Raw genomic sequence first — 115,343 nt, 5'->3', positions numbered from 1 at the left:
GAGGATGTCCTTAGAGCTATAGCTTCTGGGACATCCTCCGTTCAATTAACAGGTCTAATCTATCGTTATAGTACCCAAATCTGCGCCTCGTTGATCAGGAACTGCAAAGGATACGGACGTGCCTGCACCCGGCTGGCTCTGAATGATCAACCCCTTGCCATAAAGTCGCTTCAGCCGGCGGTTCGTATTCTGTAGACCGATCCCACCTTTTCCTTGCTGGGAGGGTTCGAGTAATAATGCAACCTGATCAGGCTCCATGCCTTTTCCATCATCCCTGACCTCAATCCGTATTTCCCCGGCATGACGGGTAATCGAAATCTTCAGCACACCACCACGAGCCTGGCTGAGCAGCCCGTGTCTAACCGCATTCTCCACCAGGGGTTGAATCGTAAGCGGAGGCAGCTGTGGCCCGTTCACCTTGTCACTATCTATATCCTTCTCCATCTGCCATTCCACGGACAATCTGTCTTCGAACCGCTCCTGCTCAATGTAGAGGTACGCCCGCACCAGCTCCAACTCATGGGAGAGCGGCACAAGCTCTTCAGCATTCAGTAAATCAAAGTTAATCCTCAGGTACGACGTGAAGGCTTCCCCGAGCCGGGTCATTTTATCAGAATCGATGTCACTAAGAGCCAGAATAGAGTTCAGGGCATTGAACAGGAAGTGCGGCCTTATCTGTGCCTGGAGGTAGGCCGCTTCCATACGCAGCCGTTCATCAAGGGACTGCTTCAGCATCGTCAGCGAGCGTACGCGGTATTGCAGCTCCAATGCATCCACCGGCTTAATCACATAATCACTGGCTCCGGCCAGGAATCCGGTGTAGATGTCCTCCGGCTGAGCGCGGGCTGTCAGCAGCAGCACGGGAAGCTCCGATACGCTGTAACGCTCACGGATGATCCGTGTCAGTTCATAACCCGACATATGGGGCATCATAACATCGGCGATCACCAGATCCCAGCGTCCCCTGTCCAGCAGTTCCAGTGCTTCCTTACCGGACAATGCCGGCACCAGATAATAGTGGGCATCGGAGAGCATGCCGCCAAGCACCCGCAGATTGACAGGATCATCATCTACGACCAGGATGTTCAGGCTGCCACTGGCAGAGAACGAGCTTGTATCCTGTAATACCGGTACAGTCGGCAGTGCGGGCATACTTCGGGTATACCGCAGGGTAGATGGCTCCGGTTTTTCCGCAGCGGGCAGGGTAACCTTACCATCGGTATACGGCGTACCGAATGGCTCCAAATCACCTGCAGCAGCCACTTCACTGCTGAGATCCCCACCTAAACCTGCATACAACGGGAGCGTGAACGAGAACACGGAGCCCTGTCCAGATGTAGAATCCAGGACAAGTACACCTCCATGTAGTTCTATCAACTGCTTGCAGATACCAAGCCCAAGCCCGAAGCCTCCACCATCGTTGATGCCAAGCGCGCCCTGCTCATATGGCTTGAAGACTCTTGCAGCCGTTTCCTCGTCCATGCCTGCACCGGTATCGGCCACACGAATGATCGCCTTGTCATTCACAATTTCCGCGCTGACGGTTATCGTTCCGGTATCCGTGTATTTGATCGCATTTTGCAGGAGGTTGACTAAGATTTGCATCAGCCTCTTCTCATCACCATACACCGGCGGGAAATCATCAGGGATCTTCATCTCCATGCGCAGCAGTTTACCATCCGTCAAGTAACCCAGCATAGCTATTACACTCGGCACGATAGCCTGAAGCTGAAGACGTTCCAGCCTCAGCACGATTTTCTTATCCTGAAGCCGAGAGATATCCAGAAGATCGCCAAGAAGGCTGGACATTCTCCTACTGATCGTGATCAGCAGTTCCATATCTTTGACGCTTTTGGGGTTCATCCCCTGCTGTTCGTTGGTAATCACCGTTTGGGCGATGTTCATAATGCCATGCAGTGGCGTTCTTAGCTCATGCGAAGTATTGGCCAGAAAATCATCCTTCACCTTATCCGCCTGACGAAGCCGTCCCGTCAATTCTGCATTTTCCTCCGTGTTGCGGAAATACCGCTTGAACCAGTACGCACAGAAGCTGATGATGGCAGCAATCATGTCCACCGGGTAAAAAATACTGTCCACAGTTCCCACGTTTTGCAACGCGCCCCAGTACACACTGGAAGAAACGCCTGCTGCTGCCAGCAGCAGAAAAAGCGCATCACGCTGGGATTGGATGACCATCTTGGCAATCAGATAGACCACCCCGACCATCGGAAGTAGATAGATTAAGTCAAATACCTTGAGATAATAGGAATACAAGACCCCTTTCACGGGTGATACCAGTATAAATAGAACAAAAAGGACAAACAGAGTCACGTAAGTACGAAACAAGCGGGCTCTGCGGTTTTCTGCATCCTTGTGGAAGGTGCGGGCCAGCAGGAGCATAAAAAAGGAGATGGAAGCATAGGACAACATCCGGATCTTTAGCGACCAGGTGTAGTTAATTGGCAGCCATAGCTGGAGCAGATTATCATGATCCGACACGATCGAGAGCGCTGTTAATAGAAGCAGCAGACCGAAGAAGATAAAGCTTTTCTCCTTCGGATTAAAGAAGAATAGAATAACCGCATACAAGCTATGAAGCAGCAGCACAATAAAAACGACCAGCTGAAATCCGATCGAATAGAGACGCTCACTATCAATGGCAGCCTGTGAGCCGAATTTTATAGCTTTGAGAATCCCGCCCCAGAACGGATTGTCATCGTTAGCAGTCTGGATCAGCACATCAAGCTCCTGTTGTCCATTTGCTGTGTAGGATACCGTATAGGAGGTTACACGGGACTGGGATTCGTCCTTTCGTTCCGAAAGCGCGCCAAATGCGGACTGCTGCTCACCGTTGATGAAGACTGCTGAGCTGCTTTCGATTTTACGGAACCACATGGAGTAAGGCTGATTCAGCGGCTGATCAATTAAAATTCGCAGTCGGTATGTACCTGTTCCATAGGAGTTGGCCCTACTGTCACTGAACCCGCTCCTCCAATCCCCTGGGACCTTGACATATCTTGCTGGCTCCGGCAGTTTTCCGTTTCCGTCGGACAGCAGCTTGTCAGGATAGAACTCCCATTCCCCATTTAGGGTAATGGACTTGGAATCCTCGAAATTCCAGCCTCTCATATCCAGTACACCGTTCACTGCATGCGGAGCATCCGGGGGTGCCTGCACAGAATACCAAACCAGCCGAAGTCCAAACAGCAGACCAGCGGTAAGAAGTAGAATGAAGCCATGCTTTTTCAACGTATTGAGATTAGCTTTGGATATCATAGAGTTGATTAGTAGACAGAAGTACTGTCTTTCCTTTTCTTTAGTCTCATTCGTATAGGAATCATGTCACGACCAGCAGCAGGTGATAAAGGTGACTTTAGTCCCTGTGCTGAACAGTATTATACTGAATCTATGAGATAAAGCATAGAAAAAACAATATCCCAGCAATTCCAGTGAATCCATAGTAAGTTGCCATCCTCAGCCATTATAGCAATACGAATAACATAAAAACCTCCTTTTATTTCAACTTATTTCTAAACTTTTCTAAACTTTACTAAAAACAACCGGAAATCCTCCTGTTATTATTCGTTTATTGCCCTAATATCGCTGAAAATAAAAAAAATTAACTGGAGGGATCCCAGTTAATTTTTTTAAAACAGCCTATACGTAATGGAATAACAGGACATTTTCCTTCTATAGATATGACGAACTTAAATATTCTCACTTAAGGCTCGGTCGTCAATACGATGAGCGTTAGAACTTCCGGTCTCTGTCGTGTCCAGATCTCTTCGATTAAAAAACTTCTTAGCGGTTGAAGTCTTGGCACAGCTTATGCATCCGAGGCGAGCTTTTCTGCGGAAAGCTTCCAGGCGGGTGCTTCCGCTTCTACAGTTCCAACCGTTCCCCTTTGCTCCTTCTCGCCTTTTCTCCCCCACAACTAATATGGCATCCTACGGGTTCACATGGGTTAGTTTGCCGGGATCAAGCATCAGATACAGTCCTTGAATCCGGTCACCTGACCGGTTCAACTCCAGGCAGAGCACACCAACAATCACTCCATGCTGGCGATAAATGATGTGGGATTCTCCATTGACGCTTGCAAACGAAGCTTCCAACTCCCGCAACTGGTTAAGCACCCGGCGTGAGGACAACAAGGCCGCGACCCCTTTGCGCCCGATCATTGGCCGGAGGACGGTATGCACCTGGCCACCGCCGTCGGAGATTAGCACTGGATGATCCTCCAGCAGTTCCAGCATTCCGTTGATATCATAAGACTCGAAGGCAGCGGTGAATTTTTTCAATAGCGCCTCTCTAGATTGCATGATTACCGGCTCCATACGCTCACCTGCAGGGACTGGCTGAAGATTCCGTTTGGCTCGACTGAAAATTTTGCGGCAATTAGCTTCCGACTTGACCACCATCTCCGAAATGTCATCATATTCGTACTGAAACACTTCACGCAGGACAAATACTGCACGCTCAGTCGGCGTCAATCGCTCTAGCAGAACCAGAAAAGCATAGGACAAGGTATCCTTTCGTTCAGCCGTCGCTTCCGGCCCGTCATAATTCTCCGTCATCGGCTCAGGCAGCCACTCTCCCTCGTAGGCCTCACGCTTATTGCGCGGAGAATTCAGAAAATTCAGGCAGCGGTTAGTAACCCCTTTGGCTACATATGCCTTCATATTCCGAATCTCACCCCGGTCCTTGCGCTGCAGCTCAGCAAAACAATCCTGCACGACATCTTCGGCATCGGCGACCACACCCAGCATCCGATAGGCGATGGAAAAAGCGTACCCTTTATACGTTAGATACAACTCTTCCATACTACGCTCATTTTCAGCCGGCAGGCCTACGTCCTGCACCTTGTCCAAGCTCTTCACAATATGTCCTCCTTCAATACTTCCCGCCCTGAGATTAATTAAAGCAGCCTGGATACATGCCTGTCGAGATCGCAATCCGGTTCCAACAGTTGATCGTATTAATGGCCATAATCAGGTCTATATATTCCGCTTCACTGAAGTGCCCTCTTACTTTATCATACAGCGCTTCCGGTACACCGCCCTCGGAAATGGTTGTCACCGCTTCGGAGAGTTCCAATACAACTCGCTCCTGCTCTGTAAAAAGATGCGGAACTTCATGCCACACACTCAGCAGCAGAATACGGTCACCGTGATCGCCAAGCTTCAGCAGGTCCTTCGCATGCATATCCAGACAAAAGGCGCAGCCGTTGATTTGCGACACCCGTAATTTAATCAGTTCATACAGAACCTTATCTTTAATCGCGTTCCCTGCATAGGTCTCCAAGCCCATCATTGTTGTCACAGCCTTAGGGTTAGCCTTACTGTAATTGAATCTCAAACTCATCTCATTCATCCTCCTTAAAGTGTCTTACATTACTGTAGACAAATGAGCCATTCTTTTTGTGACAACTTGCTTATAGAAAATCCACATCGTTGACAGGGCCAAATCATGCATGGTCATGTCCAAATATAACATGTTCTCCTTTTTTTGATTCCTGCTATAATAATGATTATTATTATCAATTAGATGGAGAGAAGGGGTTTTTCATAATGCATCGTCATCGTAATTTTCTGCTTTTAGCTGCTTTAATGTTGGTTTTATCGGTTCTATCCGCTTGCGGGAATTCGAACTCGGCTGCTCCAGCCAATGAACCCGCGGCAACCACTGCACCAAGTGAGACCTCTGCTGAAACTACGGATTCAGCTGCTACAATAAACTACACCGACAGCTTGGGTCGTGAGGTTGTCATTCCTGCACATCCACAAAGAATCATCACAACTCAATATCTGCCAGAAATGATAGCCGCAAACCTCAAACCTATTGGCGCAGTCACCCATTTGCTGACCAACTATGTATCCATTAAAGATCAGATCGGCGGTATTGAAGATGTTGGCCCTGCCAATGCAATCAATATGGAGAAAGTTCTGTCCCTTCAGCCAGATCTGATCATTGCCACAGAGATGGATAAAGATAAAATTGACGACCTAAACAAAATTGCTCCAACAGTGGCGGTGCAGTGGGAAGGCAATGACGCTTTCAAGCACTTCACTGACGTTGCGGCTGTTATCGGCAAGAGTGCGGAAGCTGATCAATGGATTGCAGATTTTAATAAAGAGAGTGAGCAAGCGCGGCAAGAGCTAGCCGCTTCTGTACAAGAAGGAGAAACCTTCGGCGCTGTTGTTATTGGCGGTTATGAAAAAGGACAGCTTAGAGTGTACGGACCGGGGAACGTCGGTTATACTTTATACGATACCCTTCACTTTAAAATGACAGACTTCGTTAAGCACGAATGGGAGACCAAAGACCATGAACTGGGGCTCAAGATTTCCCTGGAAAAACTCCCTGAATATGCTTCTGCCGACCGGCTGTTTGTTGTTAAATTTGACAATGATCCCGATTTCCTTCATGAAGTGGAAAATAGCAGACTCTGGAATAACCTCCCGGCGGTCAAGAATAACAAGGTCTACGTAGTGGATGAATCTTTATGGTTCTCTTATGACGTCATGTCCCTTAAGGGACAATTGGAAAATGCGGTTGAGTTGTTAAAAAAATAAATGGTTGCATGTTCATACCATATGGGGTTCTTCAGCATCAGCTGAAGAGCTCTTTTCTTTCATACAAGGAGGTGAATGCAATGTCGGTTCAACCAAGTAGACGCTCGGCGCGTCTCTCTATTATGTATACCTGGTCGCAGATTTATTTATATACGCTAGAAGAAGCTGCTGAGGAACTGACGGTCTGCAGCCTTGCCAACAAAATGCTTATCGTCCCCGTTGAAGGGTCTGCTGAGGTGTCCAGTGACGACAAACGCCACGTTCTTAGCGGCAACCAATGCGGCATTCTAAACCCGAAGGAAAATGTTTCTATTCAAAATGCCGGCACAGGCCCGCTGCGCATGTATCTTGTCGAATTTGATGAATTTCGCTTATCAGGTTCTTCTGAGGATCTTTCCGCTAAGCCGGTTCCGATTTCTGCAGGTGTGAGCGAATTGGCCTCGTTCAGCCATTTTTCCAGACTACTACACAATCTATACGAACGGCGGGATCTGTCCGGGCCGCTTGAAGAGTACGAAAGTCACTTTATTTTCCAAGAGATCATTTTGATGATCTTGAAGAACTCCGAATGTAATAAGGAACAGGATGCCACAAGTGCGGTTCAGAAAACCATCGCCTTCATGGAGAATGCTTACGCCTTTGATCTCACGCATGGACAGCTTGCTGATATGGCCGGGGTCTCGACCAGGCATTATTCGCGGATTTTCAAAGGACTAACCGGCAAAAGTCCCATCGACTACCTCATCGAACTCCGGATGAACAAGGCAAAAAAACTGCTTCAAAGCCGGGAGGCATCGGTCAGCGAGGTGGCTGGGAGTGTGGGATTTCATGATCCCTTTCACTTCAGCCGCAGCTTCAAGCAGCACACGGGTGTCTCTCCTCGTCTGTACATTAATTTGCGCAAGCATAGTAGCCGGATCGCTTCTCTGCAATATCTGGGGGAACTACTCGCCTTGGGCATCAAACCTATCGGCGCACCTACCCAGCTTTTGAAGGGCCGTTATCTGCAGGACCATGTGGAGGGCATAACCGAAATCGGCAGATCCGTAGTGACCCCTTACCTGGACAGGCTCGCCACATTGAAACCGGATGTGATTCTTACCTTTGACGGTCATCATTACGATACTTATGCCAAAATCGCTCCAACGCTGGATATGTCCTGGTCCCAGCCGGTTTTTGACCGGTTCCGTTTTATTGCCGATTTGATCGGCAGACAACAAGAGGCTGAGCAATGGCTCAGCCAATATGAAGAGCAGACCTTTGAGGCCAGGAATGCCTTGAAATGGCATTTGCAAGCCGGGCATACCCTCTCTTTTATCTGGACAAGAGGACTCCCGGAGACCGTACAAGTCTATTACGACATGAAGGTTCTTTATCAGGACCTTGGGTTTCAGGCCCCGCCTCCGGTAGCAGCCGTTCAGAAGATCAAGGACCATCCCTTCAAATCCAATATTCCGATCCAGGAACTGCCTCATTATGTGGGCGATCATCTATTTGTTGTAGTCTCACCAGACCCTGTCTCACAACAGCACTTCCGTGAGCTCCGGCAAAGTGAGGTATGGAATAGCCTGCCTGCCGTTCAGAGCCGCCGGGTATACCTCGGCTCGGAGGACTGGCTGCGCGAAGATCCGGTATCCATGTCCGGACAAGTCCGAGAAGCCGTTCCTCTGCTTGTCGAATTGAATTGAGACCTCACCCTTTTTCTGCCTGCATCTTTAAGCGCCTAGCACCAATTAACCGCCAGCCGGTGAGCACTGCCGCGACGAAGCAGATGGATGCAGAGGTCATAAAGACTACATGCATGCCTTCCAGGAAAATATCCGGACGGCCTGGGATCAAGCCGGTCACACGATACCCTGCCTCATTGCTCATGACATGGAACAGGATCGTTGTCGCCAGCGTAATGCCAACGACCATGCCGACATTGCGGACCAGTGAGTTGACACTGCCTGCAGAACCAAGCTGGGTGCGCGGCACTTTGGACATGATCAATGAATTATTCGGCGACTGGAACAGGCCGCTGCCGATACCAAGCATGGCAATCCACAGGCCGACAAGCAGCACAGAACTACCGGCATGGAGCTTCGCTAGGCCGATCTGGGCTACCACCATGACGATAAGACCGGCAAAGGTCAGCAGCTCTGAGCCAATCTTATCCGACATTGCGCCGCTGATCGGCGCCACAATGACCATGGAGATCGGTAATAGCATCAGCAGGAAGCCTGCATCAAACGGCGACAGGTTCAGCATGTTCTGCGCATAGAATGGAGCGATGATGTTGAAGCAAAAATTCGCTGCGAAGACTAGGAAGCCACATAGAATGCTGACCGAAAACAGCGGATTTTTGAACAGGGACAGATTCAGCAGCGGTTGTGTCTTGCGGATTTCGACCCAAAGAAACGCTGCAAAGGCGCATACCGCGACAACCAGTGATACAACAATTCGCGTATCGCCATAGCCGATCTGCTGACCAAGCAGCAATCCGGCGAACAGCAGGACAATAAAGAAAGAGAACAACGTACTGCCGGGAATGTCGATTCGGTCCTTAACCCGGACCAAATCTTTCGGCAACACCTTCCAACCCAGAATAATAGCAATCAGACCAATCGGGACATTTACCCAGAAGATGTACTCCCAGCCCAGCGAGGAAACGATAATTCCACCTAAACTTGGCCCAGCGATGCTGCCGAGCGAGACGAACGTCCCTATGAAGCCGAGCGCCTTACCGCGCTCACTGGCCGGGAAGATGTCGGTCACGATTCCCTGACTGTTGGCCATCGTCATCGAAGCGCCAATGGCCTGAATAACGCGTGACGCTATAAGCACAGGTAGTGTATTACTGAGTCCACACAGCAGAGAACCAATAATGAACACCACTGTTCCGATCTTGAAAATTCTGATCTTCCCCGCAATATCTCCGAGCTTTCCGAAGAACAGAATCGCGGCACAAATCGCCATCAGGTAACCTGTCGTCACCCACTCAATCTGCGCAATTGGCAGGCCTAGGCTCTTAGACAATACCGGAAGCGCTATATTGACAATGCTCCCGTCCAGCGTAGCCATGAACGTAAAGAGATTCAACACAATCAGAATCATCCAGCGCCTTTTCTGAATATCGCTGTTCTCCTGGTAGGTTACAGGAATTGAGCTCATAATCACACCTCGTTAAACTTAGAATGGTGGACCAAAAAGAGGATTGTCGAATCCAAAGAATTTTAGTTGCGCACGCAACCAGTTTGATGTTTCCCAGTGTACAGCATATTAGTTGCGTGCGCAACAATATTGTTGTACACTTTTATTCATATTGAGCGCTGACCTTACATTCAAGCACTCTAACCAAAGAGGTGTGCGAGTTGAACAAGGAACCTATCGGGAAGCTGATCTCCCTGATTCATCGACAGAACCAAAAAACATTGTCCAGACAGCTGGTTACCTATGGAATTGGCAGCGGCGGACAGCACAGCTTTCTTAAGCTGATCATGGGGCGCCCGGGCATCACCCAGGAGCAGTTAACGAATGAATTAAAGTTCGATAAGGCAACCACTACAAGGGCCGTGAAGCTATTGGAGCAATCCGGCTACATCGAGCGGAAAGTCGATCCTGATGACCGCCGCTCCTACCTACTCTATCCAACATCCAAAGCCATGGACTTTGCGCCGATACTTCAGGGGATTCTGAATGGACTTAACCGCAAGCTCTCCCGTCATCTGACAGATGAAGAGGAAACACAGCTCATTTCCCTGCTAAAGCGAATTAGCCAGGAAGATGAATAACCTTTCCCCATATTTTCACTCCATTTCACTAAAAATAACCGCAAGCTTTTCCGTGATGGCGGATGGCTTGCGGTTATTATTTATTGAGACAACTTACTTTTGTCCTCCCACTTTACGTATAAATGTCTCTGCGAATAGGGCTGCATCCTTCGGCCATCTGGTGGTCAGTAGTTGATCATCCCCCACGATGAATGACGTGTTAAATGAAGGTCCCTTCACATAGCCTCCGGCTTCTCCAAATGCCGGGTCACCTCATCTTGGACATATTCTGGATATGTACGGTAGTTTCCCTTCAAGGGTCACTAAAAGCGGCCGTCATTTATCTACGCGATCATTTTATCACAAATTTTAAAAAAACATTTTGCCCAATGACCCTGGAGCCGTTAAAATGAAACTTGCATGAAAATACAGACCATTTCAGAAAGGATGCACATACACTATAGATTAGGAGCGAAGATACCACATGAATTCATCATCAAGCAAAGCGTCACCCTCGCCGAAAAAGGAACGTTTTCCTTTATCGCTGCTGTGTCTAACCCTTGGCGCCTTCGCGATTGGAATGACGGAGTTTATTATTATGGGTCTGCTGCCCAATGTGGCTCATGACCTTGGCGTAACGATTCCACAAGCGGGGCAGCTCATTACCAGCTACGCCCTCGGGGTTGCTATTGGCGCTCCGATCTTGACCGTATTCACCCATAAGCTGCCTCAGAAAAAACTGCTCGTCATCCTGATGCTCATCTTCATCGCGGGCAATGCCGTATCCGTCATCGCCCCAACCTACTCCCTGCTGATCGGAGCGCGCGTGATCACCGCTTTCGCGCATGGTACTTTTCTGGGTGTAGGTACAATTATCGCGGCCAGACTAGTAAGGCCGGAGAAACGGGCCGGCGCCGTCTCAATCGTATTGGCAGGCTTAACGGTTGCCAATATCATCGGTGTGCCGTTCGGAACCTTTATCGGCCAACAGTTGGGCTGGAGAGCCTCGTTCGGCGCCATTACCCTGCTGGGTATTGTATCCCTGTTCGGCATTATCCGCTTCATTCCTGTAATCACTCAGGATAAAATCAACAGCCTAGGCGAACAGTTCCGCGGACTGATAAATCCACAAGTCCTGCTAATCCTATTGACCGGAGCGCTTGGCTGTGGAAGTCTCTTCTCCCTGTTCACCTATATTACGCCGATGCTGGAGAATATCACTGGCTTCGCCGAACACAGTGTCACCTGGATTCTGGTACTGTTCGGACTTGGCGTGACCATCGGCAACATTGTCGGCGGCAAACTCGCGGACTGGAAGCTAATGCCTTCCCTGATTGTTAATTTCGCGGTTCTGGCCGTGGTGATTTCCATCCTTAATCTCACGCTCGACAGCCCGGTGCTGTCAGTCATCAATATCTTCTTCTGGGGCATTGCCGCGTTCGGTATTATGCCTGGCATTCAGCTACGCATCATGAATCTGGCGCATAAGGCTCCCTTACTGGCTACAACATCCAGCCACTCTGCGCTTAATCTGGGCAATGCTGGTGGAGCCTACTTCGGCGGGCTTGCGATTACTCACTATGGGCTGGAGTCCATTCCTTGGCTGTCCGCATCCCTTGCGATTCTGGGCTTCCTCGGTGCATGGCTCAGCTACGCCATTTCGCGGCGCAACGCTGGCGGGATGGGTCAAATCAATACCACGCCATAAGCAGACAAGAATTTACTCCTAGGGACAGCATCTTGCTGCCCCTGACAGACCAAAAGAGGCCTCGGCCTCTTTTGTCTTAAACCTATATTTATTGAATTCTAATTATTCAAGTCTTTGTCAATTAAATAAGATGCATAAACTGATATAGAACCTGCCACAATAACAAGACCTATGACCACTAAGGTTATATGTTCAGTCACAACTACAGATAATCCTAGAATCAAAAAACCTACAACAATAAAAAGATTTGATGCAAATTGATTTGCTTTCTTCCATACTCGCTCATCTTTCATCGTCCATTTTGTTCTTAGGCCATACATAGAATTTATTTTAACGTCTTTTACTGAATTAAAAAGATAGATAATTACAAATCCGAGAAATATTCCAACGAAAAAATTGAAATTAACCTTAAAACCTAAACCAAATGCAAGAATAAATAAATGAATAAAAAACAAAAAACAAAGTACTCCGTTTTGGACTTTATTTATAATATTTTCTTTATATGTCTTATTTTTTGATTTATTCATCTTGTTAACACACATACTTAAAAGATAAGAGAAGATCATAACAATCGGCATTATAAAGATTGCAAAGGATCTTTTAATAAATCCATCAGGTTCTCCCCTTATCCAATGAATAGCAATATCGTGAGGAAGATTTGTATACGCAATTAAACCTATAAGGACACTACTTAAAATAATGCCTATTTGAAAAAAAAACCTTTTCATCATTTTTTTATTTTCCTTTCATTGATATTCTAAAATTCATGTTAAACAGGAAAACTTTAAATCTGGACTCTAACTTAGCGTTACAAAGTATTATTAAAAATACACCATCAATATGATTGGATTGGTGTATTTTCAATAATTCATTATGGTCTTTGAATTTGACAGCTTTCATCACAAACAATTTTCCGGTTCCTTGCAATATAATTGTAAAGAGAGTCGCCTATTTTCACTAACTTCACAAAAATTAAAATAGGATAAATTATAATTAAAGGAGTCCTCCAAGCAATTTGCAAAAGAGTATCATATCCAGAATAAAATTTATTGTTGGAATTAAAAGAGTACATTTCTTTCTCCAACAACTTTAATGGAACAGAATAATTATTTTTTTCATCTCTGAAACTAACTAGTTCAATTAATGAAAAAACGTCTAATTTATTGATAATTTTGCTTGTTCTTGTGCACAAAGGACACCATGAATCATAAAGCACTGTCAAATTTTTTTTCTTCATTCCGTCACTTCCTTAGAATATCTAAACCAACTTCCCCCTATTGGATACTATAAATTAGTTACAATACTCTTTACAAATACTTCCTTAGATAATGTCTGGACACCTTTTTTAGACACAGCTAACGTTTGAGTTTGAACCGCTGCAGTTGTAAGATACACCCCGGCTTCTAAAACATATGCAGCTCCTGCTGCAACTTGAACAACAACGCCAGCATAAAAAACAAATACAGCACCGGCAACGACGAGCCATACAACACATAAACCGGTAGCCTCATCTGGTGCCATCTCACTAGTGACCACATACTCTTCCATTTTAGTTAGTTCCGAAGTTATAAGTGTTGCACCCTTCTCTAAAGAATCACTAATTACTTTCGGATTATTTGAATAGACTGCCTCTCTAAGTTCATTAAAATACTGATCATCCGCATTGTTTACTTTTTCAGTAATGTCGTTAGCGAATTTAATATTTTCTTCAGTATTGATTTCCTTTTTAGAGGGAAGTTCGGGAATATATTCAACAACCTCCCCTTGTCCTAAAAATAATCCTCGGAACAATTCTTCCCCTGAGAAATTGGTGAAATTTTTGTTTGCTTGAGCCTCCGTTGTAGAAGTATTCATGAATACCAAACCAAAAACTAAAACCACTGTCAATAAAGTCGCTAGTGTTTTCTTCAAAATGTACGCTCCTTTTTTTCTTTTTTATAGGGAAAGTTGGTTTAAACCGGAGTTTACTGATACTTCTACATCCGTTTATTGGGAACTGTGTAATAATCTTTTTTTGTCGTTTCTTATTGAGTTATTGAAAAATTGATATTCATTTTCAGTTGCACGGAAAGATAAAATTAGTCCTGCTATCATGATTGACGAAAAACTGTATAAACCAAGTAATAGTGCTATACCTACGTGTAAAATAGCCCCTATGTAGAAATATATCTTATAGTGCTTTATAGGTGCTAAAAGTGCAGCTCCCAGAACAATTTCAACAATAGTAGTCATCCAAGTAACAAAAAACACGAGGGGTGAAGTAAGAATAGGATTTAATAATCTTAATAATGTATCATTCAATCCTAACATCGCATTATTAAAGTAATAGTACACTGCTGTTCCATCTATCCATTCCGGATTCACTAAGCGGGCGATCGCGGCATTAAAGTAAATTATTGCCATTTGAACTTTTATACCGTACAAGAATATATTGGATACAATTTTAGAATGTTCCTCTAAAGTAGAATTAGTATATTGTTTTTGTTGCCAATGCCACTTTCGATTATCAAAAAAAGTTACTGGAAGTAACAGAAAGGTAATTGTTGCCGCGACTTGTTCACCGCCATCTAGTGTAGTCCCGGTATTCTGTAAAGAAGTAGCGATCCACCAATGAATAATCCCTGTAAATCTGGGTCTCCAACCACTTGCAATTAGACCAAGAAGGGCAATCACGACCCACTTTATTATTGGAAGATATTCTTTTGGTAAAACACAAAAAATACTAATTGAATACACCGAACAGTTAGGATACTCACTAATCCCAGCCAGTGGACGAAAGAAAGTATAAATATCTGTCACAAGTAACGTTATTAAAGTAGATAATGCAATTATCGTTCTCGCTAACCCATACACATTTGTCCAAGGTTTACTATTAAATGTGTGAATATAAATTAGATTACTTAGTTTATTGAGCATTTTGCTTCAACCTCCACAAATGATGACGGTTGATCTGATGAAGAGACTATATTCGCCCATGCCCATGGTACTGGTTCTCTTCTTACTATAATGTAACGACCACATAATGTTGGATTAGGGGATGGGTTATTAACTTTTACTACATCTTCAGTTTTTTTGATGCATTTATTTAAATTTTCTTCACACGTACTCCATTTTTTTTTCACTTGATAAGCTAATACCCCAGCCTCTATACCTTGCGCTCTTCCATTTCTATTAATTCCAAAGAGATTTCTCGCTGAATTATTCGGCCAGTTAACTGCTGATTGATAATTAGTATCAAGGATTAAAAACTCTTCGTCCCTTGGTGACTTGCTAAAAAAAGACCAACCTTGAGGGAATATTTTCAGAAATACATTTTTGGAACTCTTGATGTTCATCACATTCTCAGGAATCGCATTCAGTAATGAAAAAAAGAAAAGACACACTAATAACATTGAAGTTAAAAAAAAGGTAAGCATGCGCAGATTAGATTTTGACATTTAATATTAAACACCGCCTAGAAGAATTATAGTTTTGTTAGTAAAACATAGTTTGCGATTAAAAAATCAATACCTTTTGATTTAGAACTATAGCTAATTATCCAAACCCAATAGTTCATTATTATGTATATATATTAAAATTTTAACAATTTAATTATATGTTATATATACCAACATTATAACATATAATCCATTTATTTATATTTAAAGGGATTTATTTATATATTAATTTTATTAACTTTAGTTAATGAATTATTCAATCAAGAAAGTGTTTAGTACAATCCTCCTGTCAGCTTTCTAGCATACAGCAGGATAGTAGGTTGGATTCTAAATCTAGCTGTTAAAAAAGCGTCATGCCAGATTCCCTAGTTACAAGGGGTAAAGGCATGACGCTTTTTCTAATTAAAATTTATGTCTTACGCTTTTGGTAGATCGAACAGCAGCGGCACAACCTCGCCTTTGCCCACATCGATCAAACCAAGGTCGGTGATCTTGAGTGCCGGACTGACGGGCAGGGAATGCGTACTGATGGACATAATCGGATTGTAGTGATTATAGCCCAGCGATTCCATAGCTGACCGCAGCTCCTTCACCTTCTGGGCAGTGATCGCCAGCGATTCCTCGGTGAGAATACCACCGACCGGCAAAGCTAGATGGGCGAGAACCTGTCCGTCACAGACCACACAGAAGCCGCCTTGACCAGCGATGACTTCGTTCGCCGCTAGCGCCATATCCTCGGGGTTATGGCCGACGACCAGCAGATTGTGGTTATCGTGCGAATACGTGGTCGCGATCGCGCCACGCTTGATCGTATCGCCACCAATCAGGCCGTAGGCCCGGTTGCCGTTCTTACCGTATCGCTCAAAAGTAGCGATGAGGCCATAACCGCTCTCCTGCCATTGCAGCAGACCGTTACGAACCTCTGCCTCGCTATGCTTCTCCTCTGTGAAGGTGGATACGTTGTTGACCATCATTACGCGGCAGCCATAACGTCCATCCGTCTTCTCCGAGACAACCGTAAAGTCGGCTGCGGTTACGGGGCTAAGCTTCACACTCTGGTAAAAATGCGCCGGGAACCGGGGCTGTGACTCTGGCTGGGACTGCGGCTGATGACGGTCATAAGCCTGCTTGCCGCCCTTATATACAGCGTCCAGTTCAAACGAATGCAGATCGGACAAGAGCAGATAATCAGCGATCTTGTTCGGTGCAATCACACCACGGTCCTGCATTCTCATTCGCCGGGCCGGGGTAAAGGTTGCTGCATAGACAGCATCCTCAGGCGTCATGCCCATCTTGATCGCTTTGCGTACCAGATGGTCCAGATGTCCGGTAGCTACGAGCGAATCGGTCATCACATCATCAGTGACGAAGCAGAAATGCTCACCTACTGGATGCTCAATCAGGTAATCCACAACATCAGGGGTCATGGACTTCTCCTGAATCTCAATGAACATCCCGGCAGCAATGCGGGCGGTCAGCCCTTCAATGCTCTGGTGAGTATGATCCGAGTCAATGCCCGCGTAGATCAGTTGATGCAGATCGAGATCCAGCAGCTTCGGGGTATGCCCCTCAATCACCAGCTCCGGATAGCGGCTGCGGATATGCTGGAGTATACGGTTGCTTTTGCCATCCGGGTCACGAATGACATCGACATAATTCATAACTTCCCCAAGACAGATCATCTGCTCGGTCGCCATCAGTTGATCAATATCCTCAATCTCTATGGAGCCACCGGTAGTTTCCAATAGTGTCGCTGGTACAGAGCTTGGAATCGCGTAGAACATGTCCACCGTGCAGTCCCTACTTGCCCGAATCATCTCATGTACGCCCTCGACACCGAACACATTAGCCATCTCATGCGGTTCAGGAACGATCGTTGTCACCCCATGACGCAGAATGCCATAAGAGAACGTCTCCGGGGTAATCATGGTGCTCTCAATATGCAGATGGATATCAATCAGCCCGGGAACCATATATCTTCCTTGACCCTCAATGACCTCATTTGCAGTGAATGTATCCGCGCCCAGACCACCGATGTACAAAAACCGCCCATCCTTCACGGCCACATTGGCCAGCTCAAATCTTTTATAGTAACTGTTGTACACATTCACATTCAGAATTAGTTGATCCGTAACCATCGTATATGCTCCTTACTGCGGCTTACTGCACCAGCACTAGCTTGTCTTTTGGAAAATAAATCGTAACCTGCTCCCCTTGTGCAAAGGGTACATCCATCTCCTGATTGACCGTAAATATGCCTAGCTCCGTCTCTACTTCATACTGGTAACTGCGTCCCAGATAAGTGCTTACCTGCACTCTTCCTGAAAGGGTATTGCCTGAAAGTGGAGCCTCATGTGCGCTAGACCACAGTTGAAGGTCATCCGGCCTGATCGCCCCCAGCAATCCATTGTTGCCTGCCCCATTCGGGCGCTTGGCTGCCAGGAACTTCAAAGATCCCCGGCTCAGCTCGATATCCTCACCTGCATCGCTGCGGCTCTCGAAGGCAATAAAATTGCCAAAGCCGATAAACCGGGCCACATATTCACTAGCCGGATACTTGAAAATAGTGGTAGGGTGAGCCAACTGCTCAATCTTCCCGCTGTTCATCACAGCTACCTGATCGGAGATCGAGAAGCATTCCTCCTGATCATGGGAGACGTAAACGGTCGTAATGCCAAGCTCCTGCTGAATCCGGCGGATCTCGACGCGCATGTTCACCCGCAGATTCGCATCGAGGTTACTCAGTGGCTCATCAAAGAGCAGCAGATCCGGCTCGATCACAAGCGCGCGTGCTATCGCAACACGTTGCCGCTGTCCACCGGAGAGCGCCTTCGGCAGTCTTTTCTCAAAGCCGCCCAGACTGACAATCTCCAGCATACGGTTCACCCGCTGCTTCACTTCTGCTTCCTTCATCTTGCGCAAACGCAGGCCGAAGGCCACGTTGTCATACACTGACATATGCGGGAACAAGGCATAGCTTTGGAATACAAAGCCAAAGTTACGCTTGTTCACCGGTACATTGGTGTAATCCTTGCCTCCGAACATGAACTTGCCCTGCTCAGCATTCAGGAAGCCGGCGATTAAGCGCAGGGTAGTTGTCTTGCCACAGCCACTGGGGCCGAGCAGGGACAAGAGCTTCCCTTTTTCAAGCTGCAAATTGAAATCTTCCAATATAAAACGGTTGTCGTAAGCAACCGATACTTGTTCTAGACTTATTAGTGCCATTACCGTATGCCTCCGTTATCGTTTGGTAAAATAGGCGAATCCCATCAGCCGCTCGATGATGAACATCAGCGCAGCCGTCAGCACCATCAGGATGACCGAAATCGCTGCAATTGTAGGATCAAAATAATTCTGTACATAGGTCAGCATTTGAATCGGCAAGGTGCTTACCCCTGGACCGGTCATAAACACGGAGATATCCACGTTATTGAAGGATTCCAGGAAGGCGATCAGCACCGCAGCCAGAATGCCGGAGCGGATGTTCGGTAGCACGACTTTGAAAAAGGTCTCCAGACGACCTGCGCCCAGGCTCTGTGCAGCTTCCTCTACGGCAAAATCGAAATTGGCCAAGCTTGAGGCAATCACTCGGATAATGAACGGCAGCATAATCACCGTGTGGCCAATCAGCAGACCGGCATAAATCGGCAGTCCGTATACCACAATCAAATAGCGCAGCAGCGTGAACCCGAGCACAATGCCGGGAATGAGCACTGGTGACAGGAATAGCGCGTTCAGCGTATCCCGGCCCCGGAACTCGAACCGGCTCAGTGCATAAGCCGCCGGCACCCCCAGCAGCAGTGCCAGCAGATTGCCCAGCATCGACACTATAATGGAGGTCTTGAATGTTTCCATGAACATACTTACTTCAAAGATATTCCGGTACCATCGCAGCGAAAAGCCCTCCGGGGGGAATTTCAGGACAGTGCCCGGCTCAAATGAAGTAATAGAAATAATCACGAGCGGGCCTAGCAGAAACACAAACACCAGCAACGTGTACAGCGATAGCGCGCGGTTTCCTTCCTTCATCTTCTCACCCCTTCGGATTTAGTCGGTTCGCCCAGGCATTCATCAGACCAACCACCACAAATGTAATCACAATCATAATCACGGCAATAACAGACGCCGCCTGCCAATCATTCAAGGTCATGGCATTTTGGTACAGGAACGTTGCAACGACGCGTTCTTTACCACCGAGTAGCGCAGGTGTCGTATAGGCTGTCAAGCTGCCTACGAACACGAGAATACTGCCGATAATCAGTCCCGGTATAGTGAGCGGGAAAATAATTTTGCGGAAAGCTGTGAATGAAGAAGCTCCCAGACTGCGAGCAGCCCGTACCAGCTCATAATCCAGATTCTCCATGACGCCAAGCAAGGTGATAATGATCAGCGGCAGGAAGAGATGCACGAGACCGACCATCATAGCCACCGGTGTATAGAGAATTTCGAGCGGCTTTTGAATCAAACCGATGTTCATCAGGAACGTATTGAGCAGCCCCTTCTTCCCGAGAATGATCATCCAGCTGAAAGAACGGACAACCGGGCTGGTCAGCAGCGGGAAAATGGACAGTGCGAGCAGAATGCTTTTCTTGCGCATGCCGGCACGGGAAATATAATAGGCAGCAGGGTAGCCTAACACCACGCATACCAAGGTTGTCACTACACTCACCCGCAGGGTGGTGAGCAGGATTTTATTGAAATACCCGTCACGGAAAAAGGTCATATACCCTTCCAGAGTCAGACTGCCATCTGGCATAAAGGTCGAAACGATTGTTAGAATGATAGGGATCAGCATGAATGCTGCCAGGAACAGAAATCCCGGCAACAGCAGCAGATATAAATATTTTTTATTCATTGAGTGAACTCCCGCCCCGTCTTCAGCTCTTGGTTCAGACTCCCGATGAATAGCTTAAGAAAAGCGGGGTCATCCACCTCCAGGCAGACACTGACATTATGCGGCTGGTTCAGCCGGTTCTGGAAATCACAGACCGTCTGCCCGTCGCACAGCTCGCTCCGGGTCTCTACATCCACGTAATAATCCAGTTTTGTCACCAAGTCCGGATTAATCGCCACACCTACTGCCAATGGATCATGCAGGGCACAGGCTGCAACGCCGTTGCGCTCGTAATACCGCTGGCGGTAATCAGCCGTACTCTGCTCCACATACGCTGCGATCTCGGGATTCGTCAGCTTGGCAATATCCTCTTGCGACAGCAGCGCCTTGCGGGTGACATCCAGACCCACCAGAGTGAGGTGCGGGAAGCCCGCACCCATCACCAGCTTGGCGGCTTCGGGATCAACATAAATGTTGTACTCTGCCGTAGGGGTGATATTCCCTGAACCGCGCACCACGCCGCCCATGATGATGACCTCGGCGGTATGCTGCACCAGCTCCGGACATTTCTGCAGCACTTCAGCCAGATTGGTCAGAGGAGCGGTCATAATTAACGTGATCTCTCCCGGCTGACTCGTCACCTGACGGATGATGAAGTCTGCTGCGGATTCTTCCTCCGCACGCTTATTGACTACCATCTCCGCCAATGCGCCACCGATGCCGTCGCGTCCATGCACCCGATGCTCGAAATGTACCTCGCGGGTCAGCGGCTTGTCCGCCCCCCGGTGCACCGGAATCTCGTCCTGTACACCTAGAAACTGTAGGATTTTGCAAGTGTTCTCCGTCGCCTGATCCAGCGATACGTTACCATTGACCGTAGTGATGCCAAGGATGTCGAGCGCTCCGCTCTTCACCGCCAGCATAATGGCCAAGGCATCATCCACGCCCGTATCCACATCGAGAATTACTTTTTTACGAATAGTCATCCTTAACCACCGATCTCTTTATTCCAGCGATCCGTCCAAGCTTTGATGTTATCGTTGACGAATTTCATATCCAGCTTACGCAGCTTGCCCACAACATCTGCGCCGTAAGTTACGCCCTTGGCTTCCTCTTCGTTCAGAACAACTTCAGTGTTTACCGGGGAATCAACCTTGGCTTTAGCGGATTTCTCTTGAACTTCCTTGCTCAGCTGCCAGTTGATGAACTCTTCGGCCAATTCCTTGTTATCCGTACCTTTGACTACGTTGATGGTGTTCATAACAGCAAATGCACCTTCAGACGGAGCCACGAACTTCGCATCCGGTACTGCGGCTTGTAGATCCTTGAAGTACATCTCCATGATCGGCCCTCCGGCAATTTCCTCCTGGCTGAACATGTTCACGTATTCGGAAGTCTGGCTGTAGTATTTAATCACGCTCGGGTTAATTTCTTTCAGCTTCGCAAAGGCCTGATCTTCATTGAAGTCAGTGTTGCCAGCAACTACAGACGCTGCATCTACCATCATCGGTCCTGCAGTGGCCGTAATCGCCGGAAGCGTCAGATTGCGATCAAACGCAGTCCAAAGATCTTTCCACGATGTGATCTCACCCTTGACCAAAGCCGGATTGTAGGCGATGCCGAGACGTCCAATCGTATAAGCGGGACCATACCCCTCACCTAGCGGAGCTTTGGCAATATCATAGACATGCTCGAGATTTGGCACCTTTGCGGTGTCGATGGTATCAATCAGTCCTTCATTAATCCCTTGCTGAGCATAGTAATCGGATAGGTAAATGACATCCACGTTCGAGCTACCCTGACGGATCTTGTTCAGGCGCTCAGCGTTGTTGCCAATTTCCACGACAATCTTGACGTTGTGTTCTTTCTCGAAAGGTGCATACACTGCTTCCTTGAAGAAGTCTTCCGAGAAGCCCCAGGTGGAGATTACCAGTTCCTTGGGTGCTCCTGATTTCCCATTGTTCCCAGCGGTTCCGCTGTTAGTTCCGTTAGCAGTAGTAGCAGAATTACTTCCCGATGATCCGCAAGCGGTCAGTGCCGCAGTAAGTGTAAGCGCAAGTGCTGTTCCCCAAATCTTTTTCATAATCCAATTGACCTCCCAGATGTGTGTGTATAAAGCTAATATGGCTTAAATCTCATAATTCTCGTTGACAATCGGTCATTTCAGCCCGCATTTTGGGCAACTCGCGATGTTGACAGCACCTCCTAACCTTAATTAAATTCTATGGTTCCCATTTTTTCCCATAAAAAAAGAAAAGTATTCTTGTAGGAACAAGAACACTTTTCTCCGTATAAACAAAGGAAAGAGCTACCCGTTATAGAAAGACGGTCTTCGCTTAAGATAGATCAAAAGCAAAAATCCGTATAGGTATTTTTTAATCTTCAGCCAAAATCATGTTCGTAAAAGCCCATTGGGTTCGCGCATCATAATCTCTCAGCAGAACCTCAATCTTTAGCTCCATCTCTTCCTCTAACCTTTCCTGGAACTTCTTCTTGAACAGGAGCGACATCCGAAAGTCCACTTCCTGTTTAAGCTCCGGCGCCTCGCCTTCCAGTGCGGAAGAACGGGGAGAACGGCGGTGTTTGGCGTGAAAGGTAATGACCCGCTGATCGACAGTTACGCGGAGCAGGGTCGTCCCGAAGCCAAACAGTTCCTTGGAAAGCTCATTGTAGATCTGGCACATCTTCTTCTTGTTATCATTACTGTCCAGTTCTGCCATGAAACCACCTTCAACAACAGAATATCGTACAATCACATCAATATTTAATGCCATTATACATAATTATTGCGTTTCAGGCAAGAAAAAAGGCAAACATAACATGCAAGTCACTCCAAACACGAACGATAGATCCTTTTAATAATGAAATTTGAGCCTTTCTGCCCCCCTGTCAGACCTATCATCCCCTGCAGACGGTTTGACGTTGATAATAATTATCAATTAAAATACTTCATATATAAAAGTACGTTCGACTAGGAAGGTGCCCTGACATGTTTACCAAACAAGATTATACAGCCGGGGAACATGACGAGGTATTAAGCCGTACATGGTTCAAGCTGGTCAACATAGAGTTGGTCGGCTATAGCAGAGACTATTGGTCGTATCGGAGAGAGCTGGCCGATCGGCATCTGCTGATTGTAGCTGGCAGTGAATGGAACAGGGTCGTGGTAGACGGACAGGCCCTCGCTACGTATTCAGGCATGGTAGTGGCTTGCCGGCCCGGGCAAAGTGTGGAGATTGGCGTCACCTCGGAAGAGGGTCACCCGTTATACTTATTGTATTTTGAAAAGGGAAGTGTTGGCCCAACAGTGATAGATCACCCTACAGCTGAAAACCAACAAAGCAGAGACTTGGAAGAGGAATCCCGGATACCGGCAGCTCCAGCCATATGTGGCCAAATACACCGCAGTTGGCTAAGTGAAGGTCTGGCGGATAAGATGCGCGCCCAGGCTACATTTCATGAATTGCTGGCACTGATCATAGAGTACCAAGGACAAGAAACCGTGAAGCTGCTAGCCAAAGTCAAAGCAGAGATCGACCGCAATTATTCCGAGGAAATCACGATTGAGCGCCTGGCTGTAGCTTCCGGGATCAGCCGCTACCACTTAATGCGAATTTTCAGGGACCGTTATGGAAAAAGTATTGGCGAATATGTCACAGGAATCCGTTTGCATCATGCCAAACAGCTTATGCAAAAACGTGAACATTCCATCCATGAGATTGCCGGAATGGTTGGCTTTCAGAGCGAATCTTATTTCCGTACCGTCTTCAAGAAGCAAGTGGGCATGGCTCCAGCCGCCTATCTTCGCAACCGTTCTTTCAAAGTGGCAGCTTACAGCTGGCCAATCTTGGGTCATCTGCTTCCGTTACAGACTATTCCCTTTGCCGCTCCCATGGACCATTATTGGACAGATGACTATCGGCGGCGGTACGGCAGCGATGTAGTCATCCAGCTTGGGCATGAATATGAATTCAATCGTAACGTGCTTAGACAGGCTCAGCCCGATCTTATTATCGGCCTGGACAGCACCATTTCACCAGAGGAAGAACAGCGATTGCAGGAGATCGCGCCTGTTCTGCTGCTTCCTTGGATGAGCGCTGATTGGCGGAGTCACCTGCTGCTGGTGGCTGAAGCTCTGGGCCGAACCCATGAAGGGGAGCAATGGCTTGAACAATATGACCGTCAAGCACGTTCTGTTCGCGAGCAGGTGCAACCCATCATTAAAGATGATACAGTGCTGGTACTGAAGATTTCTACAGACGGGCTATTTGTGTGGGGACGCAAAGCCATGACCGTGTTGTATGATGATCTGAAGATTACTCCTGCTCCCCTCGTTAATGAAATTGAATGGTTCGAACCAATCGAAGCCTGGCAGTTAGCTACCTATAATGCTGACAGATTGGTGGTAAGCGTGGACAATGATACTGCTTCCCGTCTGCTGTGGGACAAGCTCCAACAGTCGAAGCACTGGACCACACTGGCTGCCGTTAAGCATCATGCAGTACACAGCTTACCGGGACATTCCTCCTGGGTATTCCCCTGGATTGAGTATACGGCCTGGAATCATAAACTTCTTTTGGATAACGCACCCATTTGTTTTTGTGCGCCCATTCCTCAGAATACAGCACGATAGTGAATATACAGGGGCGGCGGATTGCGATATACTCCTCATTAATGATAATGATTATCAAATGAGAATGTGGAGGAATACAAATGCAACACAACTTATTTGCAAGACCTACATCCGGCAAAGCTAACCCTAAACGCCGGAAACCCCCGGTGTCCCTATTATGGGTCGCCTTGGTATTAGTATTCACACTGACCCTGACCGCCTGTGGGGCCAATAGCAATAGCAGCGCTGAGAGTAAGGGAACTAACGAACCTACAGCTACGGCTCAAGCTACTGCGGAACCAGATAGCACTAATGAACAAACGGCCGGATCGAATGCAGGCAAAGATCAAACGAAGACCATCAAGCATGATTTTGGTGAATCCGTCATCCCTGCACATCCTAAACGGATCGTCTCCATAGGAATGGAAGACATGCTGCTGTCCCTTGACGTCCCAATGGTTCAAGCCTTTAGTACAGATGGTTATTATCTGGACAAGCAGCTCAAGGACAAAGGAATCGCCATCAACAGCTCCTTCGATATTAATCTGGAAGCCATTACAGCTGCCGATCCTGACCTGATCATTATGAATAAATACATGACCGACGAGCAGGGCTACGAGAAATTGAGCAAAATCGCTCCGACGATTGCCTATATCCGTGATGACTGGCAGACTGCCATTCTTGAAATTGGCAAGGCAGTTGATAAGGAAGATAAAGCCAATAGCGTACTGAAAGCCTACCAGGACAAAGTTCAACAGGCCCAGGCTACCATCAAGCAAGCTGTCGGCGAGGACAAAACTGTAGCCTTTATCCGTCCGACCACCAAAGATGTTGAATTGGATTTCCCGGAATACGTATGGACCTCGGTGCTGTATAACGAGCTTGGACTGAAGCCAGATCCAGAAGTGTTGAAAATCGCCTCCACCACTACGGACACATGGGGCGGCACCATGTTGTCACTTGAGATGCTCCCTAAACTGTCAGCCGACTACCTCTTTATGGATTACGGTGCTTCTATGTCCAGTGAAGAAGAATTTCAACAATCGGTCCGCCAATCTGCAGAAGTGGAGAAGCTCAGCATCTGGAAGAGCATTCCCGCTGTCCAAAAAGGCAATGTCCACCAGGTGTCCGCACGCCACTGGGCGCTTAACGGCCCTATTGCAGACAGCCTGAAAGTCGACGATGTTGTTAATGCCCTTACTGGAAGCAAATAAGGCAACACTTTCGTAGTGTCATTTTGGAACGAGAAACAATATAAGCTGAACAAAAGAATGTAGCGAAAAGCGAGAAGAAGCAAGGGGAAAGTTTAGACTGTGTGAGCGAGACGCTCAGATGCAAGCACTCCGTAGGGAAGCTTGTATGGGAATTCTAAGCTTTCTCCAGATTATAAACGCATTAAGCGGAATTAAAATTCTAACAGAAGAATGGGAGACTGCGTGCCGAAGGGATTACGATTTCAGGCATTATTCTGGTGAAGCCGGGGCTTTAGGACAGAACTTTAAGATACAACTTTAGGGCGCTAATCCCCGATCCCCCTCCCTGTTTTCTTAACCGCGAAAAATGGTCTACCTCCTAACTAAGTACATTTTTTGTACCTTATTTTTCTTGAATGTAGGTAAAAATAGATAATAAGGGCATTATTGTATCTTATACTCCAAAAAAGTATGCTGAACGGGGTATTCTGGAATATTAAGGTACAATATTGCACTTAATCCCCACTAACTTATATCTACAGAGTATTTAAGATACAAAAATGCCGTTAATTACATCCTGGGAATAACTTCTAGGCCTTGTTTGTTATTTTAATATGTTCTATATGAGAATAAGCTCCTGCCGGAATCTTTGGCAGGAGCTTATTCTCATTTGAGTGCGTTTATTCCAAACATGACATAGTGCTGTCCAGTTGCCTGTGCTATTCTACCTCAAAAGGAGGCGCTACTCAGATGAAATACGAATGGAAGAAACAGGACAAATCCCTCTACCTGCCACAAGCGAAACCAGAGCTGGTCACGGTTCCCGGCTTTAATTATTTCATGCTGGAAGGACTCGGCAATCCCAACAGCGACTTATTCTCCGAGACGGTAGGCGTACTATATTCGCTCGCCTATGCCGCCAAAATGCTCCCCAAAAAAGGAAAACTGCCCGCCGAGGGCTATTACGATTACTCCGTCTTTCCGCTCGAAGGCGTCTGGGATCTCACCGAAGAAGGAAAACAGAAAGATGTTCTGGATAAAGACGAGTTGCTATATACGCTGATGATCAGGCAGCCAGAGTTCGTCACAGCGGACCTCGCAGCGGAAATTCTGGAGACGGTGAAGCTCACTAAGCCGCATGTGCTGATGGAGAAAGCCCTCTTCGGCAAGGTCGAAGAGGGCCTTAGTGTACAAATGCTCCATTACGGATCGTATGACGATGAGCCCGAAAGCTTTGCAGTTATGGAGGACTACTGTATACAGAATGGACTGAAACGAGCCTCCAAGACCCACAGGGAAATATACCTGACGGACGCCCGAAGAACCCGCCCCGACAAGCTGAAGACGGTCCTCCGATTCAAAGTTAAACGGACAGAATAGGCCCGAACCGATTAGGGCAGATCGGAAAGCAAAACGATCAACCATGAGGAGGCGCCATACCAGATAAGACGAACCAGATAAACCATACCAGGTACGCCATTCCTAGAAATGACATACCGGATATATCAAACTGGATATATCAAACTGGATAAGCCGAACAGGGACGCCAAGCCGGATAGGCCGAGCAAGGCCCCCCCTTCGCCCTCCGTAAACATAACTACCTAGTGCCCGGACGCCGCCGAATCTCCTGCTGCTGATGCATCCATCTTCTGCCGGCCCATGAAGAAGGAAGCCAGCAGCGCTAAGGCGGCCGGAACGAGCGCCCAAGCAAAGGTATGCGTGATAGAAGAGGATAATCCTTCTGTAATCTTGGACAAGATCTCAGGCGGAATCATCGCTCTAGCTTCCGGTGACAGCAATGAATGCGGGTCTTTGAAATCCAATGCTCCGCCTGGAGCCCCCGCACCCCCGCCTCCAGCGAACATGCTGGACAAGCTGCCGGTGAAGTAATGGCTTTGGATAATGCCAAAGCTGGTAATTCCGACTGTCATCCCCAGCGAACGCAGGAAATTTAGCGTTGCGCTGGCTGAGCCGCGCTGCTGAGCGGTCAGCCCATGAATAGCAGCTGTGCTTAGCACCGAGAACGAAGCGCCGATACCAAGTCCGATCAGGATCATATAGACGGTCACAAGCAGACGCGAAGCATCCGGCGCAAGTGTCGCCACAAGCCCTGTTCCCACCACCAGCAGCGCAAGGGTAGGGATCAGCAAGCTACGGTAGCTTACTTTTGACATCAGAAAACCGCCCGTTGTTGCTGTAATTACAGAACCTACCATCATAGGTAGCAGTACCATCCCCGAGTTCGTCGCCGAACCGCCCATAACCCCCTGAATAAAGATCGGGATATATACAGAAGCCACAATAAATGCCGCTCCGCTAAACAATGCGCACAGGATGCTGAAGGCGTATAACCGCTTTTTGAACAGTGCGAACGAAATAATCGGCTCCGCCGCCTTCGTCTCCACATATAGGAATACTGCCGCCAACACAGCAAACGCTACGAATAACCCCAGAATCACCGCCGAATCCCAAGGATACTGCTTTCCACCAAGCTCCAGTGCGAACATTAAGGAGATGACCGCCCCAAGCAATGTGCCTGCACCCAGCCAGTCAATCGGCTGCTTGGAATGCTCATGCGATTCTCGGTAAAAGAACACCACCATCACAAAAGCAATCAATCCCAGCGGCAGGTTAATGTAAAACACCCATTGCCAGGCGATATGGTCTGTAATGTACGCCCCCAGCAGTGGGCCAAAAACACTCGACAAGCCGAATACCGCGCCGAATGCCCCGCCCAGCTTGCCGCGCGACTCCAGCGGAACGGCATCGAACATAATCGCAAAAGCAATCGGAACGAGTGCACCGCCGCCAATACCCTGAACCGCCCGATAGGCCGCAAGTTCAGTAATCGTGCTAGCTGTCCCGCACAGCGCCGAACCAACCATAAACACGATAATTCCGAAGATAAAAAACTTCTTCCGTCCATACATATCCGACAGCTTGCCAAAGATCGGCATACCTGCCATTTCTGCAACGAGATAAGCGGAGGTTACCCAGACAAATTTGTCCATGCCCCCTAGTTCTCCTACAATATTACCCATAGCCGTTGCAACAATCGTACTGTCCATAGAAGCCATCAATATTCCCAGCAGCAATCCTGCAATGACTATGCCCAGATTGGGCGACTTGGCTGCACTCATCTTTTCCACTCCTTAATTTCTGTATATCTCAATAACTGTACAGCTTAACAACCTGTCAGATCTTCACCTGTTGCTTCACCATCGCATTCTTGTGAATCTCCAGCGTTCCCCGGTATTCCACCCTTTCAATTACACAATCCGTGCCGATGATCACTGATCCACCACGAACAGTATCGGCTACTGTACATTGCAGCTCTATAGTATCTCCTTCAATCTGGCTAGCTCTGAAAATAACATCCTGATTCCCTTTTATTAAATTAAGCAGTTTACCCGTCTTGTTTTGCTTAATGACAATGGTACCGCCGCCAACCTCACGGGCCTTGCTAGACCCATACAAGTTGATCTGCAGCCGCTCTGCGCTGAGCAGACCTTCCACCACGGCCGCGCCGGAAATCTCCAGCTGCTCTGCTTCACAATCACCATCTACCACAAGACTTCCACTAAAATCTATCTGTTCCATTCGAGCTGAGGCTGCTTTAACCTCGCCTGTTCCACGCAAGGATTGCCCTGTAAGCACTCCAGCTACAGCAAGTTCACCTGTCACTTTCAGCTTTTCCAAGCGCAGGTCACCATCCACCCTTACATTACCGGTCAGACTCAATCTCCGACAGTCTACAGTATCATTGAATTGGCACTCACCTGTCACTTTAACATTCAAGAAGGAACCTCCCCCTGAAGTGCTAGTACCCACCATACTGAGGTTGCTAAGCATAGTATTGTCAGACACCGATCTTCTCCTCCCTTCCTACTCTGGCTCCCGGATGTACGGTTAGCTGTGAGCGATATTCCACGGCCCCGATCGTGCAGCCCTCTCCTATGATGACAATATTACCTCTGATAACATCGGCATTGGTGTATTCCACATCGATGAAGTCACCCTCAATACTCCCAGCGTTCAGCTCCGGCTTGAGTTTAGGGAACATTCCTCCTAGTAGCCTGTTCCACGTCCCTTGATTGTTCTGACGAATCACGAGACTCTCGACACCAATCTCATTGGCCTTGCCCGGTCCATGCAGGACAAAATCCACATGCCCCGCGCTTAGCAGGCCATTCACTGTAAAAGCCCCTTCTCCGGTTAATTCCTCTAGCTCGCAATCTCCCTTCGTGCTGATCACACCATTGAGCACACAGGATTCGCCCCGCAAGGCCCCTCCAATTCGGACCATCCCTTCCGCCTTGAGCGTTCTAATTTTCAGACTTCCCTTAACATTCATATTACCGTTGCATTCCAGTTCTTCTGCCCGAAGATCATCCTTCAGATGAACATGACCATTCCCTTTAAAAATCCGCGCCTCCACCGAACCGTTAACGGTAGCTACGCCATCTAGCCTAACCGTATCATACGTGCCTCCAGAGGCCCCGCCTACGCCAGCAATGACCAAATCACCATGTTGCTTCACCATGTTCATTCCCTCCATTAAGTAAGCTTTCCTCTTAACTGCTCCATAAGATTCGCTACGGTGATTCGGTTAACTAACCGCACCCCTTCGTCAAAGAACAGTTCAGCAGGTGCAACTGTAAGCAGGAAAGATGTCACGCCCATTTTGCGGACAAAAAACAGCTCCCATGCCTTCCCTTCCAATCTCGCCGAATTCTCATGCAAGGTACGGAAGAGCAAATCTGCTTCTTCAAGATTCATCTCTCCTCTGCTCAGCAGACTGTCAATGGCGAACAGATACATCACTTCATCAATCGTGTATTTCTCCTCAGCCTCCGGATGCTTGCCGAAGCGATCTAGCACCAATAACGAAACAATGTTACGTTCCAACAATTCTTCACCTGATATTGATGCCTTGCTGATCGGCGGGACTGAAGATAATTTGTCCGCCAGCTCATCCAGCGAAAGATCGTCCTTCATACTTACAATGTTATCAATACGGGCCAGAATCATCTTTCTAGGAAAAAAGGTTTCTTGCCCTGTAAAGGTTGATTTGCGGATAAACCATTCTTCAGGAATCAGCTGCTTCCGCTTCCAGCGGTAGAGCTGTCCGTATGATATGCCGGTTAAATCCAGCAAATCCTTCTTGGATATCTGATCTTCTTCCATCTTGATCACTCCTCGCGATCATCGTAACATAACACTGTTACGTTGTAAATCTAAACCTAAATGTATTTACACTTCTCCTCCCGTTTTTCCATCCTGATTCTATACCAGAACACTGCGGAGAAACCTCCGCCCTGAGGATGATTTTATGGCTCCTCAAGGCGTACATCTCCCTATGGTGTCTGGGTTGGGAGATGGGTAGAGATGGGTAGAGTTTGTTATATTGGTTTTTTCCATATATTCCTTTTTTCAGACCTGCCATAATGAAAGAAGAAATGAAGGGGGGAACACAATGTCAATTACACTGCGGCCTTTACAATTGCCGGAAGATTATACCGGTCTGGCCAAATTGCTTAATACGGAGTGGGCGGAGCCAACCACTGCCGAGCAGCTTGCGGAGGATGATGCTAAACTCTACGAGGTTGGTGATACCTATAAAGATGAACAGGGGCTACTTGCAGGCTATGACCGAACCCGCTATGTTGCAGTGAATGAAACGAACGAAATTCTCGGGTACGTCAATTGCTGGCGTGCGCCCTGGACGGAGCCAGGCCAACTGGTGAACCTGATGGTCGTGGCCGAGCAGCACCGCCAGCAGGGAATCGGACAAAAGCTGTTGGATCATGCCCTCAAGTGGGGCCGTCAGCTTGGAGCCTCCACCCTTGTTGCTCAGGTCTGGGACGATAAGCCGGATTCTCTTAGCTTTGCTGCACACCGGGGCTTTGAGCAGGAACGTCATATTTTTCAATCCGTGCTGGACATAGCGAAGGTGGACTGGGAGAATTTTGACGAGGAACGCGTCATTTTGTCGCTGGAGCAATCCGGTCTGCGTTTCACGACACTCGCGGAGGAATCTGGCGAAGTCTCTGAGCAGAAACTTTATGAGTTGTATAAGGAAACTGCGTTTGATATTCCAGGATATACCGGTGATTTTCCCGTGATTGAAGAATGGCGTAAATGGCACTTGATGCTAGATGGTTATGCGCCAGATCAGGTGATTATTGCTGCGGATGGCGACAAGTATGTCGGGGTATCGAATGTGCTGCACAATCAGCAAACCAACGGCATGTATCATGAATATACCGGGGTAAGCCGTGCCTATCGCGGCCGTAAAGTCGGGCTAGGACTTAAACTCAAGGCCGTCCAGCTGGCCAGACAAGTCCGTGCAGATTACATCCGAACAGACAACGATTCCACTAACGCTCCGATCCTGAAGATCAACCGGCGCCTTGGCTATGCACCACTGCGGGGATCATACCGGATGTTTGGACGACCCTTTTAGAGGTAGGCCCGATTGGCCACAGGCTCCTAAATAGGAGGAAAGAGAATGGTTCAATTACTCCTTGTACCAGAAGACAAACAAAAGGTATTGTACAACCTCTATCAGTTATATCTTCATGACTTCAGTCCATTTACTGGGGAAGAGATAAATGAGAGTGGTTTATATGACATCTCCCTGGAGCATTATTGGCGGGATTCCCGTTGGAATCCGTTCTTCATTACCTCCGGTGAACACATTGCCGGATTTCTTGTTGTGTTATTCGAGAATCAGGATACAGATCCTGATCCTACCCACGTTATTTATGATTTTATGATTCTCCGGAAATTCAGGAGACAAGGGTTGGGAAGAGCAGCAGCCAAACTGGCCTTTGACTCGTTCAAGGCTAACTGGAAAGTTGCCCAGATGTCATCTAATGAAGCTGCGGTTTTATTTTGGCGTGAGATCATTGGAGAATATACGCATCAGAGATATACAGAGTCGTTCAGGAGTGATCAGAACAAGTATATTCAAGCCTTTAACACCAAGGATAATACGTTGTAGAAGAATATTTTGAAGAGTCACGCAGTCACACTATGGAAAACACGAATATGATGCTTTGCTTTAAAATCATCGTTAAATCTTCCTATTCTGATTAGCGCAAAAAGAGCAGGTATTTCCCCGAAGAGATTTGCCTGCTCCTGTGATTTAAACCTATTCCAACGCCACATACGCGGCCTGCCTTATTCCTCAGTCTTGGCCTCGGCAGCAGCGTCTGCGGCCGTTTCACCAGCTTCTTCGGCTAACGCCTCTGTAGCTACCGGCGGTGCGATCCGGATAATTAGCGTATCTTCCGGTGTCAGTACCTCCCAGCCCTCATGCTTCGGCAGGTCGGAGACGAGCAGCTGATCACCGATCTCCAGGCCGCTGATGTCCACATCGAACGTTGCCGTCAACTTATCCGGCAGTGTGCGAATATCCAGTTCATACAGCTCTACCTGCTGCACGCCCCCGCTCTTCACACCAGCCGAGTCTCCTGTAAAATGAAAGGCGACCTTCGTATCCAGTTCTGCCTTCATATCAATTTGTTGAAAATCCACATGCAGCAGACTACGCGACAGCGGCTGACGCTGTGCTTCTTGAATCACAGCATTTTTGGCACCTGCGCCCGGTAGTTCAAGCTTCAGGATCGCCCGTGGATTCTTGCTTAGAATTTCGTTAATCGTTTTTGCATCCGCAGAAAAGGAGTGCGTATCTGAACCTGCACCGTAGACAACGACCGGTACAAAACCTTTACGCCGCTGGGAAGCAGCCTTGCCGGATCTTTCGGTCAAACGTACTGTTGTATTCATTACAATTCCTCCTAAGTAGGGATTTAAAAAACAAGACCGATTAGATATGTATGTCTAATCAGTCTCTTATTAACCATATTTAGCTGCATTGGAATCAGTATAGCACTGCAGATGGGACAAGTCAAAAAAGTCATAAATGATAAAAATATCCATAAATAAGTTTATTCTACTTCTCTCCTTCCGCAGATAAAACCCCGAATAAACGGATTAATCATTAAGCAATTACCCTATCCGCCGATAAAAGACAAGCGTTGCTTTATCATTTAGCACCTTGTGCTCCCCCGTCTTTGCGAAGCCCATTTTCTCATACAGCCAACAGTTGCGTTCTTCCTCTGCAATCGTCGCTAGCTCCCAAGTGGCCGCTTGCGGGAACATTTCGATGATCAGATTAAGCGCTCTTTGAGCTATTCCCTTTCCCTGGTATTCAGGAAGGACAAACAGCGGCCCTACCCACATCCGGGTCTCATCCTCTTTCCAAGTCGCGCGTATGCCTCCGACAAGCACATCGTCCAGTACAATTTTATAAAACCCGCCCTGAGGATTCGTAATTCTGTCCATCACCTTTTCAATGCCTTCATTAGCAGGACTAGTATCCATATCCTCATATTTTTCCAACGAAGGCAGAAAAGCTTGGACTTGAATGTTGTGAAGAGCCTCCGCGTCTGACTCCACAGCCTTTGCAAGTGTCACCCTCATGTCTCTCCATCCCCCGTTCGTAGGTAATAACACCCATTGTATCATTTTTTTAGCAGGGATGAAGCAACTAACTGCTTTTTTGTATCTTATATTGGAACTGTTTCTAAGCTAGAGGAGTATAACGACATTTTTGTATCTTAATTTCTACAACAATACTTTAAATGGGTCAATTTTGGTATTTTAAGGTACAAAAATGTACTTAATCACCGTTTACCTACGAATTTGTAAAAAATAAGGTACAATATTGTTGTTATATTTTTTGACATTGTTCTGTTATCCGGCTGGTGCGACTTCTAGCGTATCGTGGCTGTTGGCACAGTAGAAGTTACAACAGCTATTATTACTGTGACACTTGTTAACCCGACCGTGGTAGCTAAAGCTATCGCAGCAACAGTTTTGGCTCAGCCCGTGCAACAAAACAACTGTTAGCTCAGCTGCAACAGCTTAACCCGACTGGCACACCTAAACCAGATGACACGCTACAAAATGTCCGCCCCCGGCATCCCGGAAGACAGGAACCTGTAAGCGGCAGACCTCTTCCGCGAAGGGGCAACGCGTATGGAATTTACAGCCGGATGGCGGGTTCGCCGGGCTTGGAATATCGCCCTTCAATACAATTCTCTCCCGCTTCAGCTTCGGAATCGGGATCGGCACCGCTGACAGCAACGCTTTGGTATAGGGATGCAGCGGATGACGGAACAGTTCGTCCCGGGATGCCGTCTCGACCATGGAGCCAAGATACATGACTCCGATGGTAGAGCATAGATGCTCCACGACGCTGAGGTCATGGGAGATGAACAAATACGTCAATCCCCGGCTCTGCTGCAGCTTGCTGAACAGGTTGATGATCTGGGCCTGAATGGATACATCCAGCGCAGAGACCGGCTCGTCGGCGATGATCAGCTCGGGATTCAGAATCAGCGCCCGCGCAATGCCGATCCGCTGCCGTTGACCACCCGAGAATTCATGGGGGAAACGGTCGATATGGTATGACGATAATCCGCAGGATTCCAGCGTTTCCAGCACCAGATCGCGTACGTCGCTGCGGGGACATAACCCGTGATCCAGCAGCGCTTCGCCGATGGCATCCCCTACCCGCACCCGCGGATTCAGCGAGCTGTACGGGTCCTGGAAGATCAGCTGCATCTTGGGCCGCAGCCCTCGTAGCTCTTCAGGCGGCAGGGTGTGGATATCCACACCCTTGAACTTGACCTCGCCGGCCGTCTTCTCGGTCAAGCGGAGAATGGTGCGTCCGACTGTACTTTTGCCGCTGCCGGATTCTCCGACCAGCCCGAAGGTCTCCCCCGGCTGCAGCCGGATGCTGATGTCATCCACTGCCTTCACCTGACCCACTGTGCGGTTAAGCAGTCCTTTCGTAATCGGAAAATACTTCTTCAAATGATTCACTTCCAGCAACGCCTCAGGCATGGACTAACGCCTCCTCATAGAGCCAGCAAGACACCTTTTGCCCATTGCCAACGTCTTGTAGTACAGGCTGCTTGCTGCGGCACACCGGCATGCAGTGTTCACAGCGGTCATGAAAGTAACAGGACGGTGCAAGCTCCAGGGGATTCGGCACCTGTCCCGGAATCGAGTACAGCTCCTCCTGCCGCTGGTTGATCACCGGCTTGGATTTGAGCAATCCCCGAGTGTACGGATGCTTAGGATTGTTGAACAGTTCGACGACCTCACCCTCCTCCACGATCTTCCCGGAGTACATCACGATGACATAGTCGGCCATCTCCGCTACCACGCCAAGATCATGCGTGATCAGCAGAATGGACATACCCGAGTCGGCCTTGAACTGCCGCAGCATGTCCAGAATCTGCGCTTGTATCGTCACATCCAGCGCTGTGGTCGGTTCATCGGCGATGAGCAGCTTCGGACCGCAGGAAATCGCAATGGCGATCATAATCCGCTGCAGCATCCCGCCGCTCAGTTCATGCGGATAGCTGTCTGCAATTTGCTCGGGTCGGGAAATACCAACCTGTGTAATCAGTTCGATAGCTCTGGCCCGTGCCTCTTTCTTGTTCAGCTTCAGATGAACCCGCAGCGGTTCCATGATTTGTTCCCCGATCTTGATCACCGGATTCAGTGAAGACATTGGCTCCTGGAAAATCATTGCTAGCTCATGACCACGCATGCTACGCAGTGTGTGCTTATCCAGTTGCAGCAGGTCTTCTCCCTGAAACTCAATGCTGCCGCTGGTGACTCTGCCGCCCGGCGATTCGACAAGCCCCATGATGGACATGGCAGTCACGCTTTTCCCGCAGCCGGACTCACCGACAATGCAGACCGTCTCTCCTTCCCGTACCCGAAAACTGACGCCATCGACGGCCTTGACCTCCCCATCTTCCGTAAAGAAGTGCGTACTGAGACCGTCTATGCGCATTAGATCATTCATGATGCTGGTCACCTACCTCTTCTGTTTCGGGTCCAGAACATCTCTGAGACCATCCCCGAATATGTTAATAGCAATTACTGTAGCGAAAATCGAAAGTCCCGGCGGAATCCACAACCATGGCCGCTGCTGAAAATCAATCATATTGTTCGCGGCATCAATCATGTTCCCCCAAGTCGGCGTAGGCGGCATAACGCCCAGACCGAAGAAGCTGAGCACGGATTCACTGAGTATCGCCCCGCCAATGTTGAGCGTAGCCATAACAATCAGCAGCGGAATGATATTGGGCAGCAGATGATTGAACAGCTTACGCCGGTCACGGAGGCCCAGCACTACGGCTGCCTGCATGAATTCGCGCTCACGCAGGCTGAGCATCTGGCCTCTGACCATCCGGGCCATCCCCGGCCAGTTCACAATGCTGAGCATCAGCATGACGATGTACATACGATAATCCGTCGGAATTTTCCACTCCGACAACAACGCACCGAAGATGAACAGTAACGGCAGGCCGGGAACAGTAAGTAATAGATCAGCGACCCGCATAATAATCTGGTCAGCGACGCCACGGTAATACCCGGCCACCGCCCCTAGAAGGGCGCCAATAAAGACGGACAAGACCATAGAAGCCAGCCCGACTGTAAGTGATATGCGTCCGGCCTGCATGACACGGGTCAGGATATCTCTGCCCAAGGCATCCGTCCCGAGCCAATGCTTCAGCCCAGGTGCCTTGTTCATCATCGCCATATTGATCTTGTTGTCCGTATAGGGAGAGAATAGCGGTCCCACAAAACACAGCGCGAACATAAACAGGACAACCACAAATCCGGACATCGCCAGCTTGTTATGGAGAAGCCTCCGCACAGACTGCCTGAATAATGAGGACCTCCCGCTTGCTGCCCCTGCCCGGCGTACCGGAGCTAAACTGCTGTTAACAGCCAATGTAGTCCCTCCTCACTGCAACCGGACCCGCGGATCGGCAATGCGATAGAGCAAGTCCGATAGCAGCGTTCCGATTACGGTCAATATTGCAATAAACATCGTAAAGCCCATCAGCAGAGGATAATCCCTCAGCCCGAAGGACTGCATGTATAGCTGGCCAATGCCTGGCCAATTGAAAATCTTCTCGATAATCAACGATCCGCCGAACAGCGCCGGAAGCTCGAATCCAACCAGCGTAATCGCTGGAAGCAGGGCATTGCGAAGCGCATGCGTGAACAGCACCTTGCGTTCCCTCAGACCTTTGGCCCGGGCTGTGCGGATATAATCCTGTCTCAGCACATCAATCATATTGCTGCGGAAATAGCGGGTTAGTGAGCCGAGTCCCAGCAGCGTCATGACGATCACCGGCAGTGCCATATGCCTCACGACTTCTTTGATGTATTCCCACCCGGTGGCATTACTGCCTGTCGTTATGATTCCGCCCGGCGGCAGCCATTTTAGGTCCACGGCCAGAATCTTGATAAGGAAGAGACCAATAAAGAAGGACGGAAGCGACATCGCCGCAAAGATCGCCACCATCACCAAAGTATCGAACCAGGAATACTGCTTATAGGCCGAGACTACGCCGATAATGACCGCAATCACCCAGGTTAGAAACGTGGATACAGCAGCCAGGAGAAATGAATTCCAGATATAATCATTGAACAGTTGTAGAACTGGCTTCTGCTGAGCCAGCGAGTAACCAAAGTCACCATGCAGCGCGTTCTTCATCCAAAGCCCATAACGTTCTAGCATAGGCTTATTGAGACCGTAGATCTCCCGCAGCTCGGCTTTACGTTCCGCTGTCAATTTGATGTTGCCGGTGATGAAATCCCCAGGTGTCGACGCGTACAGACAGAAGATCAGCAGCGACGCCCCGAACAGGATAATGACCATGTACAGCAATCGTTTAGTTAAATAAGTGCTCATGACAGGCTCCTTATCAAACATCCCCTGCCCGGAGTGGTGCAAGCAGGGGACGTTTGCTGTTTTATTTCAGCGTCCATTCCGGCAGGCTACCAGCAAGTCCGATGTACGGGCTGACGGTGAGATTGCCGATGCGGCCGTTATAGGCATACACTGTCTTCTTGTAGTTGGTAAAAATAATCGGCAGTTCGTCGTTGAAAAGCTGATACAGCTCTTTGTACACCGCTTTGCGCTGTTCAATATCTGTGGTCGCCAGCGCCTTGTTGTACAGCTCTAGGAATTTTGGATTATCGTAATCCTTGATTTCACCGTTAAAGAATTGCATAAAGCCCTCGGATGGATCGGTCAGCATGCTGGTAGAGAAGGAAACGAGATCATAATCCCCGCCTTCCACCTTGGAGACAAGCGAGTTAAAGTCAGCGAAGACTTCCGGCTGGAAATCAATGCCGATCGCTGCAAAGTTCTCCTTGGCTACAGCGATAAAAATATCCGTGTTCTTGCTCTTCGAGCCCAAGTAATGAATCGACAGCGACTTGCCGTCCTTTTCACGGATTCCATTAGCTCCTGCCTTCCAGCCTGCTTCATCCAGGAGCTGTTTAGCTTTTTCCGGATCATATTTGTATGGATTAATGCCTTCTTCCGTATAGGCCCACGAGATCGGCGAAGCTGGAATATTGGCGACTGACCCTGCACCTTGGGCAGCATCTACATAGATACTTTGCCGGTCCAGACCGTAGACAATGGCCTGACGCACCAGCTTATCTTTTACCTGCTCATGCTTCAGATTGACTTGCATATAACCATAGGTGCTTGGCGTATAAGGAATGATGTTCACAAAACCCAGACCCTTCAGCTTGTCGATATTCTCTTCTGTTGCACTGAACGAAGCATAGTCCACTTCTCCAGTCTCCAGGAACTGCCATACATCACCTTCAGTTGTTTTGTAGATGAAATGTTCCGTCTGTGGCTTGCCTTTAAAATAATTCTCGTTGGCGACGAAACGGACTTCCTGCCCCGGAATAAACTTCTCCAGCTTGTATGGACCATCGCCAAGCGGATGCTCATGCAGCTTCTTGATATATTCGAGATGGCCGAATTTGTAGTCCTTACCATAGTAAGCTTTCGACAGTACGTTCGAGCCCAGGGTCACCAGCGCTGTCGCGTTAGGTACTTCAAGTGTGGCTGAAATCGTCTGTGGATCAATGACCTTGATGCCCTCGATGCTTTGAGCAGTGCCATCTTTGTATGCCTTGCCACCCTTCACATTCAGCGTCGGTAGCTGGGAGCCGCCATCATAAGTCTTGTCATATTGAATCGTCCAGGTAAACGCCACATCATCTGCAGTCAACGGGGAGCCGTCGCTGAACTTTAGATCTTTGCGAAGGTGAAAAGTGTATGTAAGTCCATCCTCCGATATATCCCAGCTCTCCGCCAGCTCTGGTATAGGCACACCTTTATCATCCACCGTTACGAGTGAGGCATAGAGCAAGGAGGAGACGTTACCGTCATATCCGCTTTGTTGAAAATAAGGGGTGAACGCCCCGCTAGGATCGGTCAAGCCTACAATAATCGTATCATTGCGCTTCTGCGCGGTAGCCGGAAGCTTAGACAAATCGGTGGCTGTGAACGGTTCGCTCAGCGCCCCTGTCGGTACGGCCTCTCCCCCCGGAGCATTCGCGGTGGCTGTCTGATTTGCAGCTGTATTCGTTGTTCCCGTATTCCCTTTAGCTGCATTGTTTCCGGCCGTGTTGGCATTGTTGCCTCCGCAAGCGGACAGTAGCAGTGAACCGGTAAGCAGTAATGTAGTGATCAGCATTAATCGTTGTTTCATGGACTCATCTCCCTGTTTTTCTGTGGTTTTCAGTAATAACAATTATTCCTACCCACTAAGTATGTTTAAAAACCGATAGTTCACATTATAGAAAGAAATTATTGTTCTGTAAATAGAGAACTTAATTTTTTTTCTGTTTATAAAGAATTTAAATATTTCAATATCTTCCTGATAAAACAAAAAGAGCGCCCAGGGCGCCCTATTGTTCATGGAAATATGAAGTTATTTTAAATACTCCAGCAATTGCTCATTCATCTTGTGCAGCCCGTCCAAACGCAAGCTATAAGTCGTTACATTCTCTCCGTCAATATAAGCGTACAGCAGACCCGCGCATCGCAAGTTAAAAATATGGTCATGCACAATTCCCTTGGAGATGCCGGCATCTTTGACGATTTCGGTAAAGGTTTTACGCTCTCCACTAAGGGATTGCAGTATCCGTAGACGACTCTTCTCCCCCAAACTGCGGATCGTCCGGTACATGAACGGAGACAGCGCGTCCTCCTCGGCCAGTGAAATCCGTGCGGAATAATGACAGATCGTTATTTTACCATAGTGGTAGATGATGTTGGCTGGTTGAAAATGAAACTGCGGAATTAGTACCAGCCTCTGAAGCCCGTCTATGGGGTTAAAATAAAAGCCGTTCGTAGTCTGATTAATAAAATCTCCAGGGGCCGACGCCTTCAGTTCTTCCTTTTTTTGATCCGCATGATCTTGCAGCCGCCGGATAACCTCTGGCTTCTGTTGGCTGAAATACTGTGCGTTCCACTCTCTTAGTAAAAAAAGCATTTTCCCGCGAAACGCCTCCATCTGTGCAGGAAAGACCGTGACATATTCCGAAAGGGTCTCGTAAATTTCCCCGACCGTCAACCCTTCGATCCAGTCCAGAACACTTTCCACACTCTGCTTACATGGACACTGGTAAATGAGCAGGTTCAGCGTCTTCCAATCATTATTCAGCTCCGTCTCGTCCAGAAGGTTCAGCAGTTCCTTACTCAGGACATTTCGCGTTTCCACCGCCCAAACCTGGCCCAGATCAATCTTCTTATAGGACTTCCTGCATATAAACGTATGTACGCTGTTCAGTAATTCATAGACAGGTTCAAATTGAACCTCAACCTCGTATTTCACGGGTATTCCTCCTTGTGCAGCTTCTGTTCAGTGCCAGATTAGTGCTTTTATCTTATTGTATATCCCGGCGAACGCGCAAGCATTCGGTTTGTGTGCGCTTCTCTCGCTTTTTGAAAACAGAAGTAGTAAAATATAGGCATTAACTTAACGGGGGCTGATTTATAAGATGAAAATTCAACATGGAGAAGGTCGTTTTTTTGTTGCCGGTGACGACAAAGACCTTGCCGAGATTACATATGCAGCTGATGAAACTACTGGAGATCTGGTCATTGACCATACGTTTGTCTCCGAGGAGCTGCGCGGCCAAGGTGCTGGTGAAGATCTCGTGAAGGCTGTCGTGGACAAAGCGCGTGCGGAGCATTTGAAAATAGTACCGGAATGCTCCTACGCTGCGCATCAATTCAAGAAGCATCCTGAGTATCAGGATGTACTGAGCGGAGACGGAAGCCGGTCTTCCTGAAGGCCGGTCCCCGTTTCCCCAGAACTACTATAATCGGGCGGGATACCGTCACATTTGGAGGGAACGGGTTTGACTACAAAGAACACATTGAAAGATATAGAAGAATTGCAACAAAAATGCGAGCAGTATGATGGCATCTCGCTCAAGCTGAACTGGGAATCATTGCGCTTAGGCTCTGCTCCCGGTGGAGCGGAATGGCTTGTAAGCTACGAGGACGGATTGCTCGTTGGATTTATTGGGCTTTATGCTTTTGGCAGCGAGGTGGAAATCTGCGGAATGGTTCGTCCGGGCTATCGGCGACGGGGGATTTTCACAAAGCTATGGAATCAGGCACTGGATATCATCAAATCCAAGGAGATCCAGAAGATTCTACTGAATGCGCCTGGGGCCTCTACCTCGGGAGCAGGATTTCTTGGTACACTGCCGCTGGCTTTTAATCATGCCGAATATCAGATGAAATGGGACGGCGCAGCCGCCAAGCGCTATGGCAGTGGAGACAGTTCAGCGAGAACCTCTGTGAATCTGCGTCCGGCACGCGCCGATGAGACTCCCCTGCTCAACCAACTGGATGCCGATGGTTTCGGCCTGACGCTGGAGGAAGCCGCCGAATTGAACAAGCATGATGCGGCCGAGGAGCATATCATGATTGAACTTGACGGACAGCCTGTAGGCAAGATGCGTCTGAATACAGAAAATAATGAGACCTGGATTTATGGCTTTACTGTGGATAAGACCATGCGGGGTCTTGGAATCGGACGCAGTACCTTGCTGCAGACGATTGAGCGCGAGCAACGTAATTACAATGGCGTCAATCTGGAAGTTGCGCTGGATAATCCCAACGCGCTAAAACTGTATGAAAGCTGCGGTTTTGTAATTTTGAACAAGCAGGACTATTACCGGTTTATTGGATAAATCTAAGCCTGTGCTAATCGCGCCTGTTAAAGAATAAAATGCAAGCAAAACCCCCTTTCTATCCTGGTCCTTAGGACCGGTAGAAAGAGGGTTCTTTGTTATTTTGATGAGAAACATAGACCTATACTCCATTACATTAATCCGTAACGTCCGCAGGTATCCTCATTCTTGTCACTTCTGCGGTTACTGGAGCAAACGACTCGGTCTGCCTGTTCTGCCTGTTCCAGAAACACCGACAATAAACGTACATAATCCAGGGATTCCGCATATGAAACTGCCCCGCCATCGAAGGAATGCTTGCGTCCGTCCAGTAGCGAATAGATTTCCACCGTTTCCGGCGGCTGTCCGTAAGCTTGGTTGCAAAACACGTTGGCCATATGTAGAAATCCGGTGATCACGTCCTCGTTCCCGTTGACCATGAATTTCTGTATGCTGAGGCTACGTCCCGGTGTCCCGGAATTCCAGCCCAGCTGAAAGATCATCGACAAGTCTACTTCCAATTCAGGGACAGGAACGAACCACTGCTCATAGAGCATCACGGGGATTTCTTGCAGATGATTGACAGAGACAATCCGCATCAGTTCATCCGCGACGGTAGTCTTGACATCCCAATAATGCAGCAGTGATGGAAACGCCTCACCCTTGGGCGGCCACCGGCGTTCCAGTAGAAACTGTACAGGGGTCTCCCTGCGTACCTCGGGCTGAAGACTGTAGAAATCGTTCAGTGTATGCCCTACCGCATACTGAACCTGCTGTCGCCAGCGGGGAAGTCCTGTCGCCAGCGCGCCTTTGCCTTGTTTTACCGATCCGCCTTGCATAATATGCTCCATCCGGTAGTCATGCAGACGGCTGTACTGTGCAATTGGTTCGCTTCCTGCGCTTGCTGCCATACTGCCTGCCAGCCGGCCCATCCCTATGAAACCGCCGCGCAGGCTTCGATGAATTGACGTCCGAACTGCCGGCAAGCATCTTTTTCAGTAGCGCTCGGCCCGTATTCGATCTTCAGACTCTCCTGCACGATCTTTGCGCCCAATTCCGTCAGCTTCTGCTCAATGATATCTACAGCGCCGCAATAAATCTCATACCCGGTATCGCCACTTCCAAAGGCCGCAGCCTTGAAGCCAGACAAATTCAGCTCATCCATCTCCTCGTAGAAATCAAGAAATTCATCCGGCAGCTCACCGTCGCCCCATGTGTAGGCACCCAGTAATACACCCTCATATTCTTTTATCTCATCAGCATTACAGTCGGTGACCGATTTCAATACAGCCGCTCCGCCTGCCTGGTTTATTCCTTCTACGATCAGTTCAGCAATCTCTTCCGTATTTCCAGTAAGACTGGCATACGCTACTAAAACTTTAACCATGAACCTGTTCCTCCCCAATCCAACTTTATCGCTATAAACAAACGGTTAACATTTTCATAACCATTCTATTTGATAATGATTATCAGTGTCAACTATAAATAATACTTCCCCCTTCACAACTAGTTGTCTGAATCCAAAAAAAGCCGGCCATTCCACCCCAGATGACTCTGGTCAGAGTAGCCGACAATTTTATTTTTCCTGAAAATAACCCGGTTTCCAAGACTCCGTGGAGATGTTATTCCGACCTAAAAAGAAAGTTAGTATGCACCCTCTAGCAAGGTGATGCTATTGCCATCCGGATCGCGGAAATTCATTTCCTTGCCACCGTATTCCATGACAACTGGAGGCTTACAGTCCAGTCCTCTGGACTTTAGCTCGGCATAAGTTTCGTCAAGATTGCTACAGGAAAATACGAGATTGACCTGTCCTGTAGTTAGCTTGTCCCATTTGTTCTCGTCCCAGACGATAATGCCTGGCTGTCTGCTGTCAAAAGCGATTTTGGCGCCATCGAAATTGCCATAGCCCTCGAAGGGTACCGGAATTCCCAGTACATCACGGTAAAATGCCGTCAACGCGGCGGTGTCTTTCGTGTAGATATTGATACTTTCGAATGCTGAAATCATAAGAGATTCCCCTTTCAAATGTGTAGATGACATTTTCACTTCTTTCGAACTCTCATCACTAATGTAACCGATTCTTCCAGTGAAGTATTGCAAAAAAACGACATCACCGCCCGGCGGCAGCCAGTGCCTCAAGGGGCGTTCTTCCGGCATATTTTTTAAAACTGTTATTGAAATGAGATTGATCGCTGAAGCGGTAGGCATACACAAGATCCTGCATATTGAGCTTTTCACGAGTCCGATGATACAGTTCCTGCCATGTATTCTGAAAGCGGACCAGATCCGCGGTTTTCTTGGGAGAAATCCCTATATATTCACGGAACAATCTCTCCAATTGGCGCTGGCTGAGTCCTGAACGCCTCTGCAGCTCCTCGGCAGTAACGACACCTCTTGATTGAAGGATGGTGTACACGGCATTCATCACGTTGTCATTCGTTCTACAGCGATTCTCCAACCTACGCAGCAAATAAGCCTCGGCAGCTGCAATCCTGCTTGGCATTGTGCTTGTATGCGTCAACAGCTCCCCCAGCTCGCGTCTAAAGGTGCCAAAATAAGCCTCGACATCAACATGGGCATTTAGAACATCCCGTAGATGATCGTCCGCGAAATAATGCACACCCCAAAAGTAAAACCGGATCGCAAACCTGGAACCACCCGCTGTCACCCGCTCTGACGGTACTGTGAAGGGCGCATCATTAATCCCATGAAAAAGCATGCTGCTTCGGCCCGTATCTTCATCCAAATCCCAAATGATGTCCATACACGTATCCGGGATGATGATTTCGGGATCAGCAGGCAGTGCAGGTGTCCAGGACACCGACGTATCCCCTGTTCCCCAGAAGCAGCGGATGTAGGGTGCCAGCAGTTTGACGGGCGGAATTTCATTGGTCATCGCCGGCGTTGCCGTGATCGGGTGATAGAGCTGTGCAAGCTTGTACATAGGCGTTCCTTTCCGGTCCGATGGCCGAGTAATAGTCTGTGCAGGGGATGATGCAGGATAATCTAATCTGATCATACACAACCCTCTAGTCCAGCGCCAGCGTACAACTGTAAATACATGTGGAACTCCGGGCCAATTTGTTTGTAGCTATGCGGCGAAATGTTGTACAATAAAGGCTAAATGAATTTTTGAAGGATGGATAAAGAAATGTATATAGCAAGTGATTGGAAAGACTATGAAGTCATTGATACGGGTGGCGGAGAAAAGCTGGAACGCTGGGGCGATATCATACTGCGCCGCCCAGACCCTCAGATCATTTGGCCGCTTAACAATGAGACGTATCAGTGGCGCGATTTGCACGGACATTACCACCGCAGCTCCGCAGGCGGCGGACAATGGGAAATGAAGAAGACCATCCCCGACAACTGGCGGATTAGCTACGGGGATCTGAAGTTCAACCTGCGTCCTACCAACTTCAAACATACGGGATTATTCCCTGAGCAAGCTGCCAACTGGAATTGGATGATGGACAAGATTTCATCGGCGAACCGTCCGATCCAGGTGCTGAACCTGTTCGCATACACCGGTGGAGCTACTGTAGCTTCTGCCAGCGCAGGCGCTTCCGTCGTGCATGTGGATGCAGCCAAAGGTATGGTGCAGTGGGCTAAAGAAAATGTACAGCTATCGGGCCTTAGCGAGCGTCCGGTTCGCTTCATTACGGATGATGTGTTCAAATTCGTACAGCGTGAACAACGCCGTGGCAGCAAATACGATGCCATCATCATGGACCCGCCATCCTATGGAAGAGGACCTGGCGGTGAAATGTGGAAGCTGGAATCAAGCCTGTACCCGTTCCTGGAAAGCTGCATGCAGATTCTGAGTGACAATCCGCTGTTTATGCTCATTAATTCCTACACTACAGGTATCTCGCCGACCGTGCTGAGCAACATGCTCTCCATGACAATGGGACAACGCTATGGCGGGAAAATCACTTCCGGTGAAATCGGCTTGCCGATTACCTCTTCCGGCTTGAACCTGCCTTGCGGCATCTTGGGCCGCTGGGAGTCCTAACCCGTGGCCCCGCATACACAAGGCGGACAGGATGACGCTAACAGCGTCTCCTCTGCTTTTGAAATCCTGTATGAAGATAACCATCTGCTGGGCATCGTCAAGCCGGTGAACGTCCCCGTACAGGAAGACGCCACGGGGGATAACGATGTGCTTACCCTGCTCAAAGAAGATGTCAAGAAACGGTTCAACAAGCCGGGTAACGTCTATATGGGGCTAGTTCACCGTCTGGACCGCCCTGTTGGCGGCGCGATGATCTTCGCCAAGACCTCTAAGGCCGCGTCCAGATTGTCGGACAGCGTTCGTACCCACAGCTTCCGTAAGGTATACCTTACGGTGGTGCATGGGAAGCCTCCGGCTCTCAGCGGACGGCTTGTGGACACGCTGCTCAAGGATTCTTCCACCAACACCGTAGCCGTGGTACGTAAAGGTACACCGGGGGGCAAAGAAGCCATCCTCGACTATACTGTGCTCGGCACCGCGGAGGGCTATAGCCTGCTGAAGATCGACCTGCTCACTGGACGCTCGCATCAGATCCGCGTTCAGCTCAGCTCAATCGGCTGCCCGCTGTATGGCGACCAGAAATACGGCGCCGCTGTGAACAAGCCAGGGCAGCAGATTGCGCTCTGGTCGTCAGTGGTTGCCTTCCCTCATCCGGTGACGAAAGATGAAATCGAACTAATCTCCTTGCCGCCACAGAACTTCCCTTGGAACCTGTGGACAAAGGAATTGCAAAAACAGGCCGTCCGTTAAGGAGGGCCTGTTTTTTTTGTGTAGACTAATGCTCAGCGACGATAAATGTTTAGTACTCTGCTAATTCTGTGCCGCTGGTAATACGGGTAAAGCTGGTGCCGATGCTACTGCTGATTTTATTCGTACCACTCTAATCCTCGCACTTCTGCTTTTGTACGTACCACTGCTACTTCTAAAAACCCAGCTTTCGAGCTTACAGTGAAGTTATATTGATCCAACAGTGAGGATAGAGTAAGGTTAAGGTGATCTGATAATCATCTTATTGAACGCTTACATTAATTGCACAGCCTGTAAAGGCTGCAACTCTCACAAAACTTAGTACCATAAGCCAAAGGAGAAACATTAACAGGATAATCTCCTGTTAATTCATTTAAATCGATGCCTACAGCAAAAATAACAGGATTTTCTCCTGTTATTAGCCTCACTTGACACAATAAGTCTCTCTATCAGCCATATTAACGGGAGTTTTTCCTGTTATTTTCTAAAATAACTATATTATCGCTTCATTAACAGGAGTTATTCCCGTTAATGATCTTTGATTTACTTCATTGGTTTTGTTTTACTTCATTAGTTTTATTTTACTTAATTGGTTTTGTTTTACTTCATTGGTCTTGTTTTACTTCATGGATCTCCATCGACAAACAACCGCCAGCAGAAAAATCTGATAATCATTGCAATTCATCATTCCAAGTAAACTAAGTTCTTGCGAACTGTTGAAGTGCTCGTTAGTTTGATATACTTCGAAAGTTGCAAGGATCTCTCAGCCATGAGTTCCTTAAGTTCATGAGACTCTCAGTTGCCATCCTCAGTTCATGAAACCCTCAGTTCATGCCATCCTCACTTCATGAAACTCTCAATGCATGTAACCCTCAGTTCGTGCAACCTTCAGCTCATGCATCCCTCAGTTCATGCAACCTTCAACTCATGCATCCCTCAGCTACAGTGCTTTAATATTTCGGAGATGCTTCTTTGATCATTGTCGAATAACATGTTCACTTTGAGCGATACAATGAGCTCGCCAACCTATAAATTTGTGATATTACGGAGTGGAGCCCTCCGGCGTTGGGGCGGGGGTTGGAGCGACAACCATTTTGCCCATCAGATACAGGAGCAGCTGCTGGTTATGGGACGAGATCGGGTCCAGGGCCTCAGCAAAAAAATCGCTGCGGACCTTCAGCCCCCGTGCGGACTCGCGCTTACCTGTCTCTGTAATGCTGACCCAGACAATGCGGCGATCCCCTCCATCACGTTCTCTTGCGATAAGGTCATGCTTCTCCATCCGGTCCAGCAGCATGGTCACCGCCGCCGGGCTGGTTGCCAGATGCGGAGCCAGATCAGAAGGCTTGATCGCATCACGTTCCTGAAGCAGTTCCAGTACAGTTAGTTGGGCATCGGTAAGCGTCGGGGCGAGCTTGCTGTCCATATGAAGCTTATAGTCTTTCAAAATTTTATGCCATATCTTACTGAATTCAGTGGCGTGCACACGTATTCCTTCCTTTCCTTGCGTTACTGTCGTTCTGGTATTTCCCTACCGGTTTATATTACATTTTCGAGAAAGAGATTCCATTTCCTGCTAACTCGGAAAATAAATAATCCCATTAGCCGCAACTTCCACCCTCTTTCTAAGAAAAATGGTGCCCAACCGCTTTCTCGAGGAAAGCAGGCGGACACCAAAACAAAGCATATTTAAGTCAGAGCATCTTCAAAGCAACATCTTCAAAGCAACATCTTCAAATCAACGCCTTCAAATCTGTACACCTTCAAATCAGCGTATCTTCCTTTATGTTTACCTCGGGAGAGACTCTTTTCCACACCTGCAATCCCTAAGGTAAGTAGATCTATTATTGAATGGCCGGGAACAAGGTGATGATCTCATCCTTTTTCTCTACAGACACAATCTGCTTGCCGGTCGATTTCCGTTCACCCAGTGGTGCTGATTCCGAGGAGAAGACATGTGACAATCCGTCACGCGTAATAGCAAGCAGTCCCACTGGCTCCTTGCAGTAAAAAGCACCTACCAAGCGGCTGCCATTCGGACGTACTCGCTTGCCTTCCTTGAATTCAAACGTCGGCATGCCTTTGCCGCCACGGCTTTGCGACGGATAATCCAGGAGCAAGGAACGCTTGGCATATCCCAAGTCGGAGATCGTCAAAATCTCACCTTCATCTTCGCTAACCCAGAAGCAGGACACCACCTCATCGCCTTCGCGCAGTTGAATTCCCCGCACGCCAGAGGCCACTCGGCCCATAGGATTCACTTCATTCTCGCGGAACCTAATGCTCATGCCCTCACGGGTGATCAGTACCAGTTCCTTGTCACCCCGGCTAGGAGCCACTGTAATGATTTCATCACCTGCACCCACCTTGCATGCTGCTACTGCGCCGGAACGGCTTGTAGAGTACTCCTTGAGCTCCGTACGCTTCACCTGGCCCTTACGGGTGACGAAGACGAGACTGGTCAGCGGATCATCCAGGTTATTCACAGGCAACACACTGACGATGCCATCGCCCTTAGCGAGCCCGATGACATTGACAATAGCCGTCCCCGGTTCCTTCCACTTGAAGTCCGGGATCTGATGCACCGGCAAGAGGAAGTATTGACCTTTACGTGTAAAGATAAGTAGGTTGTCCCTTGTGTTCAGATCCAGCAGCTTGACGATATGATCGCCTTCCTTAACGCCAGAAGTCTGGCGTTCCCCGCCTGAGCGGGTAAAGGACAACAGGCTGGTCCGCTTGATGTAACCATCTGCCGAAAGGGCTACCAGCACATCTTCCGCGTTGACAAGGACCTCAAGGCTGACCTTGATCTCCTCTACTTCTTCCTGAATGATGGAGCGGCGGTCGATGCCGTATTTCTCACGAATCTCCAGCAGTTCCTTGCGAATCACGGCGATCAGCTTCTTGTCGCTCTCCAGAATACCGCGTAGTTTCTCAATCCGTGCCTGCAGTTCATCAAGCTCCTTCTGGAGCGATGTGATCTCCAGATTGGTCAGACGGTACAGTTGGAGCGTAAGAATAGAGTCCGCCTGACGTTCAGTAAAGCCGAACATCCAGACCAGGTTGTTCTGGGCATCTTGGCGGTTCTTCGATGCTTTGATCGCGGCGATTACCTCATCCAGGATGTTAAGTGCCTTAACCAGCCCCTCCAATACATGGGCACGATCCTCGGCCCGCTCCAGATCAAACTGGGTCCGGTGTGTAACTACCTCGCGTTGATGACCGATATAAGCTTCTAAAATGGCTTTAAGTCCGAGCTGTTGTGGCGCTTTATCGACGATGGCCACCATATTAAAATTGTAGGTAACCTGTAAATCAGTTTTCTTAAGCAGATACGCCAGAATCCCCTGAGCATCCGCATCCTTCTTCAGCTCGACCACGATCCGCAGCCCTTCACGTCCACTTTCGTCGCGGACTTCGGCGATCCCCTCCACCTTTTTCTCAAGGCGGATGTTCTCCATATTCGTTACAAGCCGGGATTTCACCACCTGGAATGGAACCTCGGTGATAACAATCTGCTGCTTGCCGCCGCGCAGGTTCTCAATCTCGGTCTTGGAACGAAGGTAGATACGGCCTTTACCGGTCCGGTAAGCATCCATGATGCCTTCACCGCCCATAATGGTGCCACCTGTAGGGAAATCCGGCCCCTTGATGAAGGTCATAACATCCTCCAGCGCGATATCCGGCTTTTGCATCACCGCGATGCACGCGTCAATGACCTCTCGCAGGTTATGCGGCGGAATTTCGGTTGCAAAGCCAGCGGAAATTCCGCTAGTACCATTCACTAACAGGTTCGGATAACGGGATGGAACAACTACTGGCTCTTTGGCCGTGTTATCAAAGTTGTCCTTGAAGAGTACCGTACGCTTCTCAATGTCGCGCATCATCTCCATGGCAATTGGTGACAACCGGGCTTCGGTATAACGCATTGCCGCTGCCGGATCATCGTCCATCGAACCCCAGTTGCCGTGCCCGTCCACCAGTACATGCCCCATTTTCCAAGGCTGCGCCATGCGCACCATGCCTTCGTAGATGGATGAATCACCGTGTGGATGATAGTTACCCATTACATCCCCTACAGTTTTCGCAGACTTACGATAGGGTTTGTCTGGCGTATTGCCTGAATCGTACATCGCGTACAAGATACGACGCTGCACCGGCTTCAGACCGTCCCGAACATCCGGAATCGCCCGGTCTTGAATGATATATTTGGAATACCGGCCAAAGCGGTCACCGACGACCTCTTCCAGAATAGCCGGCAAAAATTGTTCTGATAAACTACTCATTGGCACTCACCTTCTATTCCTCAATCTACTACTCCACAATCTCGGTGAAATCGACGTTCTCTACAATCCAACGCTTGCGCGGATCGACCTTATCACCCATCAGTGTCGATACCCGGCGCTCAGCCTTGGCGGTATCATCTACTTGTACCTGCAGTAGTGTGCGCGATTCTGGGTTCATCGTCGTTTCCCACAGCTGGTCAGGGTTCATTTCCCCGAGACCTTTGTAACGCTGCAGTTCGAAATTTTTGCCAAATTCCTTCAAATAATTCTGCAACTGCTCGTCAGTCCAGGCATAACGCACGGTCTCCAGCTTGCCGGATTTGCGGGTCAGCTTGTAGAGCGGAGGCTGGGCAATAAAGACTTTACCTGCGTCAATCAGAGGCTTCATGTAGCGGTAGAAAAAGGTCAATAGCAGCACCTGGATATGCGCGCCGTCCGTATCCGCGTCAGTCATAATGATGATTTTGGAATAATTGCTGTCTTCTACCGCAAATTCGGTACCAATCCCCGCTCCAATAGCGGCGATGATCGCTTTGTATTCATCATTCTTTAGAATGTCCAGTAGCTTAGATTTCTCGGGATTCATCGGCTTGCCTTTCAGCGGCAGAATGGCCTGAATCTTGGAATCACGGCCCTGCTTGGCTGAACCGCCGGCGGAATCACCTTCCACAATAAACAATTCGGTCCGCGAAAAGTCCTTGGATTGCGCCGGGGTCAGCTTGCCACCCAGATTTGAGCTTTCGCTACGCTTCTTGCCGCTGCGGATCTCGTCACGGGCTTTGCGCGCTGCTTCACGTGCCTTGGAGGCCTGAATCGACTTCTTAAGCAAGCTCTGTCCCACCTGCGGGTTCTCTTCCAGAAAACGCGCCATGTTCTCGGCAACGATATAATCCACCGCACTGCGGGCCGAGGAACTTCCGAGTTGGTCCTTCGTCTGGCCCACAAACTCTACCTCGGCCATTTTGATGCTAATGACAACCATCATCCCTTCACGCAAATCATTGCCCTCAAGGTTCTTATCCTTCTCCTTGAGCAATTGCGTGCGGCGCGCATAGTCGTTCATGACCCGGGTGTAGGCTGTCTTGAAGCCTGTCTCATGCGTTCCCCCGCTCCGTGTCGGAATCGAGTTGACGAAAGAGGCAATGGTTTCTGTATACCCCGCATTGTACTGAAGTGCAACTTCAACCTCAATATCATCCTTCTCAGAACTGAAATGAATGACGTCATGCAGGACATCTTTACCCTCATTCAAATATTGCACAAATTGACTTGCGCCGCCTTCGTAGAAAAATTCATCCTGGCGGCCGCTGCGTTCGTCCGTCAATATAATTCTCAGCCCGGAGTTCAGGAAAGCTATTTCCTGTACCCGTTCAGAGAGCGTATCATAATTCAGCGCAATGCCGTGCTGGAAGACACGAATATCCGGCTTGAATGTAATCTTCGAACCGGTTCTGTTCGTGTTCCCCAGAATGTCGAGGCCGGTCACCGGCTCACCGACATGCTCCTTGCCGCTGTCGTCCACCCAATATTCAAAGCGCTGACGATGGATTTTACCATCCCGGTAGATCTCCACTTCCAGCCATTCAGACAATGCATTCGTTACTGAGGCGCCAACGCCGTGCAGTCCACCCGATTTTTTATAACCGGAGCCACCGAACTTGCCACCCGCATGCAGCATTGTAAATACGACTTGAGGTGTGGGGACACCCGTCTTGTGCATTCCTGTCGGTATGCCCCGTCCATTATCCGTTACGGTTACCGAACCGTCCTTGCGCAGGGTAATCTCAATCTTGGAACAAAATTTGGCTAAATGCTCATCTACGGCATTATCCACTATTTCCCATACCAGATGGTGCAGTCCCGACGAACTCGTACTGCCGATATACATGCCGGGCCGTTTGCGGACCGCAACCAGACCTTCGAGCACCTGAATGTCGTCAGCATCATATCCAGTCGGGGCTGTTCCGCCTTCACTGGAGACTTTTGCAAACATATCGATCTGTTCGAGCATTCATGCTCCTCCTTCTCTTCACTTCACTTTAACCTGTAAATGCAAACAAACGTTTTCGTTCACTTTGTACATTCTAATTCAAAATATCCCGTTTCGTAAAGACGGCGAATGAAATGATCACAGAAACAGCGGCCCAAATAGCGAGCACAATCAAGGAAAAGGACAGGCTCATCCCCTCAATCGGCGCCGGTGTTCCAGACAAATATCCCGTTAATCCCAAATTGACCATAAACAAGTATTTAGCTGTCGTCCAGGCAGACGCCATGTTCGTCAGGATGGTTCCGGCGATCAGCGCTGCCATCATTACGACAATACTTGCAGCCGTACTCCTCACGAGTACAGAGACCATGAAGGCCAACAGCGCAACAACTACACTGACGTACCAGATCAATCCACCCTGCATCAGCAAATATTTCCACTGCGGCACTGCATGGACACCTGACATATCTACCGTATCACCACTGATCTGGAAACCCGTAAAGACAGGCACATTAAAGCCCTTGAACCCAAACGCCAGACCTGAAATCAGGTAGCTGATGATGAAGGTCGACAATACGATCAGCGAAACGAACATTAAGAGCGCCGTCATTTTACTGAAAAGCACCTTCCAGCGTTTGACCGGACGGGTCAGTAGCATTTTAATCGTTCCTGTGGTTCTTTCGCCCGATACAAGGTCTGAGGCTACCGCCATAATCAGCAGAGGAATGAACAACGACACCGAATTGTCAAGAAATTCACGAGTAAAGGTCACACCGCTCGGCTCGTTTGGATTCACATCGTGGTCCAGATAATACTGCAACTGCTGCACAAAGATTTTCCGATACGATTTCCATTCCTCCGGAATCCGGTCACTCCCGAGCGAATTCTCATTGTCTGTAATCTGCTGCTGAATTTCCAGCCTCCAGTCCGAATTGAACTTATCACGACTGCGTTCTGCGATCCGCATTTGAGCATAAGTAAACATCGGCACCAGCACGACCAGAATCAACAGAATGACATAAAAACGCTTCTTTTTAATAATCTTCAGACACTCATTACGGATGAGTGGCAACAGGTTAATCAATGGTCTCACCCTCCGTCAGTTTCAGGAATAGCTGTTCCAGTGTCGGGTTGATTTTATGCACGCCCCGAACTTCCACTTCAGCCATGACAAGCACAGCAACGATCTCTGGGATCAGACTGTCATCCATGACCGTAATCAATGAGTTAGGACCCATGCCCGCGATCACCGTATCATCAAGAGTAACCTCTGCAGGATCAGCCAATATGACATCTGCCCGTTCGGCCAGTAACGTTCTCCCCTTGTCAAAAGGCTCCAGCTCCCATAAGACGTATGGGGAGTTACGAGCAACCAACTCATCCACTCCGCCCACGGCAAGCACACGGCCCTTGCTGATAATGGCGACCCGATCGCACAGCAATTGAATCTCGCTGAGAAGGTGGCTGGATACGAATACTGCAAGACCCCCGTCGGCAAGGTTACGGATGAATTCACGCAGCTCCTTGATTCCCTTAGGGTCCAGCCCGTTGGTGGGTTCATCCAGAATCAACAGCCTTGGACGGCCCAGCAGCGCCTGCGCGATTCCGAGACGCTGCCTCATCCCAAGCGAATATGTACTGACCTTATCATGGATACGCTGATCCAGCCGAACGGTGTCGACTACCTCGGCAATCCGGGCTTCATCTACTCCCGGTTGCATCCGGGCAAAATGCTGCAAGTTCTCCCAGCCTGTCAGATAAGTATAGACTTCCGGATTCTCGACGATGGAGCCCACATATTGCAGCGCCTTCTCCGGGTCTTTATTCACGTTATAGCCGCATACCGTGATCTTCCCCTCGCTGGGGCGGATCAAGTCTACAAGCATGCGGATGGTTGTCGTTTTTCCGGCTCCGTTAGGTCCGAGAAAACCGAAAATTTCACCTTCGCGCACATCAAAGGTCACATCATCAATAATCCATTTGCGGCCGATCCTCTTACGGACTCCGTCAACGGAGAGAACCACTGTTCCAGGGCCATCCTTCATGTCTTTTGCCATATGCCACATTGCTCCTTATTACATCATGTCGGTCTTGCTCCATGCGCTCATTCATCTTATTGAATAGCTTGTACAATCCGCTCCCCGACCCGTTTGTACCCGTCACTGTTGGGGTGAAAATGGTCCGAGGACAGATATTTGTCCAAATGATTGTTAAACAGGTCAAAGGTAGGGACAAGCGTGATCTTGCTATTCTTGTTGATGATATCCATCGCAGCATTGTTCCAGGCCGTTACCGCTTGATTACCCGGAATCAGCATTTCTTTAATATCACCGAACGGATTATAGAGACCCACGTAATAGATTTGTGCTGCCGGGTTGATCTCTGTAATGGTGTTCAAAATCTTCCCCAGTCTCTCGGCAGCTTCCGGCAACGCGGCGAGCAGCGCCTCCGGAGTCAAGTCGTTCGTTTCTTTTCCCCCGGAAGTACCGGTCGTTGTTCCCTCACCTGCCTGATTACCGGCAGCATTGCTCGGCTTCGTTCCTGTGGAAGATCCGGCCGGAGTATTCCCGGCACCGCCATTTTGCAGCAGATCGGCTCCCCGAAACAGATCATTACCCCCGATGGAGAGCAGGATCACATTAGCCTGACGCAGTGAATACTGTACGCCAGCGTCTTTCAGTTTATTTTCCAGCCCAGTTGTTGTCAGCCCGTTGATCCCCATATTGCCAAGCAACTCAGCCGACACTCCACTTGCAGCCAAACCTACTACCGTATTCTTCACATAGCCATTCCCGGTGTTGTCCCCGGTTCCCTTGGCAAGGGAATCTCCTAGAGCTACCACTTTAAAGGATTTCACCGCTCCGTTCTGGGGCGCAGGCGTCGCCTGTGGCAAGGATGTCAACGGAACATCACCCTTTGGAGAGAGAATGTCACTTACTGCATATCCAAAGCCAGCGATCAAAACAATAGTTGTTGCTATGGAGATCAGGCTTACACCGCGCCAGGTCCATTTGGAATCATTCAAAGCTATCCCTCCGTATGCCGTACTATTCTGTATTGTTCCACATTTTACAAAGTTCTTAACTATGTAGATAAACATAATTCTTCTATGCATAATTTGCAAATATACAGTATACAAATAACCGCCAATTTCGACCAAAACTATAAAAAAAATCGTCCCCCCGGCTCTGCCGGGAGAACGATGCATGTAATACTAGGCCAAACATTCTATTTTCCGATAAACTCCTGCACCCAATAGTTGTTGTCAAAACCAACACCAATGTAGTTAAAATCCTTATTCAGGATGTTGGCACGGTGACCCGGGCTGTTCATCCAGGCTGTCATTACTTCTTCCGGAGAGCGTTGACCCATGGCGATATTCTCGCCTGCTGCTCTGTACGTAATTCCGAAGGATTTCATCATATCAAAAGGTGATCCATAGGTTGGGGAAGTATGATCGAAATAGTTATTAGTCCGCATATCGGTTGCTTTTGTAGCTGCTACTTTATTCAAGCTATCCAGCGCGCTTACTGGAGACAGTCCTGCTGCCGCACGCTCCTTGTTCACGAGTGTCACAATTTGCTGGACATACGTACCTGCTTGTCCCACAGCTGGTGCCTGAGTTGGCACTGGCTTGGCCGGAACCGGGGTAGCTTTCGGTGGTGCTGTAGGTGCTGGTTTTGGAGTTGCCACCGGTTTAGCCGGTGTTGGTGCTGGCGTCGCTACAGGCGCTGGTGTCGTTTGAGGCTTGGACACGCCGGTAACATTGTCAAAATTAAAAGGAAAGCCTTTTATATTTAAATTGCTAAGGTATTTCAATAGTTCATCATAGCTGAGGGTTGTGGTGGTGGTAGTCACCTGTACACTGCTGGCCGCATTGGCCGTTAATGGAAGAGTAATGCTAAGCGCCATAACAGCTGCTACACTTCCGCCTATCATTGCTCTTAAAGTTCTGCTCTTCATTCTGCCATCTCCCTATTCTTGTGTTGTGTTGTGGTGTGCGGTATGCCAGGACAACGTGGCTGCAATAATTACAAAACTGTAATAAGTTCCTCAGTCATTGTAGCACACATCACTTTGCTGTGCGCTTCTAATTTCTGACAATATTCGAGCGATAGGAAGTATGTCTGGCCGTAAAAAAAGAATGCACGCCTGATTAGCGAGCATTCGATGGTTGCAATATCTCAATGAAAGGACTGCCAGAATTCGCCTTCTGTCGAAATCAGACCCATGATCTCCGCATAGGGAATACGGAAGGTCGGAAACCCTGCAGAATAAGGTGCTATCTCATACGGTGCAAAATAAAGGGACAGCGCATCCTCATCTACAAAAAACGGCTGGTCGGCAGCAATCCCCTTGTAGGTACCAGGGAACACATACGAATACTGGGGGTCATTTTCGATCTGTTTTCCGACAATTTCACTCAGCTTCTCTACATATTTGCTTCCCGGCTTAAACAAGTCACGCAATGTATAAAATCTGCCATTACGCAGATTGATATGGGTATGGATCTTGGTCGGCATGCCGTGGGCTGCCCCGAAAGGGAATCGGTAGCCGTTCAGCTCCAACACCAGCAGATTTTTGCGGAAAAAGGATACAGAAAAGTCACCGGTATAACTAAAATCCTGTGAAGGACCGCCACTGCCGATATCTTCCGCCTTCGAAAGCTTCCGCAGCTTGTCATTAACCTCCCTGGCCACATCCTTATTGGAGATCCCCTCCACAACCGGATAATACACCAGATAATCAAAATTCGGCTTATATTTCTTCTCAAGTACAGAGTATGGGGCACGCAGGGGAATAACGCCGTTCTGCCGCCAAACTTGTTTGCCGCTGCGGTCATAATAGGATGTACGCTGATCAATATTCGCCCGAATCAGGCGCCCGCTGAAGCTGAGGGTTCCCGTGCCTGGAATCACCGGAGGCTGAGCTGCCCTCCTGCCACTTTTATCAATAAAATAGGTTTCTTTGGCGTCATAGACGGAGGCCAGACCCTCATGGTAATTATTCACGCCGAGCAGGGTATGGGTATTAAGAATCCGGCCATTTTCTGCGTCCGCAATCACGTATCGGGAACCGCGATACGGCTGTGAGGGATATATGGGTGTTCCTAATGCAACCCGGCCCTCTCCAAGCTGCTGGAGCTCATAATACTTGGCCGGGATAATCATTCGTCCCTGCTTGTCAATAAGACCGTATGCATTCCCGAAGTTCTCCGCTGTATTCACTACCGCCCGGCCCTCGTAAAAAGGTAGTGCGGCCGTAAATTGCGGCTGAATAGCCACACTTCCATCCTTGTTCAAATATCCGTATTTCCCATTCTCCGTCTCTTGGTAGGACAGCAGACCTTCCCCTGGACTGCCTACGAAAGGATGTTTATACGTGTAAAGACGATGCCCATCGGGGTCAATGAGCGCGTATTCACCATCGGCGATCTTCACCAGCGCGGTCCCGTTCATAAAATCGCTCGCATCCTCATAAACCGCAGGGAGCACTTCTTTGCCCTGACGATCCCAATAACCGTAACGCGATGCCTGACCCGACCCCTGTTTTGAAAAAAGAGCACGGCCTTCATGGAGCGAATTCAGATAATCTACCCGCGCAGAAGTCACTTCATGGCCTTGCTCATCAATAAAGGTATACCCTTTCGCATCGGAAACGACGGCCCGGCCCTCTAAAAAAGGCCCGATAAATGAATAAACCGGCTTCACCCGCTCCTGCCCGGTATTGTCAATCAGGCCGCTGTTGTCCTTCAGCTGGACCACAGCCAACCCATTAGGCTGAAAATCCTCCGCATACTCATAACGGGGCTCAATTACTGTAGTTCCTTCGTCGTTGATATACCCCCAAAGTGTCCCATCTTTTAGCTTGAAAGGAGCCGGATGCAGGGTTATCGTCCGCAATTCCTTGATCTGCACCTCAGACTGCTCCAGCGGAGCCTCCAAGGACTTGCTGGAATAGTCCACACGATATAATCCTGGTTCAGCCGGAAGACTAACGAACAGGTCGTCATCCGCCCGAATGAATTCTTCTTCCTGCTGAACGATATACTCACTCCACTCAATCCCGTCCCATTTCCACACATCGGCCTTTATGAAGCTGCCATCGCTCCCGCCGCCCCTCAGCTCATTCAGCTTGATCCTCAGCATTCAGTCGCTCCCCTTTAACACAGGCATTTGCCTATAGGATATGGGAATGCGGGCGTTTGTGTGTCATTTATTCGCATGGAAATCGGTTGGGCATGTGCCTAGTGGTGGGCTGTGCGGCTGGGCGGGCGCTCCGTGAACGGGGGGTTGCTCCAATCGCTGTTGTTCTCACATTTCTGGATTGAACCGCCATTACGTTTGAAATGAGGCGAGGTTATGCTTCCGAAGCGAGCTTCCCTGCGGAAAGCTTTCAGGCGAACGCTTCGCTTCTCCGCATCCCTCCCGTTTCCTCCCCTGCTTTCAGCCTGGCACTCTGCTTCCTGCGAGTGTAAACAACACAAATACACCCGCTGTGGGCGGGTGCAATGGGAACGGCCCCGCCCTACGGATGCGGGGCCTACAGATAAAAAGTAAACCATTGGCTGCGGTTTTCTGACAGCTAAATCGTTAACAGTTGGATGGGCTAGTGGCTGGGCGACTGAGCGAATGCTATGTGAACGGAAGATTACTTCCCTCGCTGTTGTTTCACATTTCTGGAATGTACCGCCGTCTATATAGAACGCATAAAAAAACAAACATAGCCAAGAAAAGAGAATGCTTATATAAAATGTATTCAAGTTAAATTAGCGGCATTTTTGTACCTTAAATCTTCCAGAATACCCTGTTCAGCGTGCTTTTTCGAAAATTAAGATACAATAATACCCTTATTCACCTCTTTTGCCTATATTAAAGAAAAATAAGGTACGAAAATGCTGTTAGTTGGGGAGGTGCCCCTCTTTTTTCACAGTAAAACGACTGACGAAGGGAATACACCACTTCTAGTGGTTAAAATCTGTCGACAGTTCCTGTTTCAATGCTAGCTTTGCTATGGAAAACTACTTTCAGACGAGCACTTTGCACCTACACAGTCCCAAGCTTCCCCGTTCGCTTATCCTCTATAAACAAGACCAAATCATCGTCCACACTCACTTGACGGTCAGGCTCAACTAGCAGGTTGTCGTACATAATTCCTCTACCATCCATTCGTTCCTCGAGATTAAACAAAATTATGCCTGATCCAAAGAATAAAATGTTAATTTTTTCCACCTTTAGCATTCAAACACTTCTTTCACACACCACGAACCCGATGCTTTCAAACCTGTTATACTGTTAAAAAAGAATACAAGCGAAAATCAGTTAGCCCGATTTTCGCTTCTTTATATTTACGGAGGTTAATTATGATACTACATAAAGGTGAAACATTATTCAGGCAAGGCGATTCCGGACCACTATATCACTTAAAAAGTGGCATGTTAAAAATAGTGCGGCTCCATCAAGATGGATCACAGATTTTGGTCAATCTCATTGTACCGGGAGAGATCATTCCGCATCACTCGCTGATCAGTTCTAACCCCTATTACGGTACAGCCATTGCGCTTGTCACTTGTGAAATCGAAGTTTTGCCCGAAATAGAGTGGTATCAGCATTTGGAACAAAACCCTGACCGCTATCGGGAAATCGCCATTCAATTGCAGGATAGGCTGCGGATCATGCAGCAACGAATAGATCAGCTTACCACCGTCTCTCCCGGGGAGAAGCTTCAGAAATTGCAATCTTGGTTCCAAGTCTATATCTCACCAGCCACGTTAACCGATGTGCTGACACAAGATGAGATCGGTCAATTCATCGGACTTCGCCGTGAGACGATTAACCGCCTGCTGCGCAGCCAGATAAAATCAGAGTCTCATTCCACAAATTAACACTGTAGTGAAACGTCCTCTTTGGAGCTGTCTGCATCCTCTTCCAAGCTGCCGGCAGGTCCAAAAAACTCATAATGAACATCTGCAGCAGGAACACCCCAAGCCTTCAACAGGCCATGTACAGTCCGCATAAACGGAACGGGGCCACAGAAATAAAAGCTCGCGTCTTGGGTAGAAACTACCTGCTTCAACCAAGGCAGGTCGATATAGCCCTCTTTATCATAAGCCTTCTGTTCTCTATCCTGGGCTGTCGGCTTTTCATAGCAAAAATAGGTATGGATGTTCTGAGAGCGCTCGGAGAGTTCCACTACCTGTCGTCTGAGTGCATGCACATCGCTATTCAAAGCGGCGTGGATAAAAGTGACTTGACGCTCCGTCTTCGCAGCAATCAAAGTACTTAGCATGCTAACGAGTGGTGTTAATCCCACGCCCCCACTTATAAGTACAACTGGTCGGGAATCCTGCTGATCCAGTGTAAATTCTCCAGCAGGCGCAGACAACCATAGCACATCTCCCACCTTGACCTGATCATGTAAGAACACCGAGACTTTCCCCGCTGGCCGACCAGCCCCCGCATCCTCACGCTTAACGGAAATTCTGTAGTACGGTTTACCCGGAGCATCGGATAGACTGTACTGACGAATATGTGTATGGATCTCCCCTGGGATTTCCACTTTTACACTAACGTACTGTCCCGGCTCAAAGGAAGCTAGTTCTCCTCCATCCTGCGGCACTAGATAAAAGGAGGTGATAACGCCACTCTCTTTCACTTTTTGCTCCACCCGGAAGGCTCTGAAATCTGTCCATCCTCCTTGCTGCTGTTGTGCCTGCCCGTACATTTCGGCTTCTACCTCGATAAAGACACCCGCAATGACTCCATATGCCTCTCCCCAGGCCTGAATAATCTCGTCCGTCGCACCATCACCTAGAACATCTTTAATGGCTGTAAGCAAGTTCTGTCCAACAATAGGGTAATGCTCTGCTTGCACGCCAAGACTGCGATGCTTGTGGGCAATCTGTTTCACTACCGGGAGAATCGTCTCTAGTTTGTCGATATGTTTAGCCGCGGCGTATATGGCATTGGCGAGGGCTGCTTGCTGTCTCCCCTGGCTTTGATTCGCATGATTAAAAATATTCAATAGTTCAGGATGACTGCTGAACAACAATTGGTAGAACCGCTTGGTGATCTCCGTACCGTGTATTTCTAGTACTGGAACCGTAGATTGTATGATTTTTATTGTCTTTTCGCTAAGCATAAAGCAGTCCTCGCTTTCATCTACTTGGAATATGTCAAGTATATGAAAAGAAAAGACCTCATCTGTGTGATTTAAGTCACATCATTTCGTAACGATTTGTGAAACGTGTTTTTAATATCATTTTTGTTCATTTCGGAGCCCAGCAAGCGAAATACCAAAAAAGCGTTTGCGAGAAATAGCAAACGCTTTTGTACTGCCCTGCCCCCTCAGCGAGAGGATCGAGACGTGACGAAGGGGAGGCTTGGAACTGTAGGAGTGTAGCGTCCGTCCAAAAGCTTTCCGCAGGAAAGCTCGGATCGAAAGCATACGCGGTCTCCAGATTTCAACCGCGCTCAGTGGTTTCAATCGAAGAAATCTGGAGACAACAACGGCCGAAAGTTCAAGCACTCCCCGCAGTCACAACGTTATCCTCAAGCCCGATTATCTTTTCGATGAATACTTCCGCATATCAAACGCCACTGCCGCGATAATAATCAGACCTTTGATAATCAACTGGTAGTACGGGCTGATGCCGATAAAGGTCAGACCGTAGTTGATCAGGGTGAAGATGATAACCCCGACCAGAACGCCCGGCACGGTACCGATACCGCCCGTGGTGGATACACCGCCGACTACGCAGGCTGCGATGGCGTCAAGCTCATACATGTTGCCATAGTTGTTCGTAGCGCCGCCTGTTCTTGCAGCTTCAAGAACACCCGCCAGACCATAGAGGGCACCAGCAATCGCATAGATGTAGATTAAATTCTTGGATACGTCGATACCGGATACTTTGGCCGCTTGAATGTTACCACCGATAGCGTACATGTTCTTGCCAAGTTTGGTTTTGTTAAAGACTACCCAGACTATGGCTGCGACGACCAGGGCTATGATGACTATGAATGGTATCGAATATTGGCCGCTGCCGAAGAAGCCGGAACCAATTTTGGTGAAGTCGGGACGCAGACCGCCGATTGGCTGGGACTGGTTGGGCTCCATATCAAAATACAAGGAATTAAGACCGTACACGATAACCATTGTGCCCAGCGTGGCAATAAACGGTGGTACATTGAGCTTGGAGACGACTAGACCATTTATGAGTCCACAGATAAGACCTGCGATGATAGCGATCGCAATAGGAAGCAGGACATTCAGTTGCGGTAGATCGGGGAAGAAGCGACGTGAATAATCGGGAATCTGCAGCATCGAAGCAGATATCACCGCCGTGAAGCCAACGACCCGTCCTGCAGACAAGTCTGTACCGGCTGTAATCAGAATAAAAGCAACGCCAAGCGCGATGATAATCCGTGTGGATGATTGAATCATAATGTCACGCAGAGTATTCACAGAGATAAAACTAGGTTCATAAAGTGCTATTCCCAGAATAAGCAACACCAATACGATGTAGATGGCGTTTTGGGTGACAAAGGACTGAGCTTTTCTAACGTTCATTAGTTGTTCCTCCTTAAAGTTACACGTAGTGTAACTCCCATCGTAAGCATAATCTGTTACGCTTCGCGTAACTAAAACCGTAATAATAACCTTGTTATGGGAATTTCAACTCTTTTCACAAGCTAATCTGTCCCTAACCTAGTGCTGTGCGGCGAGTCGCATAACTTCCGTTTCCGTAGCCTGCTCGCCTTCTAAGATCCCTGTCAGTTTCCCTTCAGACATAACCATGACCCGGTCGGACATGCCTAGCAGCTCTGGCATTTCCGAGGAAATCATAATGATGCTCTTGCCCTGCTTCGCCAAATCCGCGATGATCGTATAAATTTCGAACTTTGCACCTACGTCGATCCCCCGTGTTGGCTCATCCAGAAGGAGAACCTCCGGTTCGGTAAGCAGCCATCTGGCCAGCAGTACCTTTTGCTGATTACCGCCGGACAGGTTCATTATTTGGGTCTTGGTCGTCGGTGTTTTCGTGCGGAGTTTTTCGATCATTTTGTCGACTTCTGCTTTTTTCTTCTTCCCGTTCAGCAGCATATAAGGCTTCTGGTAGCGGTCAAGGTTAGCAATGGCTCCATTCTCATGCACAGATAATACCGGGAAAATACCCGTAACACGCCGTTCCTCCGTCAAAAGCGCAAGGCCATGTTTCTTCGCATCTTTAGGCGAATTGATCTTGACCTGCTTTCCTTTGATCGAAATGGAACCTGATTTGAGATTACGAAGACCGAACAATGCTTCTATAACTTCTGTACGTTGCGCCCCGACAAGACCGCCAATTCCCAAAATTTCACCACGCCGCAACTCGAAAGAAATATCCTTGAACGAACGTTCTTCCGTTGAAGTCAAACCCTCCACTTTCAGATAGACTTCACTCGGCACATTGAAGCGCTCAGGGAAGCGGTTGGTCAAATCACGGCCTACCATTTTGGAGATAATCAGATCGGTGGTCATCTCCGCGGCCGGCCAGGTACCAATCTTTTTACCGTCACGCATGATGGTGACATCATCGGAGATTTCGAGAATTTCCTCCATTTTGTGCGATATATAGATAATAGCTACGCCTCTTTTTTTCAAATCCCGGATAATTCGGAACAAATGCTCCACTTCCACACTGGTCAAGGACGAAGTAGGTTCATCCATCACAATGACACGGGAATGAAAAGAGACAGCCTTCGCGATTTCAATGGATTGGATTTTGGATACGGACAGTTTACCCACCAAAGTCTCGGGCTTCAGGTCAATGTCCAGATCTTTAAAAAGATTTTCTGTATCCGTAAACATCTTTTTGTGGTCAATGAATTGAATCGGTCCGATGCCTTTGGTCGGAAAACGCCCTAGCCAGATGTTCTCCATCACACTGCGGAACGGCACAGGATGCAATTCCTGGTGTATCATTGAGATTCCATTTTTAAGCGCATCGTTGGAACTTGAAATGAAGACTTTGTCGCCATTCAGATAGATTTCACCGGCATCCGGCGCGTAGATTCCGAAGAGACATTTCATTAATGTAGATTTACCGGCACCGTTCTCACCCATCAGAGCATGAACCGATCCAGGTCTAACCTTCAAGCTGACATCATCCAACGCCTTGACGCCAGGAAACTCTTTGGAGATATTGTTCATTTCCAGCAAAAACTCGGCTTGAGCCATGTTGTTACGCCCCCTACACTTTTTTTCTTTTCCATGAGAGGCACAGCGGTTCCATCCTGTTCCCTACCCGTAAGGAATATCAGGGAGCGGATAGCCGCTCCCCGTGTTTATCTTTTTAAGAATGTCACTAATACATTGATTACTTCGCATCCGCAACATTGTCTTTGGTGATCTTCTTGTAGGAGATCCAGACATATTGGTTATCAGTGATATCGAAGCCTACGTTGTCTTTGGTTGGTGTTTCGCCTTTTGCCAGTAACGAAGCCACAGTGATTGCAGCCTTACCTTGGTTGTTCGCATCGTTCAGAACCGTACCAAGCATCGTGCCATCTTGCAGAGCTTGAACCGCAGGAGCAGTTGCGTCAACGCCGACTACCGGCATGTATTTGTCGCCAGTGAAGTATCCAGATGCTTTCAATGCTTCGATCGCGCCGAGAGCCATGTCATCGTTGTTCGCGAACACAGCTTCAATCTTGTCGCCATGGGAACCGAGGAATGCAGCCATTTTCTCTTGGCCTTTTACACGATCCCACATCGCAGTATCTTCAGCGAGCTTTTCAACCTTGATCCCTGCATCTTCTACCGCTTGAATCGAATACGTAGTACGGAGCTCAGCATCTTGGTGGCCAGGCTCGCCTTTAAGCATTACGTATTGGAGCACGCCGTCACCGTTCTTGTCCGCTTCAGGGTGTGCTTTCCAATAGTCAACGATCAGTTGGCCGGACATTGTGCCGGATTCTTCGGCTTTAGCGCCTACATAGTAGACCTTGTCCCATTTCTTCATATCTTCCGGGAGGGGTTCACGATTTAGGAACACGACTGGAATATTTGCGGTTTTAGCTTTATCGATGATTACGCCGGCAGCGGTGCGGTCAACCGGGTTGATCAGCATGCCGTTATATTTTTTGGTGACGAACAAGTCAACCTTGTCATTTTGTGTAGGCTGGGAATTTTGGCTGTCTACGATATCCACAGTGGCGATCCCTTCAGCCGATTTTTGAATCGCGTTACGGACACCTGTCATGAATGTATCGTCGAATTTGTAAATGGCTACGCCAACTTTAGGTGTCTCCGCGCTTTTTCCTCCGTTGTTACCAGAACTTGTTGTGTTGGTAGTACCGGCAGAGTTGCCCCCGGAGCTAGTTGTGCTAGCAGAATTATTATTGCCTCCACAACCTGCAAGAGCAGCACCCAGCATAGCGCTGGCTAGTAATACAGAAGTGATTTTTTTCATTATTCATTGACCTCCTGATTGATTTCTTTGTCATTTTCCCCGCTCACTCTGGGAATATCTACATTATGCTTTATTTGAAAACGGTTGCGAATATAGAATACTACTCTGTTTTATAAAAATTCTCATGTACAAAAGGCATAAAAAAGCCGGTGAACACATTACGGGGCTCATACTCTCCTCCATTCATGCGCACCAGCTATCAGCCTGATTATCTTACAAAAGGGAACAACAGCTTCTGGTTTTCCGGCCATAGCATATTGTCCAAATCTATAATTTTGGTTCCCGTGTCCACTCGTTCCGGGACTTTGATGCCTTCGAGAATCTCCACTGCGTGCTTTATTGCCAAGTAGCCATTGCTGAACGGATTCTGCACTACTGTAGCCTGGACCGTCCCGTCCTGAAGCAGCTCCATCATAGATGGTGAGCTGTCAAAGGCCACTATTCTGATCCCCTTTAGTCCCAGCTGCTGAATCGTCTTAGCCGCTCCCTGTGAAGCTGTTTCATTCAAGGTAGCCATGCCTCTCAATCTAGGATGCTGGTTCAACATTTCCCTGGTCAGTTCCTCAGCATTGGCTATATTAGAGGGGGTGTAGGCAATCTCGACAACATGGATATTGGGATAGCGGGCGGCATAGTTTAAAAAACCTCTTTCCCGTTCATCTGCATCCCTCGCACCAAAATCTATTGCGGTAGACGCAACCGGCTGGACATTCTCCGATGAACTCGTAAAGTTAATGATCCCGATCTCTCCGTGTGCGTCCAGCAGCTTAATCAGACGCTCGGCTGATTTTTGCCCAGCCTCATATCCATTGGAGCCAATATATGTGGAGACTCTGGCTGAGCCCACCTCGGCATCCACCGAAATCACGGGGATTTTATTAAAAACCGCTGCCTTATCCACTACTTGCGCTAGTCCCATGTAACTACTGGCCGCGAGTACGATGACATCCGCTTTTTCATTGATTGCGTCCTCCACCATCGCGATCTGTTCGTCGATGTCACTCTCCGAATCTGGGGCTTTAAATGTCAGTTTGACGTTGAATTCCTGGGCTGCTGCCTCTGCTCCCAGCTTCACGGTATTCCAGTAATCGCCTCTGCTCATTTTGACAATCATATGGACACTCCGGGTCTTGGCCGTGCTGATGTAATCAGGAGGCGAACTTATGCAAGAATTGAGAGTGAACCCTGCCACAGCACAGCAGAACAGGATTAGCCAAAAGCGTTTTGACATCATACCTGAGTTTCCCCCTCCTTCTCATCATCGAATTCACGGGACACCAGCGCAGGGAAAGTAAGCGTAACTGTAGTCCCTTCCTCTAAAGCGCTTTCAAAAGAAATGCCGAATTCACGCCCGTAATAGAGCTTAATTCGCTCGTTCACATTGCGCACCCCAACACCCGATCCGCTCTCAACCTTGCATACACCCGTGAGGACCGTACTTAGCGTCTCTTTAGACATGCCAAGGCCGTTGTCACTGATAGTAATAACGATCAGTTTGTTCTGAAGCTCTGCCCTAATGGAGATCAGCCCCTCATCCGGCATCATCTCAATCCCGTGATACAGGGCATTCTCTACAATGGGCTGCAATATAAGCTTGATGGTCTGACATTGCAATACTTCATCCTGGGCGTGAATCTCGTACTTGAATTTGTTCTTAAACCGAAAGCTTTGGATCACCAAATAATGGCGGATATGGTCCAGTTCCTCTTGAACGGTAATGATATTCTTGCCCTTGCTAAGGCTGATGCGAAAAAACTTCGAGAGGGAATGGATCATCGTGACCACCTCATCGGTTTTCCCGCGTTCCGCGAGCCGAATGACCGAATTCAATGTATTGTACAAAAAGTGCGGGTTGATCTGGGATTGCAGCACTTCAAGCTCGCCCTTACGTTTCGTTTCCTGTTCGTAGATAATCTGTTCCATCAACTGGCGGATACGCTGAAGCATGAGATTAAAGCGCTTGGATAACTGCTCCACCTCATAAGCCCCGCTGACATTGATAGGGGTATTGAGATCACCCTCTCCCACCTGCTTGACCGTACGCTCCAGCTTACGGATCGGGCTTGCAATCCGGGCAGACAGCAGGACTGAGACGATGATTACACATAGAATTACAACAGCCAGGAACCAGGACAGAAACTGATTCAGGTCCCGCTTTGTTGTCACGATCTCGTCATAATACGCTACACCGACAATCTTCCATCCCGTCTCGGCCAGTGTACGCACGGTAATAAATCGTTTCTCACCAGTGGGTTCATCCAGATAGCTTCGATAAGCATACTCCAGAACTGGCTCCACATTTTCATATTTCAGCCCCGCGTAGATCAGTTGCTGCTGCGGGTGATACACAATATTGCCAAGGGAATCCAGAATGTAGGCATAGCCTCTTTTGCCAAGCTTGACCTGTTTGCTGAGTGCATCAATCGTACCGAAGTTGAAGTCAATCAGAAGAATCCCTGTCTTGAGCACTCCGGCTTCACGGTATTGAATGAGCTTGCTCATAGACACGACCCATGTATACTTGCTCTTGAACAGATTCTGGATGTGAGGGGCCGAGAAGGAGATTTCTGAAGTCCGGCGGGGTGAGGTATACCAGCTTTGGTTCTCCAGCTGCGTATTATGGCGCATTTCCAGGCCCGGTACGTTCAGGACCAATTCGCCCTGTGGTGTAAACAAAGCGACAGAGACCAGATCTTCCCGGGATTCCAGCAGCGTGGACATTCGTTCCTTGAGCATGGGAGCACCAATATCCGGAGTCAGCGTAATTTGCGCCTCTGCCTTCTCATAAATATTGCGCATCCCCTTGGCATACAGCTCCAAGTTGTAGTTCACCTGCTCGATGATCTGTTGCATGTTCAGATTGGCGTTCTCTTCTGCGGTCTTGGCGAACTTGTTGTACAGCATAAAACTGACAAGAACGGCTACAAGCACCGCGATAAAAGTAAACGTGACAGTAATGATCAACTGGATACTGCGCAGCTTGGAGGATAATTTAACCTTGCCTCTTAAAGGCCGCTGTGGACGCAGTGGGAAGAAGTGAGATTTCTCCCTGCACATGCCTTATCCCCCTCTGGCGCTATTCTTGTACTCTTTGGGAGAAAAACCATATTTCTTGCGGAAGCAGAAGCTGAAATAGTTCGGGTCGGCAAAACCGATTTTCTCGGCAATCTCGAACGCCTTGAGCTCGGTGGAGCGAAGCAGCTCTTTGGCGGCTTCCAGACGGATTTGCAAGAGATAGCTCACAAAGGTCGTCTTCATTTCTTTTTTGAAAATACTGCTGAAATACCCCGTGCTAATATGCAAATGCTGGCAGACCTTCCCGATGGAGATGTCGGATTCCTCGTAATGATCGCGGATATAATCCTTGGCCTGATCAATAAGCTGCTTATAGCTCGACTGTCGCTCCAGCGCGATGGAGTCCATGATCTGGGTACACAAGTTGATGATCCACTGCTTCGCCTCTTCGACATTGTTGAACTTGTTCATATCCGTTAAAGATGAAAGCCCCGAGCCAAATAGCTCCGCGGTCTCATTGCCAGCTTCTTTCGCGAGCCGGAGAATGGACGTCATGATCTCCAGCAAAAAAATCTGATAATCTTGCATGGAAACCTGGGCAATATCCAGCCCGGCGAACAACCCGTCCACTACCGTCTTCAGCTCCTGAACCGTTCCCAGCTTGATCGTGCGAATCAGTGACTGCTGGCTCAGGTCATCATAATCCAGCATTTGTGTCGATCTCGACTCCACATCCTCAATCCAGATCACCCGGTTATTCCCCAGAATCACGCGATAGTCCAGTGCCTGCAAGGCGTCCCCAAAGGAGTTAAACAGCAGCTCCGGTGACTGGCATACCGTACCAGCGCCCGAAGTAACCGTCAGCTTCAGGAAGCGCTGGACATTCTGTCCGATCTCCTCCAGAATCATGAAAGTCTTGCCTGTAATCTCTGCTTCTTCCTGCTCAGAGCTGACAGATAGTAGCACTACATTATCCCGATGAATAAAGACTTTGCCGAAATCATGCTTCTCACATATTTCCTCGGCAATATTTAGGACAGCAAAGAGCTGCAAATTGCGATCACCTGTGTCCCGTAGCGATACAGGTCGGCCTGCTTCCGGGTTCTCCCTGCCACCATGCCGGATGTAATCCACACTGATAACTGACGCTTGGAACAATCGTCCTTCCAGCGGAATGTCGTATTCTGCACGCTTTTCCTCAATTTCGGAACGGGTTAGTCGGCGTGATACCAGCGAGGACAGAAACTGTTCGCGGAGGACCGGAAGGCTCTTCCGATAATGTTCGCTCAGCACGAATATATTCTCTTTCTCCGCAATCTCCGACTCTATCGACCCCTTCACTTTCAGCAGCACATCTATTAATTCCTGTGATGAAAACGGTTTCAAAATATATTCGTCGATTTGCAATTTAATCGCCCGCTGGGCATATTCAAACTCATCGAACCCCGTTAAAATAATGATCTTCGTATTGGGATGGCGACTGCGTATCCACTCGGCTAACTGTAATCCGTTCATGAATGGCATCTGGATATCGGTCACCACAACGTCCGGCAGCAGCCGGTCAATAGCATCGGCCGCTTCCCGGCCATTCTCGGCCTGATCCACAACCTCAAATCCGTACTTCTCCCAGTCGATCTGCCCGATAATTCCTTCTCTTACATCTTCCTCATCTTCGGCAAGAATCAATTTGTACATGCATCATCCCTCTTTGGGTTGGTTTTGTTATAAAGCTACTCTCACACTGTTGTGATTTGCTTCAAGTTTATTTTATAACGCTGGTGTGCAGTAAGTAAGTACATTCTATCTGATTCATGCGGTCTAATCTATGGTTAAGTTATGTTATGGCCTTTTATGAGCGGAGAAATTTCGTGGATAATAAAAAAAAACCATCCCGCAATCCGGGATGGGTATGATCGGTAACGCAGAAATATTATAGCAGCGCTTTGTTAAAGCGGTATCCTGCTGTTTTTTCGAACCCGATGTGCTTGTAAAAAGCATGTGCTGGCGCACGTTCCACACGGTTGCCGCTTCTCAAAAACAGCTTGCAGCAGCCTTTATGACGCGCCCATTCTTCTCCAGCAGCTACTAGTCTTTTGCCGAGTCCGTTGCCGCGGATTTCCTCCGAAACGATGAGCGCAGTAATCTCTGTGATGGATTCCTGCTGTTTGGAAAAGGAGCTTACCTGCCTGAGGCCGATCATTCCCACTACTTCGTTATCTAGTTCAGCAACAAGTGTACATTGGAGAGGGTTGTTCTCCATGCCTTCAAGTCTCTCTTTCATTACATTAACCGTTGTCGGATAACCGAGTTCCCGTAGTAGGGCTGTTATTTCTTCCAGATCTTCCATGCCACATTTGCGAATTTGCAGTACTGGTGCTAGGGTACTACTGTCCATTCTCATATACCTCCACTTTAAGCTTAGACGCTGCCTGCCTGGCGACCGTCCGTGCAATTTCCACATCTTCAGCCGCACTTAAAGCTACTGCCATTCTCCGTCCGAGCCGGGCTTCCGGCTTACCGAACACCCGGACCTGCGTGCGGGGAAGCGCGAGCGCCTCATCCAGTCCGGTTACTGCAAAAGCTTGTCCCGCAATCTCGGCCTTAAGTGTCGCCGATGCTCCGGGTGTGAGCAATTGAACACATTCCAGCGGAAATCCCAGAATGGCTCTGACATGTACTGCAAATTGAGATAAATCCTGTGTGGCCATGGTTACCATACCGGTATCATGCGGCCTTGGTGATACTTCACTGAACAACACGCCTTTAGACGTTAGGAACAACTCCACTCCAAAGATACCACGACCGCCGAGCTGATCGGTTACCGCTTTGGCAATGGCTTGCGCTTCCGCTAGCTGACCTTCGTCCATCTGATGAGGCTGCCATGATTCCACGTAGTCGCCGTCCTTCTGAATATGTCCGATGGGTGGGCAAAATACAGTTCCCGACACCGAACGAACCGTCAGCAAGGTAATCTCACTCTCAAAAGTCACAAAAGCTTCTACGATGACTCTGGTTCCCTTAGCTCTTGCACCTTCCAAAGCGACGTCCCAGCAATGCTCCGCATCCTCTGGATTCCGGCAAACACTCTGCCCTTTACCGGAAGAGCTCATAATCGGCTTGATCACACAAGGTGTGCCAAGTTCAGCGATAGCCTGCCGTAGCTCGTCCAAACTATCCGCAAAGCGATAATCTGCAGTTGGCAGACCGAGTTCCTCTGCGGCAAGGCGGCGAATGCCTTCACGGTCCATCGTCAACCGGGCTGCCCGTGCCGTCGGCACAACCACGAAGCCTTCATCCTCCAGCTCCTGAAGAGCATGGGTCGCAATGGCTTCAATCTCCGGTACAATGACATCCGGCTTCTCCATACGGATCAGCGCCTTAAGGGCATCCGCATCCAGCATGTCAATCACATGGGAGCGATGAGCCACTCCCATGGCTGGAGCACCCTCATAACGATCTACTGCAATGGTCTCTACGCCAAGGCGTTGAGCTTCAATAATAACTTCCTTACCCAGTTCACCACTGCCCAGCAGCAGCAGCTTGCGGCTTTGAGCTGAAAAAGGAGCTCCCCACATTGTCGATTTCAACCTCTTTCGGCAATTGACTGGCACTTTCTGGTTTTTTCAGCAAAAGTGACAGTATCCATGTATTTTTCAGACTTCTTTATTTTCATCCATCATCCACCAGATTGCAAGTGTTCTTCGACAATTTACTACAATATTCACTTTTCATCGCGGTATATTGTCGAAAGTTTCTCCAATTCGTCGCAATTGTAAGGCCAATTCGCCCCAACGCTCCGCCGAATCACCCCCTTTCTGAAGATTCGACATGGCTTCCTCCTGTTCGGATAATCTTTCACGCAGCCGATCCGCAGCGATGTTCAGGGCTGCCTGGGCGTTAACCGCGTAATGTTCCAGCAGTTTGGGCTCCTGGGCAGCCGCGGCAACGGCAACGGCCTCCTTCAATAGCGGCTCCACTGCAGATTTGACCTTGTCCCGCCCGCCGCCTTCAAAGAATTGACGCGGGGACTTGAACATTCCCCATAAGGAAGTCCACTGTACTGGCTGAAGTCGCAATTCCATCCCGGTCAGTGAGCTCCAGCGGATTTCTTCATCATCCACCAGCTGAGCTTCACCCTCCATGAAGGGCAACTCAGCTGCTGCAGCTGCCACTGCTTCATGGACCAACCTGTTCCCTGCCGCTTCAAGCCGAAGGGTCGTCGCCCATAGCTCCTGCTCCAGTTCACGCTGCACCGTCCGCCACAGCTCCGCACCACAAGCCGAGAAGATTTCTTTCAGATTCCCGGCTTCTTCGCGCAGCAATGAAGGATGGAAGGATTCCTGGAAGAAACGGCCGAAGGTGAACCCGATCCGCTGCCGCACATGGTACAGCAGCTCTTCTCCTTCACGGCGGAGACTGTGGATTGGACGGGCTTCGGTTTGTAGAAGAACCAGCCGTTCTTCCGCATGCCCCATTCGTTCCTTCAGCAGGATGGCTTCCGCCTCACGCTGGCTCTCCTCGCGGGAAGCCAAAGCTTGCCATTCCTCTGCACGGTGGACGACTGAGGCCAGGCTCTCCTTCGCGGAAGCAAGCGATAATTGAGGCAACTCATCACCAGCAAACTGAGAGAGGGCCTGCTCAAAATGCTGAAAACGGGAACTCTCGTAAGTATCACGGTCGCCTGAAGTTTTTCCCTCCAGCGCAAGCAAACTCGACAGCGCATAAATGCGCGGTGCATGCAGTCCACCTTCCCGCAAATTTCGGACCACATGTACCCGGACCTCTTCCAGTTCTTCTTCTCCAGAAGCCAGATCAGAGGCATTGATGATGAAGAACATTTTATCCAGCGCGAAGCTGTCCTTGATTCGTCCCAGCTGTGCCAGCAGCCCTCGGTCGGCCTTGGAAAAGGCATGATTGTAATAAGTGACAAATACGATGGCATCGGCTTCCTTCATATATCCGAAAGTGACGCCAGTGTGCCTTGCATGCAGGGAGTCCGCCCCAGGGGTATCTACCAGCACAATGCCGCTCTCGGTCAGCGGGCAGGCATAATACAGATCAATACCTTGTACAAAGCAGGCCCGCGTCTCCTCTGCAACCAGTTGCCGGTATTCTTCTAGTCCAACGGTCCGTACGGTTCCAAGCAGCGGCTCGGCTTCCTTCCAGCCGGCGGCTGCGGCCCGCAGGAAACCGGCATGCGGCAGTGCGGAGGGATGAATGCCCCCTAGGGGCAGACTGGACAACGCCGCACTCCAGGATTCGGGCTGCGGCACACCCAGCCCCAGCACGCTGAAGGAATGGGTGATGTCATCCCAGACATCAGCCTGCGACTTCATGGTCACTACCGCGCTGGCATGCCGGAAGTCCCCTTCCGGCGCCAAAATGCGGTTGACCGCCGCCGTGGCGGGATGAGGAGACACGGGCAGTACCTCTTCGCCCAGCAAGGCGTTGGCGAAGGAGGATTTGCCGGCGCTGAACGCTCCGAACAGCGCCAGTGTAAAGCGGCCACCGGCGAGGTCCTCCGCCCGCGCCGCCAGGCTGCGCGCGGCTGAGGCCATGGCCGGCTCGCCGCGCAGCAGTTCGCTTGCCGCCGCCAATGCACCGGCGGCTGCGGACAACCGTCGCCGTCCACCGGCCGGCGACACAGCTCCCGCCGCCCAGCCTGGGGCGGCGGAAGGAATGGCCGCTATGTGCAGCTGCGGCCGGGTAGCACGCGCCGCCTCTGCGGCAGGCGCGTGCTGGGCAGTCCTCACCTCCGGCAGGGTGCCGGGGGTGAGGCTGCGGCGCGGCGGCAGCAGCGCCGCGAGCTCGGCCGCGCGAAGCTCCGCTGCGCGGTCCAGGGCGGCGAGCGCAGCAGCGGCGGATGCCTGCTGCGCGAGGGCTTCTTCGCGGCGCGCAAGATCTGCGCGCCGCTCTTCCATGAGCGGCGGCAGCTTCGCCAGCAGCTCATCGCCGAGATCCAGCGCGGCGCGGCGGTAGCGGCTCTTGATCTCTGCCGCAAGACTGCGGCAGAGATTGAGCAGCGCCTCACCCGTATGTCCGCTCCCCGGCTTCACCGAGGCTGCCAGCCACTCCTGGCTCACCGCCGGGAAGACCGCCTTCAACTTCGTGTCGTCTTCCTCACTCCACAGCTCCAGAGCTTCCGCCCATTCACGAAGAAGTGGCCCTGTATGCCACTCAATCTGGGCGGACACCTCGCGGGTCAGCAGCGCATGCCAGGCAGCAAGCCGCCCGCTCTGCTCCTTCTCCCGCTTGGCTGCGGTGAAGAACAGCCCCCGCCGGAATCCCGGGCTCATGCTCTCCACATAAGCGCTAGCCGCCTCCCGTACATCGGCGGGCATGAGATTCGCATTACCTAGCAGATTTTCCAGTGACGAGCGAAGCTGCTGCCTAGAGTGCTCAGGAAGGTCTTTCAAAGCCTTCTTCTCCTGTTCAAGGGAAGTCAGTTCCCGCTCTACGGCTTCACGGTTCGTACCATCCAGTTGCTGCATCCACTGCTCTCGCTCTTCACGCTGCTCTTCGCGGAACGATGTCAGCAAAGCATCCCCTGTATGATGAATGGAACGCGATAAGCTGAATTGCAGCAATTCCTGCCTGGAGGACAGTAACTTTGTAATCAGCTTCAGCAACTCTTCCCATTGGTTCAGCGGATGTTCCTTAACCTTCAACGAAGTAAACAGCATCCCGCTGTGCTTAATCCCCCAGTGATGGAAAGCGCTTTCCAGTTGCTTTTGATATTCCGCGATGGAAATCTCCCGTTCGCGGTGCTTGTCAATTTGGTTGATGATCAGATATAACGGTTTACCCCAATCACTGAGATTTTTGGCAAAGGCCAGATTATTCTCCGATTGCACATGGTTATAATCCATAACATAGAACACAACGTCCGCTAAATGAAGTGCCGAACGCGTCGCTGTCTGGTGCCCGTCATCTGTAGAATCCACGCCCGGCGTATCCATCAAGACCCCATAGGAACCAAGTAGTGATGCATCCTCCCAGACCTCAATCGCCGAATATTCCCCACCATCGCGACAGTATTCCTGCAACCGCTCCTGAGTTGTTTCCCAAGGCACCTCAGTCCCGTCCGCTCCGGTCCGAGGATAGATTAGTACACGCGGGGTACCGTTACGGATCGATACAATATTGGCACTTGTAGGAACAGGGCCAGAGGGAAGCACCGTACTTCCGCACAGTTTGTTGATCATACTGGATTTCCCAGCGGAAAAATGTCCGCAAAAAGCAATCGTCAGTTCATTCGCCTTTTCTTTTTCCAGCAAATCACCAAAAATCTGCCCAGTCTCACCTGCACCCCAACGTTCGGACAATTTTTTCAATTGCAACAGCTCTGCTGTGGTTTCACTACTAGCTGTTCTCTCTGCTATTGTTTCATTACTGGCTTTTCTCTCTGCTGTGGTTTCATTACTGGCTGTTCTCTCTGCTATTGTTTCATTACTGGCTTTTCTCTCTGCTTTGGCTTGTTCCGTTCCCATCCGCTCTCCACCTCTACTCTAGCCTTATAGTCCAATCGTACTGAGTGAATTAACGGGAAAAACTTCCGCTAATTCACAGAAAACTCCCTTTTACATCCAAATAACAGGAATTTATCCAGTTAAAACAATCAACAGATTCACATAGCAGCAAATATGTCGGAACAACAGGAGAAATTCCCGTTATATATCAAATCTGCACCTAAAGTGCCGAAATAACATGATTTATTCCCGTTATACTTGGCAAGACCCGTTATAATCTGCAAGAATAGAATAATTCCATTTTATCACCGGTCTGCCACAAATCAAATACACACTAATTACAAAATAACCTATAATCCCTTACGAACAGACCAGAACTGCCCTGACGTTTAGCGATCTGATGAATCTTCCTCAACATCCCTATTCAGCATCCTTGTTCACCCCCTCTGAGCAATGATTTGAAAATAAAGTGAGAGAGGCTGATAACGTTAGATTATGCCCACTCTCGCTCCACCATCACTTTAGAGAGCCACAGCTCTAACTTCTTCATAATGGGTGCCTATTCATACGAAAAAAGAGCCTGCCCAGGGGGCAGACTCCTTCATTTACGGATGAATCACAGAACATCCCGAATGTGTTATGCACTTTCCAATTCAGGCAGCAGAATTTCGAATACTTTGCCGTGCTGGAGAATAGTCAAACCACGGGATTTGTCTCTCATGACAACTACCTCAGGCTTTTGTGACATACGCTCCAGGTAGTGTTCAGGCACTTCGCCGGAATGGCTGATCGTAATGCCTTCAACTTCCTGCTCTTCGTTCTCTTCCAGTGGGCTATCCACTACGCGGTCAAAAATATCCGAAAACACTTCAAAATTGTCAGTGTACACAGAAATGCACTTCATCTCTATCCCATCCTCTTCTTCATCTCTAACTCTTTGCTCTTTCGCATATGATCTTTATCTTTCCTGATCACAGACGATTTCATACGTTTCTTTCCCTCACGGCATACATCAAGAAGCGGACAAACCTGACATCCCGGGTTCTGGGCCTTGCAGTGATATCTTCCGAAAAAAATGATCCGGTGATGCGTCAGCGTCCATTCATCCTTCGGCACCGCCTTCATCAGCTTCTTCTCCACTTCCAGCACAGAATCTTTCCAGCCTGCCAGGGCAAGCCGCTTCGCGACCCGCTCCACATGCGTATCTACAGCAATCGCAGGCACACCAAAAGCATTTGACACCACCACGTTAGCAGTCTTCCGACCAACACCTGGCAGTGTAACCAATTGATCATGAGCCTGAGGAATTTCTCCCCCATATTGCTCAATCAGGATGGAGCATAGACTCTGTATATGCTTTGCCTTGTTGCGGTACAGGCCGATGCGCCGGATATCCCCTTCCAGCTCCTCTATCGGTACGGAGATGTAGTCCAGGGGAGTCTTATACTTTTGGAACAGATCTACGGTCACTTTGTTCACCGTAGCATCCGTACATTGGGCTGAGAGCAGCACGGCTATCGTTAATTCAAAAGCGTTGCTGTGATTCAGCTCACAATGCGCATCAGGAAACAAGTCACCCATCGTATCCAGAATGTGGCGGACTTCTGCAACCTTCATAGCGTCCCTCCGCTTCACAATTTACGCTGGACATGCCAGCGCTTCCCATTTGATGTAAGGAAATATAAACAAAGTATGTATTATAGCGCAGTTCTCCATACATTTCAACTCATGAAAGAACGGATCATGCATAACTATAGATAAGGATAACCATACCTTGCTATATTTCAAAAAAAACGTCTTGACGCAGGCAAACCCTTGCGTCAAGACGGTGTTTCTCACGGAAATCCACCACTCGCAATTATTGTTTCACAACTTCCACTGCGACATCGTTATTGAAATACATTATAATCTTATCATTTTCTTTGAGAGATTGCACGGATAATGTCGTGTCACCTTGATGAATATATGCATTGGGTGCCACCCGGAAACGATTGGAATTATCGTTCATGTTATCACGCTTCACTACAATCTCGTTCGACGCACCCTCGTAACGCGAGAAGATACGGCTTGCTTGGGACAGCACCCGTACAATCGTGGAACCATTGGCATCTTTCCGGGCTTCAATCCGGTCAGCTGTAGTCAAGCTTCCAAGGGTCGTCGTTGTTGTGCCATCTCTAGTAATTTTAATTCCGCTGCTAGTATTGAAGGTCTGTACGGCACCTGAATAATCCTTCACGGTCAGCGTGCCCGCTGTCGTATCCACCCCGTTAACTGGGCCTGTGGTAAGCTTGACGGTCTGAATGGCAAGTGGAGTCGAACCTTCAAAAGTCACGTTCACAAAGTCTCCGGCCTTCATATCGGTCAGCTTCGCGGTCTGCCCGGCTTCGTTGCTCAGAGGCAACTGAGTAGTGTTGATCTCGCTGCTGCTTCCATTGACCTTAATCGCAATACGGTTGGTACCCGAATTGACCATCGAAGTCTCGAGCTGCAGAACAGATTTCACTTTTAGTACAGCGATGATATCCTGATTGGTACCCAGTGCTGCCGTTACCCCACTGCCAATGGGCACATCGGAAATCGTAGCGTTGCTGTTGCCAAACTGCTCCACCGAAGTCGGATAAGGAAGAGTAAGACTTTCCCCGGCATTGACCTTAATGACCATCGTTCTGGAGGAGGTATTGACGGCTGTCAATGTACCTTCATATTTGGTTAGAAGCTCCAGGGAAAGAGCCCGCATGCCCAGCGCCTTCAAGTTTACCTTACGGCCCTCAGTCAATCTGGTTCCAACTGTCGTCAGGTTCGGAGCAATTCCGTCAAATGCCAGCTTGGTTTTATCATCTAGCTGAATGACATGCGGTTTGCCGCTCGCATCCTTAATCGTCAGCAGCTGTGTTTTGGAATTATAATCTACTATAGTCGCCGCGCTGAACTGGTCGATTTGCCGGCTCAGGACCTCGATCTTGGTGACCTGGTCATCGCTACCCAGTGTAAGCTGTATATTGTCTCCTCCAGTGGCATCTGCCACCAGATCATCACTGGAAGGATTCGTGACGCCTGGAATAACAATCGCCGGCTTGGCCGCCAGCAGCTTCACCTCGCGTCCGCCATCCTTTTTCTTATACACAACGGTTGTACCGCTAATCTCGTTGAGCATGCCTTGAACGGTACGCTCAACTCCCTCGGTAACCTCTACAGTACGGATTACATTCTCTTGAATCGTGTATTTGACTGCAGCACCCACCTTTAAATCAGCAGGCTGCAGAACGCTGTTCTGGGAGCTGAACAATGAGTTACCATCTTCCCATTTGAAAGTCTCTGGAACACCGGCAGCATTTTTGAAAGTTATGGACTTGTCCGTAAGGTTTACACTTTGAATTGTACCTGTTGTTGTCTTATTGATCACACCAGAGGTGACCTGGACCTTTACTACCTTGTGAGAACCGCTGTATGTTTCCCGTGTCAATGTTAGGACACTATCGGCCACAAGCGAAGACGGCTCAATTTTATTGCCGCTGGCATCGACGAAAATCGTTGTATCGTCATAATAATATTCTGGAAAACCAGCGGATGTCTTCAGGAATAACTTATTGCCTGGAGCCACCATAGCAAAATTACCCGTCAGGCTCTCAATTAGTTGTGTCGGATCAGTGATCTCCACATAAGAAGCATTATAAGTAGCCCCAATAACTGTTACCTTCGTGTACGGTTGAAGATCGCTAAGATTGATTCGATTCTCGGAGGTGCTGGTAAAATATGCAGTGCTGGCGTTCAGTCCATGCACAGACGTATTTCCGTTATCATAGACAGATAATCTGTCATTCTTCAGATCACTGATATAGCCCTGCACAGTATTGTCATATACAAGCCCTGACTGTGCTTCTGCCCGGCTGAAGAACGTCGCCAGCTGTGCACGGGTTACAGCACCCTGCGGATCAAAACGGTTGCCATCCAGCCCATTCGCCAGACCTAGACTAACCGCCAAATTTATGTAACCGCGTTTGTTCGCGGACACCTTGGCATCATCAGCAAATCCCGTCGACGCATTCCCTGCCGCTACTGCATCCGCACTCTTGTCGAGTGAACGGATCAGCAGTTCTGCGATCCACTCCCGGGAAGCTTTGCGCTCACCCCAGGAAGTTTTGTTATCTGCTGTCAATTCAGCAGTCTTATCAAGTAAGCCTTGCTGAAGTGCATAAACCACGTAGGACTTGTAGTAATTCGATACCTCAAATCCCGTTGGAAGAACGGTTTGTGTATTAGGGTCCGCATTGCCCGCCTGCTTCATGAAACGCAGTGCCATCAATACAGCTTCCTGCTGGGTTACGGGGTCGCCAGGACGGAACAAGCCGTTGTTGCCGACAATAATCCCCTGCCCCGCTAATTTATAAATATGCTTTTCGGCCCAAAAGCCTGTTTTTACATCGCTAAATGCGCTAGGGGCGGAGACATTGCTCTGATTCGCTGGCGGGTTGGCTGTAGTGCTCGCAGAATTATCTGCAAAAGCCGCGCCTGTTCCACCCAGAACCATAACCCCCGCCAGAACGGTCGAAACCGCTTTGGCAGAATAAGCCTTCACCCTACGTTTCAATCTTTTTTGTCTGGACAATAGGTTGTTCTCCTCTCAATAACCCATGATTGTTGTGTACCTAGGTACTTCGCCAAGCAGCTGCAGAATTCCTGCGTATTACAAGCTGTTCTCTCTGGTCATGGGATGTTCCAGATCGACATGGCCCATCAGACTTTCAACTTTCTGTCCGTCCACCAGCATTTCAATGCTCTTCACTTCGTCGAATTGGAAGTAAGTTTTGGCTAGCGCGGACATCGCCATAGACTCCCCACCAGCACCCAATTGTGCTTCTTGTGGTTTATGAATATCCATAAGGATCTGTCCATCCTCGAATTTGAGCGATTTCAGTTCAATTTTGCCCCACAGCGGAATTTGCTCTTGATTATCGCTACTTTGCAGCGCTTTGAAGGCATCTCTATATTTCTCTACTGGATCGGCAAAATGGATAGTGGCCTTCGCAGCCACAAGATCCAATAGCTGTGGATCCGTATAATAGACGTCGATGCTTTGGCTTTGCTTCTCCACAGCAGCCGGCTTTTCTGTGGCAGTTGGCGCAGGAGTACTGTTGACCGTATCATTTGCGGGTTCCTCTGTTGCTTCAGGCGAAGTACTCGGAACCACCTGGTCTTCTTCACCTGCTGTATTATTATTACTGCCGTTCTCTCCAGCACCGTTCACAACGGTAGGCTCCAAATCATTTCCATTGGCTGGAGCAGACGTCGGTTTATCGCCGCATCCGGCAATTACAAATAGAAGCAGCGCAGCAATTCCTGCGTAACCTAATTTCTTGTTCATCATTCCTAATACCCCCTTAGATGAATACGAGCAGACCGGTACCACACAGCCTTCGGGCCGAGAAACAGGCGAGAAATAACTGTGCGGCGCTAGTCTGCCGTTAAGCTGTTATTTTATTCCGAGATATTCATTGATTCCGCTGACAATACCAGCGGCAACTTTGTTCTGGAAAGCATCGTTGAATAAAAGGGCTTCATCGCTCTTGTTGCTCAGGTAGCCTACTTCCAACAGCACCGCAGGCATTTTTGTTTCCCGTATGACATGGAAATTGCCATAGCGTACGCCGCGGTCACTTATGCCGGTAGCTTGTACAAGGTATTTATGCATCACGTTTGCCAATGCTTTGCTGGCATCACGTTGATAATAGGTTTCACTTCCGCTCGCTGAGGAGGACGCACCGCTGTTGGCATGAACGGAGATAAAAAGATCCGCTTTCAGATTGTTCGCTAGGGCTGCACGATCTTTCAGCTCGATAAACGTATCGTCACTTCGTGTGAGCACTACGTCAACCTTATTCTCCTTCTTCAACAGATCGGCAGCCTTCAATACGACAGCCAGGTTAAAGTTCTTCTCATACTTTCCAGTTACACCTACAGCACCTGAATCTTTGGCGCCATGCCCTGCGTCCAGCACAACTAGCTTTCTGCCATTATTCCCTGGAGAGGTGGCAGGATCAGTTGTAGTTGGCGCATTGAGGTCAATAACCACTAACTTCGAAGTATCGCCTGTAACACTCACACTGTAATTCTTCGAACGGGTCAAATCAATAACAAAGCGGACAACATAAGGATTCGTATTAAACAAGGAATAGCGAATCCCCAACACATCGGGATAATCAGTAACTGCAAGACTACCATTCAGGTTGGAATCAAGAGCTTGTCCTGTAGCAAAAACATTTGAGAAGGTAGCATTCGGCAGATCCACAACAATACGGTCCGGGCCGGTTACCACCGATACCTTTGGCTCGACTTTGCCATCGACAGCAATGGTCAAGCGGTTCTCGTTAAAACTCAAACCATTTACCTGGGCCAGATTCGTAGTAGGGTCCACAGGAGGCTGCCCATCTCCCGGGTTGCTTGGGTTCTCCGGCTGGGAACCGTTATCGTCCGGAGCGTTTGGTGTTGTCAATGTTACAATCTTCTGCGAATTGTCCCAATCAACCATTAGACCAAACTGTTCACTGATGAAACGGATCGGCACTAGCGTCGTATTACTGCGCAGTAACGGAGCAGTCACCAGGGTGACGTTCTTGTCATCGACAGAAGCCGTTTTCTGATTGACCACGAGCTTGATCGTCTTGAATGAATCAGAAATGGTTACCGTCTGACTCTTCTGCTCCCAGTCCACCTTGTAGCCAAGATTTTCTGCAATCATTCTTAGCGGGACCATAACCGTGCTGTTCACATTTTCAACAGTAGCTCCTTGTTCCGCCGTAATTTCCTTGCCGTCCAGAATAATCTTGCTGCCTGTGGCAGCGGCATGTCCTTTTTCTGGCAAGATCAGTACAAAAAGTAACAGCAACAGCATAAAACCAAATTTCTTCATTCTCCACCTCTAAGAATCTAGTATTCCGCCTGAGAAAGACGTTCTTGTTGACCTGACGACCAGCAACCTTCGACATCTATTAGACGCCGTCACTCTACAAAAGTTGCGAATATATTCCATAGGGGAACTGAGATTTGTAGAATCCCTGTGGCCTCAGCCCTAATCTACAGTCCAAGATATTCCTTTATCCCTGCTGCAATCTCTCCCGCAAGGTTATTCTGAAGGTAGTCTGTATACAGCGCAGCTTCATTATCTACATTGGTCAAGTATCCAGCTTCCAGCAGCACGGCGGGCATGCGTGTCTCCCTGGTTACATGAAGGCTCTTATAGCGAACTCCGTTGTCCTTAAATCCCGTTCCGGCAAGAAGATGCTTATGCATAATTTGTGCAAAAGGCAGGCTCTCGCTTCGACTGTAATAGGTCTCACTTCCGTTGATTTTGTTCCAGTTCGGAAAAGATGTCTCCAGAGAATTGGCATGTACCGAGAGAAAAAGCGTCGCGCCAGCCGCCTCGGCAAGCACTACCCTATCTTGCAGCTCTAGATGGACATCTTCAGTTCTGGTATATACCACTGTTATCCGTCCATCCTGTTCCAGCAATGCTCCCGCTTTACGGACCACAGCCAAATTAAAGTCCTTCTCCAATCGCCCCGTGATACTGACCGCCCCCGGTTTAGAACCGCCATGCCCTGCATCCAGAACGATTACCGGTTTGCCTGTATTCCCGGCTGTTCCGCCGCCATTCCAGGGAACACCTTGCGTGTTGAGATCGATGGTAACCAGACCGGTGTTTTCATCCGTACTTAGCTGGTAAGGCTGACTGACCGCTGTCTGAATAACAAACCTTACTATAGAAGGATTGACGCTGAACAAAGCGTATCTGATCTCGGATAGGAGCGGATATCCGGTGACATCCAGCTTACCCTGCGGGCTACCGTTACCAGCCACTCCCTGCTGCAAGCTTCCTGCAAATTCCGGCGCAAAAACCGCGCCGGGTAAATCTACAATTATACGTGCCGGGTTATTCATTACCGTTATGCTTGGTTTGACGCTTCCTTCAACAGCAACTACCAGTTTATTCTCACTAAATACAGCACCCTTTACCTGTGGTGCACCAGCAAGAGTGCCGTCGTTGCCCGGAACAGATGCAGCTGAGGAAGGCGTTGGAACGACTGTGCCCGGAATACTCCCGTCCAGATTTCCCGGCGTGACTGACGGAATCGGAGCTGTGGGTGATGGTACTGGTGTGGGTGCTGCTACTTGTGGAGTTGGCGCTCCTCCGGTTAAATAAACGATTTTGCTACGGTTGTCCCAGCCCACCTTTAGACCAAACTGCTCGCTGACAAATCGGATGGGTACCAACACCGTGCCACCGGTTTGTTTGGGTGCTGCATTCAAATCCAGGCGCACCCCGTCGGCATTAGCCGTTTTGCTGCCTACGATAAGTTCTACGCTTTTAAAATCTTGCTTTATGGTCACTTTGCGAGAGGCTTGCTCCCACAGCACTTCAAACCCTAAATTCTCTACTACAATCCGTATTGGGATCATCACACTTCCGTTCACGTTCTCAATGGCAATCCCTTTGGGCAGTGCAAGCTCTTTATTGTCCAGAACGATTTTACCTTGTCCTTTTCCTGCCGCGGCAGCATCATGGATGGATAATGACAGAAACATCAGCGGCAGCAAAAGTAGCGAAAATAGTAAGCGGGTGGCTCTCCCCATCCTTTTCTCTCCTTTGATATTTGGATTCCCGTACTTCCATGACCTTTCAGACGACAGAAGCCTTCCAAAAGTTGCCTCTATAGGCAATGAATATATCGATTATAGCAAAAAAACTTCTATTTCCGATGTCGGAAATAGAAGTTTTTGTTAAAATGGAAAAGTTTTAATATAAACCAACCTAAATCATAGAGTCGTCAGGAAAAGCATTAACCGAACAACTTAGCAGCATGACGCTCTTCGTAAGCAGAGATTTCATCCGCATGCTGAAGAGTAAGACCGATATCGTCCAAGCCTTGCAGCAGGAACTGGCGACGGTGCTCATCCAGGTCAAAAGCAATGTTCAAGCCGTGATCATCACTTAGAACCTTATTCTCCAAATCTACGTGCAATTCATAACCATCATACTGAGCCGTCCGCTGGAACAGATCTTCCACTTGCTCTTCTGACAGCTTGATCGGCAGAATACCGTTCTTGAAGCAGTTATTATAGAAAATATCTGCATAAGACGGAGCAATTACCGTCTTGAAGCCATAGTCCATAATTGCCCACGGCGCATGCTCCCGGGAGGAGCCGCAACCAAAGTTGGCGCGAGAGACCAGGACAGACGCACCTTTATAGCGCGGCTTATTCATCTCAAATGCCGGATTGTCGTTTCCTTCTTCGTCAAAACGCCATTCGTAGAATAAAAATTGTCCAAATCCAGTCCGTTCAATCCGTTTCAAAAACTGCTTTGGAATAATAGCATCCGTATCTACATTGACCCGGTCCACCGGTGCAACGATTCCTGTTAATTTTTTAAAAGCTTCCATGTTAGTTCCCTCCCGCTTAGATCTGATTCTTATGAGCTGACGGCTTCTGTATTATAGTTCCAGTCACGAATGTCAGTAAAACGACCCTTGATTGCCGCAGCGGCAGCCATTGCAGGAGATACAAGATGCGTACGTCCTCCACGGCCCTGACGGCCTTCAAAGTTACGGTTAGAGGTCGATGCACAGCGTTGTCCTGGCTGCAGTACATCCGGGTTCATCGCAAGGCACATACTGCAGCCTGCTTCACGCCATTCAAAGCCCGCTTCCGTAAATACTTTATCCAGACCTTCTTTTTCCGCCTGCATTTTAACACGTCCGGAACCAGGAACGACGATAGCCGTTACTTGATCAGATACTTTGTGGCCTTTGGCAACCTGTGCAGCAGCGCGCAGGTCCTCAATCCGGCCATTGGTGCAAGAGCCGATAAAGACATAGTCAATGCCAATTTCGGAGATTGGTGTACCTGGAATCAGGTCCATATATTCAAGTGCTTTTTCAGCAGCTTTGCGTTCATTTTCAGTTGTAAAATCAGCTGGATTCGGTACAGTTGATGTAATGTCAGTACCCATACCCGGGCTTGTGCCCCAGGTTACTTGTGGAATCAGGGTCTCCACATCAAAATCAACAATAGTGTCATACGTTGCACCTTCGTCGCTTACAAGCCCTTTCCAGGTCTCAACTGCAGCGTCATAAGCAGCACCTTGCGGTACATACTGGCGATCACGCAGGTAATCGAATGTAGTCTGGTCAGGCGCAATCAGACCAGCTCGCGCGCCACCTTCGATCGACATGTTGCAGACAGTCATGCGCTCTTCCATCGACAGCTCACGGATCGCTTCGCCTGTGTACTCGATAACATAACCAGTAGCAAAGTCAGTACCATATTTAGCGATAACGCCGAGAATCATGTCTTTCGCAGTTACACCAGGATTGCGTTTGCCTGTGAAGCGAACCTCCATCGTCTTGGCTTTAGCTTGCTGCAAGCACTGGGTTGCCATTACGTGCTCTACTTCACTGGTTCCGATACCGAACGCCAGTGCGCCGAATGCGCCGTGTGTGGAAGTATGGCTGTCGCCGCAGACAATCGTTTTACCAGGATGAGTCAGGCCGATTTCTGGCCCCATAACGTGTACGACACCTTGGTCGATATCATTAAGGTCGAACAGTCTCACGCCGAAATCACGACAGTTCTGGGAAAGCGTGTCGATCTGCTGTTTGGAGATCGGGTCTTTGATGTTAAAACGGTCCTTGGTAGGTACGTTGTGGTCCATTGTCGCGAACGTAAGCTCAGGACGACGAACCTTACGGCCAGCCAGGCGCAGGCCTTCGAAGGCTTGTGGAGAAGTCACTTCGTGAACTAAGTGAAGGTCAATATACAGAATGCTAGGCTTGCCTTCTTCCTGATGAATAACGTGATTGTCCCAAATTTTCTCAAACATTGTCTTCTTGCTCATGAATTTCACCTCATCATTTAATCGTTCATTGGAAGAGAGTGTGGAGTCTCTCTTGAATGAACTAAATATAACATCAGGCTGTTTATTATTCCAAGATATAAAAACTATAGGATTCATAGGTGTGGACTATAAGCGAGAAAAACCTCTATCTGGATCGTCACTTACAACGCACAAAAAGGTCCAGCCTGCTTTATATAAGGCTGAACCTTGGCTCATTATTGCTTCATACTCTTCTTCAGTTGTACCAGACCTTCCACAGCCCGTGTGGTTAGGGAATCCACACCAAGAGCCGCATAATGCTCCATTAGCGAGACGTCATTGACGGTCCAGACATAGACCTTAAGGTCGTTCGCTTTGGCTTGCTCGATTAATTCCGGCTGGGCGAACTCATGATAGATGTTAATCCCGAAGCAGGACGCCGCTAGAGCATCATTTACAGTCTGTTTCAGAGCTTCCTCGTAGGTCTGGTTCAGAAAATGCTCCTCATCGGCGTTCAATAGCTTCTTAAGCTCGGGATGACGCTGCTGTGCCAGCAGGGCCCGATCCGCCCCACAGCCAGACAAGAATATTTGACCCAGCATATCATGCTTATGCACCAAAGCTGCCGCTGCATCAATGGCTTCATCAACTTTTAGATCCAGATTCGCCGTTCGGCCTGAACCTTTAATCAGCAGCAGCAGATCCTCCAGCCTCGAGAAAGTCATCTTTCCCGTCTTGCCGGCATAGTCCACTATCACTTCTACACTCTGAAGCTCTTCGAAGCTTAATGCTGAGACCTGAATGGTACGGCCATCAACGCTCTGCCAGATATCATCATGAGCCAGAATCGCGATTCCATCCCGGGTGACCCGGATATCATCCTCTATGATATCTGCTCCCAGCCTGATTCCCTCTTCCACAGAGGCTAAAGTGTTGTCAAGAGTATCCATACATCCTGTATGAGCTGTAATCCATGGAAAATGTCCAGTCATTTTCTCGCTCCTTTGCTTCAATCGAAATAGACTGCATTGGTAAAGGCAATGATCGTACGCACACCATTCACCATTCCCCAAAGCTCAGCCCGAATCCACAGCAAATCTTCATCCGGGATCTCGGCTTCAAGCCGTGGAGCATCTGATGTAATGATTTCCTCAGCCAGTATTCCGTTGTTGCTGTCCAGCTTCAGTGTATAACGCTGATCTTCCAATTTCCAGTGACCCTTGCGCACCTGAAAATCTGCCGACACAGCGGCAACAGATGTGTTTCCAGACGCTCTGCCTCCCGGCACAGCACTACCGATACCGTAAGTCGTCCCGCGCGAAGTCACTTCAAGCTCAAGCAGCGGCCCCAGTGTAACAGAGGCACGGCCAGCTGATAAGGCCCTTACTGCTTTCGCGGTGATAGGTGCATTCCCTTCTTCAAGCTGAAGATAGGTTACGGACAACGGATCGTCCGTAGGGTCCTGGTGATGCCAATCGCGTCCGGACGTCGCGGCAATCCGGTAGCCTTCATTCAGCTTCTCCGTCCATAGCCGGAAGGCGCGGATGTTATTATTTTTCACAGGTGCAAACGTTGTTGACCATACCTCAATATAATCAATATCGTTCCAGTCACTGATTTCAAACTCCCAATAACAGCCTGTACACATCGGACTGCCGGCGCGGAACGGATGCGCCATTCCGGCAAGGCCGCCCCGTTCATGAACACGTGACAGTCCGGCATGGATATCACCCGGGCCGACCGGGCGCCAGTCGAGAAATTCATCCAGTCCAATCGTCACCATATGACCGAAGAATGTAGTCCATTCCATCCCCGATATGATTGAAAGCCCTGTCTCACGTTCAATCTCTTCTTTACCCGCAAGCCCTGTCATCGTGTTATGATCCGTCAATGCGATACAATCGAAGCCTAGATCTTTGGCCCCTGCTGCAAGCTCAGCCAGTGATTGCCGACCGTCGCTGTGGAATGTATGTGTGTGCAGCTCGCAAGCTACCCATTTCATTGCGCATCCTCCTCTTCCACCCAGACCTTTAGTGTATAATCGCAGACATCGGTCACAATCGCATGCAGGCTTAAAGTGACCTCCCACATGCCAGGTATGATCTCACCCTGTACTAGTCCCGGAGTGGCCTCATGCCGCGATAGAACATGCAGTTGCTCCCGGTCATGCCTGTGAGCGGCCCCGCGATGTCGGTCAGGGGCATCGACAGATACGGTGATTAGATTTTGCAACGGCAGGCAGGACTGCCAACGTGACTTTGCCTGCTCCAAATATTCAGCCTCAAAATAGGCGTCGATTCCCTGCTCGATCAGCAGCTTAGCCTTCTCCTGATCTTCTAAATACTTGGGCCCGTAATTGAAATGAATGCCGAGCCGCTCTGCGCCATTTGGAACAAAGAAACGGTACACAATATGCGATTTGGAGCCTGCGGGAGTTACTTTTCCTTGCGCATCTACGAGAACAGTCTTCATGATGAACGCATTCCTTCTTCTTTAATCATGGAGCGAATATAGAAATAACCGACAAACGAACACATCAAGAAGGTGAAGAATGCAGTTGCTGCGGCAAGCTGACGATCCTGGAATACTCCGAAGATCTGCTCCATCGAGACCCCGAGCATCTGCGGCGCATTAGGTCCGATCAGGAATGGTGCCGTAAACGAGCCGATCACACCCATGAATACGAAGGTGGAGGCCACCAGCAGCGTTTTGAACGTCAATGGAAGGATCAGTTTGAAAAAAATACGGAGCTTCCCTGCACCCACATCCTTGGCACTTTCAATTACGGAATTCGGTACGGCGGATAAGGCTGAACCTAGAAGCATTGTGGTGAACGGGATGTTGAACCATAGATTTGCGATAATAATCCCCTTCATATCGAAAATAATCCGCGGAAAGCTTTCAGACCCAAAGTGATAGAGTATCCGCGCCGCCCAGCCCCGATTGCCCAGCAATTGAATTAGACCGTAGGTAGCAATGACGGAAGGAATAAAGATCGGAATCATATACATCCGCCGAATCCAGTTGACCGCCATGCCCTGATTAAAGCGCATGTACACAGCCAGTACATAGCTAATGACCAGGACCAGCAGTGTGGAAACAATGGTCACCTCTAGCGTAAAAATAATATTCGAGCGCATCAGTTTATCTGTGAACAGATACTTATAATTGGATAGGTCGTAACCGCCGCTGTGATTCGTGAGACTTTCCTTCAAAGATCCCAGAATCGGCAGGACAACGATCAGCACCAGAATGAGAAAGGAAGGGAGGACCAGGGAAATCCCCAGCAGCCCCCTTCTTGCTTGTTTACTCATTGAGCAGCAACTTCACTTTGCCATTTTTTGTTGATTTCTTTGCCCAGGTCACCAAGGTTAAAGGTACGGTAGCCTTCCGAAGCACCTTTGAAGGAATCCTGAATCTCCTGCGGCATGTTGCTCAGCTTGATGCCCGGGAAGCCGTGCATTTTGTTGACAATCTCAGTCTGTGCTTCTGGCGAAACAACGAAGTCGAGGAATTTGTATACTGCGTCTTTCTTCTCCGACAGCTTCGGTACCATCAGGTAAGTTGGCCCGCCGTTGAAGCCCGGTGTAATCTGTTGCATTTTTGTTGTTGCCGGAAGCTGACCCTTGGAGATTTGATCAAGTACCATATCAGACCAGGCCGGAATCATATCCACTTCTCCGCTAGCCAAGAGATCAAGTGTACCTTGGTTTTTCTTAGGATAGATGCCTTTGCCATATACGTATTTGCCCAGATCCTTCAAGAGGTCGATCCCTTGACCCCACTGGCTCATGATGCTTGGATCAGAGTTATGGATGGCCTCTTCAGGCAAGAATTTATAGAGGGCTGTAGTTACGAAGGAGCTGCCTGCGCCGCCGGTGGATGGATCATTGTAAGCGAATTTTTCCGGATTTTTACGAATCCAGTCATACAGCTCGTCCAATGTCTTCGGTGCGTCTTTCACTTTGTCGCTGTTATACGCCAGCAGTACCGCGGAAGCACGATAAGGAATAGCCAGGCTGGAGACATCTTTCAGGGTATTCTCATCTACATTTTCCAGGTTAGGAATGCTGCTCTCGCTGAGCGTATCCCAGATGTCGTCGTTCTTGCCTTTGTTGACGGAATCAATGCCGTCCTCGTACAGGTCGATGTCGCCTGAGCCTTTATTCGCCTGCTTGGCAGCCAGAATGCGGTCATAAGTAGGCTGAGCGCCTGTGCCTGAAGCGACATATACCGGCTTGACCTTAACATCCGGGTTCTTCGCTTCGAACATCGGAATCAGTGTTTTCCAGAGATCATCAACGTTCTGGGAACCTGTGTAATAGAAGGAGAACTCCGTCGTCTTAGCAGCAGGCTCAGCCGTAGCACCATTGCCGGCAGCAGCCGAATCATTGCTATTCTTGTCTCCACATCCTGCGAGTAAAGATCCGACCAGAACCAAACTTGTCAAAAGGGTGAATGCTGTTTTCTTGTTAGACATGAACTAATTTCCTCCTTGAGTGTTTGCTTATTTTACTGTTCCGGATATGCTAGAATTTTGGCAAAGCCTACCGACACCTGTTGACCATGATGAAGCGTTCTGACCTCGTCGCGAGCCAGGAATGCACGTACCGTGCCATGTTCCTGAACATCGACCGACACCTCGGCATAATGACCAAGCACCATAATCTGCTTAATCGTCCCCTGTAGTCTACTCTCTGCGCCGCCACCGAACTGAATATCTTCCGGCCGGACAGCCACCGTAACTTTACCTGAAAGCTTGTTAGGGTTCGGGAAATTCAGTTCCCCTACCTTAATCCCGCCTTCAGCAACCACCCCCTTCAAGAAGTTCATTTTCCCGATAAACTGGGCCACATATAGTGATTTGGGCTCATCGTATATTTCCTGCGGAGTGGCAATCTGCTCGATATGTCCATGATTCATCACCACAATCCGATCAGAGATCGATAAGGCCTCCTCCTGGTCATGTGTGACAAAGACCATCGTCAGACCGAGGTCAGCTTGAATCTCGCGCAGTTCCTCCCGCATTTCGTGCCGCAGCTTGGCATCCAGTGCCGAGAACGGCTCGTCCAGCAGCAGCACTGCAGGCTTCAGCAGCAGTGAGCGGGCCACGGCGATCCGCTGCTGCTGACCGCCGGACAGCTGTCCAGGATATTTCTTCCCTGCCCCAGGCAGACGAACCAGCTCCAGCACCTGTTCAATCGCCTGATCACGTTCTGCCTTCTTCATCTTGCGGATTTTCAGACCAAACGCCAGATTATCGTACACAGTCATATGTGGCCACAGGTTGTAGCCCTGGAAGACCATGGAGGTCGGACGTTTCTCCGGCGGTGCCTTCAGCACACTTTTGCCTTCAATCAGAATGTCTCCGGCATCTGGATCAAGGAAACCGCCGATACTGCGCAGCAATGTTGTCTTGCCGCAGCCGGACGGTCCCAAGAGGGTGACCATCTCCCCTTTGCCGACATCCAGTGAAATGTCGCTTACTCCATCGCCTGTTTTATAACGTTTTGTCAGTTTCTGAATGGATAATTGGATTCCCATAATGTCCTCCTGTCCTGCACGTCAGTTTATTTGATCTGGAAGCCGCTCGACAGAACATCCGCGCTGACAAAACGCTGGGCCGCCAGCAGTAGAATAATCGTCGGAGCTGTCAGAATAATTGAGAAGACTGCGCCCGCATAAGCCGGGTAATCGCTAATAATGCCATACATCACAACAGGCATCGTTCTGAAATTGGGTACGCCGACGAGGAAAGTCCCTTGCGCTTCATCTAGAGAGTTTAGAAAGGTAAAGATTGAAGCGACGATAATACCTGGCATCGCCATCGGCAGCGTGATGCTGCGGAAGACCCTGAACGGGCTTGCCCCTACGTCGCGGGCCGATTCTTCCTGCGCCGTGTGGACATTACGGAACGCTGAGGTCGGAATCCAGGTCATGTACATCAGCACGTTGATGATATGAATCAGAATGACGCCGAGCAGCGTGTTCATCAGACCAAGCTTATAGAACAGCACTGCGATGGAGACGTAGAGTCCCATTTTGGGAAAGGCATGCGTCAGCAGGAACGAGAACAGGAAGAACTTGCTGAGCGGAAAACGAATCCGGGCAAAGGCATACGCTGCCGGAACACAAAGCACGATCGATACGGCAGTAACGATGGTAGCGATCAGGAAGGAGAGAGCGATAGACTGCGAGACTCCCTCCTGTTGGAAAACAAACTTCCACCATTTCAGTGACCATTCCCTAGGAATCATGTCCGGGTAATTCCAGTTCCCTGTAAATGCGAGAATGGCCAGGTTCAACAGAGGTCCCATGAAAAAGATCACGAATATGATAAGTGCGATAAATTCGATAATTTTCTTTGGACCCAGTGATTTTAAATACCACTTCATTACATGTCCTGCTCCTTCCAATCATTAGGTGGCCTGGTGTGATGTAGAATGCCTGATCACCAGTTCAGGCTTAAGCTCCAGTACTGTCTCTTCCACAGAATTCTCGCGAATCAGCTTGTCCAGCATGACACAGGCAACATGGCCCATTTGCTGGGTATCTACTCGAATGGTCGTTAAGGGCGGGTTCGTGATGGACGAAATATCAATATCATCGAAGCCCATTACCGCCACTTGCTCCGGGACGCTGAGGCCTTGCTCGTGCAAAAATTTCATAGCTCCCAGCCCGATCATGTCGTTAGTGCCGAATACTGCAGTGTAAGCCCCTTGTCTAAAATGCTCCCACTGTTCCCTCATCGCTCTGTAGCCTGCTTCGAATGTTGAGGCTAAGGGATAGGCAATAGCGTCTTCCGAGAAATCCAGGTGATGCTCCTGCATATAGTCCCGAAACCCCTCCAGCCGCAAATGATGGCTTCGATGGTCCTGCGGACCGGCCAGCATGAAGATCTTGCGGTGTCCAAGGCCGGTTAAATGCCGGGCAGCCTCCCGCCCCCCTTCCTGATCCCGGTTCACGATATGAACCACACCGTCCACGTTCGTGGAGCCGTTAACCATTACATAAGGAACGTCGAATTTACTAATATGATCGATCACATTCTGCTCCAGGCGGCTGATCAAGATCAGCCCGTCCACCCGTTTCTCCATCATGAAATCGGCGGATCTTAGCGACATTTCATGGTCCGTCGTTACAAATACGGAGTAATTCATCCTTGCAGCTGTTGCCAGAATGGCGTCGATGATTTTACCGTAAAAGGGATGAGATACGATGGGATAATCCCTGCGGTAGATCAGAATCCCGATATTATGCGTACGCTGCAAGACCATCGCTCTAGCGATCGCATTCGGCTTGTACTGCAGCTCCTGAATCACCTTCAGAACCTTGTCTTTAGCCTCCTGGCTTGTATAACCATGTCCCGAAATCACTCTGGATACAGTAGACTTGGATACACCCGATAGAAGAGCGATCTCTTTGATATTGCTCATAGCTTACCTCCGCTTATAGGTGTGAGATCGTTCCCACATCTATAAGATACCGTCCGAATATAAGTTTGGTATTAACCGAATCGAACGGATACGTAAAGAAAAAACGCCGGGCATTCCTATTTCTCGCCGAAAATTTTCATTAATTTCTATATCATTCAATTAAAAGCGTTCTAATATAAACGGAACGTTAAAATGATTTTCAGGACGTAAAACAAAAAGAACACAGCGAAATAACCAAAGAAGTGAGGGAATCAGCAAGAGTCATCGTGGCTGGCAGCATGATTCCTATATTAAAGGTTATAGTCATAGGTTATACTTATAAGAGAATTGATTTGATACCGGGGAGTTTTAGGATATGGAATTCAGACAACTACAATATGCGCTGCAAATCGCTGCCGAAAGAAATTTCTCAAGGGCAGCAGAGAAGCTGCATATCGCTCAGCCTTCCCTGAGCCAGCAACTGTCCAAGCTGGAAAAGGAGCTTGGGGTTCTGCTCTTCCAGCGGAATACCAGCTCGGTCGAGCTGACCCATGCCGGAGCAAAATTTGTGGAGCAGGCCCAGATCATTATCGATGCTGTGGAACTGCTGCGCCAGGAGATGTCCGATATCTCGGAGCTGCGTTCCGGCCGTGTCGTTGTTGGCAGTATGCCGATTACCGGCGCGCATCTGCTCCCGCATGTGCTGCCGATCTTCAAGCAAAGCTATCCGGAGATTGAAATTGCGCTGCTTGAGGACTCCTCCATGAACCTGGAGAAGCTGACCGCTGGTGGACAAACCGACCTTAGCCTGCTGTCCCTCCCTTTAGAGGTTCCCGCACTGGCCTACGAAGTACTGGGAGAGGAACGGATTGATTTGGCGGTTCCCGCCGATCACCCTCTCGCAGCCCGCAGCAAGGATGGAGTCCGCACTTCGCTGGAGGAGTTGAAGAATGAGCCTTTTATTGTACTGAAGGAAGGCCAGGGTTTTCGCAAGCTGACCATTGAGCTGTGCCAAGAGGCGGGGTTCGAGCCGAAGATTGTTTTTGAGAGCAATAATATGGAGACCGTCCAGTCACTAGTGGCTACAGGCATGGGGGTTACACTTGTGCCTCATTTCATCGCCCGGGCACCACGCAGTGAATTTGTGCCTGTCTACCTACCGCTGGCTGAGCCTGTACCGAGCCGGACGCTGGTCTTTGCATACCGCCGCGGGCGTTATCTCTCCAAGGCAGCGGAAGCTTTTATGAAGACGTTTCGCACAACCGTGGCTGCTCTCACGGATGAAGAAATATAACAACATACTATCCAAAGAATGCTACCCCCTGCTGTGAGATGGACTCGGCGTTCACTGTCGAGTCCTTACAAATGAGAAAAGCCGCCGGACATCTTGCAAGGTTGTCCGGCGGCTTCTTTGGTCTCCATATTTTTCACCATATAGAGTGTCTCTGCGATTTCCTTCCCCTGATCATCTATCAGAAGAACATCTGCAGCTTTATTTACGTAAATTATGCTGAGTAATCAAGCGGTTCTGATCATCCGAGAGTCGTGCAGTGCTTTCGTCCACCAGTCCTTTGGTTCCGGGATTGCCCGTCTTGTCCTCGATGAACTCGCGCAACGTATTGCTCTGAATCTCTGCAGACTCCTTTGCGGATTGGTTCTGTTCCTGTTGGACATTGTTGTCTTTACTCAAGTTTCATCCACCTCCTGGTAACAGATTATAAGTATTTTACCCGTTCCCCCCGAGGATAAACATCTTTTTCAGGACACTTTAGTCTCCTAAAATAAATAGGTCGTCCACCCTTTGCAAACCGCCCTTTCCCATGTTATTCTATAGGACAAATACTGAAACGTGCTGACGGGACCAGTAAGAACGAGTCCACCCGCGCCCAGAGAGTAAATTCCGTAAGGCTGAGAGAATTTACCGCGGTTTCGTTCTGAAGCCTACCCCCGAGCGGCCTGCGCGCAGCAGGACGGACCCTCCCGTTATGAGAATGAAGTCGGATGAACCCTCATCAATGAAGGTGGTACCGCGGAAGTGAATTCAAGCTTTCGTCCTTTGCTAAGTCTAAGGATGGGGGCTTTTTTGCATTTACCCAGAGTTCAGAAGATCCTTATTAACCTTGAGGAAGTGAAGCAAAAAGTGACGACAAGAATAGTGGTCAAAATCGGCAGCAGCTCGCTGACCGGACCGGAGGGCGGCCTGAACCACGCCGCCATTGCCTTCTTTGCAGCCGAGATTGCCGGACTGCGCGAGAGGGGTGCGGAGGTGCTGCTGGTCACCTCCGGAGCGGTAGCCGCCGGGTTCCGCAGCATCGGCTACCCGGTGCGCCCGCGGCTGCTGCATGAGAAGCAAGCCGCTGCCGCAGTAGGTCAGGCGCTGCTTATGCAGGCCTACCAAGAGGCTTTCACTAAGCATGGTATCATCGCAGCGCAAATCCTGCTCACCCGGACTGACTTTTGCAGCCGCCGAGCCATGAACAATGCCGTCATGACCGTGGAAGAGCTGCTCCGGCAAGGGGCTGTGCCTGTATTCAATGAGAATGACACGGTCTCTGTCGATGAATTGAAGTTCGGCGACAATGACACGCTGTCGGCACTAGTCGCCAATCTGCTCAAGGCTTCCCACCTGCTGGTGCTTACGGATATGGACGGCCTGTATAGTGGTGATCCGCGTAAAACACCGGATGCTGTGAAATATCATCATGTAGATGAGATTACGCCCGAGATTTACGCGATCGCAGGAGGAGCTGGCTCCAGTGTCGGTACTGGGGGCATGCGTTCCAAGATCGATGCCGCCAAGATTGCGACGCGTGGCGGTGTCCCAGTCTTCATCGGCAGGGCAGCCGAGCCGGGTGATCTAAGGCTTGCGGCCGATGGAACCGGCAAAGGCACTTACTTCGCCACTACCCTCTCTTCTCTGCCGGTTAAGAAGCAATGGCTGGGCTTCATGTCCACCCCACTCGGCACCCTGCATATTGATGCAGGAGCCGTTGAGGCTCTACTTAACGGCGGTCACAGTCTGCTCCCGATCGGGGTCAAGCAGACTGACGGCAGCTTTCATGCCGGTGATGTTGTAGAGGTACTGGGACCTGACGCCCAGCTGCTGGGGCGCGGTATTGTCAATTATGACGACAGCCAGCTTCGCAGCATCCAAGGATTACCCAGCCGCGAAATTGTACCGAAGCTCGGGGAGGTTCACCGGTTGGAGGTTATCCACCGCGACGAATGGATTACGCTGAGATAAGAGGGTCTTTTTCATACTATTTATAATCAGGGGGGAAATATGATGAGTGAAGTTGTAAACAAAGTAACCTTGGCCAAGGAGACCGTAGGGGCCTTAGTTAAATTGACCACCGAGCAGAAAAATGAAGCCTTGCTCGTGATGGCTGCAGCGCTTCAGCATGAAGCCGCTGCGATTATCGCCGCCAACGCCGAAGATCTGGAGCGCGGACGTCAGAATGGTACCCCAGAATCGATGCTGGATCGGCTGGCACTGGATGAGCATCGGATTGCGGGAATCGCAGAAGGGCTGCGGCAGATTGCCGTACTACCTGACCCAGTAGGTGATACCTTGGAGACCTTTGAACGGCCGAACGGCCTGTCCGTTGAGAAAATCCGCGTGCCACTTGGCGTGATCGGCATCATCTATGAAGCCCGTCCCAACGTCACAGTGGATGCGGCAGGACTCTGCCTGAAGACCGGCAACGCAGTTGTGCTGCGCGGCGGCTCTTCCGCCCTTTCCTCCAACCGAAAGATCGTGGAAGTGCTACATAAGGCCCTGGCCACGACAGCCCTCCCGCCAAATGCCCTGCAACTGATCGAAGACCCTAGCCGTGCTTCTGTCGATGAAATGCTGAAGCTGAACGGTCTGCTGGATGTCATCATCCCGCGCGGCGGCAGCTCTTTGATCCAGAACGTGGTAATGAATGCTACCGTACCTGTCATTGAGACTGGTGCCGGGATTTGCCATACGTATCTGGATGCAGATGCAGATCCGGAAATGGCAATTAATATCAGCCTTAACGCCAAGGCGCAGCGTCCTTCCGTCTGCAACTCCATGGAAACCTTGATTGTAAATCGGGATTACGCACAGGCCCATCTGCCAGCGCTGGCTGAAGCCTTTCGCGAGGCCAATGTAGAACTGCGCGGCTGTCCAGAGACAGTAGCTCTTGTGCCTTGGGCGCTTCCAGCAACGGAGCAAGACTATGCGACAGAATATAACGATTATATTCTGAACATCAAAATCGTCGGGGATTTGGATGAAGCAATGGGGCATATTGAACGATACGGAACTAAACATTCGGAGTGTATCGTGTCCGAAACTACCGACCATGTAGCCCGCTTCCTGCAAGAAGTCGACGCGGCTGCCGTATACCATAATGCCTCCACCCGTTTCACTGACGGCTTCGAATTCGGGTTCGGGGCTGAGATCGGCATCAGCACGCAGAAGCTGCACGCCCGTGGTCCTATGGGACTCCCAGCGCTTACATCCACAAAATATAAAGTATACGGCAACGGTCAGATCCGGGGCTAAATTCATTTTTAAAAGGGGCGTTAACCTTATGTGTCAACAGCAATCCATTCCATTGCTTAATCATGAGATCGTGTTCTACGGTGCGGGCTCCATGGCTGAAGCCATTGTCCGCGGCTTGATTAACCGCAATGTGGTATCTTCGCAAAATATCATCATGCTGAACCGCAGCAGCAACGAACGTCTGGCTGAACTTCGGGCCCGCTACGGCATTCAGGGGTCGAATGACCCTGAGCAAAAAAACGGGTATCTACGCAGCGCTCCCGTGATTGTGCTGGCTATGAAACCAAAGGATACCGCAGAGGCCTTGCGCCATCTGGGACCGCTGCTCTCTCCCGGCCAATTGGTCATCTCGGTGATTGCCGGAATGTCCATCCGCACGATGCAAGGGCTGCTGGGCACTCCGCAGCCTGTTGTCCGCTCGATGCCCAACACTTCCAGCTCCATCGGGCTTGGCGCAACCGGCCTGGCCTTCTCCAAAGAAGTGGATGAAGACAGCCGCCGTCTGGCACTTAACATCTTCGATGCGGTGGGCATCACAACCGTCATTGATGAGGAACGCATGGAGACGCTGACTGGCATCTCCGGCAGCGGTCCTGCCTACATCTATTACATGATGGAGGCCATGATCGCCGCCGGTATCCGTGGCGGGCTATCCTCCGAGCAGAGTGCGGAGCTGACGGTACAGACCGTACTCGGCGCAGCTCGGATGGTGCAGCAGACCGGTGAAGAACCGGCGGCCCTGCGCAAGAAGGTTACCTCGCCGAACGGTTCCACCCAGGCGGCGCTTGAAGAGCTAGAGCGCGGTGATTTCTTCGAGACCGTCATCGCTGCGGTGAACCGCTGCGCTGAACGCTCCCGCGAAATGGGAACGGCGCTGGAGAAAGAACTCCAGCAATAGAATTTTCCTTAGGCTTAAATCTGCAGAAATAAGCAGCTATAACCCAAACATGTAAAGCGGACGTTTCCCCCATAAGGGGGGAAGCGCCCGCTTTACTATTTTTATAACGTAAAAAGGGTATCCTTTACGATACAACGAAGCGGGATTAGATGAGGCTCCACTCAGGTCATCAGCAAATCAACACGGCGGTTATTCCTGCGCATCATCAGTCTTGTCAGTGAAATTATCGTCCAGAATCGGATGCCTGATCGTAATTCGGGTTCCCTTGTCTTCCCTTGTCTCAATCTGCAACCGATAGTGATCTCCAAAGGTGATTTTGAGACGTTCATTCACGTTGCGAAGTCCGACTCCGGAACCCTTTCCCGTTCGCTGCTCAGAATAATCCTGCTCCAGGTCATCCAGAACGGACTGAGGAATGCCCTTGCCGTTATCCGCAATGCTGATCAATAAATCCTTCCCTTCAATTCGCCCTGACAATACAACCTTCCCATGCTCGAAGTTGTCACGTATGCTGTGCTGGATAGCATTCTCCACCAGCGGTTGTAGGAGCAAGCGTATAAATTGCAGATCCAGCAGCTCCTCTTCAAAAAAATACAACACCCGCAGCGGCATACCGATTCTGGCCTGTTCAATCAGGACATAAGCCTTGACCTGCTCAATCTCTCGTCCAACGGTCGTAATATCCTTGCCTTGATTCAGGCTGAGCCGCAGCAAATTGCCAAGCGCAGATACCATTTCACCGATATCATTCTGGCCATGCTTCTCCGCCTTCCAGCGGATAGAATCCAGTGTGTTATAGAGAAAATGAGGATTGATCTGATGGCTAAGGACCTGGAACTCCAGCTCCTTCTTCACCCGTTCCGACCGCGCGGAGTCCTGGATCAGTTCATCAATCGTGCGCACAATGCTGTGGAACCCGCGAAACAGCCAGCCGATTTCATCCTTCCTCCCCTGATGAGGAATATCCATGTGGAATTCCCCTTCCTCCAGTCGCCGCATTAGCCGTACAAGCCGCAGGACCGGCTGGGTGAAGTTCCGGGTGATATACACCAGCACCCAGACGGAACAGATCAAATACGCAACCAGGAAAAAGAGCAGCAGCCGATTCAGCTTCGTTACGGGCTCCGTCAACTCCCGCATTGGTGTCAGACTGATGATGGTCCAAGGCAAGGTATCCATCCCCACATAGGCTGCCAATTGCTCGCGATCATGGATGGTATAGGTATCCACTCCCTCACTGTACAGTTTGCGCTGCTTCAGCAGCTTTGGAGAAGGAAACTGCTCTCCAGTCCACTCATTGCTGGCAGAATCAAAAATCACTTGTCCGTCCTCATTGATAATCAGAAATTTCTGTCCGTTCAATCGCTTCGTTGGAATAAAGAAACGATTGAAGTAGTGATCTGCAAGATCGACTGCCACGATGCCGCGCGGTGTTCGATTGTGTAAGCTGGTAAAGGTTTTTATGTATAGAAGCAGCGGAGTTCGGCCTGGGCCTTTGTTCATCGTTAACTGCCAAAAGGGCACCGAACTGCTGGAAGCACGATGAAACCAGTTCTCCGTACGGATCGTGGAGTCCTCCCCCAGCGCTCTCATATACGTGGGATACTGCTCCGGATGCAGCGGAAAAACACGAAGCCGCAGCGCATCCAGATGCTGCCCTTTCTGGTGAACGATGCTCAGCAGCTCAATAGAAACCGCCTGCTCCTCTTCTATATTTTGCGGCTGCCGTTCCAATAATCTTTGCAAATCCCGGTCCCCAACTAAATTATTGATCTGATCGTTCAGGTGATTTAAATAGGTCCTCAAATTCATCTCAGCCTGTTCAAGATAGCTCATGGAGAAAGCCGCATTAGCTTGTTTAATCCCCTCGACAGATTTCGTATGCGCATATCCGGAGAAGAGAATAAACGGAACTATCGTTATCGCGAAGAAGATCAGGATCATCCGATTCCGCAGGGAAGAGGTTAAACTAAGCAAGTTCCTAATCATCCACTATGCCTCTCATCCGCCGGTATTCCTTAGGCGTTATCCCGACATGCTTTTTGAATAGCTTCGAGAAATGAACCGGGTCCTTGTAGCCGACATGATAAGAGATTTGATAGATTTTGTGCATGCTCTCACCCAGCATTTCTTTAGCTTTGCTGATCCGCACCTGAGTCAGCTCTTCCAGAAAGGTTCGCCCTTTCTCTTTTTTGTACAGATTGCTCAGCCATACCGGAGTAACATGCACCGCGGACGCAACGAGTTGCAGCGACAGATTCTCCGTATACCGGTTACGAATGATGCGCTCCGCCTCCTGAACGATCTGACTTGAAGCGTTTGACATTTTTCGAAAATCGCCAGCCAATGCCAACAGGCACTGCTTAACCTGTTCCTGCAAAGATTGCAGCGTATCATACTGCTCCAGCCTATCCCATAGCGCAATAGGGTCCCTTTCCCATGACCGGTCAGACCAGCCTACTGCTGCGGCTGCGCGGTACACTTCCATCAGCCAGGTGAAGATGTGCTGCTGAACATCCCTGAGATCAAGCGAACCCCAGGATTGAACCATATCCTCGAAATCGGATAGCGTCACACGGATCTCTTCGTCGTTGCCGTACTTCACCAGGTCAATGACGGCTTTAGGCTCCCGGATTGAAGGCTTCTCATAGATCCTTCCCTCTTCTTCCTCGCCCTCCTCCATAAACAGCCGGTTGCCTCCTTGCTGGGCCTTCCGCTTCAAATATTCCTCACACCGCGAATACATTCGATGCAACTGGTGCAGCTCATGTACCGGAGGGCTGAGCGCAATACTGGCGTGAGCCTTGACGAACTGATTGATTCGCTCCAGACACTTTTCTGCCAGCAATAAACACCTCTCCGTCGCTTCATAGCCGCTATAGCTAATAATCGCTATCCAGCGCTCATGGCTATCTTTAAACAACACGGATGTCGCGCCAATCTCCTCACCGAGCGTCTGGTTGACCACATTGCCAATCCCGAACAGGATCAGCTTCTTCTCATCAACAACGCCATGACGATTCGTAAGAGCCCGCAGATTATCTGCCTCTACAATCATGAGCTGCAGCCCCATCTCTTGCATCCAGCCCAGCTTCAGTGTCTTCAGGCGGTGGGATATTCGTGTCTCCCGGCATGGATCATATTCATTCTCCACAATCTCGTGGAGCAGCTCCTCACGGAGCTTGGGCAGAGCAAACTGCATCTGGTCGTTGATATGAGCCAGCCTCTTCTGTTCCATTCGTTCCATCGTAAGGATCTCAATGGACTTGCGGACGATTTGATCCAGCTCGGTCATACTGATCGGCTTCAATATGTAGTCCATCGCGCCTAAATGAAGAGCCTGTTTGGCAAAACTGAAGTTGTTATATCCGCTGATCAGGATCGCCTTCCAGTGATAATCTTCTATCGCCTGTAGTTGCCGAAGTAAATCCAACCCCGACACGCCTCTCATCTTGATATCGGTAATAATCAGATCTGGACGGCATTCCTCAGCCAGGCGCAGCGCTTCTTCTCCATTCGCAGCCTGGGTAACAGAGCTTATTCCATATTCATGCCAAGGCACCTGCAGGCACAGCCCTTCACGTATTTCAAATTCATCATCCACAATCAGCACACTGAACATTATGCGGCCTCCCCCAATGATTAGTGCCTAGCGATTGAACAATAAATATTGATCCACTTGACGCTGTACCTCTGCGATGATGGTTTCCAGTCCATTGTCCATTTGTCGCTGCCTGTACTTTGCTACCGCGTCGCTTGTATTTCCCGCCATGCCAAATTCAATGGCCTTTCCGAGTTCTTCATAAAGCTCATCTCTTCTTTCAAGCTCCTTGTCAATCTTATAGTCAGACATTAAGCCGCCAAGTGGTGAATCCACATTTTGAGGAAGCTTGGCGAATGCAGCTTCTTCTCTCCAGAAATCTCCAGGATAGGTCTCGGTTGGCCTTAAAAATTGCGGCTTCCAGAACCCCCATTGTCCGCCCCAATCCATATAATTACTGGTCGAAAAATTCAAATTATCCGGATAACCAACAGTATCTCCTTCTAACTTATACGTCTTCCCTTCCATTCCATAAATCACAAGATCGAAGAGGGTTCTGTCTGTCTCGAGCAGATCAAGAAAGCGCAATGCCAAATCCGGGTGCTCTGAATTGCGGTTAATAGCAATAACATTAGAGGACGAAGAGCGGTTGACCTGACGCTTCTTCGGATACAGCAGCGATATTTGCTGCCGATAAGTCGAATCGATGAACCCAGGATCTGCAGCCAACGCCCATTCATGGGATGTAATCGTAAAGAGCAGCTTCCCGCTCCGCCATTGATTCGCACTATCCTCAAGTCCCAGTATAGAATCAGGATTAAGAATATCCGCTTGATTCCAACGCCTGCTCATCTCCGCGGCCTCCAAATAGAACGGCTGTTGTTCAATGGCCCTGACCTTCATCTCAGGATCTCCTATGTAGCATCCCAGCCCATAGAATCCAAGGTCCAGCCATTCTTCTCTTACCATATAAAAAGGCAGAGCTGTCACAAGAGACAGCTTCCTGTCAGGATAAGCTTCCTTGAGTTGATGGAGAAGCGTGTCAACCTCTTCTACCGTTTGAATGGAATTCAAAGGAGGGGCAATGCCCGCAAGTTCTGCCAGATCAGCACGCCACACGGCATACGGGCGCTGATTCATCTTAATCGCCCAGGGCAAGCCGACAATATCACCATCGAGTGTTGTAGACAGAAGCGTTCTATCGCTTTTATACCGTTCATTCAAATGAGGGGCATATTCAGGAAGCAAGGTATTCAGCGGCAAATATGAACCACGGGCAGCCATCTGCCGGAAAGAAGTATCTGAATCAAAATTCAGGTCCCAGCGATCGCCTGCCGCAGCCATTGCCAGCAACTTACTGGAATAGTCCGTCCATGGGATGAAGTTCACCGAGAATTTCACATTCAGCCCCTTTGATTTGACGTATTGACTGACCTCTCGCCACACTTCATCAGTAGCCGCCTTCTTCTCCCCACCGAAATACATTTTCAGTGTCACTTCAGCCTTCGCATCCTTCATCCATTCTTCAGAATCTACTCTCCCCGTGCTCGAAGTCTTATCGAAGAAGTACCCTGCCGATATTACGATCATCGTCACACATACCAAAGTCAGTATTCTCACTTTCCAAGGATGAATGGACGGCATCCTGCTTCCCTTCCCTTCTAGTGGAGTTTCTGAATCACCCCTAAATTGGTAGCGTTTTCAAAATATAGGCACTTGAAACTACAAGTACATTAATAAACTTATCTTAAGTTCATCCTTTCAGATATAAGATAATTCAAAAGTATCTAGTGCTTTTATAAATTGTTGGCAATAAAAAACGTCCCTTGCCTGCTTACGCTGGACTAGGGACGTCACTTTTTCCGTTACCTTTTATACGCATCTCGTGGCTTCATACCTCTGCTGCTTCAAATTATTTCAGGCTTTCACGTAGTTCCAAGGTCTTCTTGTTCCACGTTTCTGTCTCTGGAATAATATCGTTAATATCACGGTCACCGAAAATAATATCATTCAAAATATTATTCCAGTTATAATCACTCCAGCCCGGAACCGTCAGGCCTGGCTGAATCTTCGCATTTTCGCGCGCTAGCTTAACGGCTTCGATGTTCTTGTCTTTCCAAATTTCGGCCTGGTCATAATAAGCAGTCAGTTCATCATCAACAACCGAAGCATTTGCCCCTTGATCGATCTTCCACTTCTGGGCTTCCTTAGAGAACTGGAACTCCAGCCACAGGAAGGCTTCTTCCTTATGCTTCGATCCGGCCAAGAGCGACAATGGTCCGTAAATCGTATAACCTGGCTGGCTTACCTTGCCTTTCGGGAACGGAAGAACATCCCATTCAAAGGTTGCCTTCTCCTTCAGGTTCGGGAGTACCCAGTCCCCACCGATGGCGAATCCCGTTTTTCCGTTGATAAATTCTTTGGTTACACTACCGCTTGCTTCGGAATCTGCATTAGACTGCATGGAACCATCCTTCGTAACCAGTTCCTGGAACCATTTGACTTCATTCATAATGTCAGGGGTACTCAGCAAGCTTTGTGTCAAATCTTCATTCAAATACTGCAGATTGGCTGCATATCCGTCGGCAATCGCCTTGGTCGATAGCATCCGCATTTGAATCTCTGCTTGCGTAGTGATTCCGTATTCTCCAGCATTGCTGTCCGTCACTTTCTTGGCAATACTGCGGAAATCATCATAGGTCCAGTCATTGGCCGGCATATTAACCCCGTGTTTGGCAAGCAGATCCTTGTTCACTAGCACCCACATCGGAACGTCAACCATTGGAATCGCCAGCTTCTTACCGTTAAAGATCATTGTGTCGAAGAATCCATCCGGGAATGTCGTTGTTTTGAACACTTCACTCTTCTCAATATAAGGGCTAAGATCTTCAATGAGACCACTCTGCTCGAAAGAAATCAGGTCGGAGTCAATCTCTGTAATGTCAGCTGGGGTACCCGCCGCCTCCATAGATGCGATAATCTCCATGATCGGCTGAGAATTGACCGGAATTTGTTCGATTGTAATCCACGGATATTTCTCCTCGAACATTTTATAGAGATCATTGTAGCTATCTTTCCAGGAAATGATCTGAAGCGTAACCGGATCATGCTTTTCTTCCACCTTAGGTGTGTTGTTGACAGCGCCTTCCGTCGGGCTCGTGTCAGGTGTATTAGTCGCAGTTTGGGTATTGGTACTGCCACTGCACCCGGATAATACAAGTGACAGCATAAACACAGCGGCCAATAATGATGAGGCTACAGTTCTCTTTTTCAAAAGCTATTCCTCCCCTAAATTGAATGATTATGCTTGCCAACCTGGACGGGTGTACCAGTCATTCTACGTTTGCCCAGCATTCCCCCTTTCCAGAACTTTCATTTTCACTTCATCTGACCTATCACTTCGGCTTATTCCACAATACCGGTTCTCTCGATACCTGTAATAAACCAGCGCTGCAAGAACATGAAGATCAGCATGAGCGGAAAAATAATCAGGAAAGCGGCAGCCATCTTCGTTCCTTCAGTCACCGGATTGCTAATATTGTTCTTATTTCCGAGCAGCGAAGGGTTCAGGACGTTCTCCAGATTGTCGAGGCGAATCGACAATGGCGTGAAGCCCTTTGCCAGAAACATAGACGGCTCGTAATACATGTTCCAATACCAGATGAAGGAGAACAGAAAAACAACCAGACAAGCTGAACGAGCAAGCGGAAGCATAATTCGAACGTATAACCGGATGACAGAGGCTCCGTCCAGCTTCGCTGCTTCCTCCAGACTGGGCGGCTGTGCCCGGAAGAATTGCCTGAAGATTAAGATGAATAATGCTCCCTTAAGCCCTTGGCCGAAGATCGCCGGAACAAGAAAGACAAACATCGTGTTGAGCAATCCTAATTTACTGAAGATGACGTAAAGCGGAATGATGACTACTTGTGGCGGAATGAGGAAGGTCAACAGCACCATCGCGGTGATAAAACCTTTGAATGGTACTGCCAGTCTTGCCAGTGCATAGCCGGTCATGGAGCACACGAGCACCTGAGCAATCGAACAGGTTAGAGCAATCGTCGCTGTGTTAAACAACGCTTGCGGGTATTGCAGACCTTCTATCGCTTTTGTCATGTTCTCCCATGTGATTTCTCTGGGAATCCACTTTACGGCGGGATCAAGCAGATCGCTAACCGTCATGAACATGGTGCTAATCATATGCAGTAGCGGCTGCAGGTACAGATACGCCACAATGGACAACAGCATATAGATGATTAGCTTGGCGATCAATCCGTCAGACAGGTTCCTGCCAAGCAGGACCATCTTGAACCGCTGACTGTTCCGGCTCCACATGACGCTCTTGATTCGCTGCTGAAGCCCCCGTATTCTAACAGGATCACTCATGACCTTCTCCCCCTCTGTCGCAAACTCCGGTTGAACAATGCCAGCACAATACCGATCAATACAAAGATAAAGGCGAAATAAATCCAGGCCAGCGCACTGGCATAGCCGTAACCGGTATTTACCTTGAACATATTCTCCCTGATATGCGCCAGCACCGGGTTAAGCGGGAATGTAAACAGATCGATAATCGTGTACAGCATATTTAGACTGATAAATGGCAGGCTAGACGGCAGGGTAATTTTCCAGAAGCTGTCCCACGGTGATGCTCCGTCTATTCGCACGGCTTCATAGATAGAGGGTGATATAGTCTGAAATCCGGCGATAAAGATTAATATTTGTACACCGGAATACCATAGAATCAGGACGATACGTCCCAGAACCTCCATCACGGTAAGAGCCAGGTCCCCACCCACATACTCACGAACAAGCGGCTCCAGATTGTACTGCTCTAGAAACGGAATGTCGCCTGCTCCCTGTGTAAATAACTCGGACAACACCTGACCTGTAGCGAAAATTACAGGCAGGAAGAACAACGCACGAAAGAGAAATCTCCCCGGAAACTGCTGATTGAGCAGCAATGCGATAAGCAGGGCGAAGATCACGATGATCGGCACCATGAGCACCATTTCCTGAAAATAGGTAATCATCTCAATCGGGAAAACACTGTCCTTCAGAAAGGCGTCCTTGTAGTTCTGAAACCCTAGCCATGTATATTGGAAGCCTCCCGGTACGACAGCTACCTTGTGCAGCGACATATAGATCGACCAGCCAACCGGAATCGCCACGAAGATAAGAAACCCGATGATCCAAGGCAGCATGAACATTAGCCCGGTTCCGTATTGCTTCACATGATAACGGAGCGCTTCTCTTCTGTGCACGGTCAACTTACTCATAGGTGCCCGCTCCCTTCTCTACCTTGAAGCTTTTCGTGGAGTAATCCACGATTACCCTTGTTCCATCCTCATACATGGTTGCGTACCGCTGATCTGCCAGACGCTCATGCAAGGTGATCTTTTGCGAATACAAGCTGCTTAAAGCATCGAAGTTCTCGTATTCCTTCAGTATTCGATCTTCCCATTTGCCGAAGCTGCTGCTGTACAAGAAGTTCGCCCCCGTATTCTTGAGTTTACGGGAATCGTCATGGGTCACGAAGAACGAAGGCAAAGCCCCATATTCAATCGCCTTCAGAAACTCCACCTCTTCATCATCGCGGAGATTTCCCTCTTCAAAGGTATAGGGAACGAAGCCGTGGAGAACGATCGGATAGAAGGGTACCGTCTCATCAACCATAAAGTCATAGCTGGACTCTGAGGGCAAGCCGTCAATATAATCACTAGCTCCAAGCACATAAGCATTGCCCCGGAACACTCCGGCTGTTCCAAGCTCCTTGCGCGTATAATTCAAAAGCTCGGTATAGATTTGCTTCGTATAATCTCTGGTACGAATACCGGAAGACTCATAGTCGTTGAGGAGTAACTCCCCGATGGCACTGTAGTGAATACCCTCCACACCTATTTCCTTCAGTTTACTGATGGTATTCGCCGCACTTACAGCCGTGTATATGGGCTTTGCGACATACCAGTCTCCATCCACAAACGCCGTTCCGTCGATGCCTCGTATGGCATCCTGCTTGGGCGAGAAGGAAGATTGGCTGTCAATCCATAAGAAATCTTCGTAGAAGCTGACGCCGACTCCCCTTTCCTTCATATGAGTGGCAAAAGATTTGGCGCCTGCCTCCCCGCCAAGTGCCTCCTCAATGGGAAACCGCTTCTCCATGTTATAATCACCCTGATTGGTCCAGCCAAAGTAAATGGTCTGGAGCGAGGGTACTCCCCGCTCCTGCAACCGGCGGACAATGTTCTCAGCTTGCGCAAAGGTAGTCGCCGCCACATATCGAATCTGTCCGAATGCCTGCTCATAGTTCCCGCCCATAATCTTCAAATAGAGTGGAATATGCGCGACGGGTTCCAGCTTTTTGCCCAGAGTTCCCTTCTCCTGCAAATACTCGCGGTAAGTGGCAGCCATGCCGGAATAGTTGGCCTGCTGATCATTCAGGAAGCGATATTCGATTTCACGGTCACGATCCAATTTTTCTTGCTGAACAGCCTTACTCGGTGCAGCTAGCCTGCTCATACGATAGAGATATTCTTCTCTGTAGATCTGGCTGGAGAAGACATTGAAGAAGGAGGATTTCATTCCCGGCGACAATGCCGTTACATTAGCGGAATCCTCGCCTTCCGTCATAATCGCTACAAAAGCATGATCATTCTTCTTAAGCCCGAATACGGGATATGCGATAGTCTCCCGCCGCTGGCCGGAGCGGGTCCAGTTCCCGGAATTCGTCATTTCGCTGCCGTATACCTGGTGTATATAACCTCTGGATAACTTCGCGTGTGCGGTATCGTAACGAATGAGTCCACCCGGACCATCGGGTACAAACAAGTAGCCGTCATCCTGAGACGAAGCAGCGCCGAAGTACGGCAGAATATCCAGGTTGAACAGAGCATATTCTCCCTCCTCCTTAATTCCCTTGGAAGGTACCCTTACTTTCAGACCTGCCTTCGTTAACTCATATTGCACTGTGAAGCCCAGACCCTTCGAGGGGAAGAAGTAGGAGATCTGCAGCCCATCGCCTTGACGGATCATCGACGCCTTCATGTCTTTAACCGCATTGCTCAGTGACTCGCGAACGGTCTGATCCTTTCCCTTCGTACGGACATGAGTCAAGGCAAATGGCGATTTCAACTGCTCCAGCAATTGACCCTTGACGTTCTCGTGTTTCAGCTCCGCATCACTAGGATTACTGGTCCAGCGATAACCGCTTGTTTTATCAAGGACAGCAATCTCCGTGGTATCGGGACGAACATACAAGCCATAGCTGTCGTTCTCGCTGACCAGAGCATAACCATCCACTCCCACCGAAGGTTTCCAAGCCTCGCCCTCGTACAATACACTCTCGGAAACCTTCGGCATCGTCATGCCGGTTTTGGCGAAGCTGGCTTCTGTCGTCAACTCCCAGGGCCGTAAGAAGAACAGAACCAAAAGTCCCAGTACGAATACGGCAACAGCAATCCACCTGATCTTGAGGAATAGTGATTTCGCTAGATTAATGATAGAAGTTCACCTCTTTGTACAGCTCATAGAAAAAGTCGTAGAGATTATACGACAATCCGAAAACGATAAAGCCAAACAACCAGATGGTAACGATGGCAAAGACGGATATCGCCGAGTTTTTGAACGTCTCCAAAAAGTCGAAATTATGAATGACCTGGGTCATAACAAAGAACATGGCCAACATCCATAGCGTCGCTAATGTATCGAGCGAATGAACCAATACTGCCTCATCAAGAGAGGCCAGATTGGACAGAATTAGCACTGGAATGGTGATGAATAAATACGGTGACAAGGCATACACACTGCCTTGAACGACCTCTCTGAACTTGCCCTCGCCATCCTTGATGCTGCAGACCAGATAGTTGGCGATAATCCAAGTGAGCCAAGGAACAATGAAGAATGCCAATTCTCTAAGCGCATTTACGTTCCTAAGTTCAACGGGATTGAACAGGAAACCGGTCCAGTATATCCTGGCGATCTTCACAGCAATGACAGACAAGAACAGAGCTATCGTAACCCATGGCGCAATTCTGGCCTCCTTGATCCGATAGAACCCTTCGTATGGATGGATCATCACATAGCCAAAGTTTCTAATGTCCTGCAGCGGTTGCTTCCATGAAGAAGGTGTAGGGTACTTGCGGCGAAGAGCTCTCAGTCCCCGGACACCAAAGTGCAGCAGTAAGAGTCCGCTGATGATTCCAATGACCAGCATCACAAAATGTTGTTGCAGCCATTCCAGGCGGATTTGCCAGAACGCTTTGGAGTAACCGTCTGTGTCAAAGGCGACCTTCATGAATTTGAGTGCATCAGCATGATCATTTTCATGCAAGTAGACCTTTCCAAGCCCCTGAAAGCTGCCATTATACATGTCATTGCGGGCGTATACCGACTCCCAATAAGGCTTGCTGGCTTCGTATTTGCCGCCTGCGTACAAGGCCAACGCTTGCAGCACATCCACTCCGAATTCGGTGCGGACATACTTATGAACCATGTTCGTGCCACTGTCCGAGATCCAGACGGCGTTCTTGGAATCTACAGCAATGCCGGTAGGGTATCCGATGACACCATATTGCTGGGTTTCTTTATCAATGAATCCGAATGCAAAGAGCACGTCTCCGGTATGGTCGTACAGGTTAATACGCATCGAATCCAGATCGATATTATACAGAAATCCCTCCTGCCCAATCGCAACATCGACGATTCCATGGCCATTGTACATCGCTTTGTTCTTGAAACCGTCCACGCCGCCTGCATTCAGCTTGCGAATGGCTCCTTTGCCTTCCCCGCCGGCTGTAGCCGTATAGATGAAACCATCAGCATCCATGGCTACGTTCGTTATCGGCTTAGGAAGCGCAGGCTTCTCTTGGGCAAGCTGCTCTTTGTTCAGCACAAGCTGCTTCAGCCGGCTGAGCATGTTTTGATCGGCCTTGTTGGCACCGAAGTGCCCCATGAATTCTCCTTCCGGACTTAATCGGACCAGCCCCTGATAGGAGGAGTTAAGCTGGATATACATCACTCCGCGCCGATCGACCACCAGCTTGACAGGCACAAAATGATCCGATCCAAGGAGTGGTGTGTCCGGCTTCTTATATTCCCGCTGATAAGTGCCATCGGAATCAAACACGGCAATTCGTTGATTGCCGGAATCGGCTACATATACGTCCCCGTCCGTTGTCACGAAGACACCTTCGGGCGCCGCGAGCTTCCCGCTTCCTTCGCTGGCTCCAATCGTTCTTTGTACCTTTCCGTCATTATTCAGCACGATGACCTGTTCCAGTTCCTTATCCACCACGTATACCTCATCATTGGGGGCAACCGTAATATCTACCGGGTCTCCGAGCTCAATCGTAAGCGTTTCCGCAGGACGGTAGATCGGCTGAATTCGGAACCAGGATGACTGATTGCTGTCATAATAAGCCGTGATATAGGGGAGCCGTGCTAGAGCAGTGGACGGAAGCAATGAAATGAACATCAAAACTAATAGGGGTATGGATAGCCATTTTTTCATGATTCCGACTTCCTTTGCTGATGACATCATTTAATACCGGAGTGGACCATCGTCTCCAGCACTTTGCGCTGAAAGAGCAGAAAGATGATCAGATTCGGTATAAAAATAAGCAGACCGGCTGCGGCCGCCATATTCTGTCCCGCTACGCTATTCTGCAGGCCGCTTAACAAGCTGTTAACATAGAAGGGCAGCGTTCGCATCGCTTCCTTCTGCATGAACAAGGTCGATGTTTCCACATCTCCCCACACGGTCTGAAAGGTCAGGATTGAAATGGTGGCAATCGCCGGGACAGAGAGCGGCAGTACGATTCGCGTGAAGATTCCCAAGTGACTTGCCCCGTCTATCCGGGCGGCTTCCATCAAATCGTTCGGGATCTGAGAAATAAAAC

Annotated in this window: 95 protein-coding genes (1 of these 95 cut by a window edge); 18 read left to right on the top strand and 77 right to left on the bottom strand. The window is 49.1% G+C overall.

Annotated features, from left to right (window positions below; translation table 11 throughout):
* Positions 1-54: 54 nt before the first annotated feature.
* The 3 genes from ACFVRY_RS05535 to ACFVRY_RS05525 form a co-directional block, all read right to left on the bottom strand.
* Positions 55-3,276, bottom strand: a complete 3,222-nt coding sequence (locus ACFVRY_RS05535) for a hybrid sensor histidine kinase/response regulator (protein ID WP_387498141.1) — start codon at positions 3,274-3,276, stop codon at positions 55-57.
* 671 nt (positions 3,277-3,947) lie between these two features.
* A complete protein-coding gene (locus ACFVRY_RS05530) occupies positions 3,948-4,877 on the bottom strand; it encodes a sigma-70 family RNA polymerase sigma factor (protein ID WP_387498139.1) in 930 nt (309 codons plus the stop codon).
* Positions 4,878-4,911: 34 nt separating this feature from the next.
* Positions 4,912-5,361 carry a carboxymuconolactone decarboxylase family protein gene (locus ACFVRY_RS05525; RefSeq protein WP_387498137.1) on the bottom strand — a complete coding sequence of 150 codons (450 nt, stop codon included), beginning with the start codon at positions 5,359-5,361 and terminating at the stop codon, positions 4,912-4,914.
* Between the two features lie 206 nt (positions 5,362-5,567).
* Here ACFVRY_RS05525 and ACFVRY_RS05520 point away from each other — a divergent pair, with 206 nt between their 5' ends.
* Complete coding sequence (locus ACFVRY_RS05520) at positions 5,568-6,572, top strand: ABC transporter substrate-binding protein (protein WP_387498135.1); 1,005 nt, start codon at positions 5,568-5,570, stop codon at positions 6,570-6,572.
* 80 nt (positions 6,573-6,652) lie between these two features.
* Positions 6,653-8,260, top strand: a complete 1,608-nt coding sequence (locus tag ACFVRY_RS05515) for a helix-turn-helix domain-containing protein (protein WP_387498133.1) — start codon at positions 6,653-6,655, stop codon at positions 8,258-8,260.
* Between the two features lie 4 nt (positions 8,261-8,264).
* Here ACFVRY_RS05515 and ACFVRY_RS05510 read toward each other — a convergent pair whose 3' ends face one another.
* Complete coding sequence (locus ACFVRY_RS05510; protein ID WP_387498131.1) at positions 8,265-9,725, bottom strand: MFS transporter; 1,461 nt, start codon at positions 9,723-9,725, stop codon at positions 8,265-8,267.
* 200 nt (positions 9,726-9,925) lie between these two features.
* Between ACFVRY_RS05510 and ACFVRY_RS05505 the strand changes: the two genes are divergently transcribed.
* Both ACFVRY_RS05505 and ACFVRY_RS05500 read left to right on the top strand, forming a co-directional pair.
* Positions 9,926-10,345, top strand: a complete 420-nt coding sequence (locus ACFVRY_RS05505) for a MarR family winged helix-turn-helix transcriptional regulator (RefSeq protein ID WP_387498129.1) — start codon at positions 9,926-9,928, stop codon at positions 10,343-10,345.
* A gap of 463 nt (positions 10,346-10,808) precedes the next feature.
* A complete protein-coding gene (locus tag ACFVRY_RS05500; RefSeq protein ID WP_387498127.1) occupies positions 10,809-12,032 on the top strand; it encodes an MFS transporter in 1,224 nt (407 codons plus the stop codon).
* A gap of 98 nt (positions 12,033-12,130) precedes the next feature.
* On the opposite strand, the gene ACFVRY_RS05495 is transcribed toward ACFVRY_RS05500, so the two are convergent.
* The 12 genes from ACFVRY_RS05495 to ACFVRY_RS05440 all read right to left on the bottom strand — a co-directional run bounded on the left by ACFVRY_RS05495 (position 12,131) and on the right by ACFVRY_RS05440 (position 23,023).
* On the bottom strand, positions 12,131-12,763 hold the full coding sequence (locus tag ACFVRY_RS05495; RefSeq protein WP_387498125.1) for an SdpI family protein: 633 nt from the start codon (positions 12,761-12,763) through the stop codon (positions 12,131-12,133).
* 140 nt (positions 12,764-12,903) lie between these two features.
* Positions 12,904-13,269 (bottom strand): thiol-disulfide oxidoreductase DCC family protein, encoded by a 366-nt coding sequence (locus ACFVRY_RS05490; RefSeq protein WP_387498123.1) that lies wholly within the window; start codon positions 13,267-13,269, stop codon positions 12,904-12,906.
* 47 nt (positions 13,270-13,316) lie between these two features.
* Complete coding sequence (locus tag ACFVRY_RS05485; RefSeq protein ID WP_387498121.1) at positions 13,317-13,943, bottom strand: sporulation delaying protein family toxin; 627 nt, start codon at positions 13,941-13,943, stop codon at positions 13,317-13,319.
* A gap of 75 nt (positions 13,944-14,018) precedes the next feature.
* A complete protein-coding gene (locus ACFVRY_RS05480) occupies positions 14,019-14,948 on the bottom strand; it encodes a sporulation-delaying protein SdpB family protein (RefSeq protein WP_387498119.1) in 930 nt (309 codons plus the stop codon).
* Positions 14,933-15,469, bottom strand: a complete 537-nt coding sequence (locus tag ACFVRY_RS05475) for an SdpA family antimicrobial peptide system protein (RefSeq protein WP_387498117.1) — start codon at positions 15,467-15,469, stop codon at positions 14,933-14,935. The genes ACFVRY_RS05480 and ACFVRY_RS05475 overlap by 16 nt, the downstream gene beginning before the upstream one ends.
* 416 nt (positions 15,470-15,885) lie before the next feature.
* Entirely contained in the window at positions 15,886-17,607 is a 1,722-nt protein-coding gene (locus ACFVRY_RS05470) for an adenine deaminase C-terminal domain-containing protein (RefSeq protein ID WP_387498115.1), read from the bottom strand.
* Between the two features lie 22 nt (positions 17,608-17,629).
* Positions 17,630-18,694 carry an ABC transporter ATP-binding protein gene (locus ACFVRY_RS05465; protein WP_387498113.1) on the bottom strand — a complete coding sequence of 355 codons (1,065 nt, stop codon included), beginning with the start codon at positions 18,692-18,694 and terminating at the stop codon, positions 17,630-17,632.
* Between the two features lie 15 nt (positions 18,695-18,709).
* Positions 18,710-19,498, bottom strand: coding sequence for an ABC transporter permease (locus ACFVRY_RS05460; RefSeq protein ID WP_387498111.1), 789 nt, complete (start codon positions 19,496-19,498; stop codon positions 18,710-18,712).
* Positions 19,499-19,502: 4 nt separating this feature from the next.
* Entirely contained in the window at positions 19,503-20,324 is an 822-nt protein-coding gene (locus tag ACFVRY_RS05455) for an ABC transporter permease (protein WP_387498109.1), read from the bottom strand.
* Complete coding sequence (locus ACFVRY_RS05450; protein ID WP_387498107.1) at positions 20,321-21,289, bottom strand: nucleoside hydrolase; 969 nt, start codon at positions 21,287-21,289, stop codon at positions 20,321-20,323. The genes ACFVRY_RS05455 and ACFVRY_RS05450 overlap by 4 nt, the downstream gene beginning before the upstream one ends.
* A 2-nt stretch (positions 21,290-21,291) precedes the next feature.
* Positions 21,292-22,386: an ABC transporter substrate-binding protein gene (locus ACFVRY_RS05445; RefSeq protein WP_387498105.1), complete on the bottom strand. Its 1,095-nt coding sequence runs from the start codon at positions 22,384-22,386 to the stop codon at positions 21,292-21,294.
* 292 nt (positions 22,387-22,678) lie between these two features.
* Entirely contained in the window at positions 22,679-23,023 is a 345-nt protein-coding gene (locus ACFVRY_RS05440) for a DUF2294 domain-containing protein (RefSeq protein WP_066362899.1), read from the bottom strand.
* A 269-nt stretch (positions 23,024-23,292) separates the two neighbouring features.
* Between ACFVRY_RS05440 and ACFVRY_RS05435 the strand changes: the two genes are divergently transcribed.
* From ACFVRY_RS05435 to ACFVRY_RS05425, 3 genes are all read left to right on the top strand, one after another.
* Positions 23,293-24,936 carry a helix-turn-helix domain-containing protein gene (locus ACFVRY_RS05435; protein WP_387498103.1) on the top strand — a complete coding sequence of 548 codons (1,644 nt, stop codon included), beginning with the start codon at positions 23,293-23,295 and terminating at the stop codon, positions 24,934-24,936.
* An 80-nt stretch (positions 24,937-25,016) separates the two neighbouring features.
* Positions 25,017-26,129: an ABC transporter substrate-binding protein gene (locus ACFVRY_RS05430; RefSeq protein ID WP_387498101.1), complete on the top strand. Its 1,113-nt coding sequence runs from the start codon at positions 25,017-25,019 to the stop codon at positions 26,127-26,129.
* A gap of 729 nt (positions 26,130-26,858) precedes the next feature.
* Positions 26,859-27,488 (top strand): GyrI-like domain-containing protein, encoded by a 630-nt coding sequence (locus ACFVRY_RS05425; protein WP_387498099.1) that lies wholly within the window; start codon positions 26,859-26,861, stop codon positions 27,486-27,488.
* 221 nt (positions 27,489-27,709) lie between these two features.
* Here the strand turns inward: ACFVRY_RS05425 and ACFVRY_RS05420 are convergent, their stop codons facing one another.
* The 4 genes from ACFVRY_RS05420 to ACFVRY_RS05405 are packed head-to-tail and all read right to left on the bottom strand — an operon-like array spanning position 27,710 to position 31,295.
* Positions 27,710-29,248 (bottom strand): MDR family MFS transporter, encoded by a 1,539-nt coding sequence (locus tag ACFVRY_RS05420; protein ID WP_387498097.1) that lies wholly within the window; start codon positions 29,246-29,248, stop codon positions 27,710-27,712.
* A 55-nt stretch (positions 29,249-29,303) separates the two neighbouring features.
* Positions 29,304-29,975 carry a polymer-forming cytoskeletal protein gene (locus ACFVRY_RS05415; protein WP_387498095.1) on the bottom strand — a complete coding sequence of 224 codons (672 nt, stop codon included), beginning with the start codon at positions 29,973-29,975 and terminating at the stop codon, positions 29,304-29,306.
* Positions 29,968-30,651, bottom strand: a complete 684-nt coding sequence (locus ACFVRY_RS05410) for a hypothetical protein (RefSeq protein WP_387498093.1) — start codon at positions 30,649-30,651, stop codon at positions 29,968-29,970. Before ACFVRY_RS05410 ends, ACFVRY_RS05415 begins: the two co-directional genes overlap by 8 nt.
* A gap of 14 nt (positions 30,652-30,665) precedes the next feature.
* Positions 30,666-31,295: a YhbD family protein gene (locus tag ACFVRY_RS05405; RefSeq protein WP_387498091.1), complete on the bottom strand. Its 630-nt coding sequence runs from the start codon at positions 31,293-31,295 to the stop codon at positions 30,666-30,668.
* A gap of 289 nt (positions 31,296-31,584) precedes the next feature.
* Between ACFVRY_RS05405 and ACFVRY_RS05400 the strand changes: the two genes are divergently transcribed.
* Together ACFVRY_RS05400 and ACFVRY_RS05395 are read left to right on the top strand one after the other, a co-directional pair.
* The gene (locus tag ACFVRY_RS05400; RefSeq protein WP_387498089.1) at positions 31,585-32,574 is read left to right on the top strand and encodes a GNAT family N-acetyltransferase; all 990 of its coding nucleotides are present in this window, start codon (positions 31,585-31,587) and stop codon (positions 32,572-32,574) included.
* A gap of 45 nt (positions 32,575-32,619) precedes the next feature.
* On the top strand, positions 32,620-33,114 hold the full coding sequence (locus ACFVRY_RS05395; protein ID WP_387498087.1) for a GNAT family N-acetyltransferase: 495 nt from the start codon (positions 32,620-32,622) through the stop codon (positions 33,112-33,114).
* Positions 33,115-33,293: 179 nt separating this feature from the next.
* Here the strand turns inward: ACFVRY_RS05395 and ACFVRY_RS05390 are convergent, their stop codons facing one another.
* The 8 genes from ACFVRY_RS05390 to ACFVRY_RS05355 all read right to left on the bottom strand — a co-directional run bounded on the left by ACFVRY_RS05390 (position 33,294) and on the right by ACFVRY_RS05355 (position 41,863).
* Positions 33,294-33,902, bottom strand: coding sequence for a 50S ribosomal protein L25 (locus ACFVRY_RS05390; RefSeq protein ID WP_387498085.1), 609 nt, complete (start codon positions 33,900-33,902; stop codon positions 33,294-33,296).
* A 222-nt stretch (positions 33,903-34,124) separates the two neighbouring features.
* Positions 34,125-34,598 carry a GNAT family N-acetyltransferase gene (locus ACFVRY_RS05385; protein ID WP_387498083.1) on the bottom strand — a complete coding sequence of 158 codons (474 nt, stop codon included), beginning with the start codon at positions 34,596-34,598 and terminating at the stop codon, positions 34,125-34,127.
* Positions 34,599-35,060: 462 nt separating this feature from the next.
* Positions 35,061-36,026: an ABC transporter ATP-binding protein gene (locus tag ACFVRY_RS05380; RefSeq protein ID WP_387498081.1), complete on the bottom strand. Its 966-nt coding sequence runs from the start codon at positions 36,024-36,026 to the stop codon at positions 35,061-35,063.
* Positions 36,019-37,002, bottom strand: a complete 984-nt coding sequence (locus ACFVRY_RS05375) for an ABC transporter ATP-binding protein (RefSeq protein ID WP_387498079.1) — start codon at positions 37,000-37,002, stop codon at positions 36,019-36,021. Before ACFVRY_RS05375 ends, ACFVRY_RS05380 begins: the two co-directional genes overlap by 8 nt.
* A gap of 12 nt (positions 37,003-37,014) precedes the next feature.
* A complete protein-coding gene (gene opp4C, locus ACFVRY_RS05370) occupies positions 37,015-37,938 on the bottom strand; it encodes an oligopeptide ABC transporter permease (protein ID WP_066362920.1) in 924 nt (307 codons plus the stop codon).
* A 12-nt stretch (positions 37,939-37,950) separates the two neighbouring features.
* Complete coding sequence (locus ACFVRY_RS05365) at positions 37,951-38,907, bottom strand: ABC transporter permease (protein ID WP_387498077.1); 957 nt, start codon at positions 38,905-38,907, stop codon at positions 37,951-37,953.
* Positions 38,908-38,968: 61 nt separating this feature from the next.
* Positions 38,969-40,735, bottom strand: a complete 1,767-nt coding sequence (locus tag ACFVRY_RS05360) for an ABC transporter substrate-binding protein (protein WP_387498075.1) — start codon at positions 40,733-40,735, stop codon at positions 38,969-38,971.
* Positions 40,736-40,957: 222 nt separating this feature from the next.
* Positions 40,958-41,863, bottom strand: coding sequence for an ArsR/SmtB family transcription factor (locus tag ACFVRY_RS05355; protein WP_387498073.1), 906 nt, complete (start codon positions 41,861-41,863; stop codon positions 40,958-40,960).
* Positions 41,864-42,029: 166 nt separating this feature from the next.
* Between ACFVRY_RS05355 and ACFVRY_RS05350 the strand changes: the two genes are divergently transcribed.
* The gene (locus tag ACFVRY_RS05350; RefSeq protein ID WP_387498071.1) at positions 42,030-42,323 is read left to right on the top strand and encodes a GNAT family N-acetyltransferase; all 294 of its coding nucleotides are present in this window, start codon (positions 42,030-42,032) and stop codon (positions 42,321-42,323) included.
* Between the two features lie 69 nt (positions 42,324-42,392).
* On the top strand, positions 42,393-43,235 hold the full coding sequence (locus ACFVRY_RS05345) for a GNAT family N-acetyltransferase (RefSeq protein WP_387498069.1): 843 nt from the start codon (positions 42,393-42,395) through the stop codon (positions 43,233-43,235).
* A gap of 131 nt (positions 43,236-43,366) precedes the next feature.
* Here the strand turns inward: ACFVRY_RS05345 and ACFVRY_RS05340 are convergent, their stop codons facing one another.
* From ACFVRY_RS05340 to ACFVRY_RS05325, 4 genes are all read right to left on the bottom strand, one after another.
* Positions 43,367-44,200 carry a hypothetical protein gene (locus ACFVRY_RS05340; RefSeq protein WP_387498067.1) on the bottom strand — a complete coding sequence of 278 codons (834 nt, stop codon included), beginning with the start codon at positions 44,198-44,200 and terminating at the stop codon, positions 43,367-43,369.
* Complete coding sequence (locus tag ACFVRY_RS05335) at positions 44,149-44,601, bottom strand: flavodoxin (protein ID WP_387498065.1); 453 nt, start codon at positions 44,599-44,601, stop codon at positions 44,149-44,151. The genes ACFVRY_RS05340 and ACFVRY_RS05335 overlap by 52 nt, the downstream gene beginning before the upstream one ends.
* A gap of 257 nt (positions 44,602-44,858) precedes the next feature.
* Positions 44,859-45,224, bottom strand: a complete 366-nt coding sequence (locus tag ACFVRY_RS05330; protein WP_387498063.1) for a VOC family protein — start codon at positions 45,222-45,224, stop codon at positions 44,859-44,861.
* 103 nt (positions 45,225-45,327) lie between these two features.
* Positions 45,328-46,236 carry a helix-turn-helix domain-containing protein gene (locus ACFVRY_RS05325; RefSeq protein ID WP_387498061.1) on the bottom strand — a complete coding sequence of 303 codons (909 nt, stop codon included), beginning with the start codon at positions 46,234-46,236 and terminating at the stop codon, positions 45,328-45,330.
* Between the two features lie 132 nt (positions 46,237-46,368).
* On the opposite strand from ACFVRY_RS05325, the gene ACFVRY_RS05320 reads away from it, so the two are divergent.
* Both ACFVRY_RS05320 and ACFVRY_RS05315 read left to right on the top strand, forming a co-directional pair.
* On the top strand, positions 46,369-47,232 hold the full coding sequence (locus tag ACFVRY_RS05320; protein WP_387498059.1) for a class I SAM-dependent methyltransferase: 864 nt from the start codon (positions 46,369-46,371) through the stop codon (positions 47,230-47,232).
* Between the two features lie 3 nt (positions 47,233-47,235).
* Positions 47,236-47,982, top strand: a complete 747-nt coding sequence (locus ACFVRY_RS05315) for an RluA family pseudouridine synthase (protein WP_387498057.1) — start codon at positions 47,236-47,238, stop codon at positions 47,980-47,982.
* A gap of 1,039 nt (positions 47,983-49,021) precedes the next feature.
* Here ACFVRY_RS05315 and ACFVRY_RS05310 read toward each other — a convergent pair.
* The 9 genes from ACFVRY_RS05310 to ACFVRY_RS05270 form a co-directional block, all read right to left on the bottom strand.
* The gene (locus tag ACFVRY_RS05310; protein ID WP_066362960.1) at positions 49,022-49,465 is read right to left on the bottom strand and encodes a MarR family winged helix-turn-helix transcriptional regulator; all 444 of its coding nucleotides are present in this window, start codon (positions 49,463-49,465) and stop codon (positions 49,022-49,024) included.
* A gap of 358 nt (positions 49,466-49,823) precedes the next feature.
* The gene (gene gyrA, locus ACFVRY_RS05305) at positions 49,824-52,265 is read right to left on the bottom strand and encodes a DNA gyrase subunit A (protein ID WP_387498055.1); all 2,442 of its coding nucleotides are present in this window, start codon (positions 52,263-52,265) and stop codon (positions 49,824-49,826) included.
* Positions 52,266-52,293: 28 nt separating this feature from the next.
* The gene (parE, locus tag ACFVRY_RS05300; RefSeq protein ID WP_387498053.1) at positions 52,294-54,276 is read right to left on the bottom strand and encodes a DNA topoisomerase IV subunit B; all 1,983 of its coding nucleotides are present in this window, start codon (positions 54,274-54,276) and stop codon (positions 52,294-52,296) included.
* Between the two features lie 73 nt (positions 54,277-54,349).
* Positions 54,350-55,339 (bottom strand): ABC transporter permease, encoded by a 990-nt coding sequence (locus ACFVRY_RS05295; protein ID WP_387498051.1) that lies wholly within the window; start codon positions 55,337-55,339, stop codon positions 54,350-54,352.
* Positions 55,332-56,312, bottom strand: coding sequence for an ABC transporter ATP-binding protein (locus ACFVRY_RS05290; RefSeq protein WP_387498049.1), 981 nt, complete (start codon positions 56,310-56,312; stop codon positions 55,332-55,334). Before ACFVRY_RS05290 ends, ACFVRY_RS05295 begins: the two co-directional genes overlap by 8 nt.
* A gap of 56 nt (positions 56,313-56,368) precedes the next feature.
* A complete protein-coding gene (locus ACFVRY_RS05285) occupies positions 56,369-57,280 on the bottom strand; it encodes a GDSL-type esterase/lipase family protein (RefSeq protein WP_387498047.1) in 912 nt (303 codons plus the stop codon).
* Between the two features lie 203 nt (positions 57,281-57,483).
* Positions 57,484-58,218 (bottom strand): CAP domain-containing protein, encoded by a 735-nt coding sequence (locus tag ACFVRY_RS05280; RefSeq protein WP_387498045.1) that lies wholly within the window; start codon positions 58,216-58,218, stop codon positions 57,484-57,486.
* Between the two features lie 221 nt (positions 58,219-58,439).
* Positions 58,440-60,404, bottom strand: a complete 1,965-nt coding sequence (locus ACFVRY_RS05275; RefSeq protein ID WP_387498043.1) for a WG repeat-containing protein — start codon at positions 60,402-60,404, stop codon at positions 58,440-58,442.
* Positions 60,405-61,301: 897 nt separating this feature from the next.
* The gene (locus ACFVRY_RS05270; RefSeq protein WP_387498041.1) at positions 61,302-61,445 is read right to left on the bottom strand and encodes a hypothetical protein; all 144 of its coding nucleotides are present in this window, start codon (positions 61,443-61,445) and stop codon (positions 61,302-61,304) included.
* A 173-nt stretch (positions 61,446-61,618) separates the two neighbouring features.
* Here ACFVRY_RS05270 and ACFVRY_RS05265 point away from each other — a divergent pair, with 173 nt between their 5' ends.
* On the top strand, positions 61,619-62,140 hold the full coding sequence (locus tag ACFVRY_RS05265) for a Crp/Fnr family transcriptional regulator (RefSeq protein ID WP_387498039.1): 522 nt from the start codon (positions 61,619-61,621) through the stop codon (positions 62,138-62,140).
* Here ACFVRY_RS05265 and hmpA read toward each other — a convergent pair.
* From hmpA to ACFVRY_RS05135, 26 genes are all read right to left on the bottom strand, one after another.
* Positions 62,137-63,396, bottom strand: a complete 1,260-nt coding sequence (gene hmpA, locus ACFVRY_RS05260; protein ID WP_387498037.1) for an NO-inducible flavohemoprotein — start codon at positions 63,394-63,396, stop codon at positions 62,137-62,139. The two genes, ACFVRY_RS05265 and hmpA, sit on opposite strands and share 4 nt — an antisense overlap.
* A gap of 420 nt (positions 63,397-63,816) precedes the next feature.
* Positions 63,817-64,824, bottom strand: coding sequence for a galactose/methyl galactoside ABC transporter permease MglC (mglC, locus tag ACFVRY_RS05255; protein ID WP_066362994.1), 1,008 nt, complete (start codon positions 64,822-64,824; stop codon positions 63,817-63,819).
* Positions 64,825-64,962: 138 nt separating this feature from the next.
* Positions 64,963-66,474 carry a sugar ABC transporter ATP-binding protein gene (locus tag ACFVRY_RS05250; protein WP_387498034.1) on the bottom strand — a complete coding sequence of 504 codons (1,512 nt, stop codon included), beginning with the start codon at positions 66,472-66,474 and terminating at the stop codon, positions 64,963-64,965.
* Between the two features lie 139 nt (positions 66,475-66,613).
* Positions 66,614-67,708: a galactose ABC transporter substrate-binding protein gene (locus ACFVRY_RS05245; protein WP_387498032.1), complete on the bottom strand. Its 1,095-nt coding sequence runs from the start codon at positions 67,706-67,708 to the stop codon at positions 66,614-66,616.
* Positions 67,709-67,916: 208 nt separating this feature from the next.
* Positions 67,917-68,942, bottom strand: a complete 1,026-nt coding sequence (locus ACFVRY_RS05240; RefSeq protein ID WP_387498030.1) for a substrate-binding domain-containing protein — start codon at positions 68,940-68,942, stop codon at positions 67,917-67,919.
* Positions 68,939-70,765: a sensor histidine kinase gene (locus ACFVRY_RS05235; RefSeq protein ID WP_387498028.1), complete on the bottom strand. Its 1,827-nt coding sequence runs from the start codon at positions 70,763-70,765 to the stop codon at positions 68,939-68,941. The genes ACFVRY_RS05240 and ACFVRY_RS05235 overlap by 4 nt, the downstream gene beginning before the upstream one ends.
* 3 nt (positions 70,766-70,768) lie before the next feature.
* Entirely contained in the window at positions 70,769-72,418 is a 1,650-nt protein-coding gene (locus ACFVRY_RS05230; protein ID WP_387498026.1) for a response regulator, read from the bottom strand.
* Between the two features lie 235 nt (positions 72,419-72,653).
* Positions 72,654-73,118 (bottom strand): GNAT family N-acetyltransferase, encoded by a 465-nt coding sequence (locus ACFVRY_RS05225; RefSeq protein ID WP_387498024.1) that lies wholly within the window; start codon positions 73,116-73,118, stop codon positions 72,654-72,656.
* Positions 73,108-74,298: a formate-dependent phosphoribosylglycinamide formyltransferase gene (purT, locus tag ACFVRY_RS05220; protein ID WP_387498793.1), complete on the bottom strand. Its 1,191-nt coding sequence runs from the start codon at positions 74,296-74,298 to the stop codon at positions 73,108-73,110. The genes ACFVRY_RS05225 and purT overlap by 11 nt, the downstream gene beginning before the upstream one ends.
* A 153-nt stretch (positions 74,299-74,451) precedes the next feature.
* Positions 74,452-78,213 (bottom strand): dynamin family protein, encoded by a 3,762-nt coding sequence (locus ACFVRY_RS05215; RefSeq protein WP_387498022.1) that lies wholly within the window; start codon positions 78,211-78,213, stop codon positions 74,452-74,454.
* 616 nt (positions 78,214-78,829) lie between these two features.
* Positions 78,830-79,096 (bottom strand): NAD/NADP transhydrogenase alpha subunit, encoded by a 267-nt coding sequence (locus ACFVRY_RS05210; protein WP_066363024.1) that lies wholly within the window; start codon positions 79,094-79,096, stop codon positions 78,830-78,832.
* Between the two features lie 2 nt (positions 79,097-79,098).
* Positions 79,099-79,809 carry an endonuclease III gene (gene nth, locus ACFVRY_RS05205; protein ID WP_387498020.1) on the bottom strand — a complete coding sequence of 237 codons (711 nt, stop codon included), beginning with the start codon at positions 79,807-79,809 and terminating at the stop codon, positions 79,099-79,101.
* A 241-nt stretch (positions 79,810-80,050) separates the two neighbouring features.
* Positions 80,051-82,798, bottom strand: a complete 2,748-nt coding sequence (locus tag ACFVRY_RS05200) for an S-layer homology domain-containing protein (protein WP_387498018.1) — start codon at positions 82,796-82,798, stop codon at positions 80,051-80,053.
* A 78-nt stretch (positions 82,799-82,876) separates the two neighbouring features.
* The gene (locus ACFVRY_RS05195; protein WP_387498016.1) at positions 82,877-83,557 is read right to left on the bottom strand and encodes a GerMN domain-containing protein; all 681 of its coding nucleotides are present in this window, start codon (positions 83,555-83,557) and stop codon (positions 82,877-82,879) included.
* A gap of 105 nt (positions 83,558-83,662) precedes the next feature.
* Complete coding sequence (locus ACFVRY_RS05190; protein ID WP_387498014.1) at positions 83,663-85,099, bottom strand: N-acetylmuramoyl-L-alanine amidase family protein; 1,437 nt, start codon at positions 85,097-85,099, stop codon at positions 83,663-83,665.
* Between the two features lie 164 nt (positions 85,100-85,263).
* Positions 85,264-86,820: an N-acetylmuramoyl-L-alanine amidase gene (locus tag ACFVRY_RS05185; protein ID WP_387498011.1), complete on the bottom strand. Its 1,557-nt coding sequence runs from the start codon at positions 86,818-86,820 to the stop codon at positions 85,264-85,266.
* Between the two features lie 206 nt (positions 86,821-87,026).
* On the bottom strand, positions 87,027-87,629 hold the full coding sequence (leuD, locus tag ACFVRY_RS05180) for a 3-isopropylmalate dehydratase small subunit (RefSeq protein ID WP_387498009.1): 603 nt from the start codon (positions 87,627-87,629) through the stop codon (positions 87,027-87,029).
* A gap of 29 nt (positions 87,630-87,658) precedes the next feature.
* Positions 87,659-89,083, bottom strand: coding sequence for a 3-isopropylmalate dehydratase large subunit (leuC, locus tag ACFVRY_RS05175; protein ID WP_387498007.1), 1,425 nt, complete (start codon positions 89,081-89,083; stop codon positions 87,659-87,661).
* A 215-nt stretch (positions 89,084-89,298) separates the two neighbouring features.
* Positions 89,299-90,054: a glycerophosphodiester phosphodiesterase gene (locus tag ACFVRY_RS05170; RefSeq protein WP_387498005.1), complete on the bottom strand. Its 756-nt coding sequence runs from the start codon at positions 90,052-90,054 to the stop codon at positions 89,299-89,301.
* Positions 90,055-90,071: 17 nt separating this feature from the next.
* A complete protein-coding gene (locus ACFVRY_RS05165; protein WP_387498003.1) occupies positions 90,072-91,064 on the bottom strand; it encodes a CehA/McbA family metallohydrolase in 993 nt (330 codons plus the stop codon).
* Positions 91,061-91,534, bottom strand: a complete 474-nt coding sequence (locus ACFVRY_RS05160; protein ID WP_387498001.1) for a hypothetical protein — start codon at positions 91,532-91,534, stop codon at positions 91,061-91,063. Before ACFVRY_RS05160 ends, ACFVRY_RS05165 begins: the two co-directional genes overlap by 4 nt.
* Positions 91,531-92,376 (bottom strand): ABC transporter permease, encoded by an 846-nt coding sequence (locus ACFVRY_RS05155; RefSeq protein ID WP_066363053.1) that lies wholly within the window; start codon positions 92,374-92,376, stop codon positions 91,531-91,533. The genes ACFVRY_RS05160 and ACFVRY_RS05155 overlap by 4 nt, the downstream gene beginning before the upstream one ends.
* On the bottom strand, positions 92,373-93,542 hold the full coding sequence (locus ACFVRY_RS05150) for an extracellular solute-binding protein (protein ID WP_387497999.1): 1,170 nt from the start codon (positions 93,540-93,542) through the stop codon (positions 92,373-92,375). Before ACFVRY_RS05150 ends, ACFVRY_RS05155 begins: the two co-directional genes overlap by 4 nt.
* A gap of 32 nt (positions 93,543-93,574) precedes the next feature.
* The gene (locus tag ACFVRY_RS05145; RefSeq protein ID WP_387497997.1) at positions 93,575-94,606 is read right to left on the bottom strand and encodes an ABC transporter ATP-binding protein; all 1,032 of its coding nucleotides are present in this window, start codon (positions 94,604-94,606) and stop codon (positions 93,575-93,577) included.
* Between the two features lie 26 nt (positions 94,607-94,632).
* Positions 94,633-95,457, bottom strand: a complete 825-nt coding sequence (locus ACFVRY_RS05140) for an ABC transporter permease (protein ID WP_387497994.1) — start codon at positions 95,455-95,457, stop codon at positions 94,633-94,635.
* Between the two features lie 24 nt (positions 95,458-95,481).
* Complete coding sequence (locus ACFVRY_RS05135; protein WP_387497992.1) at positions 95,482-96,498, bottom strand: LacI family DNA-binding transcriptional regulator; 1,017 nt, start codon at positions 96,496-96,498, stop codon at positions 95,482-95,484.
* 355 nt (positions 96,499-96,853) lie between these two features.
* Here ACFVRY_RS05135 and ACFVRY_RS05130 point away from each other — a divergent pair, with 355 nt between their 5' ends.
* On the top strand, positions 96,854-97,771 hold the full coding sequence (locus ACFVRY_RS05130; RefSeq protein ID WP_387497990.1) for a LysR family transcriptional regulator: 918 nt from the start codon (positions 96,854-96,856) through the stop codon (positions 97,769-97,771).
* A 198-nt stretch (positions 97,772-97,969) separates the two neighbouring features.
* Here the strand turns inward: ACFVRY_RS05130 and ACFVRY_RS05125 are convergent, their stop codons facing one another.
* Complete coding sequence (locus ACFVRY_RS05125; RefSeq protein WP_387497988.1) at positions 97,970-98,167, bottom strand: hypothetical protein; 198 nt, start codon at positions 98,165-98,167, stop codon at positions 97,970-97,972.
* A gap of 450 nt (positions 98,168-98,617) precedes the next feature.
* Between ACFVRY_RS05125 and proB the strand changes: the two genes are divergently transcribed.
* The 3 genes from proB to proC are packed head-to-tail and all read left to right on the top strand — an operon-like array spanning position 98,618 to position 101,909.
* Positions 98,618-99,721, top strand: coding sequence for a glutamate 5-kinase (gene proB / locus ACFVRY_RS05120; RefSeq protein ID WP_066365419.1), 1,104 nt, complete (start codon positions 98,618-98,620; stop codon positions 99,719-99,721).
* Between the two features lie 42 nt (positions 99,722-99,763).
* The gene (locus tag ACFVRY_RS05115) at positions 99,764-101,011 is read left to right on the top strand and encodes a glutamate-5-semialdehyde dehydrogenase (RefSeq protein WP_387497986.1); all 1,248 of its coding nucleotides are present in this window, start codon (positions 99,764-99,766) and stop codon (positions 101,009-101,011) included.
* Positions 101,012-101,039: 28 nt separating this feature from the next.
* A complete protein-coding gene (gene proC, locus ACFVRY_RS05110; RefSeq protein ID WP_387497984.1) occupies positions 101,040-101,909 on the top strand; it encodes a pyrroline-5-carboxylate reductase in 870 nt (289 codons plus the stop codon).
* A gap of 189 nt (positions 101,910-102,098) precedes the next feature.
* Here the strand turns inward: proC and ACFVRY_RS05105 are convergent, their stop codons facing one another.
* The 9 genes from ACFVRY_RS05105 to ACFVRY_RS05065 form a co-directional block, all read right to left on the bottom strand.
* On the bottom strand, positions 102,099-103,898 hold the full coding sequence (locus ACFVRY_RS05105) for a sensor histidine kinase (RefSeq protein WP_387497982.1): 1,800 nt from the start codon (positions 103,896-103,898) through the stop codon (positions 102,099-102,101).
* Entirely contained in the window at positions 103,891-105,531 is a 1,641-nt protein-coding gene (locus tag ACFVRY_RS05100; protein WP_387497980.1) for a response regulator, read from the bottom strand. Before ACFVRY_RS05100 ends, ACFVRY_RS05105 begins: the two co-directional genes overlap by 8 nt.
* Before the next feature lie 27 nt (positions 105,532-105,558).
* Positions 105,559-107,070, bottom strand: coding sequence for an extracellular solute-binding protein (locus ACFVRY_RS05095; protein ID WP_387497978.1), 1,512 nt, complete (start codon positions 107,068-107,070; stop codon positions 105,559-105,561).
* Between the two features lie 292 nt (positions 107,071-107,362).
* Positions 107,363-108,724, bottom strand: a complete 1,362-nt coding sequence (locus ACFVRY_RS05090; protein WP_387497976.1) for an ABC transporter substrate-binding protein — start codon at positions 108,722-108,724, stop codon at positions 107,363-107,365.
* 131 nt (positions 108,725-108,855) lie between these two features.
* Positions 108,856-109,833: a carbohydrate ABC transporter permease gene (locus tag ACFVRY_RS05085; RefSeq protein ID WP_387497974.1), complete on the bottom strand. Its 978-nt coding sequence runs from the start codon at positions 109,831-109,833 to the stop codon at positions 108,856-108,858.
* The gene (locus ACFVRY_RS05080; protein WP_387497972.1) at positions 109,830-110,726 is read right to left on the bottom strand and encodes a carbohydrate ABC transporter permease; all 897 of its coding nucleotides are present in this window, start codon (positions 110,724-110,726) and stop codon (positions 109,830-109,832) included. The genes ACFVRY_RS05085 and ACFVRY_RS05080 overlap by 4 nt, the downstream gene beginning before the upstream one ends.
* On the bottom strand, positions 110,719-112,875 hold the full coding sequence (locus ACFVRY_RS05075; RefSeq protein WP_387497970.1) for a DUF5696 domain-containing protein: 2,157 nt from the start codon (positions 112,873-112,875) through the stop codon (positions 110,719-110,721). Before ACFVRY_RS05075 ends, ACFVRY_RS05080 begins: the two co-directional genes overlap by 8 nt.
* A 64-nt stretch (positions 112,876-112,939) precedes the next feature.
* Positions 112,940-114,955 (bottom strand): YIP1 family protein, encoded by a 2,016-nt coding sequence (locus ACFVRY_RS05070; protein ID WP_387497968.1) that lies wholly within the window; start codon positions 114,953-114,955, stop codon positions 112,940-112,942.
* Between the two features lie 26 nt (positions 114,956-114,981).
* Positions 114,982-115,343 carry the 3' portion of a carbohydrate ABC transporter permease gene (locus tag ACFVRY_RS05065; RefSeq protein ID WP_387497966.1) on the bottom strand. 505 nt of this gene lie beyond the right edge of the window, so 362 of the gene's 867 nt are visible here — the last part of the coding sequence; its start codon lies beyond the right edge, outside the window; it ends in the stop codon at positions 114,982-114,984.

It is taken from the genome of Paenibacillus sp. NPDC057934 (assembly GCF_042887565.1).
In the GTDB taxonomy this organism is placed as follows: domain Bacteria; phylum Bacillota; class Bacilli; order Paenibacillales; family Paenibacillaceae; genus Paenibacillus_AQ.
This window is presented reverse-complemented; position numbering and strand designations above follow the sequence as displayed.

Coding starts and splice junctions, on each gene's coding strand:
- gyrA (WP_387498055.1), bottom strand. CDS start 52,265: ATGAGTAGTTTATCAGAACAATTTTTGCCGGCTATTCTGGAAGAGGTC.
- parE (WP_387498053.1), bottom strand. CDS start 54,276: ATGCTCGAACAGATCGATATGTTTGCAAAAGTCTCCAGTGAAGGCGGA.
- hmpA (WP_387498037.1), bottom strand. CDS start 63,396: ATGCTTAGCGAAAAGACAATAAAAATCATACAATCTACGGTTCCAGTA.
- ACFVRY_RS05195 (WP_387498016.1), bottom strand. CDS start 83,557: ATGATGAACAAGAAATTAGGTTACGCAGGAATTGCTGCGCTGCTTCTA.
- ACFVRY_RS05420 (WP_387498097.1), bottom strand. CDS start 29,248: ATGAGTGCAGCCAAGTCGCCCAATCTGGGCATAGTCATTGCAGGATTG.
- ACFVRY_RS05280 (WP_387498045.1), bottom strand. CDS start 58,218: ATGAAGAGCAGAACTTTAAGAGCAATGATAGGCGGAAGTGTAGCAGCT.
- ACFVRY_RS05520 (WP_387498135.1), top strand. CDS start 5,568: ATGCATCGTCATCGTAATTTTCTGCTTTTAGCTGCTTTAATGTTGGTT.
- ACFVRY_RS05245 (WP_387498032.1), bottom strand. CDS start 67,708: ATGAAAAAAATCACTTCTGTATTACTAGCCAGCGCTATGCTGGGTGCT.
- ACFVRY_RS05375 (WP_387498079.1), bottom strand. CDS start 37,002: ATGAATGATCTAATGCGCATAGACGGTCTCAGTACGCACTTCTTTACG.
- ACFVRY_RS05325 (WP_387498061.1), bottom strand. CDS start 46,236: ATGATCAGATTAGATTATCCTGCATCATCCCCTGCACAGACTATTACT.
- ACFVRY_RS05510 (WP_387498131.1), bottom strand. CDS start 9,725: ATGAGCTCAATTCCTGTAACCTACCAGGAGAACAGCGATATTCAGAAA.
- ACFVRY_RS05360 (WP_387498075.1), bottom strand. CDS start 40,735: ATGAAACAACGATTAATGCTGATCACTACATTACTGCTTACCGGTTCA.
- ACFVRY_RS05445 (WP_387498105.1), bottom strand. CDS start 22,386: ATGAAAAAGATTTGGGGAACAGCACTTGCGCTTACACTTACTGCGGCA.
- ACFVRY_RS05395 (WP_387498087.1), top strand. CDS start 32,620: ATGGTTCAATTACTCCTTGTACCAGAAGACAAACAAAAGGTATTGTAC.
- ACFVRY_RS05080 (WP_387497972.1), bottom strand. CDS start 110,726: ATGAGTAAGTTGACCGTGCACAGAAGAGAAGCGCTCCGTTATCATGTG.
- ACFVRY_RS05475 (WP_387498117.1), bottom strand. CDS start 15,469: ATGTCAAAATCTAATCTGCGCATGCTTACCTTTTTTTTAACTTCAATG.
- ACFVRY_RS05130 (WP_387497990.1), top strand. CDS start 96,854: ATGGAATTCAGACAACTACAATATGCGCTGCAAATCGCTGCCGAAAGA.
- ACFVRY_RS05380 (WP_387498081.1), bottom strand. CDS start 36,026: ATGCCTGAGGCGTTGCTGGAAGTGAATCATTTGAAGAAGTATTTTCCG.
- ACFVRY_RS05185 (WP_387498011.1), bottom strand. CDS start 86,820: ATGGGGAGAGCCACCCGCTTACTATTTTCGCTACTTTTGCTGCCGCTG.
- ACFVRY_RS05250 (WP_387498034.1), bottom strand. CDS start 66,474: ATGGCTCAAGCCGAGTTTTTGCTGGAAATGAACAATATCTCCAAAGAG.
- proC (WP_387497984.1), top strand. CDS start 101,040: ATGTGTCAACAGCAATCCATTCCATTGCTTAATCATGAGATCGTGTTC.
- ACFVRY_RS05450 (WP_387498107.1), bottom strand. CDS start 21,289: ATGACTATTCGTAAAAAAGTAATTCTCGATGTGGATACGGGCGTGGAT.
- ACFVRY_RS05240 (WP_387498030.1), bottom strand. CDS start 68,942: ATGATGTCAAAACGCTTTTGGCTAATCCTGTTCTGCTGTGCTGTGGCA.
- nth (WP_387498020.1), bottom strand. CDS start 79,809: ATGAAGGTTGCAGAAGTCCGCCACATTCTGGATACGATGGGTGACTTG.
- ACFVRY_RS05235 (WP_387498028.1), bottom strand. CDS start 70,765: ATGTGCAGGGAGAAATCTCACTTCTTCCCACTGCGTCCACAGCGGCCT.
- ACFVRY_RS05160 (WP_387498001.1), bottom strand. CDS start 91,534: ATGAAGACTGTTCTCGTAGATGCGCAAGGAAAAGTAACTCCCGCAGGC.
- ACFVRY_RS05210 (WP_066363024.1), bottom strand. CDS start 79,096: ATGAAGTGCATTTCTGTGTACACTGACAATTTTGAAGTGTTTTCGGAT.
- ACFVRY_RS05290 (WP_387498049.1), bottom strand. CDS start 56,312: ATGGCAAAAGACATGAAGGATGGCCCTGGAACAGTGGTTCTCTCCGTT.
- ACFVRY_RS05460 (WP_387498111.1), bottom strand. CDS start 19,498: ATGAAGGAAGGAAACCGCGCGCTATCGCTGTACACGTTGCTGGTGTTT.
- ACFVRY_RS05465 (WP_387498113.1), bottom strand. CDS start 18,694: ATGGCACTAATAAGTCTAGAACAAGTATCGGTTGCTTACGACAACCGT.
- ACFVRY_RS05275 (WP_387498043.1), bottom strand. CDS start 60,404: ATGCTGAGGATCAAGCTGAATGAGCTGAGGGGCGGCGGGAGCGATGGC.
- ACFVRY_RS05400 (WP_387498089.1), top strand. CDS start 31,585: ATGTCAATTACACTGCGGCCTTTACAATTGCCGGAAGATTATACCGGT.
- ACFVRY_RS05525 (WP_387498137.1), bottom strand. CDS start 5,361: ATGAGTTTGAGATTCAATTACAGTAAGGCTAACCCTAAGGCTGTGACA.
- ACFVRY_RS05135 (WP_387497992.1), bottom strand. CDS start 96,498: ATGAGCAATATCAAAGAGATCGCTCTTCTATCGGGTGTATCCAAGTCT.
- ACFVRY_RS05390 (WP_387498085.1), bottom strand. CDS start 33,902: ATGAATACAACAGTACGTTTGACCGAAAGATCCGGCAAGGCTGCTTCC.
- ACFVRY_RS05490 (WP_387498123.1), bottom strand. CDS start 13,269: ATGAAGAAAAAAAATTTGACAGTGCTTTATGATTCATGGTGTCCTTTG.
- mglC (WP_066362994.1), bottom strand. CDS start 64,824: ATGAACGTTAGAAAAGCTCAGTCCTTTGTCACCCAAAACGCCATCTAC.
- ACFVRY_RS05455 (WP_387498109.1), bottom strand. CDS start 20,324: ATGAATAAAAAATATTTATATCTGCTGCTGTTGCCGGGATTTCTGTTC.
- ACFVRY_RS05330 (WP_387498063.1), bottom strand. CDS start 45,224: ATGATTTCAGCATTCGAAAGTATCAATATCTACACGAAAGACACCGCC.
- ACFVRY_RS05145 (WP_387497997.1), bottom strand. CDS start 94,606: ATGGGAATCCAATTATCCATTCAGAAACTGACAAAACGTTATAAAACA.
- ACFVRY_RS05440 (WP_066362899.1), bottom strand. CDS start 23,023: ATGGCAGAACTGGACAGTAATGATAACAAGAAGAAGATGTGCCAGATC.
- ACFVRY_RS05410 (WP_387498093.1), bottom strand. CDS start 30,651: ATGGTGAAGCAACATGGTGATTTGGTCATTGCTGGCGTAGGCGGGGCC.
- ACFVRY_RS05335 (WP_387498065.1), bottom strand. CDS start 44,601: ATGGTTAAAGTTTTAGTAGCGTATGCCAGTCTTACTGGAAATACGGAA.
- ACFVRY_RS05165 (WP_387498003.1), bottom strand. CDS start 91,064: ATGAAATGGGTAGCTTGCGAGCTGCACACACATACATTCCACAGCGAC.
- ACFVRY_RS05405 (WP_387498091.1), bottom strand. CDS start 31,295: ATGGAAGAAGATCAGATATCCAAGAAGGATTTGCTGGATTTAACCGGC.
- ACFVRY_RS05515 (WP_387498133.1), top strand. CDS start 6,653: ATGTCGGTTCAACCAAGTAGACGCTCGGCGCGTCTCTCTATTATGTAT.
- ACFVRY_RS05190 (WP_387498014.1), bottom strand. CDS start 85,099: ATGAAGAAATTTGGTTTTATGCTGTTGCTGTTACTTTTTGTACTGATC.
- ACFVRY_RS05500 (WP_387498127.1), top strand. CDS start 10,809: ATGAATTCATCATCAAGCAAAGCGTCACCCTCGCCGAAAAAGGAACGT.
- ACFVRY_RS05320 (WP_387498059.1), top strand. CDS start 46,369: ATGTATATAGCAAGTGATTGGAAAGACTATGAAGTCATTGATACGGGT.
- ACFVRY_RS05425 (WP_387498099.1), top strand. CDS start 26,859: ATGAAATACGAATGGAAGAAACAGGACAAATCCCTCTACCTGCCACAA.
- ACFVRY_RS05230 (WP_387498026.1), bottom strand. CDS start 72,418: ATGTACAAATTGATTCTTGCCGAAGATGAGGAAGATGTAAGAGAAGGA.
- ACFVRY_RS05150 (WP_387497999.1), bottom strand. CDS start 93,542: ATGTCTAACAAGAAAACAGCATTCACCCTTTTGACAAGTTTGGTTCTG.
- leuC (WP_387498007.1), bottom strand. CDS start 89,083: ATGAGCAAGAAGACAATGTTTGAGAAAATTTGGGACAATCACGTTATT.
- ACFVRY_RS05215 (WP_387498022.1), bottom strand. CDS start 78,213: ATGGGAACGGAACAAGCCAAAGCAGAGAGAAAAGCCAGTAATGAAACA.
- ACFVRY_RS05470 (WP_387498115.1), bottom strand. CDS start 17,607: ATGGTTACGGATCAACTAATTCTGAATGTGAATGTGTACAACAGTTAC.
- ACFVRY_RS05085 (WP_387497974.1), bottom strand. CDS start 109,833: ATGAGTGATCCTGTTAGAATACGGGGGCTTCAGCAGCGAATCAAGAGC.
- ACFVRY_RS05430 (WP_387498101.1), top strand. CDS start 25,017: ATGCAACACAACTTATTTGCAAGACCTACATCCGGCAAAGCTAACCCT.
- purT (WP_387498793.1), bottom strand. CDS start 74,298: ATGTGGGGAGCTCCTTTTTCAGCTCAAAGCCGCAAGCTGCTGCTGCTG.
- ACFVRY_RS05435 (WP_387498103.1), top strand. CDS start 23,293: ATGTTTACCAAACAAGATTATACAGCCGGGGAACATGACGAGGTATTA.
- ACFVRY_RS05140 (WP_387497994.1), bottom strand. CDS start 95,457: ATGAAGTGGTATTTAAAATCACTGGGTCCAAAGAAAATTATCGAATTT.
- ACFVRY_RS05495 (WP_387498125.1), bottom strand. CDS start 12,763: ATGATGAAAAGGTTTTTTTTTCAAATAGGCATTATTTTAAGTAGTGTC.
- ACFVRY_RS05155 (WP_066363053.1), bottom strand. CDS start 92,376: ATGAGTAAACAAGCAAGAAGGGGGCTGCTGGGGATTTCCCTGGTCCTC.
- ACFVRY_RS05480 (WP_387498119.1), bottom strand. CDS start 14,948: ATGCTCAATAAACTAAGTAATCTAATTTATATTCACACATTTAATAGT.
- ACFVRY_RS05365 (WP_387498077.1), bottom strand. CDS start 38,907: ATGAGCACTTATTTAACTAAACGATTGCTGTACATGGTCATTATCCTG.
- ACFVRY_RS05115 (WP_387497986.1), top strand. CDS start 99,764: ATGAGTGAAGTTGTAAACAAAGTAACCTTGGCCAAGGAGACCGTAGGG.
- ACFVRY_RS05070 (WP_387497968.1), bottom strand. CDS start 114,955: ATGAAAAAATGGCTATCCATACCCCTATTAGTTTTGATGTTCATTTCA.
- ACFVRY_RS05170 (WP_387498005.1), bottom strand. CDS start 90,054: ATGACTGGACATTTTCCATGGATTACAGCTCATACAGGATGTATGGAT.
- ACFVRY_RS05385 (WP_387498083.1), bottom strand. CDS start 34,598: ATGAGGGTGACACTTGCAAAGGCTGTGGAGTCAGACGCGGAGGCTCTT.
- ACFVRY_RS05105 (WP_387497982.1), bottom strand. CDS start 103,898: ATGATTAGGAACTTGCTTAGTTTAACCTCTTCCCTGCGGAATCGGATG.
- ACFVRY_RS05350 (WP_387498071.1), top strand. CDS start 42,030: ATGAAAATTCAACATGGAGAAGGTCGTTTTTTTGTTGCCGGTGACGAC.
- ACFVRY_RS05535 (WP_387498141.1), bottom strand. CDS start 3,276: ATGATATCCAAAGCTAATCTCAATACGTTGAAAAAGCATGGCTTCATT.
- ACFVRY_RS05225 (WP_387498024.1), bottom strand. CDS start 73,118: ATGGACAGTAGTACCCTAGCACCAGTACTGCAAATTCGCAAATGTGGC.
- leuD (WP_387498009.1), bottom strand. CDS start 87,629: ATGGAAGCTTTTAAAAAATTAACAGGAATCGTTGCACCGGTGGACCGG.
- ACFVRY_RS05265 (WP_387498039.1), top strand. CDS start 61,619: ATGATACTACATAAAGGTGAAACATTATTCAGGCAAGGCGATTCCGGA.
- ACFVRY_RS05100 (WP_387497980.1), bottom strand. CDS start 105,531: ATGTTCAGTGTGCTGATTGTGGATGATGAATTTGAAATACGTGAAGGG.